The 103,904-nt window shown below is 65.5% G+C and carries 92 protein-coding genes and 2 pseudogenes; 43 read left to right on the top strand and 51 right to left on the bottom strand.

Translation table 11 applies throughout. From position 1 onward, the window contains the following. The 3 genes from MRBLAR12_RS06200 to MRBLAR12_RS06190 all read right to left on the bottom strand — a co-directional run. A partial coding sequence (locus MRBLAR12_RS06200; protein WP_364744408.1) for a GOLPH3/VPS74 family protein occupies window positions 1-592 on the bottom strand: 592 nt, incomplete at its 3' end. Between the two features lie 246 nt (window positions 593-838). Beyond that, the gene (locus MRBLAR12_RS06195) at window positions 839-1,690 is read right to left on the bottom strand and encodes a phosphatidylinositol-specific phospholipase C/glycerophosphodiester phosphodiesterase family protein (RefSeq protein WP_229992040.1); all 852 of its coding nucleotides are present in this window, start codon (window positions 1,688-1,690) and stop codon (window positions 839-841) included. A gap of 163 nt (window positions 1,691-1,853) precedes the next feature. Then, window positions 1,854-2,738, bottom strand: a complete 885-nt coding sequence (locus MRBLAR12_RS06190; RefSeq protein WP_229992041.1) for a potassium channel family protein — start codon at window positions 2,736-2,738, stop codon at window positions 1,854-1,856. A 290-nt stretch (window positions 2,739-3,028) separates the two neighbouring features. Here MRBLAR12_RS06190 and MRBLAR12_RS06185 point away from each other — a divergent pair, with 290 nt between their 5' ends. Beyond that, window positions 3,029-3,868: a hypothetical protein gene (locus tag MRBLAR12_RS06185; protein ID WP_229992042.1), complete on the top strand. Its 840-nt coding sequence runs from the start codon at window positions 3,029-3,031 to the stop codon at window positions 3,866-3,868. A 164-nt stretch (window positions 3,869-4,032) separates the two neighbouring features. On the opposite strand, the gene MRBLAR12_RS06180 is transcribed toward MRBLAR12_RS06185, so the two are convergent. The 11 genes and pseudogenes from MRBLAR12_RS06180 to MRBLAR12_RS06130 all read right to left on the bottom strand — a co-directional run bounded on the left by MRBLAR12_RS06180 (window position 4,033) and on the right by MRBLAR12_RS06130 (window position 15,540). Further along, window positions 4,033-4,338 (bottom strand): hypothetical protein, encoded by a 306-nt coding sequence (locus MRBLAR12_RS06180; RefSeq protein ID WP_364744404.1) that lies wholly within the window; start codon window positions 4,336-4,338, stop codon window positions 4,033-4,035. Window positions 4,339-4,529: 191 nt separating this feature from the next. Continuing rightward, a pseudogene (locus MRBLAR12_RS06175) lies at window positions 4,530-4,616 on the bottom strand (short-chain dehydrogenase); the annotation flags it as partial. 6 nt (window positions 4,617-4,622) lie between these two features. Then, on the bottom strand, window positions 4,623-6,416 hold the full coding sequence (locus tag MRBLAR12_RS06170) for an FAD-dependent oxidoreductase (protein WP_364744401.1): 1,794 nt from the start codon (window positions 6,414-6,416) through the stop codon (window positions 4,623-4,625). Between the two features lie 13 nt (window positions 6,417-6,429). Then, the gene (locus tag MRBLAR12_RS06165) at window positions 6,430-7,221 is read right to left on the bottom strand and encodes an aldo/keto reductase (RefSeq protein WP_364744398.1); all 792 of its coding nucleotides are present in this window, start codon (window positions 7,219-7,221) and stop codon (window positions 6,430-6,432) included. Between the two features lie 46 nt (window positions 7,222-7,267). Continuing rightward, the gene (locus MRBLAR12_RS06160) at window positions 7,268-8,137 is read right to left on the bottom strand and encodes a sugar phosphate isomerase/epimerase family protein (RefSeq protein ID WP_229992046.1); all 870 of its coding nucleotides are present in this window, start codon (window positions 8,135-8,137) and stop codon (window positions 7,268-7,270) included. Then, window positions 8,134-10,200 (bottom strand): FAD-dependent oxidoreductase, encoded by a 2,067-nt coding sequence (locus tag MRBLAR12_RS06155; protein ID WP_364744395.1) that lies wholly within the window; start codon window positions 10,198-10,200, stop codon window positions 8,134-8,136. The genes MRBLAR12_RS06160 and MRBLAR12_RS06155 overlap by 4 nt, the downstream gene beginning before the upstream one ends. A 9-nt stretch (window positions 10,201-10,209) precedes the next feature. Next, window positions 10,210-11,334 (bottom strand): Gfo/Idh/MocA family protein, encoded by a 1,125-nt coding sequence (locus MRBLAR12_RS06150; protein ID WP_364744392.1) that lies wholly within the window; start codon window positions 11,332-11,334, stop codon window positions 10,210-10,212. A gap of 68 nt (window positions 11,335-11,402) precedes the next feature. Beyond that, window positions 11,403-12,143, bottom strand: coding sequence for an SDR family NAD(P)-dependent oxidoreductase (locus tag MRBLAR12_RS06145; RefSeq protein WP_229992049.1), 741 nt, complete (start codon window positions 12,141-12,143; stop codon window positions 11,403-11,405). A 2-nt stretch (window positions 12,144-12,145) separates the two neighbouring features. Next, complete coding sequence (locus MRBLAR12_RS06140; protein WP_364744389.1) at window positions 12,146-13,054, bottom strand: shikimate dehydrogenase; 909 nt, start codon at window positions 13,052-13,054, stop codon at window positions 12,146-12,148. Further along, a complete protein-coding gene (locus tag MRBLAR12_RS06135) occupies window positions 13,051-14,466 on the bottom strand; it encodes an MFS transporter (RefSeq protein WP_229992051.1) in 1,416 nt (471 codons plus the stop codon). Before MRBLAR12_RS06135 ends, MRBLAR12_RS06140 begins: the two co-directional genes overlap by 4 nt. Before the next feature lie 171 nt (window positions 14,467-14,637). Further along, window positions 14,638-15,540: a LysR family transcriptional regulator gene (locus tag MRBLAR12_RS06130; RefSeq protein WP_229992052.1), complete on the bottom strand. Its 903-nt coding sequence runs from the start codon at window positions 15,538-15,540 to the stop codon at window positions 14,638-14,640. A 357-nt stretch (window positions 15,541-15,897) separates the two neighbouring features. Between MRBLAR12_RS06130 and MRBLAR12_RS06125 the strand changes: the two genes are divergently transcribed. The 7 genes from MRBLAR12_RS06125 (at window position 15,898) to MRBLAR12_RS06095 (ending at window position 22,981) form a co-directional block, all read left to right on the top strand. After that, the gene (locus tag MRBLAR12_RS06125) at window positions 15,898-16,917 is read left to right on the top strand and encodes a VOC family protein (protein ID WP_364744385.1); all 1,020 of its coding nucleotides are present in this window, start codon (window positions 15,898-15,900) and stop codon (window positions 16,915-16,917) included. A gap of 6 nt (window positions 16,918-16,923) precedes the next feature. Continuing rightward, window positions 16,924-17,886 carry a fumarylacetoacetate hydrolase family protein gene (locus MRBLAR12_RS06120; protein ID WP_364744382.1) on the top strand — a complete coding sequence of 321 codons (963 nt, stop codon included), beginning with the start codon at window positions 16,924-16,926 and terminating at the stop codon, window positions 17,884-17,886. Then, a complete protein-coding gene (locus tag MRBLAR12_RS06115; RefSeq protein ID WP_364744380.1) occupies window positions 17,883-18,926 on the top strand; it encodes a cyclase family protein in 1,044 nt (347 codons plus the stop codon). The genes MRBLAR12_RS06120 and MRBLAR12_RS06115 overlap by 4 nt, the downstream gene beginning before the upstream one ends. A gap of 75 nt (window positions 18,927-19,001) precedes the next feature. After that, window positions 19,002-20,126 (top strand): FAD-dependent monooxygenase, encoded by a 1,125-nt coding sequence (locus MRBLAR12_RS06110; RefSeq protein WP_364744378.1) that lies wholly within the window; start codon window positions 19,002-19,004, stop codon window positions 20,124-20,126. Continuing rightward, on the top strand, window positions 20,123-21,196 hold the full coding sequence (locus MRBLAR12_RS06105) for an amidohydrolase family protein (protein ID WP_364744375.1): 1,074 nt from the start codon (window positions 20,123-20,125) through the stop codon (window positions 21,194-21,196). Before MRBLAR12_RS06110 ends, MRBLAR12_RS06105 begins: the two co-directional genes overlap by 4 nt. Window positions 21,197-21,207: 11 nt before the next feature. Next, on the top strand, window positions 21,208-22,206 hold the full coding sequence (locus MRBLAR12_RS06100) for a fumarylacetoacetate hydrolase family protein (RefSeq protein ID WP_229992058.1): 999 nt from the start codon (window positions 21,208-21,210) through the stop codon (window positions 22,204-22,206). Between the two features lies 1 nt (window position 22,207). Next, window positions 22,208-22,981 (top strand): SDR family NAD(P)-dependent oxidoreductase, encoded by a 774-nt coding sequence (locus MRBLAR12_RS06095; RefSeq protein WP_229992059.1) that lies wholly within the window; start codon window positions 22,208-22,210, stop codon window positions 22,979-22,981. Between the two features lie 18 nt (window positions 22,982-22,999). Here the strand turns inward: MRBLAR12_RS06095 and MRBLAR12_RS06090 are convergent, their stop codons facing one another. The 6 genes from MRBLAR12_RS06090 to MRBLAR12_RS06065 all read right to left on the bottom strand — a co-directional run bounded on the left by MRBLAR12_RS06090 (window position 23,000) and on the right by MRBLAR12_RS06065 (window position 29,989). Beyond that, on the bottom strand, window positions 23,000-23,782 hold the full coding sequence (locus tag MRBLAR12_RS06090; protein ID WP_364744371.1) for an SDR family NAD(P)-dependent oxidoreductase: 783 nt from the start codon (window positions 23,780-23,782) through the stop codon (window positions 23,000-23,002). Window positions 23,783-23,854: 72 nt separating this feature from the next. Beyond that, complete coding sequence (locus tag MRBLAR12_RS06085) at window positions 23,855-24,817, bottom strand: LysR family transcriptional regulator (protein WP_364744368.1); 963 nt, start codon at window positions 24,815-24,817, stop codon at window positions 23,855-23,857. A gap of 74 nt (window positions 24,818-24,891) precedes the next feature. Beyond that, a complete protein-coding gene (locus tag MRBLAR12_RS06080; RefSeq protein WP_364744365.1) occupies window positions 24,892-26,469 on the bottom strand; it encodes a GMC oxidoreductase in 1,578 nt (525 codons plus the stop codon). Between the two features lie 16 nt (window positions 26,470-26,485). After that, complete coding sequence (locus MRBLAR12_RS06075) at window positions 26,486-27,967, bottom strand: MFS transporter (protein ID WP_364744362.1); 1,482 nt, start codon at window positions 27,965-27,967, stop codon at window positions 26,486-26,488. Between the two features lie 187 nt (window positions 27,968-28,154). Then, entirely contained in the window at window positions 28,155-28,952 is a 798-nt protein-coding gene (locus MRBLAR12_RS06070; RefSeq protein WP_364744359.1) for a hypothetical protein, read from the bottom strand. After that, complete coding sequence (locus tag MRBLAR12_RS06065) at window positions 28,949-29,989, bottom strand: Gfo/Idh/MocA family protein (protein WP_364744356.1); 1,041 nt, start codon at window positions 29,987-29,989, stop codon at window positions 28,949-28,951. The genes MRBLAR12_RS06070 and MRBLAR12_RS06065 overlap by 4 nt, the downstream gene beginning before the upstream one ends. Window positions 29,990-30,096: 107 nt before the next feature. Between MRBLAR12_RS06065 and MRBLAR12_RS06060 the strand changes: the two genes are divergently transcribed. Continuing rightward, window positions 30,097-31,359: an ROK family protein gene (locus MRBLAR12_RS06060; protein ID WP_364744353.1), complete on the top strand. Its 1,263-nt coding sequence runs from the start codon at window positions 30,097-30,099 to the stop codon at window positions 31,357-31,359. A gap of 29 nt (window positions 31,360-31,388) precedes the next feature. On the opposite strand, the gene MRBLAR12_RS06055 is transcribed toward MRBLAR12_RS06060, so the two are convergent. Beyond that, on the bottom strand, window positions 31,389-31,805 hold the full coding sequence (locus tag MRBLAR12_RS06055; protein WP_364744350.1) for a C-glycoside deglycosidase beta subunit domain-containing protein: 417 nt from the start codon (window positions 31,803-31,805) through the stop codon (window positions 31,389-31,391). Between the two features lie 68 nt (window positions 31,806-31,873). On the opposite strand from MRBLAR12_RS06055, the gene MRBLAR12_RS06050 reads away from it, so the two are divergent. After that, window positions 31,874-32,902 carry a restriction endonuclease subunit R gene (locus tag MRBLAR12_RS06050; RefSeq protein ID WP_364744348.1) on the top strand — a complete coding sequence of 343 codons (1,029 nt, stop codon included), beginning with the start codon at window positions 31,874-31,876 and terminating at the stop codon, window positions 32,900-32,902. Window positions 32,903-32,979: 77 nt separating this feature from the next. On the opposite strand, the gene MRBLAR12_RS06045 is transcribed toward MRBLAR12_RS06050, so the two are convergent. From MRBLAR12_RS06045 to MRBLAR12_RS05990, 12 genes are all read right to left on the bottom strand, one after another. Then, a complete protein-coding gene (locus MRBLAR12_RS06045; RefSeq protein WP_364744345.1) occupies window positions 32,980-33,984 on the bottom strand; it encodes a sugar phosphate isomerase/epimerase family protein in 1,005 nt (334 codons plus the stop codon). A 13-nt stretch (window positions 33,985-33,997) separates the two neighbouring features. Further along, entirely contained in the window at window positions 33,998-35,194 is a 1,197-nt protein-coding gene (locus tag MRBLAR12_RS06040; protein WP_229992070.1) for a Gfo/Idh/MocA family protein, read from the bottom strand. Further along, window positions 35,191-35,589, bottom strand: coding sequence for a C-glycoside deglycosidase beta subunit domain-containing protein (locus MRBLAR12_RS06035; RefSeq protein ID WP_229992071.1), 399 nt, complete (start codon window positions 35,587-35,589; stop codon window positions 35,191-35,193). The genes MRBLAR12_RS06040 and MRBLAR12_RS06035 overlap by 4 nt, the downstream gene beginning before the upstream one ends. 8 nt (window positions 35,590-35,597) lie before the next feature. Continuing rightward, the gene (locus MRBLAR12_RS06030) at window positions 35,598-36,662 is read right to left on the bottom strand and encodes a sugar phosphate isomerase/epimerase family protein (RefSeq protein ID WP_229992072.1); all 1,065 of its coding nucleotides are present in this window, start codon (window positions 36,660-36,662) and stop codon (window positions 35,598-35,600) included. A 20-nt stretch (window positions 36,663-36,682) separates the two neighbouring features. After that, a complete protein-coding gene (locus MRBLAR12_RS06025) occupies window positions 36,683-37,786 on the bottom strand; it encodes a sugar phosphate isomerase/epimerase family protein (protein ID WP_364744342.1) in 1,104 nt (367 codons plus the stop codon). Continuing rightward, a complete protein-coding gene (locus MRBLAR12_RS06020; RefSeq protein ID WP_364744339.1) occupies window positions 37,783-38,178 on the bottom strand; it encodes a C-glycoside deglycosidase beta subunit domain-containing protein in 396 nt (131 codons plus the stop codon). Before MRBLAR12_RS06020 ends, MRBLAR12_RS06025 begins: the two co-directional genes overlap by 4 nt. Window positions 38,179-38,251: 73 nt before the next feature. Next, window positions 38,252-39,811 carry a GMC oxidoreductase gene (locus MRBLAR12_RS06015; protein WP_364744337.1) on the bottom strand — a complete coding sequence of 520 codons (1,560 nt, stop codon included), beginning with the start codon at window positions 39,809-39,811 and terminating at the stop codon, window positions 38,252-38,254. Next, window positions 39,808-40,584 carry a TIM barrel protein gene (locus MRBLAR12_RS06010; protein ID WP_364744335.1) on the bottom strand — a complete coding sequence of 259 codons (777 nt, stop codon included), beginning with the start codon at window positions 40,582-40,584 and terminating at the stop codon, window positions 39,808-39,810. The genes MRBLAR12_RS06015 and MRBLAR12_RS06010 overlap by 4 nt, the downstream gene beginning before the upstream one ends. A 30-nt stretch (window positions 40,585-40,614) precedes the next feature. Then, window positions 40,615-40,986: a nuclear transport factor 2 family protein gene (locus tag MRBLAR12_RS06005; protein ID WP_229992077.1), complete on the bottom strand. Its 372-nt coding sequence runs from the start codon at window positions 40,984-40,986 to the stop codon at window positions 40,615-40,617. Window positions 40,987-40,992: 6 nt separating this feature from the next. Then, entirely contained in the window at window positions 40,993-41,829 is an 837-nt protein-coding gene (locus MRBLAR12_RS06000) for a carbohydrate ABC transporter permease (RefSeq protein WP_229992078.1), read from the bottom strand. A gap of 3 nt (window positions 41,830-41,832) precedes the next feature. Next, entirely contained in the window at window positions 41,833-42,792 is a 960-nt protein-coding gene (locus MRBLAR12_RS05995; protein WP_414645470.1) for a carbohydrate ABC transporter permease, read from the bottom strand. Window positions 42,793-42,846: 54 nt separating this feature from the next. Beyond that, on the bottom strand, window positions 42,847-44,136 hold the full coding sequence (locus MRBLAR12_RS05990) for an ABC transporter substrate-binding protein (protein ID WP_364744329.1): 1,290 nt from the start codon (window positions 44,134-44,136) through the stop codon (window positions 42,847-42,849). A gap of 228 nt (window positions 44,137-44,364) precedes the next feature. Between MRBLAR12_RS05990 and MRBLAR12_RS05985 the strand changes: the two genes are divergently transcribed. Further along, window positions 44,365-45,309: a LysR family transcriptional regulator gene (locus MRBLAR12_RS05985; RefSeq protein ID WP_229992081.1), complete on the top strand. Its 945-nt coding sequence runs from the start codon at window positions 44,365-44,367 to the stop codon at window positions 45,307-45,309. Between the two features lie 65 nt (window positions 45,310-45,374). Here MRBLAR12_RS05985 and MRBLAR12_RS05980 read toward each other — a convergent pair whose 3' ends face one another. The 6 genes from MRBLAR12_RS05980 to MRBLAR12_RS05955 all read right to left on the bottom strand — a co-directional run bounded on the left by MRBLAR12_RS05980 (window position 45,375) and on the right by MRBLAR12_RS05955 (window position 51,783). Continuing rightward, the gene (locus tag MRBLAR12_RS05980; protein WP_364744327.1) at window positions 45,375-46,853 is read right to left on the bottom strand and encodes a C-glycoside deglycosidase beta subunit domain-containing protein; all 1,479 of its coding nucleotides are present in this window, start codon (window positions 46,851-46,853) and stop codon (window positions 45,375-45,377) included. Between the two features lie 31 nt (window positions 46,854-46,884). Beyond that, window positions 46,885-48,177 carry a C-glycoside deglycosidase beta subunit domain-containing protein gene (locus MRBLAR12_RS05975; protein ID WP_364744425.1) on the bottom strand — a complete coding sequence of 431 codons (1,293 nt, stop codon included), beginning with the start codon at window positions 48,175-48,177 and terminating at the stop codon, window positions 46,885-46,887. A 172-nt stretch (window positions 48,178-48,349) separates the two neighbouring features. Then, a complete protein-coding gene (locus MRBLAR12_RS05970; RefSeq protein WP_414645469.1) occupies window positions 48,350-49,822 on the bottom strand; it encodes an HNH endonuclease signature motif containing protein in 1,473 nt (490 codons plus the stop codon). Between the two features lie 41 nt (window positions 49,823-49,863). Further along, window positions 49,864-49,998: a hypothetical protein gene (locus MRBLAR12_RS05965; RefSeq protein ID WP_364744324.1), complete on the bottom strand. Its 135-nt coding sequence runs from the start codon at window positions 49,996-49,998 to the stop codon at window positions 49,864-49,866. Window positions 49,999-50,066: 68 nt separating this feature from the next. After that, on the bottom strand, window positions 50,067-50,765 hold the full coding sequence (locus MRBLAR12_RS05960; protein ID WP_364744321.1) for an aminoglycoside phosphotransferase family protein: 699 nt from the start codon (window positions 50,763-50,765) through the stop codon (window positions 50,067-50,069). A 238-nt stretch (window positions 50,766-51,003) separates the two neighbouring features. Next, window positions 51,004-51,783, bottom strand: a complete 780-nt coding sequence (locus tag MRBLAR12_RS05955; RefSeq protein WP_229992084.1) for an SDR family NAD(P)-dependent oxidoreductase — start codon at window positions 51,781-51,783, stop codon at window positions 51,004-51,006. A gap of 83 nt (window positions 51,784-51,866) precedes the next feature. On the opposite strand from MRBLAR12_RS05955, the gene MRBLAR12_RS05950 reads away from it, so the two are divergent. The 3 genes from MRBLAR12_RS05950 to MRBLAR12_RS05940 all read left to right on the top strand — a co-directional run bounded on the left by MRBLAR12_RS05950 (window position 51,867) and on the right by MRBLAR12_RS05940 (window position 54,192). Then, a complete protein-coding gene (locus tag MRBLAR12_RS05950; RefSeq protein WP_364744318.1) occupies window positions 51,867-52,475 on the top strand; it encodes a TetR family transcriptional regulator in 609 nt (202 codons plus the stop codon). A 3-nt stretch (window positions 52,476-52,478) separates the two neighbouring features. Next, complete coding sequence (locus MRBLAR12_RS05945; protein ID WP_364744419.1) at window positions 52,479-52,898, top strand: DUF1801 domain-containing protein; 420 nt, start codon at window positions 52,479-52,481, stop codon at window positions 52,896-52,898. Window positions 52,899-53,529: 631 nt separating this feature from the next. Continuing rightward, window positions 53,530-54,192: a plasmid pRiA4b ORF-3 family protein gene (locus tag MRBLAR12_RS05940; RefSeq protein ID WP_229992111.1), complete on the top strand. Its 663-nt coding sequence runs from the start codon at window positions 53,530-53,532 to the stop codon at window positions 54,190-54,192. Between the two features lie 18 nt (window positions 54,193-54,210). Here the strand turns inward: MRBLAR12_RS05940 and MRBLAR12_RS05935 are convergent, their stop codons facing one another. Beyond that, on the bottom strand, window positions 54,211-55,296 hold the full coding sequence (locus MRBLAR12_RS05935) for an AAA family ATPase (RefSeq protein WP_229992086.1): 1,086 nt from the start codon (window positions 55,294-55,296) through the stop codon (window positions 54,211-54,213). Between the two features lie 461 nt (window positions 55,297-55,757). On the opposite strand from MRBLAR12_RS05935, the gene MRBLAR12_RS05930 reads away from it, so the two are divergent. Then, window positions 55,758-56,168: a GH32 C-terminal domain-containing protein gene (locus tag MRBLAR12_RS05930; RefSeq protein ID WP_364744416.1), complete on the top strand. Its 411-nt coding sequence runs from the start codon at window positions 55,758-55,760 to the stop codon at window positions 56,166-56,168. Window positions 56,169-56,304: 136 nt separating this feature from the next. On the opposite strand, the gene MRBLAR12_RS05925 is transcribed toward MRBLAR12_RS05930, so the two are convergent. Continuing rightward, window positions 56,305-56,526, bottom strand: coding sequence for a hypothetical protein (locus MRBLAR12_RS05925; RefSeq protein WP_229992087.1), 222 nt, complete (start codon window positions 56,524-56,526; stop codon window positions 56,305-56,307). Between the two features lie 159 nt (window positions 56,527-56,685). Between MRBLAR12_RS05925 and MRBLAR12_RS05920 the strand changes: the two genes are divergently transcribed. From MRBLAR12_RS05920 to MRBLAR12_RS05900, 5 genes are read left to right on the top strand one after another with little or no spacing between them, the layout of a single operon-like run. Then, a complete protein-coding gene (locus MRBLAR12_RS05920) occupies window positions 56,686-58,122 on the top strand; it encodes a family 43 glycosylhydrolase (RefSeq protein ID WP_229992088.1) in 1,437 nt (478 codons plus the stop codon). 39 nt (window positions 58,123-58,161) lie between these two features. After that, window positions 58,162-59,493, top strand: coding sequence for an ABC transporter substrate-binding protein (locus MRBLAR12_RS05915; protein WP_229992089.1), 1,332 nt, complete (start codon window positions 58,162-58,164; stop codon window positions 59,491-59,493). A gap of 44 nt (window positions 59,494-59,537) precedes the next feature. Further along, entirely contained in the window at window positions 59,538-60,419 is an 882-nt protein-coding gene (locus tag MRBLAR12_RS05910) for a carbohydrate ABC transporter permease (RefSeq protein ID WP_229992090.1), read from the top strand. Continuing rightward, entirely contained in the window at window positions 60,416-61,321 is a 906-nt protein-coding gene (locus tag MRBLAR12_RS05905; protein WP_229992091.1) for a carbohydrate ABC transporter permease, read from the top strand. The genes MRBLAR12_RS05910 and MRBLAR12_RS05905 overlap by 4 nt, the downstream gene beginning before the upstream one ends. Window positions 61,322-61,359: 38 nt before the next feature. Continuing rightward, window positions 61,360-62,439 carry a LacI family DNA-binding transcriptional regulator gene (locus MRBLAR12_RS05900; protein ID WP_229992092.1) on the top strand — a complete coding sequence of 360 codons (1,080 nt, stop codon included), beginning with the start codon at window positions 61,360-61,362 and terminating at the stop codon, window positions 62,437-62,439. Window positions 62,440-62,505: 66 nt separating this feature from the next. Here the strand turns inward: MRBLAR12_RS05900 and MRBLAR12_RS05895 are convergent. The 6 genes from MRBLAR12_RS05895 to MRBLAR12_RS05870 all read right to left on the bottom strand — a co-directional run bounded on the left by MRBLAR12_RS05895 (window position 62,506) and on the right by MRBLAR12_RS05870 (window position 70,769). Then, window positions 62,506-63,388 (bottom strand): IS5 family transposase gene (locus MRBLAR12_RS05895; RefSeq protein ID WP_364744312.1). Its coding sequence is split into 2 segments (ribosomal slippage): window positions 62,506-63,027 and window positions 63,029-63,388, totalling 882 coding nucleotides; the frame shifts between segments, so codons are not numbered across the junction. Between the two features lie 45 nt (window positions 63,389-63,433). Next, a complete protein-coding gene (locus MRBLAR12_RS05890; RefSeq protein ID WP_229992094.1) occupies window positions 63,434-63,799 on the bottom strand; it encodes a VOC family protein in 366 nt (121 codons plus the stop codon). Between the two features lie 417 nt (window positions 63,800-64,216). After that, on the bottom strand, window positions 64,217-65,020 hold the full coding sequence (locus MRBLAR12_RS05885; protein WP_229992095.1) for a putative hydro-lyase: 804 nt from the start codon (window positions 65,018-65,020) through the stop codon (window positions 64,217-64,219). Next, complete coding sequence (locus MRBLAR12_RS05880; protein ID WP_364744308.1) at window positions 65,017-66,372, bottom strand: MFS transporter; 1,356 nt, start codon at window positions 66,370-66,372, stop codon at window positions 65,017-65,019. The genes MRBLAR12_RS05885 and MRBLAR12_RS05880 overlap by 4 nt, the downstream gene beginning before the upstream one ends. Before the next feature lie 630 nt (window positions 66,373-67,002). Further along, window positions 67,003-69,030, bottom strand: a complete 2,028-nt coding sequence (locus MRBLAR12_RS05875) for an ABC transporter ATP-binding protein (RefSeq protein WP_290369303.1) — start codon at window positions 69,028-69,030, stop codon at window positions 67,003-67,005. Next, a complete protein-coding gene (locus tag MRBLAR12_RS05870; protein ID WP_364744305.1) occupies window positions 69,027-70,769 on the bottom strand; it encodes an ABC transporter ATP-binding protein in 1,743 nt (580 codons plus the stop codon). Before MRBLAR12_RS05870 ends, MRBLAR12_RS05875 begins: the two co-directional genes overlap by 4 nt. Window positions 70,770-70,976: 207 nt before the next feature. Between MRBLAR12_RS05870 and MRBLAR12_RS05865 the strand changes: the two genes are divergently transcribed. The 3 genes from MRBLAR12_RS05865 to MRBLAR12_RS05855 all read left to right on the top strand — a co-directional run bounded on the left by MRBLAR12_RS05865 (window position 70,977) and on the right by MRBLAR12_RS05855 (window position 72,833). Continuing rightward, the gene (locus tag MRBLAR12_RS05865) at window positions 70,977-71,357 is read left to right on the top strand and encodes a VOC family protein (RefSeq protein WP_364744303.1); all 381 of its coding nucleotides are present in this window, start codon (window positions 70,977-70,979) and stop codon (window positions 71,355-71,357) included. 45 nt (window positions 71,358-71,402) lie between these two features. Then, window positions 71,403-72,140 (top strand): VOC family protein, encoded by a 738-nt coding sequence (locus MRBLAR12_RS05860; protein WP_364744300.1) that lies wholly within the window; start codon window positions 71,403-71,405, stop codon window positions 72,138-72,140. Between the two features lie 240 nt (window positions 72,141-72,380). Beyond that, on the top strand, window positions 72,381-72,833 hold the full coding sequence (locus MRBLAR12_RS05855; protein ID WP_229992100.1) for a universal stress protein: 453 nt from the start codon (window positions 72,381-72,383) through the stop codon (window positions 72,831-72,833). Between the two features lie 18 nt (window positions 72,834-72,851). On the opposite strand, the gene ppsA is transcribed toward MRBLAR12_RS05855, so the two are convergent. Next, window positions 72,852-75,233, bottom strand: a complete 2,382-nt coding sequence (ppsA, locus tag MRBLAR12_RS05850) for a phosphoenolpyruvate synthase (RefSeq protein ID WP_229992101.1) — start codon at window positions 75,231-75,233, stop codon at window positions 72,852-72,854. A gap of 248 nt (window positions 75,234-75,481) precedes the next feature. On the opposite strand from ppsA, the gene MRBLAR12_RS05845 reads away from it, so the two are divergent. Next, window positions 75,482-75,952 (top strand): pyridoxamine 5'-phosphate oxidase family protein, encoded by a 471-nt coding sequence (locus MRBLAR12_RS05845; RefSeq protein ID WP_229992102.1) that lies wholly within the window; start codon window positions 75,482-75,484, stop codon window positions 75,950-75,952. Window positions 75,953-76,086: 134 nt separating this feature from the next. Further along, the gene (locus MRBLAR12_RS05840; protein ID WP_229992103.1) at window positions 76,087-78,732 is read left to right on the top strand and encodes a cation-translocating P-type ATPase; all 2,646 of its coding nucleotides are present in this window, start codon (window positions 76,087-76,089) and stop codon (window positions 78,730-78,732) included. On the opposite strand, the gene MRBLAR12_RS05835 is transcribed toward MRBLAR12_RS05840, so the two are convergent. The 3 genes and pseudogenes from MRBLAR12_RS05835 to MRBLAR12_RS05825 all read right to left on the bottom strand — a co-directional run bounded on the left by MRBLAR12_RS05835 (window position 78,700) and on the right by MRBLAR12_RS05825 (window position 82,947). Continuing rightward, window positions 78,700-80,106 carry a glycosyl hydrolase family 65 protein gene (locus tag MRBLAR12_RS05835; protein ID WP_364744413.1) on the bottom strand — a complete coding sequence of 469 codons (1,407 nt, stop codon included), beginning with the start codon at window positions 80,104-80,106 and terminating at the stop codon, window positions 78,700-78,702. The genes MRBLAR12_RS05840 and MRBLAR12_RS05835 overlap by 33 nt on opposite strands. A 272-nt stretch (window positions 80,107-80,378) precedes the next feature. Further along, window positions 80,379-81,782 (bottom strand): annotated as a pseudogene (locus MRBLAR12_RS05830) (HAD-IA family hydrolase); the annotation flags it as partial. A 244-nt stretch (window positions 81,783-82,026) separates the two neighbouring features. Continuing rightward, a complete protein-coding gene (locus MRBLAR12_RS05825; RefSeq protein WP_364744296.1) occupies window positions 82,027-82,947 on the bottom strand; it encodes a 2-hydroxyacid dehydrogenase in 921 nt (306 codons plus the stop codon). A gap of 136 nt (window positions 82,948-83,083) precedes the next feature. Between MRBLAR12_RS05825 and MRBLAR12_RS05820 the strand changes: the two genes are divergently transcribed. From MRBLAR12_RS05820 to MRBLAR12_RS05735, 18 genes are all read left to right on the top strand, one after another. Next, complete coding sequence (locus tag MRBLAR12_RS05820) at window positions 83,084-83,980, top strand: serine hydrolase (RefSeq protein WP_364744293.1); 897 nt, start codon at window positions 83,084-83,086, stop codon at window positions 83,978-83,980. Between the two features lie 476 nt (window positions 83,981-84,456). Beyond that, window positions 84,457-85,122, top strand: a complete 666-nt coding sequence (locus MRBLAR12_RS05815) for a response regulator transcription factor (RefSeq protein ID WP_229995391.1) — start codon at window positions 84,457-84,459, stop codon at window positions 85,120-85,122. Window positions 85,123-85,175: 53 nt separating this feature from the next. Next, complete coding sequence (locus MRBLAR12_RS05810; RefSeq protein WP_364744290.1) at window positions 85,176-86,708, top strand: sensor histidine kinase; 1,533 nt, start codon at window positions 85,176-85,178, stop codon at window positions 86,706-86,708. A gap of 254 nt (window positions 86,709-86,962) precedes the next feature. Continuing rightward, window positions 86,963-88,213, top strand: a complete 1,251-nt coding sequence (locus MRBLAR12_RS05805) for a glycosyltransferase family protein (RefSeq protein ID WP_364744410.1) — start codon at window positions 86,963-86,965, stop codon at window positions 88,211-88,213. After that, window positions 88,200-89,420 carry a glycosyltransferase gene (locus MRBLAR12_RS05800; protein WP_229995388.1) on the top strand — a complete coding sequence of 407 codons (1,221 nt, stop codon included), beginning with the start codon at window positions 88,200-88,202 and terminating at the stop codon, window positions 89,418-89,420. The genes MRBLAR12_RS05805 and MRBLAR12_RS05800 overlap by 14 nt, the downstream gene beginning before the upstream one ends. Next, entirely contained in the window at window positions 89,417-90,592 is a 1,176-nt protein-coding gene (locus tag MRBLAR12_RS05795) for a glycosyltransferase family 4 protein (protein ID WP_229995387.1), read from the top strand. The genes MRBLAR12_RS05800 and MRBLAR12_RS05795 overlap by 4 nt, the downstream gene beginning before the upstream one ends. Then, window positions 90,589-92,475, top strand: coding sequence for an ABC transporter ATP-binding protein (locus tag MRBLAR12_RS05790; protein ID WP_229995386.1), 1,887 nt, complete (start codon window positions 90,589-90,591; stop codon window positions 92,473-92,475). Before MRBLAR12_RS05795 ends, MRBLAR12_RS05790 begins: the two co-directional genes overlap by 4 nt. Continuing rightward, a complete protein-coding gene (locus MRBLAR12_RS05785; protein WP_364744285.1) occupies window positions 92,472-93,794 on the top strand; it encodes a phosphotransferase family protein in 1,323 nt (440 codons plus the stop codon). The genes MRBLAR12_RS05790 and MRBLAR12_RS05785 overlap by 4 nt, the downstream gene beginning before the upstream one ends. After that, window positions 93,791-94,921 (top strand): phosphotransferase, encoded by a 1,131-nt coding sequence (locus tag MRBLAR12_RS05780; protein WP_229995384.1) that lies wholly within the window; start codon window positions 93,791-93,793, stop codon window positions 94,919-94,921. The genes MRBLAR12_RS05785 and MRBLAR12_RS05780 overlap by 4 nt, the downstream gene beginning before the upstream one ends. A 5-nt stretch (window positions 94,922-94,926) precedes the next feature. Next, complete coding sequence (locus tag MRBLAR12_RS05775; RefSeq protein ID WP_364744283.1) at window positions 94,927-96,054, top strand: phosphotransferase; 1,128 nt, start codon at window positions 94,927-94,929, stop codon at window positions 96,052-96,054. A 72-nt stretch (window positions 96,055-96,126) separates the two neighbouring features. Beyond that, window positions 96,127-96,963: an alpha/beta fold hydrolase gene (locus MRBLAR12_RS05770; protein WP_229995382.1), complete on the top strand. Its 837-nt coding sequence runs from the start codon at window positions 96,127-96,129 to the stop codon at window positions 96,961-96,963. Between the two features lie 244 nt (window positions 96,964-97,207). Then, a complete protein-coding gene (gene uraD, locus MRBLAR12_RS05765) occupies window positions 97,208-97,705 on the top strand; it encodes a 2-oxo-4-hydroxy-4-carboxy-5-ureidoimidazoline decarboxylase (RefSeq protein WP_364744280.1) in 498 nt (165 codons plus the stop codon). Then, complete coding sequence (uraH, locus tag MRBLAR12_RS05760) at window positions 97,702-98,043, top strand: hydroxyisourate hydrolase (protein ID WP_364744277.1); 342 nt, start codon at window positions 97,702-97,704, stop codon at window positions 98,041-98,043. Before uraD ends, uraH begins: the two co-directional genes overlap by 4 nt. Before the next feature lie 413 nt (window positions 98,044-98,456). Further along, window positions 98,457-99,812: an MFS transporter gene (locus tag MRBLAR12_RS05755; protein ID WP_229995379.1), complete on the top strand. Its 1,356-nt coding sequence runs from the start codon at window positions 98,457-98,459 to the stop codon at window positions 99,810-99,812. 67 nt (window positions 99,813-99,879) lie between these two features. Next, window positions 99,880-100,563, top strand: coding sequence for a GntR family transcriptional regulator (locus MRBLAR12_RS05750; RefSeq protein WP_229995378.1), 684 nt, complete (start codon window positions 99,880-99,882; stop codon window positions 100,561-100,563). Continuing rightward, complete coding sequence (locus MRBLAR12_RS05745; RefSeq protein WP_229995377.1) at window positions 100,560-101,360, top strand: aspartate/glutamate racemase family protein; 801 nt, start codon at window positions 100,560-100,562, stop codon at window positions 101,358-101,360. Before MRBLAR12_RS05750 ends, MRBLAR12_RS05745 begins: the two co-directional genes overlap by 4 nt. Window positions 101,361-101,385: 25 nt before the next feature. Then, window positions 101,386-102,819, top strand: a complete 1,434-nt coding sequence (locus tag MRBLAR12_RS05740) for an amidohydrolase family protein (RefSeq protein WP_229995376.1) — start codon at window positions 101,386-101,388, stop codon at window positions 102,817-102,819. Between the two features lie 8 nt (window positions 102,820-102,827). Beyond that, window positions 102,828-103,559: a maleate cis-trans isomerase family protein gene (locus MRBLAR12_RS05735; protein WP_364744271.1), complete on the top strand. Its 732-nt coding sequence runs from the start codon at window positions 102,828-102,830 to the stop codon at window positions 103,557-103,559. Window positions 103,560-103,904 lie beyond the last annotated feature (345 nt).

Below are 103,904 nucleotides of genomic sequence, written 5' to 3'. Positions count from 1 at the left end.
CCCCGGCATCGGTCACCGTGGAATCAGGCGTCCCGGCATCGGTCGCCGCGGAATCAGGCGTCCCGACATCGGCCGCCGTGGAATCAGGCGTCCCGACATCGGCCGCCGCGGAATCAGGCGTCCCGGCATCGGGCGGCGAACCGGTGAGTGCGGCCTGGATCTTTTTCAGGAGCGCCGCCTCCGGAGCGTGGTCCTTCTCCGGGTACCGCACGGTCCGGAACAGACCCAGGTGTTTTTCGCCGACGTGTTCCACGATGCCCAGTGCCGCCATCCCTTCGTACACACGCTGCACTTCGGCGCGGCCCTCCAGCATGGAGACCCACCGCTTGGGAGTGTGGGGCCGAGACTTGCCCCGGATGAGTTCCAGTTCGTGCTGGAGGTCCGTTTGCGGGGAGGTGCCGGTAGCCCTGACGTGCTTCCCCTGCAGCCCGATTGCACCGATCAGGTCCAGCTCGGCCAATATCGCCCCTGCCATCGTGGTCCTGAGTGCGTACATCGGCACCGAAGGTTTGCCGTCTTGGTCGTTCGTTGCGAGAAGGAGGAAGGCCTGGGGAAGGTTCAGCTCCGCCACCTTCGGCGTTTCAGCGTTCATACGAACATGGTGGCGCGGTTGGGCAGCCGCCACAATGATGATTTACAAGCATCCACGTCGGCGTCTACGTCGCCCTGCCCCTGGCCAACCGCCTCCAACAGTTTCCGGCCCCAGTGAGCGGACGACGGCGGGACCTCCCGCCGTCGGCCGCTCTCGGCTGCCGGGGGCAGCGGCGTACACACTTGCGAAATCGGGTGCAGCCGCTGCTACATTCCGAAACTCTGCTGGACCTAGTGGACCTTGGTCCTACGGCTGCTGGGCTTTGAGGAACCTTTCGAGTGCTGCGAGGTCGTCAGTGTTGACGTGGTCAACACCCGCCCGGTGAAGCTCGGTCCAAAGAGCTTCACGTGCCTCGCCCGGCTGGTCCGGAGTCGCCCAGAAGCGGACCCGGTGTCCCTTGGCGTGTGCGTCCGCGACATAGGCGTGGAGTTTGGCGCGTTCCGCCTCGGGCATCGGGCCAACACCCTGCCACGTGAACAGCTTTGTCCAGTTGTCACTGACCAGCGGCATGAGCGTTGACGGCATCCCGGAAGCAAGGTCGGCTGAGCGTCCGTCGAAGAACCCGTAGCGTTTGTCTTCCGCCTGCATGGTCATCAGCGGCCTGTTGCCGCTGATCACGGCGGTCACCGCGCCCGTGCTGACTTTGCCCTTGCTGTAACGGGTCATGAGAGCCGGGTGCTTGCTCAGTTCCTGCTCGATCGCAGCGTAGGTGCTCTCGCCGTCGCTCTTGATGTCTATCAGCAGCTGCAGGCTGCCGTCCCAGCCAGGATAGACGCTGTGGCCTTCCTGCTGGACAAGGTTGTCCAACGGATCCAGGTACAGGCTCGCCAGGGTCTTTCCAGGCTGCGCGTTCTCCCGGTCGTGTGCGACCAGAAGTTCTCCGTCAACTAGCCAAACGTCCGCCTCGACGCTGGTGAACCCATGCTCCAAGGCGTCAAACAGCGGACGGCCGTGCTCGTAGTCGTTGTGCGCATGGGCCTCCAGCAGCGGCTGGTCCAGCACAACATCCCGGGATGAGGTTGCGGCAGACGAGGGGACGGCGATTCCGGTCAGGGACGTGAGGGCCACGAGCGCGGCGACAGCACTTTTGATAAGCACGGGGTTCTCCTTGGTGCGGTTCAGGGGGCATGGTTCAGCTCGACCGATCAGGCGCGCCGATGCCTCAAACAGGCTCCCCGATCCGCACTAACAGGGAAGGGCCACGCGGTGGAGGGCCGGTAAACAGCAGTGAACGGCCACGCTGAGCCGTTTGGAATCCAACTTATTCAGGGTCGGCCTTACGGTGCCGGTGGTGCAGTTGATAGCTGTGGAACACGGCAGAAGAGGTACTCCCCTCATGCCCGAAGTTCCCGCGGAGAACCTCGGCGAGATCCTCCAGCGCTGCGTATAGCATCCGTCCGGCGAAGCGGAGTTCTGCGTTGTCATGGTCCCGGGCTTCAGTAGCCAGGTGCTGTGCATACGTCACGGTGGCCGGCAGCGACCCCCTGCGCTCTGCTTCGTGGAAGTAGTAGGTTTCATGGAAGGACAGCAGGTCTATGCTCACCGATGCCACGTTTCCGGCCAGGGATTCGAGCAACACCGCAGCATGTGCCGGAGTCAGCGACGAGAGACCTTCGGCCCCGGCCGCTTCCCTGAACTGGCTCAGCCGGTGGGCCAAAGCCCGGCGACGGCTAAGGGCAGGGTAGGTCTGCAGTATCCAGGACACCGTAGCGGTTAGAAGCCCAAAACCGGCCACGGCCTCGGCGGCCGCGACCAGCCTAAGCAGAGGCAGTGCCGGCACGATGTCACCGTAGCCGACTGTAGAGAGGGCGACCATCGAGATGTAGAGGGCTTCAGTGAAATCGCCGTGCTGCGCCACCCCGTCTCCGTACACGAATCCTGCAGGCAGAAACGGGAAATACACCAGAGCCCAGCCCAGAATAGCCAGGGCGGCCCAGGCACCGATCACGGCAGCCATGGCGAGAGGGGCTGCGATTGTCGATGCCCGTCCCCGGACTTTATTGGTTAACAGCCAGAGTCCCCGGATTATCGCCTTGCAGACCGGGCCTGTCCCGCGCGGATACAGGAGTGTGTGGAAGACATCCGTGACCATCAGCAGAATCAGGCCTGCCCCGGCCATGATCCAGAGTGCGTCGGTGAAATCCATGCTTCAGCTTAAGGGTCCGAAGCCCTCGCGTTACGGCACCCGGCGCGAGACCGTGGCCGCGCAAGTCAGAATAAGTCGGTATTGACCTGCTGCCGCTCCCCTACAGCGCCGACCAGCCGCCGTCGGAGGCAAGGACGCGCCGTTGATGTTGGTCCCGTCGTCGCTGAGCAGGAAGGCCGTCCTCTGGCCTGTGAGAACCGCCTCAAACCAATACGGGCGCAGCCGGGAGCCGGCCGCGGTGAGGTAAAGTTATCTGTTCGTAACATAATCTGACTGAAATGTGTTTGAATATGCCTGCAGACTCCACTACTGAAGACAAGCCGAAACAGTTCCTCGGACTAAGCGGCACCCAGACTATTGGCTCGGCTTTGGCAGCGGTGACCTCTGCCTTGGTGGGGTCCTTTCTAGGCGTTGCCGGGACCCTTATCGGCGCCGCACTCGGCTCTATCGTTGCCACGGTGGGCGCCGCTCTCTATGCCCGAACACTCAGTTCGGCCGCCGCCGTGGCATTGACGAAAATCCCTCAGCGACGCAGGGGCGGTCTGCCCGCTGACGACGGCGACGCGCTGGCCCCCAGCGCGCCGGCCGAGAGCGACGGACCTCGAGCCAAACGCGCGAGGTGGCAGTTGACACCGAAGACCTGGATCAAGCTCGGGGCGGTCAGTGCGGCCGCATTCGTGATCGCGATGGTCGGTGTCACTGCAGTCGAATTCGGAACCAATAAGCCCATCTCCAGCCTTGTCTCGTCGACGTCGAGCATCGACGGCGGTGCGACCGGGCCCACGACGACGCTGGGCACAGCATTGGGCGGCAACCCGACGGTCCCGGACGAGACGGACGCCTCGACGAAGGACGTGGCGGAAGTGCCTGGGCCAGTCGAGGAAGTACCTGGGAAAGTCGAGGAAGGCGCTAACAACGAACCGGGCCTGACGACGGACGGTAGCCCCAGTGGCGCGGACAGCGGCTCGGCCGGGACTGGAGAGCCGGCAGCCGACACATCAAGCGACACCCCCGCGGCGGACCCCGCCCCCGAAACCGTCCAGAGCCCGGAGCCTGCCCCCGCGACCGAGCAGACGTCGCCGCCCGAGGTGCTCTCGGATTCGGGATCGGCCGAGCAGCCCGCACCGTGATGGCGAAGATACGGATGCAGGCACGATAGGAAGCGCCTCTTCATCGGCACTGCGCGGCCACCGGTCCGCCTCACCGGGGCGCCTAACCTGTCAGTGATGGTGGGCCGGGGCGGCTGTGTGGTGGCGGCTGACTCATCCGACGAGGACCACCGGATTCTCAGCGGTCAGCCCGCGCCCTGGCCCTCGCGGGCCACCTCCTCCAGAATCCTGGCTGTCGGCGCTGCCGTCATGAGCTGCCCTATCACCTCGGGTTTGTCCCATACCTGGCTGCGCAGCCGTTCCAGAAAGCCGGTCGCGGCGTCCTTGGTGTCGAAGTCAAGGAGCACGGCCACGCTGTTCTGGTCCTCGGTATCCCGGAACAAGCGGACAGACCGGGCGCCGGAGGCGGCGCGGCCTGCGGGATCCGTGTCGAACACTTTCTTGAAAGCCTCGTAGTCCCGGACCGGATAGCTAATCTGCAGCGTGAACATCGTCGTTCCTTCCCTCGGGCTGTGGCAGGGACCACGATAGGCCGTCCAGCGTCATCCCGGTAGGGCCGGAGGGCGGCCTCGATCCGGTGCCGCGCTGCCCTCCTGACGCGTGTATCCGGGCCCCTAAGCGGACGACGGCGGGACTTTCCGCCGTCGTCCGCTGGCGTTATGGTGCCGCTCCCCCAAAGCGCGGACCAGCCGCCGTCGGACGCGAGGATGGCGCCGTTGATGTTGGTGCCGTCGTCGCTGGGCAGGAAGGTGACGGAGGCGGCAAGCTGCGCCAGTCAATCCGCGGTAACGGCGTCCCCGCTCATGGATTCCGGAGCTGCAACTCCGTCGTCCTCGTAGTGTGTGGCGTTGGCGAGGTCGCGCCCGGCGATGTAGCCGAAGGTCAGTGCTGGGCCGAGGTTGATGCCCCCGGCCGGGTAGTGCCCGCCCATGACTGAGGCCTGGTCATTGCCCGCGACGTAAAGGCCGCCGATGGGTTGGCCATGGTTGTCCAGAACCCGTGCACGCGAATCGGCCGCGAGTCCGGCGAAGGTACCGAACGATCCCGGGACAATCCTGACGGCGTAGAACGGCCCCTTGTCCAGGGGGCGCAGCGAGGCATTGGGGGTGTTCTTGGGGTCCCCGCCATAGCGGTTGAATTCACTGGCGCCGCGATCGAAGTCGGGGTCAATGCCCTTGCGGGCGTTGTCATTGAATTCCGCGACGGTCGCGGCGAGCCCTTGCGGATCGATGCCGCAGGCTGCCGCGAGTTCCTCGAGGGTGTTGCCCTTCTTGAGGTAGCCGGATCGCAGATAGGGGAACAGCGGCACGGGCAGCGGCTTGGCCATACCCAACGGGAACTTGCGCACGAACGCTGCATCTGCGATCTGCCAGGCCTCCACCGGTTCACCCTCGGGTGTGGCGTTGATCAGGCCTTCGACGTAGTCGTAATAGCCGTTGGCCTCGTTGACAAACCGCTTGCCGTCCCGGCGGACGCCGATGCTGCCGGGCTTGGCGCGGTCCATGATGTGGGGGAACGTTCCGGTACGTCCGTTGCGGTACGGGACCAGCGAGACCGGGCACCAAGCGGCCGGGGACTCCACATCGGTCTCGAAGCGGGCGCCCACGGCCTGGGCCATGGTGATACCGTCGCCGGTGGTTTCCTTCGGCGCAAGTGTCCAGTGCTCGCGTCCGGTGGGCGTCTTGGGGAACAGTTCCTTTCGGCGGGAGACGTCATGGGGGAACCCTCCGCAAGCCAGCACGACGCCGCGGGAGGCGTTGATCTGCAGTTCGCCTTCCGGGGAAGTCACGACGGCGCCCATCACCTTGCCGGACCCGTCGGTGAGCAGGTACCTGGCCGGCGTGGAGACGCGGATCTCCACGCCGAGGTCATCGGCGGACTTCATCAGCCGGCCGGTGAGCGCGGTCCCGTTGACCAACTGCATGTTGCGGCGGTGCGTGAGGAGGTCCAGGAGGTGCAAGCCCACCCGCCAGGCTGCGTGGAAAATGCCCCGGATGTTTCCTTGGGAGGCGGAAAGGAACTTTGTCAAGTCCGGACCTGCCATGATGCCCATGCCCAGAAACGAGGTCTCATAGAGCTGGTGGCGCATCTTGGCGCGCAGTTCGGGCTTGATCCGGCGGGCGTTCAGCGGCTTTGGTCCTACTGAGCGGTGCCCGGTGCCTGCACCAGGGGTGCTGCCGTAGATGTCCTTGATCTTGGCTCCCGGCACAAACTGCAGGCTGGTCTTGTCCTGGAAAAAGCCCACCATGTGAGGTACCGCCTCGAGGAACGCCTCCACCCTGTCTTCCTGGTAGTTCCTGCCGAGCCGGTGGCGCAGGTAGGTGCGGAAGAGTTCGCGGTCCTCGTTGACCCCATCGGCTTTGGCCAGCGGGTTGCCGGGGGTCCAGGCCCAGCCGCCGGACCAGGACGTGGCACCGCCACAGACGTCGGCCTTTTCAACGACCACAACCTTCAGACCGTGGTAGGCGGCGGAAACTGCCGAGGAGAGGCCGCCGGCGCCGGAGCCAATCACTAGGACATCGCAGTCCAGGCTCGGGAGGGCAGATGAAGGAATTACGGGTGCCGTCATTTTCAGTGCTTTCTCAGTGGAAGTAGGTGTCGGAGTCCAGGCGCGGCGGCGCACCGGTTTCGTGTGCGTCAATCGCGGCCATTTGCTGCTGGGTCAGGGCGAAACTGAAGACGTCCAGGTTCTCCCGTTGGCGTTGATTGTCCGCGGACTTCGGCACAGCCACACGGCCGTGCTGCACATGCCAGCGCAGGACGATCTGGGCCGGGGTCCTGCCGAGTTCCGTGGCAGGGCCGCGCACGGCGGCCTGCTCCAGGAAACTCCCGTTACGGCCCAAAGGGCTGTAGGCGGCGGTCAGGATCCCATGTTCCCGGTGAAACTCAAGCTGCCCTGGTTGGCCGTGCTCAGGATCAACCTGGACCTGGTTCAGCGGCACGGCCAGGCCTGCGTCTTGGACCAGCCGTAGGTGCGCGGGTTTGAAGTTTGACACGCCCCAGGCCCGGATTGAACCGTCCTTGACCAGGTCCTGCAGTCCTTCGCAGGCTTCAACGAACCTCCCCTGGGAGGGGTTGGGCCAATGAACCAGGAACAGGTCCAAGTAGTCGGTTCCGAGCCGCTTCACCGCCTCGCCGAAGGCATCGCGCACTCCGCTGCGGCTGTGCCACTGGGTGTTGAACTTGGTAGTGAGGAAAAGGTCCCCTCGATCAATTCCGTTGCGGCGGATCCCCTCCCCCACGGCGGCCTCGTTGGCGTAGTTCTCGGCCGTGTCGATGTGCCGGTAGCCACTGCTGATGGCCTGGTGCACCGCCGCTGCGGCATCCTCACCCGTCAGGGGCCAGGTTCCCAGGCCGATGAGCGGGATGTGCACGCCGGGAGTGACTTCTGCTGTCGTGATCTCTTTTTTGTCATGCCGCTCATCTGGTTCCCGTCCCTTGGAGATTTGCTGTTGTCTGGTCAATTCCGGCCGTTGCCAACACGGCGTCCACCCCTGTTTTGAGCAGGCGCGCCCACCCAAGCTCGCCGAGTTCAGCCACCCGCCGGTCCGACGGCGTCTCCGCACTGACCGGAAGCCCGTCCGGCAAAGCGGCCACCACCTCCGCAAGCCTGAACTCGCCCTCGCCGGGCACCTCCCGCTCCGACCGGGATTCGACCACGAGTGCCTCGCGGCCGGCTGGCCGTTCCGCGGGCCCGTCGCACAGCTGGAGCAGCGGCACCAAATCTGCGTTGGCATGCAGTGCGGCCCACTGGCCGGCAGCGCCGTCACCGTTGAAGCGGTTGAAATGAAGGGTGTCCACCACGAGGCGGCAGCCGGCCTGCCGGGCAATGTCCGCAGCCTGGGCCATCGAAGCAACAGTCTGATAGGAAATCGCTTCAAGGGTGGGGGTGATCCCGAAACCGTGCCCGTCCTCGGTCATCCTGGCCAACGTGTGGACCAGCCGGGCGCTGTCCGGATCGGCTCCTGCGACTGTGAGGGAACTTGCCCCCAGTGCCTGGCCCGCTTCCATCATGCGCAGCCATGCTTCACGCTGGTCGCTGCCATCCAGCAGCAGGAATTCGATGTCCCGCACGGTCACTCCGGTGTCCTGCATCCTGGACAGGGTTTCGTGCAGCATCGGCGACCCTGGCTGGAGGTTGTAAGGCCGTTCCATCGGCGTCACCGCGCGGACCCGGACGCCGATGAAATCAAAACCTGCCTGGGCAGCGACCCCCACCAGTTCAGGCGGCGCGGTGTTCAGCAGCGAAAGCTGTGCCAGGCCGACGGACCTGTGCGCGTTTCCGGTCATGACTGTGCTCCGTTCAGGCTAAGTTCATTGTTGGCGGCAGCCCCGGCTCTCAGAAGAGAGGCGATCCGCTGTGCTGCGTCGTAGCCGCTCTTCACTGCGTTGGAGGCGATGGCGGGCGTCTGGTCCACCACTGTCCCGGCCAGTGTCACCGGCACTCCGGCCTCGCAGCTCAGTTCGGCGTCGCGAATGTCCGCTGGGACAGAGCCGTCCAGGGGAACCACAGAGCGCGAAACCAGGAGCGGTCCCGGCGCCTCCAGCCACTCGCCTCCAGAGGCAAGGCCCGGACCGCTGATCCGGACCCGGCCACCGTCGTATTCCTCGATGGTCGCACCGAGCCGGATCCGCACCCGCGGGTTGGCTTCGAGCCGGGGCACGGCCAGGATTTTGGCGCGGCGGCCGGACTCGGGGGCAAGGGCTGCCTGCGGTCCGATGAGCAGCACGGCAGTCCCCCGGCCAGCCAGCGTGTCCGCCACGCTCATGGCAACGGAGTCCGCACCCCAGATCGTCACGGCATCCGGAATGACGGGATGCGGCGCGTCAGGGTCGATGACCTCGGGGTGGGCGGTGAGCCATTCGCGCACATCCAGGACGCTGGCGCTCTCTTCGCCAATGAACCCGGCGGCGGGCGCGAGCCCGCCGGTTGCCAGCACGATGGCGTCTGCCGCGGTGTCGCGGACAAGGCCGTCGAGGTGGTCAGTGTCCACGCGCGAACCCAGCCGGACCTCGATGCCAAGCCGCGCGTTCTCCCCGGCAGACCATTCGGCGAACCGGTGGAAGTCCGGGGTGGACTTCATCCGTTCCGCGAGGGCGAACTGGCCGCCGGCGCGGGGGCCATCGTCGAGTACGGTCACTTTCGCCCCGGCTTCGGCAAGCTCGCGGGCGGCGGTGAGACCCGCGGGACCCGCGCCTACCACCACAACGCGGGACCCTTCGCGGACGGCTGGTGTGGGGACCGGGACGCGGGAGCGTCCCACCTCGGGGTTGACTGTGCAGGTCACCTGGCCCAGGCCCAGGTTGTCGATGCAGACGTTGCAGGCGATGCAGGGGCGGTAGCGCTCATCACGCAGGACGCCGCCCACAAACGTCGGGTCGGCATGGATGGCCCGGGCCAGGCTGACGAAGTCGCAGGTCCCCTCGGAGAGGACCTGCTCGATGATTTCCGGCGAGTTCAGCCGGCCGGCCAGGCCAAGCGGCAGGCCGAACTGCCGGTACGCCTTGGCGTAGTCGGCGAGGATGCCCGGCTTCCATTCGCCTGACTGCACGATCCATTCGCCGGCCTCGTAGCTGCCGGCGGAGATGTCCAGGAAATCCAGGTGCTCCAGGTGCGCGTTCGCAATGATGGCCACCTGCTGTTCGGCGGAGATGCCGTCTGCAGGACCTTCAACCACGGACACACGCATACCCACGAGGGTGTCCGGGACCGCTGCCCGCACGGCGTCGATGACCAGGTTCAGGAAGTGTTCGGGTGCGGCGAACTCGTCCGTGCGGTGGTTGGAGATCGGTGACATGAACTGGTGGATCAGGTAGCCGTGGGCGCCGTGAATGTTGATGACATCGAAGCCGGCCTTCACCGCGCGGCGGGCAGCTTGGGCGTAGGCTTCCACCAGCTCGTGGCACTCCTCGACGGTGAGTTCACGGGGAACTTCGCCGCCTGCCACCTCGCACGCCACCGGCGATGGCGCCACGTTTTTGTACCCGGAGAGGGCGGATTGGGCGGTGCGGCCGCCGTGGTTAATTTCGACGGCGGCCAGCGCGCCTTCGGCGTGCAGGGCGTCGGTGAGTCTGCGCAGGCCGGGGATCATCTCATCTGTGTGCAGGCCCAGCTGGTGGGTGCGGCCCTTGCCGTCGGCGCGGACATAGGTGGCCTCGGTGGTCACCATGCCCAGTCCTGCCTTGGCACGGGTGACCAGGTAGTCGATGTACTGCTCCGTGATGCACCCGTCCATGGTGCCGTAGTTGCGCTCCATCGGTGCGGAGGCGAGCCGGTTGCGAAGGGTTATCGGGGTGCGGCCATTGCGGCCCAGCGTCAGGGGGCGGGCGGCGTACCGTGTGTTCTTTTCCATTGCTGTTCCTTAACCCGCAATCGGTGCGAGCGGTCGTGTGCTTTCAGGCAGCGCGGCGAAGCGGATTGGATTGCCTGTCCGGGACGATTCGTAAATTGCCAGCAGTATCCGCAAGGCCTTCGTCGCGTCGTTGCCGGTGATCGCCGGTTCACCGCCTCCGCGAAGGCTCCGGACAAAATTGCGGACCTGCGCGGTGTGGTGCGGGATGAGCTGGCCATTAATCGTCGTGAGGCTGACGTTCGGGTCAACACCGTTCGGGTAAACAGGATCGGTGCTGATCGTTCCGGATACGGCCCACAGGTCCACGCGTCCGTCGCTGCCTTCCGGGAATTCGGTCAGGGAGGCGGAGGCGCCGGTCTCGCCAGTGACCCGGATCTGCACGCCCAGGCTCGGGGACACCGCCGTCGACGCTTCGAGCGTGGCCATGGCGCCGGAAGTGAAGGTGATGACGGCGGTCGCTGAGTCTTCCACTTCGATGTGTTCGCCGTGGAAGTAGGTGTTGATTTTGCCGTAGACCTCGGCCACGTCTCCCATAAACCACTGCAGCAGGTCGATGTAGTGGATGGCCTGGGTCATCAGCACCCCGCCGCCATCGTTGGCCCACGTCCCGCGCCAAGCGTCGCGGGAATAGTACTCCGGATCGCGGTGAAGCATCACCGAGCATTGGCCCATGATGGGCCGGCCGAGTGTGCCGTCGTCGATCGCTGCGCGGATGCGCTGGGCTGCCGGCCAGAACCGGCGCTGGAAGAGCACACCCAGCTTCACACCGGCATCGTCGCAGGCCTTCACCATGCGTTCTGCGGACGCCAAGTCAGTGGCGATGGGCTTTTCACAGAGCACGTGGACTCCTGCCGCAGCGGCCTGCAGCACCACATCCTGGTGGGTGGGGTGTGGGGTGCAGACCGAGACGATGTCCAGGTCCAGGCCCAAGAGTTCCTCGACTGTGTTGACCGCTGCAGGGATCCCCCATGCTTCGGCGGTGTCTTGGGCGCGCTGGAGGTCGATGTCGCAGACACCCACGATGGCCACGTCGTCAAGGGCACGGAACGCCTCCAGATGGTTGCGGGAGATCGCCCCGCACCCTGCAATTCCGATGCGAAGGGGGCGGGCGGTGACAGGTGATGGGGTGATCATCAACAGGTGCCATCTTTCTGGTGCTGGTAGGAAAATGTGGTGCGGTCCGGCAGGAGGCTGGGGCCGGGCTAGTACGTGGCCCGGCCGCCGGACAGATCGAAAACGGAGCCGGTGGTGTAGGAGGCCGCCGGCGAAACGATGAATTCGATGAGGGAGGCCGCTTCGGCGGGGGTCCCGAACCTGCCCATGGGGATTTTGGCGGCCTGGGCCGCCTGCTGTTCCGCCGGCACTTCCGCGAAAAGCGGGGTCACTACATTGCCCGGGGCGAGGGCATTGACGGTGACGCCGGAAAGCGCGAACTCCTTGGCGAGTGACTTGACCAGGCCTAGAATCCCGGCCTTGCTGGCAGAATAGGCGGGCATATTGACCACGCCTTCCTTGCCCGCCGTCGAGGAGATATGGAGCAGCCGCCCATAGCCTGCCTCAGCCATTCGCGGCAGGACGGCCTGCGAGAGAATGAATGCCCCTGTCAGGTTGATCTTCATGATGCGTTCGAAGTCTTCGACCGATGTGGCGGCTGCCGGGGCCACGGGCCCCAGGATGCCCGCGCAGTTCACGACCGCGTGGAGCCCTCCCATCTCCAAGGCCGCCGCCGAGACGGCCGCAACAACGGATGCCGGGTCGGTGACGTCCATGGCGAGTGCTGAGGTGCCTGGTTCATCGGGCCACGCGGCCGAGGGCAGGTCCGCTCCGACCACCGTGGCGCCGGACGCCCTAAGGCGTGCCGCCGTCGCCCGCCCGATGCCGCTGGCCGCCCCGACCACGAGGCAACGGGACTCGGCGATAGTGCTGGGTGTTTGAGGATCCATGGCTAGCTGACCGCCTGTCGAAACGTGGCCAGCATGCTGTCGGCGTCGGCGCTGATGCCGGTGAAGAGCTCGAAGGCGGCGGCGGCCTGACCCACGACCATGCGTCCGCCGTCGAGTACGGCGCAGCCCTTGCCGCGCGCTGCCTTGATCAGTTCGGTTTCGAGCGGCCGGTAGATCACGTCCGCTACCCAAAGCCCGGAGTGGATCAGGTCGGGATCCACGGGCACACCGGGGTGGCCCGTCATGCCGATGGGTGTTGAGTTCACAAGCCCATCTGCCTCCCGGATGCTTCCGGCGACAGCATCCGTCCGGGTCACTGACAGGTGGCTTTTCGGAAAGTGCGGGGCAAGCCGGGCGGCGAGGGCCTCGGCCCGGACAGGTTCGATGTCGGCGATGACCATGCGCCGGGTTCCGGCGCTGAGGAGCCCGAAGGCCACTGCCGCGCCGGCTCCTCCCGCTCCGAGCTGCACCACCGAGTCGGTCACGGCCGACGGGAGGCCGGCCCGGAGGCCGCCGATGAATCCGGTGTGGTCCGTGTTGTGGCCCACGGCCTTGCCGTCGTGAAAGGTGATGGTGTTGACGGCACCCAGGATCCGGGCATCGGGCGAAAGCTCATCCAGGCCGTCCTGCACGAGTTGCTTGCTCGGGTGGGTGACGTTCAGTCCGTCGAATCCGAGATCAGCTGCATGCCGCACCAGGGCCGCGGACCGTTCTGCAGGTTGTCCGATGGAGTCCAGATCGATGACGCGGTAGGTGTAGGCAAGGCCCAGCCTGTCGGCTTCGGCCTCGTGGAGGCCCGGGGTGAGCGATCCGCCGATACCGGAGCCGAGCAAGCCCACCACGAACCGATGGCACATATCGGCTTCACGCGGCCGGCCGGCCCAGGTGCCCGCCAGGGTCTGCTGGCTCATGCCCGCGCCGTATCGGCAACCGCGCCGGAAGCTTCGTCGGCCGCACGGGACTGCCGCGCTGCCGGCTCCGGGGTGACGGAGGACGCTGTGTAGAGCCTCGGGTCGGATTTCTTCAGTCCGAGCAGGGCCGTCGGAGTCTTGAACGTCTCGGGTGCCAGCAGCGCTGCGATGGCGGAGATGGCGCAGGCCACGGCGGCGAACGTTGCGACAGGAACCCAGTTGGCTTTGTTGCCACCGATCAGCAGCTCGGAAATGACCGGCGCGAATCCTGCCAGGAGGAGTCCGAACATGAGGCTGATGGCCATACCGGAGTAGCGGACCTTGACTGGGAACTGCTCCGGGAAGTACGCGGGGTAGATGGAGTTTGTGGCGGTGTAGGCGAAACCGATCAGGAGGATGCCGGTGACAAAGATCAGCGGAACATTCGCCGCCGACAGGGCCGAGAAGAACACGAAGATCATCGCCATCTGCAGCACCAGACCGGTGACGAAGACGGGTTTGCGGCCGATCCGGTCCGAGAGGATGCCGGCCAATGGGCCCATGGCGACGGCGGCGAGGTTGGCGACTGCGATGACTGTCAGCATCAGGCCCTTTTCAACGCCGACGACGGACGTGGCGTAGGACAACGCAAAGACGTTGATGATGGTGTTGATGATGGTAAACAGCGACATGGCGGTGACACGGAGAACGGTGGCCCAGTGGTGCCGGAACAGGGTGACGAGTGGAACCTTGACCACGTCGTCGTGCGCTTTGACTTCCGCGAATACCGGGGGCTCTTCCAGGAGGCGCCGAAGCACAAAGGCGATGACGGTCACTACGGCGCTGGCGAGGAACGGGATGCGCCAGCCCCAGGCAAGCAGCTGTTCCTCGGGCATGGATGCCACGGGAATGAACACTAGCGTGGAGAGCACGATGCCGAACATGATGCCGCTCATCGTCCAGCTGGTGTAGAAGGCTCGCTTCTTGTCAGGTGCGTGCTCGAGCGTCAGGGAGCTTGACCCCGGCGATTCGCCGCCGGCGGAGAGGCCCTGCAGAAGCCGTAGAGCCACGATGAGGACCGGCGCTGCCATTCCAATGTCGTTGTACGTGGGCAGGCAGCCGATGAGGAATGTTGATGCGCCCATCAGCAGCAGGGTGAGCAGCAGGACCTTCTTGCGGCCGAATTTGTCGCCGAGGTGTCCGCAGATCACTGCCCCCAGCGGACGGGCGACGTAAGCAACGCCAACGGTTGCGAAGGACAACAGCATCGCGGAAGGGCCAGGGGCGAAGAACAGTTTGCCGAAAATCAGGGCGGCCGCCGAGCCGAAGATAAAGAAGTCGTAGTACTCAAGGGCGCTGCCCACGAATCCCGAAACCGCTGCGATCTTCGCATTGTTCTTGGGGCGTGCTGGCGCCAATGTCGACACTGACATGGTGTTCCCTTCAGGTAACGGGACCGTCCCGGGGGCTCTTGGTATAGGCCCGCTGCAAAAACGGTGTGCCGCGCTATGCGGCTTCTCCATCCAGTGTGGCTGCGATCACTTAGTTAGTCCACGACTAAAATGATCTATCACTATGTTGCAATTCGACTTGATGAGGTGGGGTCAGTTGGGGATCTCGGGAAAGATCTCTTCGACGACGGCGAGCACAGCCGTCAGCACGGCGGAGTCATTTTCCTCGGACCACGCGATGGCGTGATTCATGAAGTGCTGCGGGTGATCCAGGGCCACGTACGTTGCCCCGGAGGGTATGATCCCGGCTATCCCGCTGCTCATGAGGGTGACTCCCACACCGGCGGCCACGAAGGTCAGCACCATGTAGGGGTCCGATAACTCCTGGACAATGTGAGGGCGGAAACCGGCTGCCATGCAGGATGCGAGCATCACTTCGGTCATGGAGGACGAGCCGTCCAGTGGCGGCGAGATGAAGTCATCAGCCGCCAGAGCCTGCAACGGTATGGATTTTTCCTGTGCCAGCGGATGATCTAGCGGCAGTACCGCACCGACTTCCTCGCTTGCGACCAAGCGCGTCATCACCGAGGGGACCGGGGTTTCGGGACGGCCCACGAAGGCCAAGTCCAGGGTGCCCTTCGCGACGCTGGCCAATCCGTCGGCCGTGCGCACACCGCTGGTGAGGTCCATTTTGATGTCCGGGTGACGCCGGCGCACAGCGCGCGTGAGCGGTGGGAGGGTCAGGTGGTTCACAGCTCCGGAGAATCCGATCCTGATGTTGCCCCGGACGCCCTCAATCTCCGCCTGGGCCGCCTCGCGGGCCAGCCGCATCTCGCGAAGCACACGGTACGCGCGCGGCAGGAGGGCATACCCCGCCGGCGTGAGGGCCACGCTTCGCGTGTTGCGCTCAAAGAGCCGCTTCCCCAGATCCGCCTCAAGCTTCCGGATCGTCTGGCTCAGTGGGGACTGTGAAGTGTGCAGGCGCTGCGCAGCACGGCCGAAGTGCAGTTCTTCGGCCACCGCAACGAACGCTTCCAGCCAGCGGATCTCTGTCATGTCTTCAGAATGTACCCTTTACCCGAACATCGAACCGACAAGGGGGCTTGAGCTTCCAGGTGGCCGGAGGAATCTACTCACGAGTTTGCAGAAACGCCGGCACCCTCCCGGCGCCCGCGGGCCTCGGCACAACCACCCGCACCGTGCCCGCGGCGCGCTAGGAACCCGACACTGGTTCAGAAGCCGGAGCAGCGGGTACGGCATTGCGCGCGGATCGACCACGCAGGCCAGGTATCTGCCATACGAATAGGTGGCATCAGGAAATGCCTCTTCACCGAATACCTCTTTTGCCTCAGTCTGGTTACTAGACCTGCAGCGACCCCACTCAAGGCAATCAGTACTTAGAAGGAATTCAGCGTGGAAACTCCCCTCTCCCATCTTGCCCACCTCGAGATCACCACCCCGGACGTCGAAGCCTCGGCACGGTTCTACGAGGAAAAGTTCGGCATGCGCATCATCGACCGGGTGGACGGCAACGTCTACCTGCGCTGCTGGGGTGACTACTACCGCTACAGCCTGGTCCTCACCGAAGGTCCGGAAGCTTCCCTGGGCCGGATGGCCTGGCGCGCCAACTCCCAGGCTGCCCTGGAAGGCGCAGCCCAGCGCGTCGAAGCAACCGGTGTCCAGGGCAGCTGGACCGCCGGCGGCCACGGCTACGGCAAGGCCTACGAATTCACCGGCCCCTATGGCCACCCCATGCGCCTCTTCTTCGACGTTGAGAAGTTCGTGGCTGAGCCCGGTTTTGAATCCACCTACCCGGACCGGCCGGAGCGCCGCAGCAGCCACGCCGCAGCGCCCCGCTTCCTGGACCACGTCACCGTGGCCTCCTCCGATGTCCGAGGCTTCGCCAAGTGGTACAACGAGGCCCTGGGCTTCCGCGTCATGGCCTTCGTGGACCTGGACGAGGCACCCATCACCGTCTTCTCCGTGCTCACGACCAACGAAAAGTCCCACGACCTGGGCGTGGTCCTGGACACCTCCAGCCGCGCGGGACGCGTCAACCACATCGCCTTCTGGGTGGACGCCACCGAAGACCTGCTCCGCACCGCGGATGTCATGATGGAAAACGGCACCGCCATGGAATACGGCCCCTCCATCCACGGCGTGGGCGAGCAAAACTTCCTCTACTTCCGCGACCCGTCAGGCCTGCGCGTCGAGCTCAACTCCGGCGGATACCGCAACTACGTCCCGGACTGGGAAGCCAACACCTGGAAGCCCTCCGAAGGCTCCAACAACTTCTACAAGAACGGCGCCATGCCGCACTCCATGACCGAATCCTTCCCTCCCGCGGAAGGCTTTACCGCCACCGAAGAAGGCGCCTCCCCCGAAATGAAGGAAGCCCTCCTGAACCCCTACGCCAAGCAGGGACGGGGCTAGGACACCATGGCCGAAACACAATATGCACTCATCCGGTTCCAGGAGACCGGTGACAGCAAGGCCCGCGCGGGCCTGCTGGTCGGCGACCGCGTCCTGCCGCTGGATGGGGAGATCAACGCCCTGATCGAGCACTGGGACACCACCGAGAGCCGGCTGGACGCCATCGCCGCATCGGCCGGTGAGGAAACCGGCCTGGCGATGGCCGACATCGAGGTCCTCGCCCCGGTAGAGCCTGTCCAGGTCCTTCAGACCGGCGCCAACTACCGCAAGCACGTCATCGACCTCGCTGCAGCCCACCGCGAACCCGGCCAGGACGAGGACGAAGTCCGGGACCGGACCGCCGCGATGATGGACAAGCGCGCAGGCCAGGGCACGCCGTACTTCTTCATCGGGCTCCCGACGGCGATCGCCTCAGCAACGGACGACCTCACCCTGCCTGCCTACTCCAAGTCCCATGACTGGGAGCTGGAACTGGCGGCGGTGATCGGCAGGACGGCGTTCCGGGTCACCCCCGAGGAAGCCCTGGACTACGTCTTCGGCTACACCATGGTCAACGACATCACAACCCGTGAGTACGTGTTCCGCAAGGACATGCCGGCGATCGGCTCGGACTGGTACCGCGCCAAGAACGCCCCCGGCTTCCTGCCCACCGGACCGCTGCTGGTACCCGCCAAGTTCTTCGGCGACCCGCAGGACGTCCAGGTCACGCTGAAGCTCAACGGCAAGGCCATGCAGGACGAGTCCACGCAGGACATGGTTTTCGGTGTCGCCAAGCTGATCAGCGAGGCCTCCCAGATCATGCCGCTGCGCCCGGGAGACCTGGTGCTCACCGGAAGCCCCGCCGGCAACGGACAGCACTGGGGACGGCTGCTCCAGGACGGCGACGTCATGGAGGGCACTATTACGGGCCTGGGCACCCAGCTCATCCACTGCAAGGACGAAGTTGTAACTGAAGGCAGCCAGCAGTGACCAGCCAGGACACAGCACCAATCACCACCGGCACCGGGGAATCAGCCACCGATTCCCCGGTCATCCGGCGTGACGATCCGCTCGGCAGCATCCGCGCTATGGCCGAGGCCCACAACAACTGGGGCCGTTGGGGTGACGATGACGTTCTGGGAACCTTGAACTTCATCGATGCGGCCAAGCGCATCGAAGCAGCAGCCCTTGTGAAGACGGGCGAGGCCTTCTCGCTGTCCCAGCCGTTCGATACCAACGGACCGCAGAAGGGCTGGCGGCGCCGCACCAACCCTGTCCACACCATGACCGACACCGGCGTGGACGCAGAACGGGGCAACCAGGGCTTCCCGCACGGCTTCGGCGGCGCGGACGACGTCATCGCCATGCCGCTGCAGTGCTCCACCCAGTGGGACGGCCTCGGCCACATCTTCGACCAGGGCAAGGCCTGGAACGGCCGGGCGGCAGGGGACGTGGTCACCTCTGAAGGTGATCTGGTGACCGGCATCGAAACGGCTGCGGCCAAGATCGTCACCCGCGGCGTCCTGCTGGACGTCGGCCGTGCGCTCGGACCCGAACTGGGAAGGAACGACGGCGAGCTGCCGGACGGTTTCGCGATCACCCCCGAACACCTCCAGCGGACCATCGACCTGCAGGGCCCCAGCTCAAAGGTTGGCCGGGGCGACATCCTGGTGGTCCGCACCGGACAGCACACCCGGGTGCGCCGCGACGGCTGGGGCGACTACGCCGGCGGCGCGGCTCCCGGGCTGTCCTTCAGCACCGCACCCTGGCTTCACCGCAGTGAAATCGCGGGGATCGCCACCGACACCTGGGGTTTCGAGGTCCGGCCCAACGAGTTCGACGGCGCCTTCCAGCCCCTCCACCAGATCGCCATCCCCAACCTCGGGCTGTTCCTCGGCGAAATGTGGGACCCGGACGGCCTCGCGGAGGCTTGCGCGGCAGACGGCAGGTACGACTTCCTGCTCACCGCGGCGCCCCTGCCCATTACCGGCGCCGTCGGATCGCCCGTCAACCCGATCGCCCTCCGGTAATCACCGTCCGGTAGCTTTCAGTACCACAGCACCACAACCATCATCAGTTACGCCGTCAATACAAAGGAGTCAGCGATGGCAGCAGTACAGAACGTCGGAATCGTCGGGGCGGGAGCCGCGGGACTGACCGCCGCCATCCTGCTGGCCGACGCCGGAATCCAGGTTGAAATCCTCGAGAAGGCCGATGCCCCGCAAACCCTTGGCTCTGGAATCACATTGCAGGGGAACGCCCTACGGGTCCTCCGCCAGCTTGGCGTCTGGGAGCAAATCGAGGCGAAGGGCTATGCGTTCAGCACCCTCGGCCTGCGCGCCCCGGACCCCGCCGGCACCGTCATCGCCGTGTTGGATGACATGCGGACCGGCGGCGATGACCTCCCGGCCACCCTGGGCATGTACCGCCCCGACCTCACCGCCATCCTCCGCGAGCGTGCCGAGCAGGCAGGCGCACGGATCAGCTACGGCAAGACGGTCACCGAAATAACGGACGACGGCGGTTCCGTCACCGTGAGCACCGCCGACGGCGGCACCGCCCGCTACGACCTCCTGATCGGCGCCGACGGCCTGCACTCAGCTGTCCGCAAGGCCATCGGCATCGATAGTGAACCCCGGTCCACGGGCATGGGCATCTGGCGCGCGTTCGTGGAACGGCCGCAGGACGTGGTCCGCACCGACCTGACGTACGGCGGGCCTTGCTTTATTGCCGGCTACTGCCCCACCGGCCCCGACACCATCTATGCCTACCTCGTGGAAAGAGCGCAGGAGCGCAAGCACGTGGACGGCCCCCGCATTATGGCCGAACTCGCCGCCGCCTACGGCGGCCCATGGAACGAGATCCGCGCCAACCTGGACCAGAGCGCCCGTATCAACTACACCTGGTTCACGACCCACCTGGTGGACGGGCCGTGGAACCGCGGCCGCACCGTCATCATCGGCGACGCCGCCCACAGCTGCCCGCCAACCATTGCGCAAGGTGCTGCCATGGCAATGGAAGACGCAGCCGTGCTGGCCGATCTCCTGATCGGCGCCCACGACATTACCGAGACACTCTGGAAAGAGTTCACCGACCGCCGCCTGGACCGGGCAAAAGCAGTGGTGGACGCCTCCGTCCAGCTGGGCCAGTGGATGCTCGACGGCGTCCGGGACGCCAACGTCCCGGGCCTCATGCATTCAGTCTCCAGCTTGGTTAGGGAGCCCGCATGAGCACCGGCCCCGCTGAAAAACCCACCGTGGACGTCCACGCCCACATCCTGCTTCCGGCCCTGCAGCAATTGGTGGCCGAAGCTGATCCCGAGGGCTTCGGCGCTCAACAGACCCTGGAAGTCCGGCGCAACGGACCAGAGTCGATGGCCGCTTCGGGAAAGATGATCAAGGAGCGCTGGCCGCAGCTGACGGACCTGGACCGCCGTCTTGCGGACATGGACGCCCAAGGTGTGGACGTGCAGCTGGTCTCGCCGTCGCCGTCACACTACTACTATTTCGCCGCGGAAGAGCTGGCCCTGCAGGTTGCCAAGGCCGCCAACCAGGCGGTGCGGGAGTTCGTGGACCGCGCCCCGGAACGGCTCAACGGCCTGGGCCTGGTCCCGCTGCAGCACCCCGCCCTGATGGTGGAAGCCCTGGAACACGCCGTCCTGGAGTGCGGGTTGTTAGGCGTGGAAATCGGCTCGTTCGCCGCCACCCCCGCAGACCCGGAGCGCAGCACCGTTGAGCTTTCCGACGCCAGGCTGGAACCGTTCTGGCGCCGGGCCGAGGAGCTGGGTGCCCTGGTCTTCCTGCACCCGTTCGGCTGCTCGCTGGACGAGCGGCTGGACCGCTTCTACCTCGCCAACACCGTCTCCCAGCCCGCGGAAAACGCGGTGGCTCTCTCCCACCTGATCTTCAGCGGGATCCTGGACCGTCACCCCGACCTGAAAGTCCTCGCCGCCCACGGCGGCGGCTACCTGCCCACCAGCCTTGGCCGCTCCGACCATGCCTGGCGCGTCCGGCCGGAGGCACACGGCTGCGCCCAGCCGCCGTCGTCGTATCTGAAGAAGCTGTACTTCGATTCGCTGGTCCACAACCCGGCTGAACTGCGGGCGCTCGTGGCCGCCGCTGGCCCGGGGCAGGTGCTGCTCGGCTCGGACTACCCGTTCGACATGGGCTCCGACCGCCCCGCGGCCGAGGTAATCGAGTCACAGCTTTCCGCCGAGGACGAGGCCAGGGTGCTGGCTGGCAACGCGGCTGCCCTGGGCATTACGCCCGCTTCAGTCCTCGCCGACCGCCGCACAGCCTAAGGAAGAATTTCATGGCCAAGATCGCACGCTGGAACCACGACGGCCGGACGCAGTCCGGCTTCGTTGACAGCGGTAACTGCTACGCCCTCCCCGCAGGCCAGACGGTCCAGATGCTCTTGGACGCCGGGCTCGAAGAAACGCTGGATGTTGCCCGCCGGACCATCGGTTCTGGCCCGGCCGTTCCGCTGGCCGCCGTGCAGCTGCTCGCCCCACTGGCGCCAACCACCATCCGGGACTTTGTCGCGTTCGAGGAACACGTCGAAGGCGTGCGGAAGAGCATCGATGGCGTGGCCGGCGTGGTGCCCGAATGGTACGAGGCGCCCACCTTTTACTTCACCAACCCGCATACGGTGACCGGTACCGGCGAGGTGATTGGTATTCCGGCGGGCTGCGAGGACCTGGACTTTGAAACTGAAGTCGCCGCCGTCGTCGGACGCGTCCCCGGAAGCGACGGCCGGAACCTGACCGCAGCTGAGGCGCACAGGCACATTTTGGGCTACACGGTGCTCAACGACTGGTCGGCGCGGGACTTGCAGCGCCGGGAGATGAAAGTCAGCCTGGGGCCGTGCAAGGGCAAGGACTTCGCCAACACGCTGGGACCCTGGATTGTCACCGCGGATGAGTTCGAGGACCTGCACGACGCCGAAGGGTTCCTGCCGATCTCCATGGCCGTGGAAGTCAACGGGGAAGCCATCGGGCAGGACCTGCTGTCCAACATGGGCTGGCCGTTCGCCGAGCTCGTCGCCTACGCCTCGCAGGACTCCGTGGTGCGGCCCGGCGACGTGCTGGGCTCCGGCACCTGCGGCAGCGGCTGCCTCGCGGAGCTCTGGGGACGGAACGGCGCGAAGACTCCCCCGCCGCTGAAGACGGGAGACGTGGTCCGCATGACGGTGGAAGGCATCGGGACTATCGTGAACACGGTTGGTGAACGCCGTAACTCCGCGACCCGCGTGCGTGCCCGGCAGCGTCCGCGCAACCGGGTGGCCTTTACGGTTCCTTCCGGGACGTAGGGTGGTCTCCCTTCAGCTCGATGGCCGGACTGTGGTGGTCACCGGCGCGGGCCAGGGCCAGGGCGCTGCCGAGGCGCGCATGCTGGTGGAGGCCGGGGCCCGTGTCATCGCCACAGACCTCGCGCTGACCATGCCAGCCGAGCTGGCCGTGTCATCGTCTTCGGCCGGTGCGCTGGTGTACCGGCAGCTGGACGTCAGCGATGCCTCCGGCTGGTCCGAACTCGCTTCCTGGATCGAGTCCCATGGGTGGCAGGTGGACGGGCTGGTCAACAATGCAGGCATCACCCAGCGGAGCCGGTTGCTGGATGCCTCGGTGGCTGACCTGCAGCGCGTCTATGAAGTCAATGTCGCCGGAAGCCTGCTGGGGATCCAGGCGCTCGCACCGCTGATGGGCAGTGCCGCATCCATCGTCAATGTCGGTTCCGTCGCAGGCCTGACCGCGCACTATCCGGTGGCCTACACCGCCAGCAAGTGGGCGTTGCGGGGACTCTCGCAGGTGGCCGCCATGGAACTCGGCCCGCGGGGGATCCGCATTAACACTGTCCATCCGGGCTTCATCGAAACGCCCATGACGGCGAGCGCTAAGCCGGAATTCAGGCAGGCCACCCTGGCAGAGACTCCGCTGGGGCGCACTGGAAGCGTGGAGGAAGTGGCCGGCGTCGTGCTGTTCCTCCTCAGCCCGCTCTCGTCCTTCGTGACCGGTGCCGAGATACCGGTGGACGGCGGCCAGTCAGGCCACGGCGGAGCAAAGTCTGTCTCCGACGCCATGCGCTGACGCGGTGCACGATTTCAACTAGCCCGGCAGCACGGCCGACCAGCCGCCGTCGACCATCAGGTTGGCGCCCGTCACGTAGGACGCTTCGTCGGAGGCTAGGAACAGCGCGCATTTGGCCACTTCTTCCGGCGTGCCGATCCGGCCCAACGGGATGCTGCCGGCGATGGACCGCATGGGGTGGTCGGCGGCCAGGAGGTTGCCCTCGGTGGCTGCGGTGCGGATCATTCCGGGGCTGACAGTATTGACGCGCAGTCCATACGGAGCCCCTTCGGCCGCGAGCTGCCTGGTCATGGCCACCACGGCCCCTTTCGTGGCGGTGTGGGCCAGCCGGCCGTTAGTCATTGAACCGGTAACTCCTGCCGTGGATCCCACCAGCACGATGGCGGCGTTCTGCACCCGGATCAGTTGTGGCCAGAAGTATTTGACCGGCAGGAACACCACATCCATCTCGTGTTCGACATTCCACTTCCAGTCGGCAAACGTGAGCTGCTCCACCGGGGCGAAGCGGGTGACCGCCGCGTTGGCATACAGGATGTGGACCTGGCCGTGGTTTGCGGCTACGTCCTTCGCCCATGCCGCCACAGCGGCCTCGTCCGTGAGGTCAACCCGGCTGCTGCTCATCCGGCCCCCGGCTGCGGTGACCTGGCGGACGGTGGCCGCGGCGCCGTCGTCGTCCATGTCACAGCCCACCACCACGGCGCCCGCCTCGGCGAAGGCGAGCGCCGCCGCCCTGCCCTGGCCGCTGGCCGTTCCGGTGATGACGGCGGTCTTGCCGGCCAGGCGCTGGCTGGAGACAGGCATGGGGATTCCTTTCGAAAGTGCGTTTCTTCGACTCTCGCAGGGATGGTCCGGATGGGGAACGGCGCTTTAGCTCTAGGTGGTATCTGCCGCGTGGATAGTTACCGGGTGGGCGGTGATGGGGAAAAGTTCGTGCAGCCGCGAACAGGCCCGCTGGACCACGGAACGCAGCCAGACGCTGGCAGGGTCCTCCGCCTGGGACGGGTGCCAGTACATCGCTTCCACGAGGGACGCTTCAGCGCCTTCGGAGAACCCCAGCACAACAATATCCGCGCCGCGTTGGGCCCGTGCTGCCAGCATCCCGGGGACGAGCGCCACGAGGTCTGTCCCTTCCACCAGGAGTGGCAGAGACAGGAACCCGGCCACCACAGCCGCCACTCGGCGCTGAATACCTCGCGATTCGAACAGCTTGTCCGCCGGGGTGCTGATTCCCTCACCGAAATAGCCGACGGCGTGGGGAACAGTGGCCAGGTCCTCCACAGTGAGCCGGGGCTGCTGGAGCAGGGGATTTCCGGTGTCAGCCACAGCAACAAAGCTGTCCCGGAACAGCTGCTTGCTGGCTCCCTGCATCTGGTACCCCGTGGGCCCGACGAGCAGGTCGATTTTTGAGTAGTCAGCCATCTGGCCCTGGATCCCGGACTTGGCTGTGGGAACGAAATCCACCGACACTCCGGGGGCCTCCTCGCGCAGGATCCCCCGCAGCGGCCCCACGATCAGGGCCGCCGCGTAGTCCGAGGCGGCGATAATGAACTCCCGCTCGCTCGTGCCGGCGTCGAAGCCGGACCGCACGCGCGTGGCCCGCTGGATGTGAAGCATTGCTTCATCAACCAGCGGGACCAGGGACTGTGCGAAGGGCGTGAGGTCATAGGTGCGGCCGTTCCGCACCAGGAGTTCGTCGTCGAAATGGCGCCGGAGCCTGGCCATTGCGGCGCTGGTGGCCGGCTGGCTGAGCTGGAGCCTCTCGGCTGCCCGGGAGATGTTCCGCAGTTCCAACAGGACCTGCAGCTGGGGCAGCAGGTTGAGGTCCAGGTTCTTCATACCCACAGGTTATCCGTGCCTCAACGTCAGCCCAGCCACAGCCGGCGGGCGTCTGAGCCCAACGAGCAGCTGACCTAGGCAATCTGCGAACTAAGCTCCTCGGCAACCTTCCGGGCGCCGCGAACGGCGATGGCCACGCTCATCAGCGTGGGATTCATGGCCGTTGCCGTCGGAATGAGCGCATTTCCGCCCACCACCAGGTTGTTGTAGCCCCACACGCGCGACCACGGATCCGCCACAGAGGCGCCGTCGTCGGTTTCACCCATGCGCATGGTGCCCTGGTAGTGCAGGCTCGAGCCGTTCGGCATGAGCCGGGGCTCGGCAACGAAGGCGCCAAGGGCCTTGCCGGCACGCCGCAGCCGCTCGGTTGCCTCGGCGATTTCCGCGTCTTCCCGTTCTGTGAGCGCGTACTCGATGGTCATGTTGGGGAATCCCCGGTAGTCCGGCTCATTGTCGTCGAACGTGACGGCATCCTCGTAGCGCGGGTGCTTGCGCATGCCGTAGCCCATGTTGACGTAGCCCCAGCGGTTCTCGGAGTACGGGGTTCCCGGCTCCATCGGGAACGGCGTGGTCTCGGTGTACATCACCTGGACGGAGAAAGGGTGTTCCGGCTCTGAGAACGGGATGCGGTTGACCGCAGCGACGGGGTCTGCCGGGTTCAGTGCGCGCCGGGCCAGCTCGGCCTGAAGGTCCTCTTCGGTGGCGTACCGCCCCATCCTTTCGACGTCCAGCGCCACCGTGGAGATGACCACGGGATGCTCGGTCAGGTAGTGGCCAAGGGCCTGCGGCCGCACACCGGATGCCCAGAGGAGCTGCGGGGAGCGGAAGGCATCGGCGGCCACCACCACGATGTCCGCTGCCACGAATGACTTCTCCCCGGTGCGGAGGTCCTCGACGGTGACACCGGTGACCCGGTGTCCGTCCAGTTCCACGCGGCGGACCAGGGTGAGGTCACGGAGTTCGAACTGCTTCGAGAGCGGGCTGTCCTTGTCGACGAGCGGGCCGAGGACGACGTCGGCCCCCGCCCAGCGCACGGTGCCGTCCGCTTGCGGGTCCCCGGCAACCGGAAGGGTGCCCACGCCGTACCCATCCGGCAGCTCCGCGCCGAATTCTTCATCGAGGAGGGTCCGAATGGCCTCACCAACGGCGGAGTCGGCAAACGCTGCGCTGTGGACGTGCAGCAGCTGCTTCGCGTCCTCAATCAGCCCGTCCCATTCGTCGTCCGCTATGAAGGGGATTTTTTCACTGAAGGCGGGCGACGGCGTGGCGCAGGTCCAGTGCGCACCCTGGCCGCCGACGTTGGTGGCCGCAGCCGCCGCGGGAAAACTCGAGGCGTGGGCGGAGCCCGTGCCGCCGAAGTCGAGAAGGTGGGTGCCCTGGCGGGCGGTGAACATTCCCTCGGTGACTGTGGCTGCCGGGATGCCGAGCGACTCACGGTAGGCGCCGGCCTGCGGCCCCTGCGACATTTCGCGCGCACGGGCCTTTTCGCCAGGGTCGGCAATGTTGCGGACGCTTTCGCCGGGAACCTCCGTCACCTGCGGTCCGGCTTCGAACATCACCACCCGCGCGTTCGGGACCTGCTCGAGGAGCACCCGCGCATAGGTGGAGCCGATGGGCCCGCTGCCGACGATGGCGATGGTTGGGTTGGACATGATGTCTCCTTTGAAATCAGGCCGAAAGGGATTCGGAAGTTGTTTGGGGGGCGGGAACGGTTTCGTCGGAGAGGCGCCCGTGCGGGAGCAGGACCGCCGCGACTATTCCCACGGCGTACGTGGCCGCCAAGGCAATAAAGATGGGTGTGAAGACTGAGGCGTAGATCTGAGCCACGCTGGCCTGGACTGCCGGCGGGGCCCCTTGGACCAGTTGCGGGGTCAGGGTGGAAGCGTCCAGGCCTGCCGGCAAAAGGGCCGCCACGCCGAAGCCGATCACCCCGCCGATAATCGCCGTCGCCACTGTTGATCCCACCTGCCGCACCAGGTTGATCGTCGCGGTGATGGTGCCGGTCTGGCTGGCCGGAGCAGCTCCCTGGACCACAGTGACGATCAGGCTCATGAACGCGCCGGTGCCCATCCCAACAACGGCCATAACGATCATGGGAACCCACAGCGGAAGCCCGGCGGGCAGCACCGCCATCACAAATAGTCCGGCGGCCCCCAACGATGTTCCCAGGATGGGGAAGATCCGGTACCGCCCCGTCCTGCTGGCCAGCCATCCGGTCAGCAGGTTGCTGGTCAGCATGCCGAACACGGTTGCGATCGGCACGAGCCCGGACACGGTGGCGGTGGTCTGGTACGCCATTTGGACGTACGTGGGCAAATAGGCGGTGATGGAGAAGAGGCCCACGCCGATAATCGCCGAGAGTGCGGTGCCTGCAGCGATGGTCCGGTTGGCGAAGAAATGCAGGGGGACGATGGGTTCGGGTGCCCGGCGCTCAATAAAGTAGAAGGCAACAAAGCCCAGCATGCTGACCGCGAGCGCGGCAGCGGTGGCGGGGCCCGCGCTGCGTTCTGCGGCCCAGGTGGCGGCGAGGACAAGGGCCACCAGTGCAGCGGTAAATACAGCCGCCCCGGCAACATCGAAGTGGCGGGGCATGGGGCCAGGCTCCAGATGGGGAACGGCAACCAGGGCAAGGGCCAGGGCTGCAGCGCCCACCGGGATGTTGATCCAGAAGACCCACTGCCAGCCCCAGTAATCGGTGATGGCGCCGCCGAGAACGGGGCCAACCAGGACCGCGATGGGGAAAGCTGCGCCAATGATGGCCATGTAGCGCGGACGTTCCCGCTGCGAGGTGACCCTGGCGATGATGGTCTGCGACATCAGCTGCAGGCCCGCGGAGCTCATCCCCTGCAGGACGCGTGCGGCGATAAGCCATGCCATGTCCTGCGAGAAGCCGCAGGCCAGGGAGGCCGCCAGGAACATCACCAGCGAACCGAGGAAGATCCGGCGGGCTCCCAGGACATCACCTAGTTTGCCGAGCACCGGCAGCAGCACTGTGCTCGCGAGGGTGTATCCCACAACAACCCAGCTCATGAGCTTCAGCGCGCCCAGCTCACCCGCAACCGTGGCCAGGGATGTCGACACCACGGTGTGGTCCAGGGCCCCGAGGAAGGAAACCGTGAGCAAGGAGATAACAAGGAGACGGAGTCTCAAAGGTGAAAGTGGCATAGTGATCTACCCGAACGATCGGGCCGTCGACGCGACGTATTGTGCCTCCGGCGCACCATCACGACGGAGAACGGGTTCGGAAGGAACCCCGGCGCCGTTACTCATGTTACCCGACTTTAGTTGGAAAGCAACAAAAGAATGCGTGAATTAGACGCCGGTGGCGGGCGTCCCTTTATGTAGCAAGCACTGCGCGCGTGAGGGACATGTCCTCGAGCAGCTCATCCAGTTCCGTTCCGGGCTGACCCGAAGACTGCGCCTCGATGGCCCGGCGCAGCGCCAGACGGGCTGATGATTCATAGCGCTCCGGAGCCCTCAGTGTCCCGTCCTCGGTGGACGTCTCCAGCCGCGTCAGGCCGGCCTGCCGGTCCACGGTGACTTCAGTTCGCACCTCGCCGAGGGCCAGCACCTGGAGCAGGCCGTCGGAGTGAAGGCCCGCTGCCGCCGTCGCCCCCAAGGTGACGGGTATTGCCCCGCCCGCGGATCCCTCTGAATCCAGCAGAGCAATCCTGGCTTGCGCCGTGGCACTGCACACCTGGAGCGTCAACGGGCCCCGGACCAGTGACCGCGCCCAGCCCAAGCCGTCGCGGATTACCCCTTCAAGACCTGCCGCGGGGGCAGCGCCCTCAACGGTGACCATCCGGGCCGGCCTGCCTCGTCTGGCCCGGACCCCGTCGGCAACCACATCCGGGCGCAGCCGGGGACGCTCAACGATGACCGGGATGTCAGCTGGCCAGGGGCGTGATTCAAGCGCCTCCTGCGGGAGCACAGCAGGGTCCGCAATCACCACTGCTGCCGCTCCCCCGGCCCGGGCGGCCAGCATGCCCTGCCACCAATCGCCGGATCCAGGCACCACAGCCACCGCCCCACTGATGTCATCGGTGAGCGCAGCGCTGACGGACAGCTCGGCGACGGCGGCGACATAGGAGGGTAACGCCGTGAAGATGCCGCGCCCAAGATCTGCTGAACTCATTGCGACACCCCTTCAAGAACTTTCGCTGCGGCAGCCTCGGCCAGGTCGATTGCAAAGTGCGAGTCAGCCAGCAGTTCGTCGTACTCCACAGGGGCCCCGCCTTCAAGGAGTGACGCAAGCAGGCGCCACTCGGCCACATACCCGTCTTCCGGATCCCGCCGGTACTCCGTCCACTGCCCGTCCGCGCTCCGCACCCGGGCGGCCGCGCTTCCGGCATGGACAAAGGCGGGCGGGAAATTCACCTCGATGCGGTCGTGGGAGGTGGCGATACCCATCCTCCAGAGGGCGTCCGGCCCCTCCGGAAGCATGGCAAGCGCCAACTGGACCATGACTCCGCCGGCCCGGTACCCCACAAGGTAGCCGATCGGCGGAGCGACCCGCGCGTAGACAACCTCATCGACGCCTGGCGCGATGTCCCTCACGGCCGGAAGATCATGGATCGCAAGACCCGTCAGCAACTGCCGCAGGACTCCGGCCGCAACTGCAGGACTGCCGAGGTCCAGGCGTCCCCGCCGGGCGGCCTGGAAAGGACCACCCTCGGCGACCAGCCGGTGGTACCTGTCATTCGGCGGGAGCGCCAGCGTCACGGAGATCGCCTGTACCCGGCCCGCGAGGGCCACAAGATGATGCCTGGCCCGCCCCCACGCGGCGTCAAACAGGTGGTTCGTCCCCACCAGAAGGACCGTTCCTGCGAGCCGGCAGGCAGAGATGACTTCATCGGCCTCCTCCGTACTGGTGGCCAACGGCTTCTCGCAAAAGATGGCAGGCTTCCCCGCGGCTACAGCCGCCAGGATTTGGCGGGCATGTTCAGCGGGCGGGCTGCATATGGCCACCAGGTGGACTGCCGGGTCCGCAAGCAGGTCCGCCTCCCCCACTGACCACCGGGCACCAAGCCTTTCGGCCAGGCCCTGGGCGCGCCCACTTCCCGCATCGGCAATGTGCACCACCTTGAACAGCTCCGCCAGCCGCCCCAGCACCGGCAAATGCAGGGCCGCGACGCCCGGCCCGGCTCCAAGAACTCCTATATTCCAAGGCATCGTCGCCTCCCCCTCTTTTGTCCTTATTATTCATAAGTGCGGAAATATCCGGCTATAGTCGCGTTCAACCCCACCTTAGTCCCCTCCTATGTGTGAGAATTGTGATCATGACGACAGAGTCCACACTCCGCTTTGGAGCACAAACGGATGAAGTGACGAGCCTGCTGAGGATCGTCAACCTGGTGCGAACGGGCGAGGCAACAACGCGCCCTGAAATCGGCAAGGTCACTGGGCTGGGCAGGGGCGTTGTCAGCCAGCGCGTGGATCAGGCCATTGAGATCGGCTTTCTCGGGGATGGAGAATTCGGCGCCTCCTCCGGGGGCCGTGCGCCCCGGACCCTGCGCTTCCGCGCGGAGCAGGGACGGATCGTTATATGTGCCCTCGGAGCCGCTCATATAAGGGTTGGCGTCACTGCCCTTGACGGCGACATCCTGGAACACACGCACCGCACCTGGGATATCGCCCAGGGCCCCGAGAAGACCATTGACGCAGTGATGGCCCTCGTTGACGACGTGCTGAAAAAGGATCACCAAGTGCCCGTCTGGGGTGTGGTGGTGGGCCTCCCCGGCCCGGTTGACTTCGCCACGGGACAACCGGTGGCACCTCCGATCATGCCCGGGTGGAATGGATTCGATGTCCGCACGCCCTTCGAGGACCGCTTTAACGCACCGGTGTGGGTGGATAACGACGTCAACCTGCTTGCCCTTGGTGAGCGCGCCCGGCGTCGCGAATCCCTTGCGAACCTCATCTATTGCAAGATCGGTTCGGGCATCGGTGCCGGCCTGCTGTCCCAGGGCAGGATCCACCGCGGTGCCAACGGCGCGGCCGGCGACATCGGCCATGTCCGGGTTTCCGACTCCCATGCCCAATGCCGCTGCGGCAAGATCGGCTGTCTCGAAGCGGTGGCCAGCGGTTGGGCCCTGGTCAGGGACGCGGAACAGGCTGTCACGGAAGGCACCCACAGCTCCCTGGCTCCGCTGGTAAAAAAGGGGACACTGACCCTCGAGGAGATCACTCTCGCGGCCCAGGCCGGGGACCCGCTGGCCATCACACTGATTCAAAAGTCGGCCCGGGTAGCGGGTGAAACCATTGCAGCCCTGGTGAACATGTTCAACCCCGGAATCATCGTCATCGGCGGGGCCATGGGATCGGCCGGCGAGGTATTCCTGGCCGAAGTGCGCCAGCGGGTCTATGAACTGTCCCTGCCGCTCGCCACCCGCGACCTCACCATCACCTTGTCCGTCAACGATGAGCGCGAACCCCTGCGCGGAGGAGCTGAACTGGCCCGCGAGCAGCTGTTCGATGTCACCTTCCCGCGCTGGTTTGCTGACGGCAGGCCCTCACCGGAACGGGCCGCTGTTCCCGCTTAGAGTCCACTGCGTGGCCTGGACATAGCCGCTCAGGCCACGTCGCGGGAGACGCTGGGCACCGGTGCCCGGTCAAGCTCCAGCCGGGCCTCCAGATGGAACGGCAGGACCAGCGGCGAACCGGGATGCGCCTGAAGGTAGGGCACCAGCAGCTGGAAGTCGACGGCGATGGCGTGCACCCCGCGGGAAAGCTTGCGCCGGCCGGCCAAGACCAGCCTGTCCTGCACGAACCACCACCCGGACTCCGCCTGCAATGCGTCCGCACGCACGCGCCGGGCCCCCAGCACCACCGCCAAATCCCCTGGTGCCACCGGGATGCCGTCGACCTCAACTGCGAGCTCAGCCACGCTGGAAAGGGGCATTGAGCGGATCCATGACAGGCCGAGCCGGAGTTCAAAGCCTTCCGGCGTGGCCGTCAGCGCATCTTCGCGCAAAGCGGTTTGCAACATGGCTTCCATCCTTTATCCTAAAAGTGACATAAGTTTGTCATTAACAAGCGTAATTGGGAAGGCATCACATGGCCCCCGCACTTCCTGACAACTGGACCCTCTGCGCCAGCTCGTTCAACTGGACTCCGGAGATCACGGCAGCCCGGCGGACAGCCGCGGACGTTGTGATTGGCATCGCGGATTCCGTGACGAAGACAATAGAACTCGAACCTGGGCTGCTGTGGCGGTCCTTCCCCGCTCCGCAGGACGCCGAGGTAGACGAACTGAGGGATTCGCTGGCGGCAAGAGGGGGACGCGTCAGCATCGTTGGCGCCAGCCTCGACGACTTCACGTCCCCAACCGACCGCCGCTCGCTGCAGGAGCGTCTGGACTTCCTGGTCCCCCAACTCAGCGCCGCCCGCCGGGTGGGCGCCCGCGGGATCCGATTACCGATCGGACAGGCGGGCACGGAACTGCTCACGCTGCTGCAGCCGCTGCTGCATGAACTCGATCTGGTGCTGTACGAAGAAGTCCAAGGGCAGCAGACTCCGAACAACCCTTCGGTGGCACCAGCCCTGGATGCGATAGCCGGGCTGGCAGATGACCACGTGCGGGTACTCGTTGACATCAGCATGCTCATGCCGGCCCTTCCCGTCACCTACCTTGATGAGCTGCGGCAGGGCGGCGTTCCTTCCGACCTTCTGGCGCGCCTGGAGAATGACTGGCGCGATCCCGCCACCCTCGATGCCGTCACCGCCCTGCTCCGCGCAGGGAAGGTTCCGCCGCGCATCCACACCCTCTTTATGAACCTGCTCATCCGGTTCGGCCGCAGTGACGCCGCAGACCTGCAGGGCATCCTCCCCCTGGTGGGCGCCTTCCACCTGAAATTCTGGGACCTGGACGACGACGGCGGCCGGGTTTCCCAGCCGCTGCATGACCTCGGCAGCCTGCTGCGCGGGACCGGCTTCACGGGCACGCTGACCAGCGAATGGGGCGGCCACGAGTGGCTGCAGGACGACCCAACGGAGATGACGCGGAGTCACCTGGCCCTGGCGGGGGCAGCCCTCGCAGAGCCAGCATTGGCGGAGTCAGGGCCGGCCGCCCGGGCTGCGGTCTGATCAAAACAAAACGAGCCGCCTACAAAGCAGAACGGCCGGCCCCCGGAGTAACCAGGGCCCGACCGTTCTGCTGCGTGCTATTTGGTACTGAAGGCAGCGTCGAAAGCCGCTGCCGAGGGCTCATAGCTGGAAAGCCTTCGCACAAAAGCCAGCGCCTCGGGGGCACCGTCCAGGCGGTCCATGCCGGCGTCCTCCCACTCCACGGACAGCGGGCCGCGGTAGCCGATGGCGTTCACCATCCGGAACGCATCCTCCCACGGCACGTCACCGTGGCCGGTGGAGATGAAGTCCCAGCCGCGGCGCGGATCAGCCCAGGCCAAGTGGGAGGAGAGCCGGCCGTTGCGCCCGTTGGACAGGCGCTTCTTCGTGTCCTTGCAGTGCACATGGTAGATCCGGTCCTTGAAGTCCCACAGGAACCCCACCGGGTCGATGTCCTGCCACACCATGTGGCTCGGGTCCCAGTTCAGCCCAAACGCCTCACGGTGCCCGATCGCCTCCAGGGCGCGCTGAGTCGTCCAGTAGTCGTACGCGATCTCTGACGGGTGCACCTCATGGGCAAAGCGGACGCCCACCTCGTCAAAGACATCGAGGATGGGGTTCCACCGGTCGGCAAAGTCCTGGTAGCCGGCGTCGACCATCTTCTCTGAGGCGGGCGGGAACATCGCCACGTACTTCCAGATGGACGATCCCGTAAAGCCGGTCACCGTTTTCACGCCCAGCTTCGCGGCGAGCCGCGCAGTGTTTTTCAGCTCCTCGGCGGCGCGACGGCGGACCCCTTCAGGATCGCCGTCGCCCCATACGACGTCCGGCAGGATGCCGCGGTGCCGTTCGTCGATCGGGTCGTCACAGACGGCCTGGCCCTTGAGGTGGTTGGAGATGGTCCACACTTTGAGGCCGTGGCGTTCAAGAATGTCCAGCTTGCCCTGCACATAGGCGTCGTCGTCCCAGCGCCAGGGGTCCAGGTGGTCACCCCAGCAGGCGATCTCCAGCCCGTCGTAGCCCCACTCGCCGGCGAACCGGGCCACCTCCTCGAACGGCAGGTCGGCCCACTGGCCGGTGAACAAGGTAATTGGTCGTGCCACGTACTTCCCCTCCTCAACTGGCTGGCACGGGAACGCCGGCAGCGACGCGTGTCCAGGCGGAATCATTTTCGGAACTGCGCTCGACAGCGTCGAGCACCCGCTGCACCCTCAGCCCGTCAGCGAACGACGAATGCGGGACGGTGCCGCCCACGATGCCCTCCACGAGGTCCTTGACCTGGTGGGAGAACCCGTGCTCGTAACCGAGCATGTGGCCTGCCGGCCACCACGCCGAAACATAGGGATGCTCCGCTTCCGTGACCAGGACCTTCCGGAAGCCCTGGCGATCCGCAGGTGCCGTACGGTCGTAGAACTGGACGCTGTTGAGGTCCTCCAGGTCGAAGGCTAGGGCGCCCTTGTCCCCGGAAACTTCAATCTGCAGCGCGTTCTTCCGGCCGGTGGCAAACCGGGTGGCCTCGAACGACGCCAGCGCGCCGGATTCGAAGCGGCCCGTGAAGATAGCGATATCGTCCACCGTCACCTGGCCGGAGCCGACGCCGGCAGCGCCGGAGAGCCCGGAGCCTGAAGTGGAGCCCTTCAAAAGAGGCCGCTCCTTTACGATGGTGTCGATAACGCCGGACACCTTCTCCAGGTTCAAGCCTGTGACGAACTGGGCCAGGTCGATGGCATGGGCGCCGATGTCCCCCAGAGCCCCGGAGCCGGCGTGTTCCTTCTGCAGGCGCCACGCCAGCGGCATCTCCGGGTCCACCAGCCAGTCCTGCCGGTAGGAGGCACGCACCTGGTTGATCGTGCCGACGGCGCCTTCGGCGACGAGGTTGCGGAGGAAGGTGACGGCCGGAACGCGGCGGTAGGTGAAACCGACCATTGCCTGGATGCCCCGGGCAGCCGCCCGTTCGGCAGCTTCGGCCATCGCTTCGGCTTCCGCCACGGTGTTGGCGAGTGGTTTCTCGCACAAAACGTGCTTCCCGGCTTCCAGCGCGGCGATCGCGATTTCGGCGTGGGAGTCGCCGGGGGTGACGATATCGACGACGTCGATATCGTCCCGGGCGATCACGTCCCGCCAGTCTGTTGCTGACTCAGCCCAGCCCCATTTGCTGGCAGCGGCAGCGACCGCTTCAGCGTTGCGGCCGACAACAACCGCCATTTCCGGCTCGGCAGGCAGGTCGAATACCCGCGGCGCCGTCCGCCAGCCCTGGGAGTGGGCAGCACCCATGAAGCCATAACCGATCATGGCTACGCGCAAGGCTTTCATGCGAGCACCACTTTCCGTTCAACCGCGACACGGTTGCCCACGTAGCGCAAGGGCGCGATCTGCATATAGAGCAGGCGCAGGGTGAGGATGACCTCGACGTCGATCTCCTCGCCGGCGTCGGGGACGCGGTCCAGGGGGATGACCACGTCGGGCTTGTCTGCGACGAACCACAGGGTTTCCCATTGCTCCGGGAGTTCAGCTATGGAGTAGGACTTTTCCTGCAGTTCGAAGCGGAGGGACTCTTTGGGAATCTCCACACCGTTGACGGTTGCAACGACGTCGTCAACGGCGGACAGCCAGAGGCTGCGGTACCAGGGCAGCTGCACCGACACGGCAATCCCCTCGGGGTGCCTGCGGACGTCGGTATCCTGGAACAGGGAATTGTGAGTTGCCATGACTTTCCTTACTTAACAGTCTCGACCAGGGTCGCGTGGGAGTCGGGTGCATTTGGATCAACGGCCTCTTCGATGGCATGCCGCATCAGCGTGTGCTGCTTCTTGACGAGGTCGATCGGATCGGATTCGCCCAGGTCGGCGAACGCGTGGCCCTCCCACTCGCTGGACAGGTAGCCCTGGTAGCCGCCCTTGACGAACTGGCGCACAATGCGGGGAATGTCCATCGCGGGTTCATTGCCGTGTTCGTCGATGTCGTAGAACTTTGCGTGGACATGGAAGATCTGCGGCATGATATCCAGCCACTCCTCCGGCGGAACCAGTCCATGCATGTTGAATGCCAGCCGGGTGAACGGGCCCAGGCGGGCAGGATCAAAGTTGTTGGCACTTAGGTAGTCCTCGAACTCCTGGTTGCGCTCATGCATGGGCGACGGTTTGCGCCAGATCTCCTGCATGACAGCGAAGTGCTCCTCGGGCAGCCCCATTTGCGTCAACGTGCGGAAGAGGGTCGGGGATAGGCTGTGCATCGTCGAGCTGAAGTCTGCGGTGAAACCGAGCCGGTCGCTTCCCAGTTCCTCGTACATCTCGCGGATCTGCAGGATCTTGGGATCGTTCGGGCCCTGCGGTGCGTGAATTTCGTAGCCGAGCTTCTGGTCGTACTTCTCGGCCAGGGGAAGCAGCCGGCGGAGCAATTCCTTGCCCGCGGAGCGGATCACCACGCGGTGGAAACCAAGCTTGTTAGCCGTGTGCAGCTGCGCGGCGAAGAAGTCGTACTCCTCATCGGGTGTCATGTCCCGGTCCTTGCGGCGGCCCATGTCCAGGTTGGTGCCCACTGCGCTGGGGGTCAGGCCGTAGCGGTCCATGCTGTCGCGCCACAGGCGGACGAAGTCGTCGTCGACGTCCGGGTAGGTGCGCAGCATCTGGGCGATGTTGAACTCAACCCCCGGGCCGAGGCCTTCATCTGCAACAGCTTTGATCAGCGTCTCAGGGGTGTAGAGCCCGGCGGCGAACTCGGAGGTGAGCGAATAGAGGGTAATTCCAAGCTCGATACCCGAGCCTGCGATGCCTTCTGACATAATTTCTGGTTCCTTCGTTGTCAGCCGTGGACGGGCTGGGCGAGATGGCTATTGAGGATGCGGCGGGCTTCTGAAGCGTCGGTGATCATGGCCGAACCGGCGTTGGCGGCCGCTGAGCGCTGGACGGCCTGCTCGCCGCGGATGATGTCGAACGGGTCCTGCCAGTTGTTCCAGTGCCAGCCTTCGTATTCGCTGGAGATTGCGCCGGAGTAGCCGTTCTCAACCAGTTGCCGGACAAGGCTCCGGACCGGCACCGAGGGCTCTTCGCCGGTCTCGTCGATGCCGAAGAACTTGCCGTGCACGTGGCGGACCCAAGGCATGATCTCCAGCCAGGTGTCCAGCGGTGCAGGACCGAAAAGCCCTGTTCCGTTGATGGCGAAGTCAATGCCAAGATCGGGCCGGCCGTTCCGGGCCGCCAGGCCGATGAAGGCACCGAAGCGTTCGCCGTGAACCTTTTGCGTGTTTGGCGGTCCGTCGACGTGGAAACCATTCCACAGGTCAACCACCTGTCCGAGAAGTTCCTCCGAAGCACCACGGCGGCGGTAGGCCTCCAGCAGGGAGGGCGCAAAGCCGGTAACGGTGGCACCCCAGTCCGCGGTGAAGCCGAGCAAGGGGGAATTGAGCTTCTCGTAGCGGTCGCGAAGGGCCAGGACACGTTCGTGGGCGCCGTGCTGGTCCGCGTGGACTTCGAGGGCCAGGGTGACGCCGTACTTCTCGGCCACGGGCAGCAGGCTTTCCATGGCGTCCGGAGTCAGCGAGATCTGCACCCGGGCGATCGGGAAGCCGAGCCTGGCGGCTACTTCGATCTGCTTGCGCATGTGTTCGACAAGCTCGTCATGATTCATCAGCCGGTCGCGGCGGATACCGGTATCAACGTTGACTGCAAGGGAGGTGGGGACCAGGTCAACCTCGGCCACAAGATCACGGAACTGGCCAACGAAGTTGTCATCGATCCGGTCCGGGAAGCCGCGCAGGCTGGAGAATCCGATGACTTCGAGCCCTGGGCCAAAGCCTTCGTCCGCCACCTTGCGGATCAGGCCATCGAGGTCGTACTGCCTGGCGTGGAAGGCCCGGGTGAAGCTGTAAAGGGTGACGCCCTGGATCGGCGTGCCGAGGCTGGTCATCGCTGTCCCACCTTCATGGTCTTGGTGTCGTGCTCTTCGATGTGCAGCACGCCGTGGTCGGTGATGATGTAGGGGATGTAGAGCTTCAGGTCCACCCTGACCTCGTGCTCGGTCTGGCTGTCCGGGACGGGAAGGTCACCCGAAAGGACTGCCGAGTCCAGCGGGAACCACCATTCACCGGTCTCGTCCACGAGTTCCTCGAAGCTGAATGTGCGGTTGTTCATGGTCCAGCGCAGTGAGCCCTCGGGGGCGCTGACGCCGTCCACTGTCAATGCAGCTCCAGCGATGCAGGAACCCGGCAGCGCCCGGTACCAGGGGATGCGGACTTCGACGGCGGTACGGCCGTCCTGGGTGATCAGTGTTCCCTGCTCGATTATGCGGTCGGCGATCATCGAGACCTCCTTGTCTGCGGCATGCCTTGCCTGTGATTGAACGAAATAGCAGCGGATTCGCACCACTTATTCATTATTTAGTCAGTCTATTGTCTAATTCAGACATAAGTAAAGAGCTGTTGAGTTCTTCTGTGAGTTTCCGGGCCCCGCGCACGGCGAGGGCGACGGCCGTCAGCGTGGGATTGCATGCCGTTGCGGTGGGAATGACGCCGTTGCCAGCCACGAAGAGGCCGGGGACCTGCCACACCTGGCTGTCGGGCGAACACACGCTCTCGCCGTCGTCCGCCGCGCCCATCCGGGTTGTCCCCTGGTAGTGAAGCGATGAGCCGGGCGGCATGACGAACGGACGCTCGTCGAGCGGTTCACCCACGGCCTTGCCCAGGCGGACAATTTCCTGCTTGGCGCGGTCCAGTACCTCGTGATCCCGCCCTGTGAGGCGGTAGTGGATGCGCATGGCGGGCATCCCGTACGAGTCGCCGATGCCGTCCTCGAACACCACCCGGTCCTCTCGCTGCAGATCCTTGGCGCAGAACAGGCCAAGCCCCACGATAGAGCCCGGGACAACGGGGTCATCATCGGCCAAGGGAACAGGTGACGCATCCAGTTGCATGATCTGGCCGTGGAAGGGCGCCTCGTCCGTGTAGGGAACCCAGGCAACTCCGCTCTGCTCACTGAGCGCGCCGTTGGCGGCTGCCCGGCCCTGCGGAGCCGTGACGTCGCGCAGCCTGCTCGCGAACACCACCTGTGCCTGGTCGTTGAGGTAGCGGCCCAGGGCGTCGGGCCGGATCCCGGAAGCCCACAGCAGCTGCGGCGTGCGCAGGGCATCCGCACCCACCACAACGTAGCGGGCGGCCACCTGATGGGTTTCGCCGCTGCGGCGGTCCTGGACTTCGATGCCGGCAGCAGCGCCATCCTCCAGGAGCACGCGCGTCACCAGCGACTCATCATAAAGTTCAAACAGCGGATTTTCCCGGGTCACATCCCCCATCACGACGTCGGAACCTGACCAGACCAGGCCGCCGTCCTCCCGCCGGTGTACGGCGAGCGGCATGGGCTGGACACGATGAGCAGGGTCCCGACCCTGATCCACCGTGGCTGAAAGACGTTCGCGGACGAGGTCGGAGAACGGGGCCCCGTCAAAGGCGCGGGTGGTCACCCCCAGCAGACGGTCGGCGTCGTCAAGAAGCTCTTCAAGGTCCGGCAGGAACGGAATGCGCTCTTTGCCGCCCGGGCGGGGGCAGGCAGCGGTCCAGTGGGCGGCCATGCCGCCCACGTTGCTGGACATGGCGGCAACGGGCATCCCGTCCTCGCCGGGGAAAGCGTAGCCGTCCTGCAGCAGGTAGGTTCCGGGCCTGGCCCTTCGCTCCCCGCTTTTAACCGCGCCGGGTGAGTTCACCGTCTCGGCACCTGCACCGGGGCCTTCCGATGCCCGCTGCGCGAGGCTTCGGCGTTCAGGATCCTCAATGTTCTTGACGTGCGCCCCGGGTGGATTGCTGACGGTGGGGCCCACCTCGAACATGGCGATGGTGGCGCCAGGGGCTTCCTCGCTGAGGATCCGTGCGTACGCCGATGCCGTGGGGCCGCTGCCGACGATGGCGACGTCGACCGCAGCGGGATACCGGTTACCGCTCACCGTCCCGCCACCAGTTCCTGGATGCGCCGGACGGACTTCGCCGAGTCGATGGTCGGGTAGTACTCGAGCCCGATGGGGCCGGCGTAGCCGCTGTTCCTCAGGTCCGTGAGCCGGGCGTGCCAGTCGATGGATCCCGAGCCGGGTTCGCCGCGCCCCGGAGCGTCGGCGATCTGAACATACTTGATGAGGTCGCCGGCGTTAGCGAGCTCGGCGGCCACGTCCTCGCCCTCGACCGTGGAGTGGTAGAGGTCGTAGAGGACGCCGAAGTTGGGCGAGTTGACGCCCTGGGCGATGTAGACGGCTTCCGAGGTCCGGTCCAGCAGGGCACCGGGGTGGTCAACCCTGACGTTCACCGGCTCGAGGACCAGCGTGATGCCCGAACCCTCGATGTGCGCTGTGCCCTTGGTAAAGATCTCGATCAGTTCGTCCAGCTGGTCCTGCCGCTTGCGCCCGCCGAATCCGGTACCGCTGCCCACTACCATCCGGGGGCAGCCGAGCTGCTGGGCAACTTCGACGCCGGCGTCCAGCCCAGTGTAGAAAGCATCGTGGTTGCGGGGCGGGATCATGAACTGCATGCGCGGTTCCGCCAGTTGGGAGGTGAGCTGGACTCCGGTTTCCTCGAGTGCGTCCTTCAGGGCCGGAATGTCTTTGCCCGTTGGGCCCCACATTTCGACGGCGTCGAAGCCGGCCGCTGCCGCCGCGCGAACCCGGTCAGCAGCACTTTCGCCTGCTTCGGCGAACAAAAGGTCGATATTGGGCGAAAGTTGGAACATGGATGTCTCCTAGAGAATTGAAATAGTGGTCTAAAACATGGGGTGGTCGTGGACCGGATGCTCAGGAACCGGCTGAAGCACGTCCCAATGCTCAACAATCCGCCCGTTTTCGAAGCGGTAAATGTCTGCGACGGCGGCGTCGGGTCGCCCAGGACCTGAAGCGCGTACATGCACCAACGCCAGGTCACCGTCCACCAGGATGCGCTGAACCTCGAACCGGGAGTCTGGCGATCCGTCGAACTTCGGCGTCAGCATTCTTACTGCCGCCTCAGGCCCGTCAGGAATGGTCGGGTTGTGCTGCCGGTAGTCGCCGGCCACAAGGAAGTCGAAGGCTTCACGCACCCGTTTTTGGGTGTAGAAGATCTCCACGAAGCGCTCGAACGCTGCGCGGTTGTCCACCATCGCGGGTCAGCCCTTCAGGCCGCCGGAGAAGCCCTGGATGAACCGCTTCTGTGCGAACAGGAACAGCGCCAGGATGGGAATCATGGAGACGATCACTATCGCGAAGATCGAGTTCCACTGGGAGACCAGGGAACCGATGTAGTAGTACATGGCCACCGGCAGTGTCTGGTTGGCGGAGCCGCCCAGGAAGATCAGCGACGTGAAGAAGTCGTTCCACACGATGAGCCCGGCGAAGATGGTGACCGTTCCCGTGGCTGGGGCCATCATGGGGAACACCACCTTGGAGAAAATCTGGGATTTGCTGGCGCCGTCGATGGTGGCCGCTTCTTCGTAGTCCGTGCCGAGGCCGCGGAAGAAGTTTGCGTAGAGGAAGATCGACAACGGCAGGAGCATGCCCGTGTACAGGATGATCAGGCCCCAAGCGGATCCGGTGAGTCCAAGGGCCCGTGCACCCATGTAGAGAGGGACGGCGCCGAGCTGGCCGGGGAGGATGATGGCGATCAGGAAGAGGTAATACGCGCCCTTGCTCCAGCGTCGGGTGCTGCGGGAGATGACGTATCCGGTGATGGAACCGAGTGCGATGAGCCCCACGATGCTGCCCGCAGTGATGATGGCACTGTTGACCAGGCCCATCACCACGTTGGAGTTGCCGGTGGCGGTGAGGACGTCGACAAAGTTGCTGAAGTCGGGGCTTGTTGGCGGAGCCAGGGCCGAGGTGGTGAACAACTCGTTGTCCGGTTTCAGGGCAGTTGTCACCAGGAAGTAGAACGGCGCGAGGAACAGCAGGGCGAGCGCCCACAGGCCAACTTCGCGGAGCAGGGTGAGTTTGGTGTAGCGGAACATGGCTTAGTCCTCAGGGTTCGAACGCGTCAGCCGCTGCTGGAGAACGGCGAAGATCAGGATGATAGCGGCGAGCACCAGGGCCAGGGCGGCACCGCCCCCGAAGTTCCCGAGCGCAAAGGCCTGCTTGTAAACCAGCGTGGCCAGCGTTTCCGTCGCTCCGGCCGGTCCGCCGCCGGTGAGCGCCATGATGGGATCGAAGACGCGCAGCCCCTGGACGATTCCCAGCGTGGTGGCGATGGCGACGGCGGGGCGGATGGCGGGCAGGGTAACGTTGCGGAACCGCTGCCACAGGTTGGCGCCGTCAATGGCCGCCGCCTCCTCCACTTCCACGGGGACACCTGCCAGGCCGGCCATAAAAATCACCATGGCAAAGCCGGTGGAAGACCAGACCAGCACCACCAGGACGGTCCAGATGGCCCACTGCGGGTCGGCCAGCCACGGCTTGGCTTGGTCGCCGGCGCCTATTGCCGTAAGAAAAGCATTGAGCGGACCGTCGAAGTCGAAGATATATTTCCAGATGTAGGCCGTGGCTAGCGGGCTGAGCACCACCGGCATGAAGAAGAGGGTCCGGAGGATGTAGCGCGTCTTGAGGACGCGGTTCAGGCCCAGCGCAATGACCAGCCCGGCGATGTTGCCCAGGAGAACCGAGCCAGAGGCCAGAAAGAGGGTATTGGAGAGGGCTCCGAGTTTCGTGGGGTCCTTGAAGATGGCCTCAAAGTTTGCCCAGCCCGTGATTTTGAACGAGCCGATGCCCGTCCAGTTGGTAAAGGCGAAGAATCCGCCGATACCGGTTGCCACGTAGTGGATGGCAAACACCAGGGCGATCCCGGGCAGCGCCCACCACCAGTGTCCGAACTGCATGGGCCCACGCCGGGGACGGGTGTTCTCACCCGTCCCCGGCGTACGCTTGCCTCGCCGGGGTGCTTCAGCTGCTTCGCTTTTCGGTTGCATCGTCGCAGTCATTGGTATTCCTTGCTTGTCCCTTTGAGTCGTCGGAACGTTGATGGTGAAGAACTGCTACTGTTCCCAGGCCGCGTCCATGGCCTGCAGGACCTGGTCGGGGCTCTTCTGGCCGGTGATGATGCCCTGGACCCCCGTGGCCAGTGCGTCGTAGACGGCGGAATTCGGCCACTGGATGTTGGGCAGGGGGCCGTACTTGCCGTCCTTGATCAGGACGCCGACGTTCTTGTAGGCGCCGCCGTCGAAATCGTACTTGTCGAGTCCGCTGACCGGCAGGGCACCGTCGATTTCTGCAAAGGCCTTGGTCTGCTCAGGCTGGGCGGCCCAGTCGAGGAAGGCCTTGGCAGCGTCCTTGTTCTTGGAGGCTGCGTTGATGGAAAAGGCGTAGTTTGCGCTGGCAAATACGTAGCTCTGACCTGAGCCCTGTTCCGCCGGGAACGGCCGTACGGCGAACTGGGAGCCCCCAGCGGCGGACTGCAGCTGCTTCCAGCTTGGGGCCGGGATGAAGCCGCTCAAGGACGTCCCGCTGGCAAGCCCCTTGGTGATGGCGTCGAAGCCGCCTCCGGCAGCACCTTTTTGGAAGCAGCCCGCGTCCTTCAAGGTACTAACCGCTTCGAGGGCTGACTTCCAACCGTCCGAGCCGGCGAAGGTGGTTTCCTTGGCGGCGCGCTTATCGTTCCATTTCGGGTCTTCCGCGTAGACGCGCGAGGCTGCCAGGGACATCGCCATCAGCCCCGTGTTGGGAGGGGCTGATCCGGCAAGGGCAAAGAGGGATTTACCGGAGGACTCCAGAGCCTTGCACTGCTGCTGGAGGGAAGAAAAGTCGGCGGGGAAGCCACCGGCTGCATCAGCTGCCGTCTCATTACTCACCAAGGCAGAGATCGTGATTTCCGTGGCCTGGCCGTACACCTTGCCGTCGGATCCAAAGGTGCTGGCGCTTCCTTCGGGGAGCAGTTGCTTCGCGGCATCGTCAAGCGGTTCAAGGAAACCTGCCTGGACGAGCGGCAGGATGCTGCGGCCGGTGCCGGAGCCGGGTGAGGTCACTACGACGTCTGAGGCGTTTCCGGCCTGGAGCTGTGTGCGCAGGGTCTGGTCGTAGGAGTCGTTCGGCTGAGGATTGAAGGTGATTTTCACGTTCGGGTGTGACTTCATGTAATTTTCTGCCAACACCTGGAAGGGGCTCTCGATGGTGTTGGACGTCGCGAAGGACAGTGAAAATTCCTGGGAACCACCCGAAGAGGAGCTGCTGCCGGTGGAGGCCGAGCAACCGGTAAGAATGAGTGCTGCGACGGTGGGGACGGCGAGGGCGCCGACCTTCAGGCCCGAATAGCGACGGTGCTGTGTCATGTCCAGCCTTTCTGACTTCATTGTCCAAAATCCGGGTGTCGTGACCCCGGTCACTCACAAGTATGCAGGAGATGTGCCTAAAACACACATAAGTATTCGCTATGACGGACATAAGTCCAACGGAGGTCCGCGGAAGGTCTATCCAGATGCCTGATGACTTCGCCTATGTTATAGATCCCGCTGATAAACTCACTTGAAACGGTTCCACTTCCAAAGGATCGCTGCGCCGTGACGAAACATGTCCTGCTTTCCCGTCTCGACCTCAACCTGCTGATCTCGCTGGATGCCCTCATTACCGAGCGAAGCGTTACTAGGGCGGCCGAGCGGCTCCACCTCAGCCAGCCGGCGCTCAGCGCCTCGCTCGCCCGGCTCCGATCCCACTTTGGGGACCCGATCCTGGCCCGCCGCGGTAATGCTTATGAGCTCACCCCCTTCGCCCTCCGGCTCGCGGAGCACACCACCACCGCGCTGGAGGCCGCCCGCCGCGTCTTCGAAAGCCAGGCCACCTGGGAGCCCACAGAATCCGAGCGCGAGTTCTCCATCTACGGCTCGGATTACGGCTTCACTACCATTGGCCGGGTTGCTTCCGAGCTTGCTGCCGAGCGCGCCCCAGGAGTCCGGTTCCGGTTTATGCTCCACAATCCGATGGTGGTGGAGGATGCAGCCAACCGCCTTCGATCGGTGGACGGCATGGTGATTCCCCATGGATTCCTCACCGGGCTGCCCTACCTGGACCTGTGGAGGGACGGGTGGGTGGCCGTGGTCTCCACGTCCAATGAAGCCGTCGGCGAGCAAATCACCATGGAAAACATCGCTGAACTTCCCTGGGTGATGACCTATCAGACGCGCTCAGCCTCAACATCGGCGGAACGGCAGATCCAGCAGTTGGGCGTTGAGCCACGCGTGGACGTGGTTGTTGAAAGTTTCCAGTCCTTGCCGCACTTTGTGGTTGGGACCAACCGGATCGCGCTCATCCAGGCGGCCCTGGTGCCGTTCGCTCTGCGCGTGGGCGGGATTCGGATCCTGCCGCTGCCCTTCGATGCCACGCCGCTGGTTAATGCATTGTGGTGGCACCCCGTGCACAACCGCGACTCCGAGCATGAGTGGATGCGGGGCCTCTTCAAAGAGGCTGCTGACATCGTGGCAGCCGCCGCAACCAAGGGAGCCCCTTAAATGCCTCGATGCCCGGCCGGCTAAAACGGACGGGCATCGAGGCTATGGGACGTCGGTCTTTCAGGTCAGGCTGATGCCAGCGCCGTCCGCATGCTCTTGCGGACAAGGTCATGCTGCTTCCGCACCAGCAGCAGCGGATCCACCTCACCGAGCTCAGCGAAGGCATGGCCTTCCCATTCGCTGGACCAGTAACCGCGGTAGCCACCTTCGACGAATACGCGGACCAGTTCCGGATAGTCGATGGCCGGCTCGTTGCCCTGCTCATCAATGTCGTAGAACTTCGCGTGGACGTGCATGATTTGCGGCATGATGTCAGCCCACTCCTTCGGGTTGACGTGGCCGTGCATGTTGAACGCCAGGTGTGCGAAGGACCCAAGCCGGGCAGGATCGAAGTCACGTCCCCGCAGGTACGCAATGAACTCCTCCTGCCGCACCCGCATCGGCGCCTCAGTGCCCCAGATAGCCTGCAGCCTTTCCACCGCTTCATCGTCCAGCCCGGCACGGCGAACCGCGCGCAGGAGCGTGGGAGACATGCTGTGCATGGTTGAGGAGAAGTCAGCCACGAAGCCCAACAGCGGTGAATCAAGCTCGGCGTAGACGTCGCGAACCTTCATGATCTCGGGCGAGTTGGGTCCCAGCGGTGCATGGATCTCGTAGGCAAGTTTGAGTTCGAGGTCCTCGGCGAGCGGCAGCAGCCGGCGAAGCAGCTCCGGCTTCGCGCTCTGGATGCGGACGAGCGGGAAACCGAGCTTCTTGGCGCCGTGGAAGAGTGTCTGCGTGAACTCGTACTCCTCGTCCGGGGTCATGTCGCGGTCACGGCGGCGTCCCATGTCCAGATTGGCGCCGAAGGAGCTGGCGGTGAAGCCGTGTTTGTCGAAGGCCTCCTGCCACGAGCGCACGAAGTCGTCAGTCACGTTGGGATAGGTAGGCAGGACCTGCGACGCCACAATCTCGATCCCGGGGCCGATGCCCAGCTCGGCCACGCGGTTCAGCAGACCGTCGAAGTCGTACCAGCCGGCCCGGAATTCGGCACTTGCCGAGTACAGGGTGAGCCCCAGCGAGAACGGATCGTCCTCCGCTTTCGGTGGGGGCGGCGTGACCACCGTCGTCAAGTCCGGTGCCGCCGCAGCCCTGTCCGTGACAGTCAGCTCCAGCGCCTGGTTCACGAAGTTGGGAACGTACATGCCGGGACCGCCGTCCTGGCCGGGAGCAATCTGCATGTACGGCAGGCGCAGCTCACCGATGAGCCGGACGGTGTGCTGCTCGCCCAAGGCAACAGGGCTCTCCGTTTTGGCGATAAGCAAGGGATGTTCCTGGAGGTACCAGAGCGTTTCGCTTTGAGCGGGCAGGTCCGGGAGCGCATAGCGGACACCGCCCAGTTCCAGGGACAAGTTCTCGGCGGGGATATCCTGGCCGTCGACGGTGAGCCGCAGGCTGGAGACCGAGGAGAGCCACAGACTCCGGTACCACGGCAGAGTCAGGGCAAGCGCGAGACCGTCGGGGTGGGTGCGGAGGCTTGCATCGTCAAGAAGTCCGTTTGGCATTGTTGTTCTCTTTACTGGGAAATGGGATGGGTCAGGTAAGTTCGCCGGTGATGCGGCGGATCAGGGCGTGTTGGCGCCGCACTTGCTCAATGGCGCGCCACGGCGTGCGTTCGCCTTCATATTCACTGGAGAGATAACCGGCGTAGCCGGATTCCTTGAGGGCCTTGAGGACGGGCAGCCAGGGAATCTGCTGGTCTTCCAGCTGCTCGTTGATGTCGTGGAACTTCGCCTGCACGAACACCACGTACTGGGCGATATCGGCGAAGTCGGCGGGGTCGACGCCGATGCCGTCGAGGAAGGCGGGCCGGGTCTCGCGGGTCTCACCTGCGCGCAGCGGGATGGGCCGGTCTTGGAAGATTCCGGTGTCGATGAGCAGGCCGAAGTTCTTGGTTCCGGTCCGTTCGATGAGTCCGATGTAGTCCTCGACGACGGGGTGCTTGATGGGCGTCGGGGAGTGGATCTCGGGGCAGATGATGATCCCCAGCTCGTGGGCCAGATCAAGGGAGCGTTCCACGGACTCGGTCCAGATGGGGTCTGGGACCAGATCGCTGGACACCACGCCGATCTTGGGGCGGACGAAGCCGAAACCCAATTGGTTGGCAAGCCGCAGGTCCCGCTGCAGGGCCTCCGCACCCTCCGCGACCGTCATGGTGCGGCCCGGGTGAAGACGGGTGTCTATCCAGGAACCGTAGTTCGTCGGCACCAGCGAATACTTCTCCAGCAGGCCGAACCAGTTATCGATCCAGGCCGGCGACGGTTCCGGATAGTTGGGAACGTGGCCCTCGCCGAGGATCTCGACGCCGGTGGCGCCCACGTCAGCGACGGCGGCCAGCGCCGCCTCAAGGTCCATCACCGTGCCGTAATCGCCCATAAAGCTGTAGAGGGAAACGCCGTAGCGGAAGGTACCTTCGCCGCCTTCCGGCGCGAGCGTCACCTTGCGGCTGGTCCGGTGCACGGTGGGCTGGTGCTCGACTGGTATGTAGGACATCCGCAGCCGCAGCTCGATGGAGAGCTCGTGGACGCCCTGCGGCAGGCCGCCGTCGAGGGGAACGGTGACCACTGCCGCTTCCTCAAGGGGCCAGCGCACGCCATCACTTTCCCAGAGCTGCCGCAGGCTGTAGGTCCGCCCGCCGAAGGTCCACAGCGGAACGTCAGGTCCGACGTCGACGATGCCGCCAACGCGAACGGCGATGCCATCGATGAGGGACGCGGCCATGCCCCGGTAGGAAGGCATCCGGACCCGGAACTGAAAGCCGGTTACACGTCCGCCGTCCGTTACGTTGCGGAAGCCGACGGACTGGATGAGGTCTCTTTCGAGAAGCATCATTGCTCACTCTCTCTAGGTGCAGAATCCAGAGTAGCAACCATTCCGCCTGTTTTGTACCTAAGTTAGCTCATAACCGCCAAAAGTTTCCCAGGCTCGGCGGAGGGTGCCAGGCCAGGGAGCCTGGTGGAGGGAGGGCGGCGGCAACGGGCAGGAACATGGAGCGCCGATCCTACGCCGCGATGAACAGCGCCCAGTCAGGAAAGGGATCCACGGGTAACGGCGGCCCGGTCTGTCCGACGGCGCCGGCAAGTACGTCGAGCCGGTCGGGCGGTTCCAACTCCCGGCCTTCACCCGCGTGGCCGAGGAGCTGTGGCCAGCGTGGCGGCTCCCAGTCTTGTTGTTCGCTTGGATAGGAGCGTCCCGCAGGTGAGATCCAGCCGGGTGGCTGGTCCCGGGTCGCGTCAACCGGCCTCCACGCTGTGGTGTGTCTGAGTCGGTGGTGCCGCCGGCATGGCTGGCCCAGGTTGGTGACCCCTGTGCCGCCTCCCTCGGACCAAGCCAACAGATGATCCGCTTCGTTATCCAGGGAATGGTTATTACAGCCTGGAAAAGGGCACCGGCCGTCCCGAAGCCGCAACCATTGGCGCATCGCCTTCGGAACCCGGTAGCTGGTCCGTCCGATCTCCAGCGGCGCTCCGTTGCGCGGATCGGTCAGCACACGCAGGAACGATCCGGCGCCATCCCCCACAAGCCGGCGGGCGATGCTCGGCGGCACGGGACCATACCCGTCCAGCGTGGCCGGTTCAGTCACGGCGCCCAAAAGAGACAGCACCGGCACGGTCACCAGGACCCGCGCCTTGGGTGACGGAGTTCCTTCCGCCACCCCCGCCAGCAGCCAGTCAGCGGCGACGTCCGCACGGAGCTGGGTCAGGGTCCGGGATTCATCCGGCTCCTGCAGGGCACGCGCCGCTTCCGTGGCACGGGACCATGCAGCCACCGCCACATCCGCAGTCAGATATGCCGAGAGCCAGGCCATGCCGTCCCGGTCCGGCACATCTTCCAGCCGACGGTCCTCCACGCCCTTGCGGTGGCGCGTTTCGATGCTCACGGGATGGTGCAGCTCACGCCATCTGCGCGCTTTGACCCGGAATCTGCCCGGCACCAGCTCCCCCGCCGGGCAGCCACGCGCGGCAAAGGGAGCTTCAACGTCCAGGAAATGAGCCTCCAAAGCAGCCGCCGCAGCGGGGTCCAGACCGGACGTTTCATCACACATCACCCGCGCGTGTTGCCATGAAATGCTCCCTGCCTGCAGCGCAGACAGCGTCAGGGGCAACACAGTGGTCAGGGTGGCTGACTCCGCCAAGAGCGCCGCCGCCGATCTTTCACTCACGGTCAGGACACAGGCCACCTCTGCTGTCACCGCCATTTCCTGGGCGGTGCGCTCCTGCGGGGAAACGGCTGGGGCCGCCATGGCGACGGCAGCGCGGGCATATCCGGCGGCGAAGTGCACTTTCAGCGCGGCCAGCCTGGCTTCCATGCTGCCCACCTCAGCCATACCGTCCAGGCACGCGTCCGCTTCGTCCCGAAGAGGGTCAGCGCCAGTCGAGTCCGCGTTCCCGGCTCCGCGACCGGCAAATGCAGCCAACCTGGCAAGGGAAGCCTCCATGGCCTCCAACGTCTCCGCAGCTGCTCTGCCTTCCATACCCACAGCATGGCAGGAGCCACTGACATTTAACGCCGGCGTCAGAGTTGCAGGCGAAGTCCGTCATCCAGGATCTGCCTGATCCCGAACTTTCCTACGCTGAACATCCGCGGATTGTCGTCGGAGTTGCTCAGCATGGCGGTGGACAGGATAAGGGCCCAACCGCGGGCCCTCATCCAGGTGTCCCCTTCCACTGCGGAGCCAAAGGCGCCCCTGAAGCGGTGGCGAGTGCCGGCGTCGAACATCAGCCACCCCACCGCAAGATCGACAGCCGGGTCCCCTGCCCCGACGTCGCCGAATCGATGATGCCGGCCAGGGAGCCGTCGTCTGCCAGCAGGATGTTGCCAGGGTGGAGGTCACCGTGGAGCATCATCGCCGGACCATCCCAGGCTTTGGCGGCACGGGCCTGCGCCCACACTGCTTTCAGCGCTGCCGCCTGGGGGTAGCGTTCGTGGTCCCCGAGCCGTTCCACCAGCACAGCGTCACGGTCCGTCAGCGGCACACCTCGGAAAGGGTTGACCGGGACGCCGGTTTCGGCGGGCACGTGAAGGGACAGCAGAAAATCGGCCAGGCCTTTAGCCGCCGGCCCGCGGCCTGCCGGGCCGACGTCGGCCGCAGCGGCTCCGGGGACCCACCGCACGATGCTCCACGGCCATGGAAAGTCCGACGTCGGCCTGCCGGCATGGACTGGGACAGGAACCGCAACCGGGGAGCGGCGAGCTATATCGGGAAGGTAGCGCTGCTCATGAAGTATCAGCGAAACAGCCTCCGCCCTGCGCGGCAACCTGACGGCCAGGCCGTTACCGAGCCGGAAGGTCGCGTTGTCCCAGCCGTTCGCAACCAGCGCTATCGGACAATCGCCAAGGTCGGGCCGCTGGTCCCGGACGAGGCGCTGGACCACCGCGTTACTCACTTCCACCGTGGCCGGCGGCATTTCAGCCATTCAGAAATCCGCCTTCCTTTGTGCCTGCACTGCAGCCCGATCCTTTCCCTTGTCCGAATATAGTTCAAGACCCCAACAGCGGACGGGGCCGAACGAGGTCAGCGTCGAACGGTCCCTGGTGACCGACACGGGGTCTGTGACTGCCACGGTGTTGCGGCGACGACCAGGTGAACGAGCGACACAAGCGGACGACGACGGCACGTCCTTCCGTCGTCCGCTTGCGTTCGGTGCCGCTGCCCTACAGTGCCGACCAGCCGCCGTCGGAGGCGAGGATGGCGCCGTTGATGTTGGTGCCGTCGTCGCTGAGCAGGAAGGTGATGGACGCGGCGAGCTGCGCGGCGGTGGCGGGCGTGGGGACGGTGGCCTGCATCAGCGGGCCGAGGCGTTCGGCCGCGAGCTGGGATCCCCAGTTGGCCACGATGTTGGTGATGGTGGGGCCGGGGGCCACGGCGTTGAAGCGCAGACCCTTCGGCCCGTACATCACGGCCGAGTTCTTGGTCAGGCCGACGACGGCGTGCTTGGACGCGGTGTAGGCGGCGCCGGCGGCTGATCCGCGCAGGCCGGCCTCGGAGGCGACGTTGACCACGGAGCCGGTGCCGGCGTCGAGCATCAGCGGGACCACGGCGCGGGTCAGGCGCATGAGGGCGGTGACGTTGATGCGGAAGACGCGGTCCCAGAGGTCGTCGTCCACCTCGTGGATGGGGGCGAAGTTGTCCATGATGCCGGCGACGTTCGCCAGCGCGTCGATGCGTCCGCCGGCGGCAGCGACGACGGCGGCCACGGTCTCCTCGGTGGAGATGTCGCCGGCCACGGGGACCAGGTCCAGGCCGGCGTTCTCGGCCACCAGGTCGTCCAGGCGTTCCTTACTGATGTCGGCGGCGATGACGCGGCCGCCTTCCTTGGCGATCCGCAGGGCGGTGGCCTGGCCGATGCCCGAGGCGGCCCCGGTGACGATGACGGTCTTGCCGGCGAACCGGCCGGTGGTGGCGACTTCCTGCCATGTAGCTTCGTTGCCCATGATGTCCTTCCAGACGTTGCTGACGGTGATGCCGCCCAGCTTATGACACTCTGTGTCATTATGTAAGGGTGAATACTGGTGGGATGCCTTCGGATGCTGTGACCACCACCGTTCCGCGCCCCACCGGGCGGCCGGTGACGATTGATCCCGACGCCGTGGCCGCCATCGCGCTGCGGCTGTTCGCCGAGCGCGGCTACCAGCAGACCTCCATGGAGGACATCGCCCGCGAGGCCGGGATCGGGCGCAAGAGCTTGTACCGCTACTTCTCCAGCAAGGCCGAGCTCGTCTGGGGCGGCATGGAGCCGGTGATTGAGGCGTCGGGGCGGGTGCTGGAGTCAGCCCGCGCTGCCGGCGGGGCTTCCGACGGCGGCGTCCTGGCGCGGCTGCGCGAGGTGGCTGTCGCCGGGGTTGCCGTGCTTCCGGATTTGGCGGTCACGCGTGGCCGTCTGCGGCTGATCGCCGAACACCCCGAGCTGGCCAGCCGGAGCTATGAGTCCCTGGCGCCGCAGCGCGAGCGGGCCAGGGCGTACCTGGTTTCGGCCGGCGTCCCCGAGGACATTGCCGGCTATCTGTGCGCCGCGCTGATCGGCGCGACGTTCGAGGCCTGGATGCAATGGGCCGCCGGAACGGACCCGGATCCGTTGCCGTATCTGGTGGCCGCTGTTGGGGTGCTGCGGGTGCCGGAGGCTTAAAGACTGCGAATCGGGGTTCACTCTTCGACCAGGGCAAGCCCCGCGAAAGCGGCTGTCGGCGACAAGCCGGTCTTCGCATATATCGCCAGCCTGCCACAGCCGCAGCGCGGCATCGCCGAAACGGTCGATGCGCTGGCGGCGAAGACGCTGCCCGACCTCCGGCGCTCGGTGAAGTGGGGCATGTCGTACTACGGCGTCGGCGACGGGTGGTGCTTCAGCTGCGGCGGCTTTGCCGGCCATGTCAAGCTCATGTTTGTGAATGGCGTTGCGCTCGAGCCTGTACCGCCGGTGACGCCGGTGGGGATGGGCAAGTCGACGCGGGGTGTGGAGCTCGAATCCGTGGACGATATCGACGAACGCCAAATCGCGGCGTGGATGAAACAAGTCGCGTCCGTGCCGGGTGTTGGGGGCAAGAAGCGTTGAATCCGAGGCTTGCTGCAGACGCAAACGGTCGCTGAGAAACGCATGACACGTGAGGCGATGCCAGGGACAGCCCTTCCGCGGCAACTCCCCACCCATTACCGAAGGCCGATAACCGACGTTTCGTCGAGGCTCGCCGGCTTGTCGGCAGAGGCGAACCGGCCACGCAGCCAGGGACATGGGAAGGTCACGGGCGACGCTCTACGGAAGAATTCATGAACTCGGAGCCCGAGGATAGCTGGCGAAGATAAAGCTGGACTGGCAGGGCTGCGGCTTTCGAAAAGCACTGGTTGTGCCCGGATTTGTCGCCTTCAAGCCGGTTGCGTCGGCGACGGCAACGCGGCGCGTACCCGGGGGACCGGCCACGAAGGCGGCCCAATGCAGCGGAAGCTGGGGAATCAGATCGTATTGCCCCGTGAGGACGTCATCGATCGATGTTTGACCTGCAATGTATTGAGCATCATCTGTTCCTTTCGCTTCTCCTTTCCTTGGCATGCCTTGACCCTATGAGCACGGCGCGCGGCCTACGTCCCGGACACGCGGGCACGGCACATATACGACCGATCGCAGACGCAGCTCATCGTGGCCTCTCCTCGTTGAGGGAGCGCGGATCTGCGAGGATTATCCAGTGAGCATGAGGGGAATCGAGAACCTGGCCGGGCCGGACTGGGTCCTGGAGCTGCGCGTGGGCCTGGTTGACAGTGACCCGGAGATCTGGCGTCGGTTGGAGGTTCTGGGCTCCATGCCGCTGGGGCTGGTTCACGAGGTGCTGCAGGTGGCGTTTGGCTGGGAAGATGCTCATCTGCATCGGTTTGTCGACAGCGATCCTTTCGCGCCGCTGCGGCCGGTCAACGGCGAAGTTCCCGAGTCCCTGCAGTGGCTCCCGGCACAGTGGTGCGAGGAAGAGACCGACCTGGACGAGGACGGCTGTTCGCTGGATCAGCTTCTTGCGCGTGGATCGGGGGAGGCCTTCTATGAGTACGACTTTGGCGACAGCTGGCTCCACCGGATCGAACTGGTTTCCCGCCGGCCGGCTGACCGGGACGCCCCGCCGGCGCAACTGATTGACGGTGCCCGGCGCGGCCCGTTGGAGGACTGCGGCGGTTTTCCCGGTTATGAGGAGATTCTGGATGCCCTGGCCGACCGGACGCGCCCGGATCACGCCGAGTACTCGGCCTGGGCCGCGGAAATGGCGGGCACTGACGGGCCCTTCGACCCGGATTCCCTGAGTATCGCGGACGTCAACCGGGACATCGCCAGCCGTTTTGCAGCCATGGCAGCCGCACCCCCTGAGTAGGTCCGGGGACAGTTGCTTCTATCCCCGAAGATATTGGCGAAGCCCTGGGATGGCGAAGTCAACTTTCCCGTAGCCGGCGGATTCGATCAGGCCGGCGGCGATGAGCCGGTTCCGGTATTTTGAGACCACGTTGGGTTTGGACTTGATGAGGTTTCCGATCTGGGCAGCTGCGGACGGGCCGTCCTGCTGGGCCATGGCATCGAGGAACTCGCGGTCCTTCTCTGAGATGTCCGAGAGTGCGGACTCGACGACGACCAGGGTGTTCCGTCGCTGGGCGGCCGCGATGGCGGTGCGGACATTGTCCTGATCCAGGGTCCAGCCGGCCTTGTCCGCCGCCATCCAGAGGTAGTAGCCAACGAGCTGGATCAGGAAAGGGTAACCCTCGGTGGCTTCCGCCGCTTCGCTGATCAGCTCGGGGGAGACGTCGATGCCTCCCTCGCTGAAAAGCTCAAGGTAGGAGGCGGTGACTTCGGCGGTGGCTGCTTCGTGAAGGTTGATCCTGTCGGCCCGCCGCAGGAACGTGGCCACGCCTTCGTTGAGCAGATCGGACACGGCCGAGGGGAGGCCGGCGAAGATCAGGCCGATGGGCAGTCCGTCGCGGATGAAGTGCTGCACGTCGGCAGCCAGTTGGGAGATTTCGGTCCGGTCCACGGCGTGGATTTCGTCAATCGTGATGACCAGGCCCGTCCCCTTGGCCTCCAACAGCCGCAGGAGTTCCTCTCCGGTCCGGCGCCAGTCCGGAACGCGGTCCTGGGGCAGCTGGGTGGTCAGTCCGAACCCGGCGGCGGAGAAGGCGGTGATCTTTCGCGTCGGCGGGCCGTCCCCGAGCTCGTCAACCAGGCGCAGCATGTCGTCACCGATTCTGGCCAGAAACCCGGGGTTGGCTGTCCGGGAGATCACGGCCCAGCCGTGGTTCCTGGCGATCGATTCCGCTGCGCTGAGCATCACGGTCTTGCCGATGCCCCTGGACCCGGTAATGATCGTAAGGAGCCCCGGGGCGCCCGGCCCCTGCTGCAGCCCGTATTCGAACTCGTCCAGGAGACCTGCCCGGCCGACCAGATCCGGCGGGGTCGCCCCGGCGGTCGGCTTGAAGGGGTTTTGCACCGTTGCCTCCAATGCACGTGGTTGTGGGGTGAAAGATGGTGAAACCGGTGAAAGTGGTGAAACTCCGGCCAGCCTACCAGCCCGGGCCTCATCCATGATCTTCAACCGGCCTGGATCAGCCGCCGGCCCCGACGTCACCTCGGCGGGCAGCGGTAAACCTTGGTGGACGGACCTGCCGCTGGTGCCCTAACGGCCGGAATAGGCGTTAGCGGATACTGTCTGGCAGGCATGGGGTGCATGCGCCCAATTCACACACGAACCCGCTATTCCCACCATTTTCGAGGACCGCGGCGTGGGGCCCGATGCAATCTACCTCCCGGACCATCCAAACCGGCAAGGGCCGCAGAACGGCCGTCAACCGCCAGGACCGGGCGCCTCGGCGCCCGGCGCTTCCACCTGAGCGGATTGGGGGGGCGGGGAGTGCGCACGAGGCTGGTGAGATGTAGACTGAAAGGAGCGCAATTTGTCCTTACATTCTGACAACTTTACATAACGTCGGTTATCGGCTAAATGTTTCACCTCGACGCGGGAGTAGGCTCCCATGGCAATTCCAGGCCGCGCGTCCAACGCGCCTCGGTGCTGCGCTGCGCCTCGGCGTACTAACTTCCGCGGACGACAACGAGGAAACGGTCATTGAACTTGGCCGCACGCTTGAAGGCCCCGGAACCGCTGGCCATGGCACCCTTCGTCTCGACCAAACCCGCAGCAGCCTCGACCCCACCGTGGATATGGAGGACAAACTGGGCCCCGTCCGCATGCCCGACGGCCGGGTGCACCTGCGCGTCCTTTTGGATCGATCCGCCGTCGAGATTTTCGCCAACGGCAAGCCGCTCACGGCCCGCGTGTACCCGACCCTGGGGGTCAGCGCGTGAGTCTCGCGGCCGCCGAAGGTGCCGTGCGGCTGCTCTCCCCCGATGCCTGGACCTAGGCTGAGATCTTTGAAGGTGCCGGCCCCTTTTCCCCTAACCCAAGATCCGGCCCTCTCTTATTTTTCGGGCCTGGCTTGTTTCAGCGTTCTTGTTCGATACGCCGGACGATCATGGCCTCGAACTCAACGAGCTTCCGGGTTCCGCTGCCGCTGTCCAGGATCCAGAACATGCCCATAGACGGCACTGTCTGAAGCACCTTGCCGCGGTGGTAGCGTCGTCCGTCGTGCCAGGCTTCAATTGCATCGCCCGCGGTGAGATCCCTCAGATCTCGCACGATGCCGGCTGCTTGTTCTTCCGTCATGACCCCTCATTCCCCTGCCAGCAGGGCCAACCCCCACCAATTCAGAGTAGGGGCCGAAGATTGCGTCCACGTTAAATTGCTAAAACGCTTGATCAAAGTCTTGCATCAGGCTATCTTTGATTTTGATCAAACGCTTAAGCAGAATGGACATCAGCGCCGATGAAACGCTCAGTATTCTTCCAGCCCGCCGACGGTTGGGTCGGAGATCTCATCCCCTTCGAGAAGGACGGCGAGTTCTGGCTCTTCTACCTTCACGAGGTCCGCACCGACCCCAAGCCCGGGACGTCCTGGAACCTGGTCACCACCAAAGACCTCACCCAGTTCGAAGACCAGGGCGTTTCCCTCCAGCACGGAAGTGAAACCGACCTGGACTTCAACGCGTACACGGGAAGCATCGTGTGCGACGAGTCAGGCATCCACCACCTGTTCTATACGGGGCAGAACCCCCGGAACCTCGGCTCCGACGGAGCGCCGCTGCAGCTCGTCATGCACGCCACGAGCACGGACGGCATGACGACCTGGGTCAAGCACCCGGAACTGACGTTCGGCGCCCCGGCCGGCTACGAGTCAGGCGACTGGCGCGACCCTTTCGTTTTCCGGGACGAGGCCGCAGGCCAGTGGCGGATGCTGCTGGCGGCACGGCACTCCGACGGGCCGGAACGCCGCCGCGGGGTCATAGCCCAGTGCGTGTCCAGTGACCTGATGACCTGGCAGCACACCGAGCCGTTCTGGGATCCGCGCCGCTACATCACCCATGAATGCCCGGACGTCTTCTCCTGGGGCGACTGGTGGTACATGGTCTACTCAGAGTTCTCCGAGTCGTTCACAACCCGCTACCGGATGGCCAAAAGCCCCGACGGCCCCTGGACGGTGCCGGACCTGGACAGCATCGACGGGCGCGCCTTTTATGCCTCCAAGACGGCCGAACGGGACGGGCGCCGCTTCTTCTTCGGCTGGATCGCCAGCAAGGAAGACAACTCCGACGACGGCGCATGGCAGTGGGCGGGCACCATGTCCGTCCTGGAAGCACACCGGAACCCCGACGGCACCCTGGCGTTCTCCTTCGCCGACGAACTGGTGGAGAGCTTCTGGGACGAGGTCCCGGTGTCCTTCGACCGGGACCTTCCCGCGACGCTCACTGTTCCGGACGGCTTCGCAGCCGTTGTGTCCGAAGAGGTCCTGCCTCCGCAGTTCTACGCCAAGGCGGTTCTGCAGATCGCACCCGGCACCACAGAATGCGGCCTGCTGCTCCGCTCCAGTGCCGACGGAGACCGGTCCTACGTTCTCCGTTTGGAACCAAAGCGCGGCCGCATGGTGTTTGACCGGTGGCCCCGGGAAATCACCGGCGATGCACAATGGCATGTCTCGGGCGACGTTCCGTACGACATCGAGTTGGAACGCCCCTGTGACCTCAGCCCCGGCGAACACGTACTCGAAGTGGTCGTGGACGGAGACCTCTGTGTCGCCGTCCTGGACCGGCAGGTGTCCCTCAGCACGAGGCTCTATGACCTGTCCGAGGGCCGGATCGGCATCTTCGCCGGAGAAGGATCCGTCACCATCACCGAACTTGAAACACGCCAGCGCACCGATATCTAACTCGACCCATCCTCACTCCAATCAAGGGAGATTGCCGTAATGATAAAACTTTTCCGAACTGCCGCAGTGGCAGCCGTCACCGCCCTGGCTTTGGCAGCATGCGGCGGAGGGGCCAGTAACCCCTCCAACGTGAGCCCCACCGGGGAAATCAAGCCCCGCGAAATTTCGTGGCTGTTGTCCCGGCCGGCCGACGGCGCCGTCATCAACATCATGAAGAAGCTCGCGGACGACTACGCCAAGGACCACCCGGGTTTCTCGCTGAACCTGATCACCACCCCCGACAGGCCCTCATACATCCAGAAACTTGAGACCCTCGCCGCCGCGAACAAGCTTCCGGAACTCTTCGACACTGACGCCACACCGTTCGCCCAGCAGCTGGCGAAACAGGGCAAGATGGTCGACGCCGAGAAGCTGCTCAAAGACTTAGGCGTCTACGACAACTACCGGCCCAGCGCACTTGATTACCAGCGGTTCGACGACGGGTCGCTGAACATGATTCCGTTCCAGTTCGAGCTGGAGTTCATCTGGTACAACAAAGCCCTGCTGCAGAAGGCCGGAGTGTCCGTCCCGAAGTCCCTCGATGACCTCCCCGCCATGTGTACCGCCCTGCGCAAGGCCGGCATCACCCCCATCGCCATCGACGGCCAGGACCAGTGGCCCCTCGAACGGTATGTCGCCTACCAGCCGTTCAGGGAAGCCGGTCCGGACTTCATCCAGAAGCTAAAGAAGGGCGAAGCCAAGTTCTCCGACCCCGCAGGCCAGAAGTCCGTTCAGTGGATGGAAGCGCTCGGCAAGGCCAAGTGCTTCCAGGACGGCTTTTCCTCCCAGGGATACTCTGATGCCCAGAACCAGTTCACCTCCGGCCAGGCCGCCATGTACAACATCGGCACTTGGGAACTGCCCAGCCTGGCAACCGACAAACTGAATCCGGCAGTCCGCGATAACACCGACTTCTTCACCCTCCCGACGACCCAGGGATCCGTCACGGCGGCCAACGAGTACGTCTCCCCGTCCGGCATCGGCATGGCGGTCAACACCAAGACCTACGACCCGCTCGTGAGCGACTTCCTGAAGTTCGCCCTGGTGAAGTACCCTTCCGAATACGCAGCCACAGGAGCGCTCTCACCGACGACCAATGTGGAAACCGCCGTACCGGCCAACGCAACACCCCTGTACAAGAAGGCCCTTGAGAAGGCGAACGACCTCGGGAACGAACAGGCCATGCCGTGGGACACCCAGCTCGACCCGACCACCAACGGTCGGCTGCAGCAGGAACTCGTGCTCCTCGTCCAGGGCAACATCACGCCCGAACAGTTCACCAGCACGATGGACAACGCCGTCGCGCAAAACGCCCCGAAGTTCTTCAAGTAACCGCTGCGGTGGGGGGCTCCGGCCCCCACCCGAAAGGCCTCATCATGCTTCCCAACAGGTCACGACTATCAGTCCTGGTCTTCCTCCTTCCGCCGCTGCTGCTCTACGGCGCTGCCGTACTGTTCCCGATTCTCCAGTCCCTGGTCCTGAGCTTCTTCTCATGGAACGGGATCAGCGACATGGAATTCGTGGGACTGGCAAACTACGTGCGGATGTTCACCGGCGACGACATCTTCTGGCGCTCCTTCTTCAACGCTCTCGGCTATCTGGCCATCTGCCTGGTCTTGCAGCTTGGCGGCGCCCTGCTGGTCGCGAGCCTCCTCACCTCGCTGAGCCGGGGCCGGGAACTGATAAAAACCCTCTACCTGCTGCCGGCAGTGATCTCGACGGTGGCCATCGCGTTCCTCTTCGTGCGTATCTACTCGATCGACCCGGTGGGCCTGCTCAACCAGGTCCTGCAGTGGATTGGCCTCGGCGCCCTCGAACGCCCCTGGCTCTCGGACATCAACACCGTCCTGGCCGCAGTGTCGGTGCCGGAAGGATGGCGGTTCACGGGCTTGTACATGCTCATCCTCTACGCGGCGTTGCTCTCCGTTCCACTGGAACTGGAGGAAGCAGCACGCCTCGACGGAGCTTCGCGGTGGCAACTGTTCACCAAGATCCGTTTCCCCCACATCCGGCCCGTCTGGATCACCACCACCATCATGGCTACGACCTACGGCCTGCGCGGATTCGACATCCCCTACCTGATGACCAACGGCGGGCCCGGACAGTCCTCGGAGCTCCTGACCACCTACATGTACAAGACGGCATTCACGAGCACCGACTTCGGCTACGCCAGCACCATCTCCGTGTTCATCGTCGTCGAATGCCTGGCCGCCGTCGGGCTCATCCTCTTCATGCTCAAACGAAAGGCGGACGCATGACCGCGCAAGCAGCCCCGATTACAAGACCTGTCATGACTTCACCGGACAGCCCGCCTCCGCTGCGCAGACGGCGCAAGCCCAGTCTCTACGGCACGTTGTCAAAGGTGCTGATCGCCCTCATCGTCATCGTGCAGGTCTACCCCCTCGCATGGCTTTTCATCACCAGCCTTCGCACCGAACAGGACTTCGCGACGGGCGACCCGTTTGCACTGCCGAAGTCCCTTACCTGGGATAACTACGCCCGCGCCTTCGAAACCGGCAACCTCGGGATGAACATCCTCAACAGCTTCATCGTCACCATGGGAGCCAACCTCCTGATCGTGCTGCTGGGAATGATGGCAGCCTATGCACTCCAGGTCCTCGGCTTCCGCTTCAGCAAGGTCGTCCGCGGCCTGTTCTTGATCGGCATCATCGTGCCCGTGCAGATCGCTCTCGTGCCGCTGTTCATCGACTACTCGACGATCAACCTGCTCGACACCTACCCGTCGATGATCATTCCCCTGGCCGGCTTTGCCCTTCCGATGTCGATCTACCTGTTCTCCTCATTCTTTAACTACATCCCCCGGGAAACGTACGAGGCGGCCTCACTTGACGGAGCGGGGCCCTACCGCATCTTCGGGCTCATCACCCTGCCCCTGTCGGTCAACACCGTCGTGACCGTCGTGCTGGTCAACAGCATCTTCATCTGGAACGACTTCATCTTCGCCAACACCTTCGTCCTCTCTGAGGAACTCAAGACCATCCCGCTTGGCCTGCAGAACTACATCGGAGCCATGGGGAAGACCGACTGGACGGCCACGTTCGCCGCCGTCTGCGTCACCATCACCCCGCTGCTGCTGGTCTTCTTGGTGCTCAACAAGGCGATGATCCAGGGCCTGGAAAGCGGGGCGACCAAGGGATGACAGCAGCAACGGACGGATATACTCCTGAAGGAGGGCACATGATTTCAATGGAGAATAGTTCGGGCACGCCATCGGTTGAGGCTGCACCCCCGAAGCAGCCCACGCGCGCCCACCCCATCACCCTGCGTCAGGTCGCGGAAGCAGCCGGCGTCTCCACCGCCACCGTCTCGTTGGTCGTCAACATGAAAAAGGACGCCCGCATCTCTGCCGCCACCCGGAAACGGGTTCGGGACGCGATTCGGGACCTTGGCTACCGGCCCAATGCGATGGCCCAAACCCTGGTCAGCGGCAGCTCCCGGTTCATCGGCCTCGTGGCCGACTCCATCGCAACCACACCCTTCGCAGGCCAGATCATCCACGGGGCCCAGGATGAGGCCTGGAAACATGGATACGCCCTCCTGATCGCCAACACCGAAGGCAATAGCGAGCTTGAGACGGACGCGATCTCCATGATGCTCGAATACAAGGTCCGCGGCATCCTCTACTCGACCTGGTTCCACCGCGCCACCGACATACCGGTCTCTCTTCGCGAAGCGGACTTCGTCCTCGTCAACTGCTTCTCGACGGAACCGGGCGCACGGGCCGTGGTCCCCGATGAGGCACAAGGTGGCCGTTCAGCGACGGAAATCCTGCTGCGGCACGGCCACCGCCGGATTGCCTTCATCAACGCCACCATCCCCGCTCCTGCCAAGGACGGGCGCCTTCAGGGCTACAGGGATGCCCTGGAAGCGGCAGGGATCCCGTTCGACGAGGGCCTGGTCCTGGAAGCCTATCCCAACCAGGAAGGCGGATACGGGGCGACCGTGGAACTCCTCAAGCGCGGCGTCTCGGCCGTGTATTGCTACAACGACCGCATGGCGATGGGACTTTACGACGGGCTGCGCGAGCACGGCCTGTCCATCCCGGACGACATGGCCGTGGTGGGTTTCGACAACCAAGAAGTCATCGCCGCCCATCTCCGGCCCCCGCTTTCCACGGTGTCTCTCCCCCACTACGAACTGGGCGCAGCCGGAGTCCGGATGCTGCTGGGCCTTGACGAGGCACCGGACAATGCCGCCGCAAAAATTAACTGTCCCACAGTGGAGCGAACCTCCGTCCAGGCGCTGGCACCGGCATAGGCGGCCTGCGGATACCTGCGCAGCCCGCACTCCCCCCAGGAACACCCGGGGCTAGGGCGTGTCTCCTTATTGTCGTAGCCAGATGACGACGGCGTAGAGGACGACGCCTGCACGGTAGGTCAGCGCGAGTTTGTCGTAGCGGGTGGCGATGGCGCGCCATTGTTTGAAGAGGCTGAAGGATCTTTCGACAGTGTTGCGGCCTTTGTAGGTTTCGGCGTCGAAGTTCACGGGGCGCCCGCCGCGTGAACCACGGCGTTTCCGGTGTCCGATCTGGTCGGACGGTTCCGGGATGACGGCTTTGATGCCCCGACCGCGCAGTAGTGACCGGTTGGCCCTGGAGGAGTACGCCTTGTCGACCATCACGGCATCCGGCCGCGTTCTGGCCGGGCCCCCGCCGAGACGGGGCACCCGCACTGCCTCCATGACGACCGGGAACATCGGCGAGTCACCGCCCTGTCCGGGGCCCAGGATCATGGCCAGCGGCCTGCCTTTTCCGTCGCAGGCGTGATGGATCTTGGTGCTCAGCCTGCCGCGGGAGCGGCCGATGGCGTGGTCTGAGGGTTCAGCAAACAGTTTCTTGTATTTCGGGAGTTCCCCCTGTGCTGCGGGGAAGGTTCGTCCCGTGCTGGTGGGCCCGGTTGATGGTCGAATCCACCGAAACTGCCCAGTCGACCTGCCCGGTGGCGTCCGCCTCGGCCAGAAGCCTCGCGTGGATCCGGTCCCATGTCCCGTCGGAGGCGAAACGCCGGTGACGCTTCCATACCGTCTGCCAGGGACCAAACTCCGCAGGTAGGTCCCGCCATGCAATTCCGCACCGGTACCGGTAGATAATGCCTTCAATGACCTGGCGGTGGCCACGGAACGGGCGCCCCCGCTGTCCGTCCGAGCTGGGCAGCAACGGCTCGATCCGGGACCACTGCTCATCACTCAAAACAGATGTTCTCGACACCGTTTAAGCATTCCAGCCAGCAACCCCCTATTTAGGAGACACGCCCTAGTCCGCCGGCCGGGGAGGTTCGTGGAGTCCGAATGCCGAGCCTTGGTCGTCCTTGCAGAGCTTGAACCTGCCGTACTCCCCCGCACTGGTCTCATCCCCAAGCTCGGGTTCGTCGACTGAGCCGCCGAGCTCCCGAACCCGGTCCAGTGCGGCATCCATGTCGTCCACCCCGAAGAAGATGTACGGCACGGCGCCGGAGTCGCCGCCGTGCATCCCGCCGGAGAGCCCGGGCGTGCCGATCATGAATCCTCCGCCGGCGGAGGGCCCGGGCGTGAAGTCCCAGCCGAAGAGCGCCCCGTAGAACGCCTTGCCGCGCTGGGGATCTTTGACGCCGATTTCAAAGAACGCTGGCTCGCCGGACATGGCTCCTCCTGGTCTTGGGTGAGAACGCACCCACCCTAGGACCGAATGCCCGGGCACACAATGGTGCGGAGCTTTTGCAGCTGCTGGCGATTGTCGAATCAACGGCAAGCGGACGACGGCGGGGAGTCCCGCCGTCGTCCGCTTGCCGTTTGCTGCCCTACAGTCTGTGATGCTCCGGAGCTGCCCACCGGGGTTCTCCGGAATCGGCCTTGCTTGCCGGTTGGCCTGCATACGTCCAGACACATGGCCGGCCGGCATCGCTCGGGAGAAGCTGGCCTTCGTACAGCGAGATGCTCGCTCCCGCCGGACTCTGCCAGACTCCGGTCAGTTCGCAGTGGGTGCCGGTGGCTTGCCGCCGTGGCGCCGAGAGGTTGATGATCCTGCGTGCCCGTTTCTCGGCAACGGGAAGTCTCTTCTTCACAATGACGCTCCTGCCGGTTCCCGGTAGGTGCTTTCGGGAACATCAGTGATGAACATGTGTCCGGGGGCGTGGCTGATGGCGAAGGCGGGCCTGGATGCCATCACTGCGCTCTGCGGTGTCACGCCGCAGGCCCAGAAAACCGGCACTTCCCCCGGCCTGATCTCCACCGCATCGCCGAAGTCGGGGCGGTTGATGTCGGCAATGCCGAGGTCCCCGGGCGCCCCGACATGAACCGGGCTGCCGTGGACCTTGGGCACTTCCGACGTCACCCTGATTGCCGTTTCGACCAGCTCGAGCGGCATCGGGCGCATGGAAACCACCATCGGTCCGTGGATTCGTCCCGCAGGGATGCACGCGATGTTCGTGCGGTACATGGGGACGTTACGGCCCGTTTCGGTATGCCGGAGCGGGACGCCCTCGCTGGCGAGCGCGGCTTCGAAGGTGAAACTGCAGCCGATGAGGACGCCCACCATGTCATCACGCCAGACCGATGCGACGTCCGTGACTTCATCGGCAAGTTCGCCGTCCACCCACACCCGGTAGGCGGGGATGTCACTGCGGATGTCAGACCCTGCGGCGAGGGCGCTCTCGTACTGTCCCGCCGGGATGACGTCGATGACGGGGCAGGCCTTGGGGTTGAGCCGGCAGAACTCGATGAATTCGTCGGCGTAGTCGGCCGTCACCGCTATCAGGTTTGCCTGGGTGTAGCCGTCGCTCCATCCGGAGGTGGGGGTGACCAGGCCGTTGCGAAACTTCAGGCGCGCATCGGAGGGTGCCTGGAGTGCGTTGATCTGGTTCACCGGGTCTCCGCCAGCTCAGTTGAAGACTGCAGGTACTCCTGGTCCTCGGCAACGTTGGAGTCCCGTCCCAGGGCCAGGCCCACCAGGGTCAGGAGGCAGGCAACGCTGAGGTAGATGGCAACCGGAACCCAGCTGTTGAAGGTGCTCAGCAGGAGGGTGAACATGAACGGTGCGATGGCGCCACCGATGATTCCGGCGAAGGTGTAGGCCAGCGAACTGCCGGTGGAGCGGAGCCGCGGCGAGAACTGTTCAACAACGAAGGCCGCCTGGGGTCCGTACATAAACGAGTGGCAGAGCAGGCCCAGCACCGTTCCCACTATCAGCATGACCGGGGACCGACCTTCGAGGACGATGAAGAACAGGTACCCCCAGACGGCGGCGGCCACTGCGGCGATGGCGTAGACCAGCCGGCGGTTGATGCGGTCAGAGATGGCTCCGGCAAGCGGCATGGTGAAAATCTGGAGTGCCGAACCGATGAGGACGGCCACCAGCACTTGGCCGCGGTCGAAGCCAAGTTTCTGAATGCCGTAGGTGAGCATAAAGACGGTGCACATCGCGTAGATGACGTCCGGGCCGATGCGGCTGAGCATGGCCGCGATGAGGGGCCGGCGCTGGGTTGCCAGGACTTCGCGGATCGGGGACTTGGGCTTGTCTCCCCTGGCCTCCATGGCCTTGAAGATGGGGGTGTCCTCAAGCTTGAGCCGGATCCAGAGCCCGAAGGCCACCAGCAGTGCCGAGATCAGGAAGGCGATTCGCCAGCCGAAGTTCAGGAAATCCTCTTCGGACAGGGTCAAAGTCAGGACGGCAAGCGCGCCGTTGGCCATCAGGTTGCCGGCGGGCGGGCCGATCTGCGCGGCGGATGCCCAGAAACCGCGGCGGTTCGGGTCACCGAATTCACTGGAGAGCAGGACTGCCCCGCCCCACTCGCCGCCGACGCCGACACCCTGCGCGAAGCGGAGGAAGACCAGGATGGCGGGGGCGATGATGCCGATGGTGTCGTACGTGGGCAGCAGGCCGATGAGGAACGTGGCGACGCCGATCAGCATCAGCGTGATGACCAGGATCTTCTTGCGGCCGATCTCGTCCCCGAGCCGGCCGAAGATGATGCCACCGACGGGCCGGGAAATGTAGCCCACGGCGTAGGTGGAGAAGGCCAGCAGGGTGCCCGTGACAGGGTCCGAGGCCGGGAAGAAGACCAGCGGGAAAACCATCGCAGCCGCGGCGGAGTAGACGGCGAAGTCATAGAACTCCAGCGCGGTTCCGGTCAGGCTGGCCGCGAATGCCTTGTACATGCCCTTGCGCCCCACAAAGGGTTTCGGGTCAGCGGGGGCCATTACAGATGGAGTGGCCATTTGTACCTCCATGAAGAGTGTGGATGTCATCCGAGTGCGGGCGGATGGTGTTTGTGCGCCTTTTCTGTCCGGACCTGCGTCGTTGCAGGTGGGGACATCCGGGTGCGTGTGCGGCTACCGTGATGGGCTGCGGAAGTCGGGACTGCGATCAATTGTTGGATTGTTGAACAATCCGAACTTGTTGAACAATTTACGCGACGCAGATCACACCGTCAAGGGGTTGACGGTGATGCAGTCGTCGCGGCTCTTGCCGGATTTAAGGCGGGGAAGCGCTAGTTCGAAGCCTCGGGCCCCGACGCATGGACCGCCGTCTGGTGCTCTTCCGACCGCGCGAGGTAGTCGGTCAGGCAGTAGGCCGCGTGCAGGCGTCGTCCTCTACGCCGTCGTCATCTGGCTACGACAATAAGGAGACACGCCCTAGTCCTTGATTCACGCGTGATCCCGCCGGTTCTTGCCCCAAGGGAGAGCCGGCGGGGTCTTGTTTCCTCGACCACCGGAGGTGAGAAAGCATGACCTCGCCCCCTACTCCAGTACTCACATTCATCCCACCGATAGCGGATCTTACGTAAAGTCGATCCGCGCAGAGACGAACTACCCGTCTCGAGGCCGACAGAAGAAATGTTCTGCGCCCTAAACCTCGGCCACAGGAGCCGCGAACTGCGCCGCGTACAGCGCCGCGTACGCCCCGCCCGCAGCCAACAATTGAGCGTGCGAGCCCTGCTCCACGATCTGCCCGGACTCCATCACCAGGATGAGGTCGGCGTCGCGGATGGTGGAGAGCCGGTGGGCAATGACAAACGAAGTCCGGTCGGATCTCAAAGCACTCATCGCCTTCTGCACCAGGACCTCGGTCCGCGTATCCACTGAAGAAGTCGCCTCGTCCAGGATCAGCACGGACGGCCGGGCTAGGAACGCCCGGGCAATCGTGAGCAGCTGTTTCTCGCCGGCGGAGACGTTGGAGCCCTCGTCGTCGAGCACGGTGTCGTAGCCCTCCGGCAGGGACCGGACGAACCGGTCCACATAGGTCGCCCGCGCCGCCTCCAGGATCTCGTCCTCCGAAGCACCAGGCCGGCCGTAGGCGATGTTGTCCCGGATGGTCCCGCCGAACAGCCAGGTGTCCTGCAGCACCATGCCCATCCGCGAGCGCAGCTCGTCGCGGGTCATCGCGGTGACGTCCACGCCGTCGAGCGTGATCCGCCCGGCGTCGAGTTCGTAGAAACGCATCATCAGGTTCACCAGGGTGGTCTTGCCCGCGCCGGTGTGCCCCACGATGGCCACCGTCTGCCCCGGCTCCGCGACCAGGCTCAGGGAAGTGATCAGCGGCTTGTCCGGGGAGTAGGAGAAGGAGACGTCCTCGAACACCAGCCGGCCGCGGCCCCCGTTAGGCGCCACCGACGGATAAGGATCCGCCGACTGTTCCTCGGTGTCCAACAGCTCAAACACCCGCTCGGCCGAGGCCACGCCGGACTGCAGCAGGTTCGCCATGGAGCCCAGCTGGGCCAGCGGCTGGGTGAACTGCCGGGAGTACTGGATGAACGCCTGCACGTCGCCCAGCTGCATCGCCCCCGAGGCCACCTGCAGGCCGCCCACCACGGCGATCCCCACGTAGACCAGGTTCCCGATGAACGTCATGGCCGGCATGATCAGCCCGGAAATGAACTGCGCGCCGAAGCTCGCCTGGTACAGCTCCACGTTCTTCTGCCGGAACCGCTCCTCCACTTCGCGCTGCCGGCCGAAGACCTTCACCAGCGCGTGCCCGGTGTAGGTCTCCTCGATCTGCCCGTTCAGCTCGCCGGTGTGTTTCCACTGCGACACGAACAGCTTCTGGGAGCGTTTGGCGATCACCGCCGTCGTCACCAGGGTCAGCGGAATGGTCACCAGCGCGATCAGCGCCAGCGTGGGCGAGAGCAGGATCATCATCACAAGCACCCCCACCACGGTCAGCACCGAGGTCACGGCCTGGCTGATGGACTGCTGGAGGCTTTGGGAGATGTTGTCGACGTCGTTGGTCACCCGGCTGAGCAGCTCGCCGCGCTGGATCGAGTCGAAGTAGCGCAGCGGCAGCCCGTTGATCTTCGCCTCGATCCGTTCGCGCAGCCGGAAGACTGTGCGCTGCACGACGCCGTTGAGGATATACGCCTGCAGCCAGCCGAACGCCGAGGCCAGCACGTACAGGGCAACCGCCCACAGCAGCACGGTGGCCAGCGCGGCGAAGTCGATCCCGGCGCCGGGCGTCAGCGTCATGGCGCTGAGCATGTCCGCCTGCTGGGTCTCCCCCGCGGCGCGCAGCTGCGCGATCACCTGGGCCTGGGTCTCCCCGGCGGGCAGCTGCTTGGACACGACGCCGGCGAAGATCAGGTTGGTGCCTTCGCCCAGCAGCCGGGGCCCGATCACCGAGAACGTCACGCTCACGACGGCGAGCAGCAGGACCAGCGTCAGCCACAGCCGTTCGGGTCTCAGCTCCCCCAGCAGCCGCCGGGCGGACGGCCCGAAGTTCATGGCCTTCTCCGCCGGGATGTTCATCCCGGCAAACGGTCCGCCGCGGCCGGGCCCACCCGCGGGGCGGGGAATCCGCAGCGGGGCCTGCGCGGCGGGCGCCCCGGAAACCCCGGGGGCGGCGGCGGGGACCGGCGTCGGCGCCTTGTCGGTGCGGCTCATGCCGCCTCCTCCGCCGCGAGCTGGGAGTTCACAATCTCTTGGTACGTCTCGGACGTCTCCAGCAGCTCCTCATGCGAACCGTGCGCGACGATCCTGCCGCGGTCCAGCACCAGGATCTGGTCCGCGTCCACAATGCTCGAGACCCGCTGGGCGATGATCACCAGCGTGGCCCCGGCAGTGTGCTGCTTGAGCGCCTGCCGCAGCCGGGCGTCCGTGGCCGTGTCCAGCGAGGAGAACGAGTCGTCAAAAATGTAGAGCTCGGGCCGTTTCACGAGCGCCCGGGCGATCGCGAGCCGCTGCCGCTGGCCGCCGGAGACGTTGGTGCCGCCCTGTGAGATCGGCGCGTCCAGTCCGCCTTCGAGCTCCTCCACAAAGTCCTGCGCCTGCGCAATGCTCAGGGCCCGCCAGAGCTCGCCCTCGGTGGCGTCGGGTTTGCCGTAGAGCAGGTTGCTGCGCACCGTGCCGGAGAACAGGAAGGGCTTCTGCGGGACCAGTCCGATGTGCCCCCACAGCAGGTCCGGGTGGAGCTCGCGCACGTCCACACCGTCGATCCGCACCGAGCCGGACGTCGCGTCGAACAGCCGCGGCATCAGGTTCACCAGGGTGGTCTTGCCGGAACCGGTGCTGCCGATGATCGCCGTCGTCTGCCCCGCGCGGGCGGTGAAGCTCACGTCCGAGAGCACCGGCTGCTCGGCCCCCGGGTAGGCGAACCCGACGTCGCGCATTTCCAGCTCACCGCGCGCCGCCCGCCCGGCCGCGCGCGAAACCGGACGCAACGGCGGCCGGACGCTGGACTCGGTCCCGAGCACCTCGCCGATCCGGTCCCCCGACACCGCCGCGCGCGGGATCATGATCGCCATGAACGTGGCCATCATGACGGACATCAGGATCTGCATGAGGTAGCTCAGGAACGCGATGAGTGTGCCCACCTGCATGGACCCGTCCTCGATCCGGAACGCGCCGAACCAGATCACGGCGGCGCTGGAGACGTTGAGCACCAGCATCACGGTGGGGAACGCGAGCGCCATGAGCCGGCCGGCGCGCAGCGCGGTGTCCGTGACGTCCTCGTTGGCGCGGGCAAAGCGTGCGGTTTCCACGTCCTCCCGGACGAAGGCCCGCACCACACGGATGCCGGTGAGCTGTTCGCGCAGCACCCGGTTGACGGTGTCGATCCGGGTCTGCATGAGCCGGAACAGCGGCACCATCCGGATAATGATCGACCCCACCGCAATCAGGAGCACGGGCACGCTGACCGCGATCAGCCAGGACAGCTGCAGGTCCTGCCGGATGGCCATGATCACCCCGCCGATGCAGAGCATGGGTGCCGTGACCATGAGCGTTGCAGACATCAGGACCAGCTGCTGGACCTGCTGGACATCGTTGGTGGAGCGGGTGATCAGGCTGGGTGGGCCGAACCGGGTGACTTCCTGCTCGGAAAATTCGGCCACCCGGGTGAAGATTGCCCCGCGGACGTCCCGGCCCATCGCCATCGCGGCCTTCGCCCCGAAATACACGGCCACAACCGTGCAGACGATCTGCAGCAGGGTAACCAGGAGCATGAGGCCGCCGATGCGCAGGATGTACTCCGTGTTCCCCGTCGCCACGCCCTGATCGATGATGTCCGCATTCAGGGTGGGCAGGTACAGCGAGGCAATGGACGCCGCCAGCTGGAAGACGACGACGGCGAACAGCAGCCGCCGCTGCGGCCGCAGGTATTCGACGAGCAGTTTCCAGAGCATCCGGTCTCCACTTCACGCGTCACGGGCACTTGTGTGGGTCAGTCTACGTCCGGCTACCCGGAGATAGCTGGGTTCCTCTCAGGGCGAATCGCGGGTGGGCCTGCGGTTATGTTTTTGCTTGCCGGACGGGCTGTCTTGCCGGGCAGTGCTGGCTTGCCGGACAGTGCTGGCTTGCCGGGCCGGTGGCCCGGGTGTAGCTTGAGGCGGATGCTGAGCATTGGCTCGATCGTGATCCGGGTGGACAACCTGGAACGCCAGATGAGTTTCTGGCAGGCTGCCCTGGGCTATGAGCCGCGGTACGCGCCCGACGGCGACTTCGTGATCCTGCAGCCGCCGGGCGGCGTGGGCACGTGCATCTCCCTGGACCGGGTCCCCGCGGCCGTCCAGGTTCCCCCGCGCCTGCATCTGGACCTGTACACGGACACCCAGGACGCCGAAGTGCAGCGCCTGCTGGCCCTGGGCGCCACCCGGGTCGAATGGAGCCAGCGGCCGGCGGACGCCGACTACGTGATACTTGCCGATCCGGAAGGCAACAGGTTCTGCGTGGTGGACACCGCCGGGACGGCCAATTCACCCGCGACCCCCTAGGGTGCGCCTCCCATATCGGGTGTTACCTGTATAGGATCGGGCGGTATGGCGCTGCGACTTGTTCAGGTGAATTTCAAGGCCCGCGATGACTCGGCACTCGGCCGGTTTTGGGCGGAGGCGCTCGGCTGGGGTGTTTCCAGCGAAGGACCCGGCGTGACCAATGTTGAACCCGTGGGCTTCGACTGGCCGGACCCGGCCGCCGTCTGCGTCGACGTTGTCACCGTCCCGGACCCCGAGACGGTGAGGTACCGCGCGCACCTCGATCTCACCACCACCTCTGCGGCCCATCAGGCCGAGCTGGTCGCGCACCTGTTGGAGCTCGGTGCGACGCCCGCCGACGTGGGCCAGGGTGATGTGCCATGGGCGGTTCTGGCCGACCCGGAGGGCAACCTGTTCCGCGTGCTGGAGCCCCGATCGATCTACCGGGACACGGGGCCGATCGCCGCGGTGGTGGTCAGCTGCGCGGATCCGCGGGCCATGGCCCGGTTCTGGGGCGAGGCGATGGACTGGACCCTGCACGAAGTGACCGACGATCATGCGAGGCTGCGTTCAGCCAAGGGTGTCGGGCCGTATCTGGAGTTCCTGCGCACGCCCGCCGGGAAGACCGTGAATGGCCGTGTCCATCTCGACCTGATGCCGTACCCCGGTGATGATCAAGCGGCAGAGGTGGCCCGGCTGCGGGCGCTGGGCGCCACTGACGCCGACGTCGGCCAGGGCGATGTGCCATGGGTGTGCCTCGCCGACTCAGAGGGCAACGAGTTCTGCGTCCTCGCCCCGCGGTGACGCGGAGCCTGGTTCCTGCACGAGTCCAGGCGGTGCAGACGCGGAGGATGTAGACGGCGGGGTAGGTGATGGCGAGCTTGTCGCAGCGCCCTGGACCGCGTTCACGCGCCCGTCCACCGGGCCGGGCAGTTGACCCGGCCCGGCCTCCGCCCCGACCACTCGCGACCTGAGTGAACCGGGGTGGACTCGCGATGACCTTCGACCCTAGACCCGCACGGATACCGGGTCCACGGTGTTTCCATGGAATCCACGGAACGCATCGTTGTCGGTATCGACGGCTCTGAATACTCGCCGGCGCCCTTGCGGCTTGCCGGGCGCTTTGCCGCGGCGTTGGGCGCACCCCTTGAGGTCATAACCTGCGTTGGTCTGTCCGATTATTACCTCCCGGCCCATCTCTCGCGTGTCAGTGATGAAGTGGCTACTCAGCTGGAAGAGGTCGCTGCACGCCTGGTGGATCAGGCCATTGACACCGCATTCGGTCAGGATCGTCCACCAAGGCTCTCCACGACGGTGAAGTTTGGAACACCAGCGAAGGTTTTGGTCGAGGAGAGCAAGGATGCGCAACTCCTGATCGTGGGCCGCCGGGGCCACGGCGGCTTCTTAAACCAGGTCATCGGCTCCGTGAGTAGCGCCTGTGCCGCGCACGCCTTTTGCCCGGTCGTTGTCGTAGGCCAAGAGTCCGGAGAGCGCTGAACTGGGGCGACCGTCCGGTTACGTCTGGGATTCTGCTTGGGCAACGATGTGAAGTGTGTGCAGGAAGCTATCGGGATTGAGGGACAGTGAGTCTATGCCTTCGCGAACGAGGAAGGCTGCAAAATCGGGGTGGTCGCTGGGACCTTGCCCGCAGATACCGATCTTGATGCCGGCCGCATGAGCTTTTCGGATTACGTCACTGATCATTGAGGTGACCGCTTCGTTGCGTTCGTCGAAGAGCCCGGCCAGGTCCTCCGCGTCCCGGTCAACACCCAGGATGAGTTGAGTCAGATCGTTGGAACCGATGGAGAACCCGTCGAACCGCCGGGCGAAGTCCTCGGCCAGAATGACGTTGGAGGGGATCTCGCACATCATGTAGATTTGCAGGCCGTTGTCTCCCCGCCTTAGACCATTGGCTGCCATGGTCTGCAGAACGAGGTCCGCTTCAGCGGGTGTGCGGCAGAACGGCACCATGATAATCACGTTGGTGAAGCCAATAGTTTCCCGCACGCGTTTCAGGGCCTTACATTCCAGCGAGAAGCCGTCTTTGTAGCGGTCATGGTAGTAGCGGGAGGCGCCCCGGAAGCCTAGCATCGGGTTTTCCTCCGGCCGTTCGAAGTACTCGCCGCCGATCAGGTGGGCGTACTCGTTGGACTTAAAATCACTCAACCGGACAATCACCGGCCCTGGATAGTAGGCAGCGGCTATCTTCGCGATGCCGAGAGCCAAAGTCTCCACGAAATACTCCTGCGGATTGCTGTGGTCTTTGGTGATTTCCTGGATCTGCCGGGTCACCTCGGGGTCCCGCACGCGCTCGGGGTGGACGAGGGCCATTGGGTGAATCCTGATCAGGCTGGCGATGATGAATTCCATACGTGCCAGGCCCACACCTTCTGCCGGCAGACGCCACCAACGGAAAGCTGCCGCCGGGCTGGCGACGTTGACCATCATGGAGGTCCTCGTCCGGGGCACGTCCCCCAGGTCGACGTCGACAGAATCAAATGCCAGGGCGCCCTCGTAGACGCGCCCTTCGTTACCCTCGGCGCAGGAAAGAGTCACTGTCTGACCCTCCGTGAGGACCGCCGTTGCCTTGCCGGTGCCGACAACGGCCGGCACCCCCAGTTCCCTGCTCACAATTGCGGCATGACTGGTCGGGCCGCCGTGATCGGTGATGATGCCGGCAGCCCGCTTCATCACCGGCACCCAGTCGGGGTCGGTCATCTCCGTGACGAGCAGGGCTCCGTCACGGAAGTTCTCGATGTCCGCCGGATTCCGGATCACACAAACCTCACCGCGCGTAATCGAATCGCCGACGGCCGACCCCGTCAGGAGTATGTTGCCCTGCTGCAGAAGACGGTGAACCGTAAACCGGGTGCCGCTCTTTCGCGCCTGCACAGTTTCGGGGCGTGCCTGGACCATATAGATTTCCCCCGTTAAGCCGTCCTTGGCCCATTCCATATCCATCGGACAGGCGTAGTGGTTTTCGACGAGCAGTGCCCAGCGCGCAAGCAAGACGATCTCGGCGTCGGCGAGGACGAACGCCTGCCTTTCCTCCTCGGACGTATCGACAATCCGCGTGCGGCCGTTCGCATTCTGCCCGTACACCGATTTCTGTGCCTTGGTTCCGAGGATTTTTTCAATAATCGGGACAATGGCCGGTTCGGCGAGAAGGGGCTTGAAGACCACGTATTTGTCGGGGTCGACGCTTCCCTGGACCACGGTTTCGCCCAGGCCCCACGCCGCGCTGATCACGGCCGCCCGCGGAAAGCCGGACTCCGTGTCGATGGAGAACATGACTCCCGAGGCACCCACGTCAGATCGCACCATCAGTTGCACGCCAATGGACAGGGCCACGCTCAAGTGATCGAAATTCTTCAGTTCCCGATAACTGATGGCTCTGTCGGTGAACAGCGACGCGTAACAGCGGCGACACGCGTCGAGCAGTTCCGCCTCCCCCGCAACGTTGAGGAAGCTCTCCTGTTGGCCCGCGAAACTGGCGTCCGGCAAGTCTTCTGCCGTGGCACTACTACGAACGGCCACGGCTGGATCATCGAGTCCGGACCGTTTAGCCAGTGACCGGTAATGGTTCACGATCGCTTCGGCAATGTCGTCCGGGAATGAGCTGTTGAGGACCAAGGACCTGAGCGCCTCCCCTGTGTCGCGGAGCGATGCTTCACCGGCGCGAAACAGCTGGAGTCTTTGGTGAAGCGCCGAATCGATGCCATTCGCCTCCACGAACGCCCGGTACGCGGCGGCCGTTGTAGCAAAACCGGCAGGGACGCGCACGCCGCTGGTCATGAGTGACCGGGTCATCTCGCCCAGTGACGCGTTCTTCCCGCCGACTTCCGGAACGTCACCCATGCCGACGTCCTCAAACCAGACCACATGCCGTTCCAACATTTGAAAGTTCCGCCCATCATGGTTCTTGCCAGCAAGCGTTGCCCGGGCGCCCGGCATTCAGCAACCCCTCGCCCGTGCAACCATCGTTCGCCTCCCTCCGGGATGAACCTAGAGCCCAATGACCTTGGTGCGGTGAATCGGCGTATCGAGTCCGGATAGGGATCAAGCTTGGCCGCCTGCCGGCGCTGCTGGCTTCGAGGGTCCTTGGGCCCTGTTTGGCCACCGGGCGACGGCGTAAGGTCGGCGCCATGTTGAACGATGCATCATTACCGGTGGCAGATGTCCTCGCAACGCAAGAGTGCTGGCGGCTGTTGGGCAGTGTTTCGGTGGGTCGCCTCGCTGTTTGGGTGAATGACCACCCGGACATTTTCCCCGTCAACTACAAAGTCGAACACGGAACTCTGGTCTTTCGTACGGGTGGGGGGACAAAACTCTCCGCTGCCCTGGCGGGAACCCCGGTTGCCATAGAAGCCGACGGCGTCGATGCGGATGCCGGCGTCGCGTGGAGCGTTGTGGTGAAGGGCCAAGCCACAGCCCTCGAAAGCACGCAAGAGGTTTTGGACACGATTGGGCCGCTCCTCTTTCCGTGGGAGACCGGAAACAAGGATCACTTCGTACGGATTGTCCCGGGCAGCGTGAGCGGCAGGCGCTTCCAGATCGCCCGGCCGCTGACCTGGTCGGGCCCGCTGGACGATGCCACCCGCGCCGGGTTGGAATGACGGAAATCTGCACCCGGCCGGAGTAAGCCCCCGGCAGAGCCGCGTTGCCCCATGAAAGGGGGAACCATGCGTGCTTGGCGGGTAGGGGGTGCTGTCCCAGCGTTGCCTGGGGGCGCCCGCTGGCAGGACCGGTAATGATCGGGAACTTGCCACATGCGACGGGCCTGTCCGCCCGGGAGGCGCAGTCCCTGCTCGCCCGGCATGGCCCCAACCGCATACCGGAAGTCGCGTCCGCCCCGGCCTGGGGCCGCTTCCTGAGGGAATTCACTCACTTCTTCGCCGCGCTTCTGTGGGTTGCCGCCGCGATGGCCTTCATCGCCGGCATGCCACAGCTCGGAGTGGCCGTCGTAGCCGTGGTCCTCATTAACGGCCTGTTTTCCTACGTGCAGGAAGAACGCGCCGAACATGCCGCCGCCAAGTTACGTGCCCTGCTGCCATCGCAGGTCCGGGTCCGCCGGGACGGCCGTTCGGTCAGCCTGGACGCAGCAGACCTCGTGCCCGGGGACGTCGTCATTCTCTCCGCAGGCGACCGCATACCGGCGGACCTTCAGTTCGGATTCACGGACAGCTGCACCGTTGATGAGTCGATGCTGACCGGGGAAAGTGATGCCGTCACCAAGCAGCCGATGGACGCCGGAATCGGAGGGACCTTCCTGACCAACGGAGAGGCCGAGGGCATCGTTACGGCAACCGGACGGCGGACCCGGCTCGCGGAAATCACCGCGCTCACCGCAACGGTTCAGCCGCCGCCAAGTCCACTGACGATGGAGCTGAGGCGAATCGTCCGGACCATCGCCGTCGTGGCCCTGGGCGTGGGGCTGCTGTTCTTCCTGATATCTGCAGCCATAGGTGTCTCTTGGCACAGCGGATTCCTCTTCGCGATCGGAGTCTCGGTAGCCCTGATCCCCGAAGGGCTACTGCCCACGGTAACTCTGTCGTTGGCGATGGGGGCCCAGAGGATGGCCCACAGGAAGGCGCTCGTTAGGCATCTGCAGGCAGTCGAGACCCTTGGCTCGACAACTTTCATCTGCACGGACAAGACCGGCACACTGACTCAGAACCGGATGAGCGCCGTGCAGGTGTGGACGCCGGAGGGTACCGTGACCGTGGCTGGAAAAGGGTACGAACCGATCGCCTCCGTAGCGGGCAGTGAACAGGCTATCGCCCGGGCGGGCAGGGTCAGCGCAGCTGCGGCCTTGGCATCAAGGGGAACGATCACTCTGCGCGACGGTGAGTGGTATCCGGAAGGCGACCCCATGGAGGCGGCACTGGCCGCGCTCCTGCAACGGCTGGTCAACCCTGCCGGCTGGCCGGACCGGGAGTCTGCGATCCGGTTCGGATTCAGCCCGGGGCGGCGGCGTGAATCGGTGATCGTGGGGACCACGCTATCGATGAAGGGGGCGCCGGAAGCAGTCCTCCCCCTTTGTGTGCCAGCCGACCGCGACCGCCCGCACCTCTCCTCCGGCACCGCTGACGTGGATCAGCAAATACTGCGGATGGCCAGCCAGGGGCTGCGTCTGCTGGCCGTTGCCGAGCGCTCCCTGACGCCAGCCGAGCTCAATGAGCTGGCGGAGGGCTCCCTGACAGCTGATTCGGTGGAGTCCGGGCTGACACTTCTGGGTCTCATCGGGCTTCATGATCCACCCCGACCCGCTGTCGCGCAGGCCCTGCGAACAGCCCGGGAAGCTGGCGTCAAGGTTGCCATGGTCACAGGGGACCACCCGACGACGGCGGCGGCAATCGCCCGTGAGGTCGGCTTGATGCTGGGCGATGAGCGGGTGTTGGAAGGCGCTGAACTGCCCGAGGACCAAGAGGTCCTCGGCGCGATGCTGGATCATGATGGCGTCGTCATCAGCCGGGTGTCCCCTGAACAGAAACTGCGGGTCGCCAGGGCGTTGCAGGGACGCGGGCATGTTGTGGCGATGACCGGGGACGGGGTGAACGATGGGCCAGCGCTGCAGGAAGCGGACGTGGGCATCGCCATGGGAGTTGCCGGCACCGACGTGGCAAGGGAAGCGGCAGACCTGGTCCTGCTGGACGATGACTTCGCCACAATAGTGGCCGCCATCGAGCAGGGTCGCGCCACGTATGCCAATATCCGCCGGTTCCTCACCTACCACCTAACCGACAACGTGGCTGAGCTGACACCGTTCGTGATCTGGGCCTTCTCAGGGGGCGCCTTTCCGCTTGCCCTTGGCGTGCTGCAGATCCTGTTCCTGGACATCGGCACAGACTTGCTGCCGGCGCTGGCGCTGGGAGCGGAACCACCGAGCAAAGGCCTCATGAAGCGTCCGCCCGAGCGCCGTCACCTGATGGACAGAGACTTACTGGTCCGCGTCTTCGCCCTGCTCGGGCCCGTCGAGGCGCTCGTGGAGATGATGGCTTTTGTCGTCGTGCTGAGGGAAGGCGGATGGAGCTTTGGCGGTGCGCCTCCTTCCGCTAGCGTGCTGCTTTCGGCTTCCGGTGCAGCCTTCGCCGCCGTGGTGCTGGGGCAGATGGCAAACGCCTACGCCTGCCGCAGCTCCACCCGGCCGCCGTGGCAGTTGGGCTGGTTCACTAACCGCCTGCTTCTGTGGTCCGTCCTGTTTGAACTCGCGGCGTTGGGAGTTTTTCTCGGCGTGGAACCGGTCGCAGCATTGCTGGGCCAGGCCCCTCCGCCCCCGCAGGGATGGGCAATGGCATTGCTTGCCGTCCCGGCGGTGCTGGCCGCCGACTACCTGTACAAGAGGCTGCGTCACGGGAATCACTTAGCGCGGAGGTCCAAGATGGAAGCTGTGTGACTTCCCGGCATGCAACCTGACGGTGTCAGGGCCCAGACGCACCCTTACGGGATGTCCGGCGCCTGCGGCGGCGGCCACCGTCAGCCGTTTGTGGTCCAAGACCACCTCCAGCGGCTGGTCCCGGTACCGGACGATGAAGCCCAGTCTGCGCAAACCCGCGGGCAGCCGGGGATCAAAGACCAGTTCGTCCTGTTCCATCCGGAGCCCGGCGAAGCTTCGTTGCACGGTGTCGATGCTGCCCGCCATGGCGCCGAGGTGGATTCCGGCACGGGTTGTGCCGCCCTGCGTGTCGTCGAGATCGGCGTCGAGCGCTTCACGGAAGGTACTCCATGCCCGTTCCGGGTCCATGGCGGCCAGGACGGAGGCATGGACCATGCGGCTCAGGGTCGATCCATGGGCCGTTCGGGCGAGGTAGAAGTCAACAGTCCTGGCCAGCATGGTTGAGTCTACGCAGTAGCCGAGAGTTCCGAGAAAATCGGTCAGCTGCTGCTCCCCGAGCAGGTAGAGCAGCATCAGGGCGTCGGCCTGCTTGGCCAGCATGTAGTCGTTGGGTGTTTGGTGTTCTGCTTCGAGGATCAGATCGAGGCGTTCGATATTGCCGTAGAGGTGGCGGTAGTGTTCCCAGTCGAGTTCTTTGAGGCCGCTGTATCCCTCAAATTGGCTGATGATTCCGGCCCCGTGGAACGGGACATACATGCGGTGGCTTATGTGTTCCCAAAGGTTCAGTTCCTCCGGCGCGACGTCCAGCCGCGATGCCAGGTCCTCTTGCTCGTGGGGCTGCAGCGCACCCCTCAAGAGGTGGAGCGCCCTCCCGCAGATCCAGGCGGCCATCACGTTGGTATAGGCGTTGTCATTGACCCCTTCCCCCGGCCGGTCGGGGTAGCCGGTGTGGTATTCGTCCGGTCCCATCACGCCCATGATGTGGAACCGGTCTGCCTCGGCATCATGCATGGCCATTGAAGCGAACAGACGCGCGACTTCGACCAGGATGTCAGCCCCCCGCTCGGTCAACCAAGCCCGGTCTCCGGTGGCCTCGAAGTACTGCCAGGTGTTATAGGCAATCGCCAGGCCCGAATGGCGTTGAAGGCTGGAATAATCCTCCACCCAGTCATTGAGTCGAGGGTTGAATTTCCAATGCGGGGTTTCCTCCCGCCCGTTGCTCCCGCTCTGCCAGGGGTACATCGCTCCCCGCAGCCCTGCCTTCCGTGCGGCATCGCGCGCCGCGTCCAGCCTCCGCCAGCGGTAGTCGAGCAAGGACTTGGCGGTGGCAGGCAGCCGGGATGTGAGCACGGGCAGGACGAACAACTCATCCCAGAACACGTGGCCGCGATACCCTTCTCCATGCAGCCCCCGGGCAGGAACGCCGGCATCCAGCTCGGCCGCATGCGGCGTGAGGGTCTGGAGGACATGAATACATGAAGGTTCAGGATCAGCTGTGTTTGCCGGTCGGTGTTCAGTTCCAAAGCAAAGGCGGCCAGCAAACGCTGCCAGGCAGACTCATGTGCCGCCAGGATCTGGTCGAAGCCAGCCGGTGCCCGGGCCAAGACATCCAGGGCCCCTCCAAGGGGTGACGATATGGCTGTGTCCCGCGAAGAAACCACCGCAACCATTTTGCAGAAGGCTGTTGGCGCCCCGGCCCGCAGCTCAAGCAGGGCATCACGGTACAGCCTGCCTTTCAGCCGGGTAGCCGCAGTGGCGTCCGGCGCTGGTTGTTGCTCCTGGACCCCGGCCATAGGCCCAAGAATTCGGGCAGCCGTGCAAATCCTGATATGGCTGCTGCTGGTGGCCACCTCGATCCAGTCGGTTCCGTTTGCCGTCGTTCCAAAAGACACGGGACGCAGATGCCGGTGGGCCAGCAGGGCATCGGCGTGAATGTTTGAATTGGTGACCCCCGCATCGAGAGCGGCGCGAACCAGCAGCTGCCCGTCCCAGCCGCGCGCCGTCAACGTCGTTTCCAGCGCCGCCAAATGGGGCTGCGCCGCGGATATGAGGCGGCGCTGCATGACTTCCAGCTGGCGGCCGTCATCGGTCTCGAGCACGACCGTCCGAGACAATAGTGCCCGCCTCATATCGAGTTCGCGGTGCTCACTGCGTAACCGGAGCCCTCCAGCCGACCACCAGCGGCCAGGTACCACGGCAACGTCCACAGGCAGCCAGTTCGGCGCATTCACCATGTGCTCATCCTCGGTCTGCTGCCCATGGACCTCGCTCGTGAGGCGGTTATAGATCCCGGCCAGGTACGTTCCCGGATAGTGAATTCCGTCTGCAGCGCTTTCCGGCGCGGCTCCCCTGACAGCCATGTACCCGTTGCCCAGGGTGGTCAGCGCCTCCCGATGGCCCTCGTGGGCAGGATCCATGCCTTCGTAGATGAGATGCCAGGGATCGGCAAGAACAAGGCCGATATCGAATTCGCTGACATCATTGAGCACCACGTCGGCTCCTGCCGCTTCCAACTCGGCACGCTGCCCGGCCCGGTCGATCCCGACAACCAGCCCGAAGCCTCCGGCCCGCGCGGCCTGGACACCAGCCACCGCGTCTTCAATTACGGCCACCCGCGCCGCGGGCACACGAATTTGACGGGCCGCCTCGAGAAAAAGGGCAGGATCAGGTTTCCCGGGCAGGTGGAGAGCCGCTGCAGCCCGCCCGTCAATGATGAGATCAAAATCGTCCAGCAGCCTGGCGCGTTTCAAAATGGCTCGGGCGTTCCGGCTTGAGGAGGCAAGCACCGTCCTCATGTGCCCCTTACGCAGTCTCCGGAGCAGGTCCACCGTCCCGGCAAACACCCGAACACGGCCCTTCTTGAGTCTCCGATTAAAGATCTCGTTCTTGCGGGCACTGAGTCCAGCTACGGACCATGTACCGGGCGGATCGGAAGGTTGTCCTGCCGGAATGGCGATTCCCCGCGATTCGAGGAAGGCGCGGATTCCCTCTTCCCTCAGACGACCGTCGACGAAGCGCCGGTAGTCGCTGCCCGTGAAGGGGTCCCCACCGGTCGTGCCGGGTACGCGTGGATCCTGGAGGACGCCATCGAATAGCTCCTTCCACGCCATCTCGTGAATTTCAGCTGTGTCAGTGACCACCCCGTCGAGGTCAAAAATGACGGCATCGAACGGGGACATGGCAGATGCCGCCGTGGACGATGCACTCCACTCCTGCGGTTCGGGCGCCATGCGCGGTTCCTCCCTCGGCGGGCGCGGATTGCATCACCGACCGCAGCCCTGGCTATTCAGTGCTACTCCGCTGAGGGCGGCAAAGACAGGGGCCTTGGACCCGTCGATCCCAGCCGCTCAGCTGTCAGCCGTTCAGCACCACATTCACCGGCGGCTCACCTGCCAGCATGAGCTCGATCTGCCGCTGCAGCAGCCGGCCCATCCGCGGCCGCATCGCCGAACTCGCCCCGCCCACGTGCGGGCTGATGATGACACCCGGGGCCAGCCACAGCGGGTGGTCCTGCGGCAGGGGCTCGGGATCGGTGACGTCCAGCGCGGCGCGGATCCGTCCGGAGGCGGTGTGCCGGACCAGGGCATCGGTGTCCGCCACCGGACCGCGGGCCACGTTCACCACCAGGGCGCCGTCCGGCATCGCCGCGAGGAAAGCGTCATCAATCAGGTGCCGGGTGGAGCCGCTGAGCGGAACCCCCACCACCACGATGTCGTGCACCGGCAGCAACGCCTGGAGTTCCGCAATACCGTGGACCTGGCCGCGTTCATCCATCCGCACCGTGCTGGCCACCCGGGTCACGCTGGTCTCGAAGGGCAGGAGCCGGTCCTCGATCGCCTTGCCCACCCCGCCGTAGCCAACTATCAGGACGCGGCGGTCGGCCAGGCTGGCCGTGGGCCTGGCATCCCAGCTGCCCTCCTGCTGGTGCTGGATCAGGCGGGGCAACTCGCGCTGGCTGGCGAGGATCAGGGCGAGTGCCAGCTCCGCCGTGGAGGTTTCGTGCACGCCGGACGCGTTGGCGAAGACCCGTCCGGACGGCAGGAACTCCGCCACCCCGTCGTACCCGATCGACTGGCTCTGCACCAGGGCGGTGTCCACCCGTTCCAGCCCCTGCAGGACCTGCGGGCCTCCCATGTAGGGCGGCACCACGATGTCGATCCGGGGCAGCGGCGGCTCACCGGTGAGGTCCCATTCCAGGATCGTGACGTCTGCGTGCGGCTGAAGGTATTTACGCAACGAGGCGTCCGGCAGGCTGACAGTAATTTTCCGGCTCATGAGTGCCAGCGTAGTGGACCATGATGCGGGAGTTTCGTCCGACTTTGGCCGCGCCCCGCGCGCTCCGTGGACTTCGCCCCCGGCGCGGCCTAACGTCGGAGGCACCACCCCAGTCGAGTCCGGAAGGCCCACGCACATGACGAATCCGGGCCCCCGGCCGGCCGCTCCCACCCACCGCAGGAACATGGTCCTGGTCTGGGCCGCCGCCGCGCTGGTGCTGGCCGCCGTCGTGGTTCTCGGCGCCATCCGCACCGTCCCGTCAACGGAAGGAGATTTCCTTACCGTCGCCCACCAGCAGGCGCCGAGCCCGTCCGCCGCTGCCCCGGCCACCCCGCCGCCCGCCGTCGTCGACCTCCCCGCCGAGATCCAGCGGATCATCGGCGAACACCCCGATCACAGGATCGGCGTCGCCGTGATGGACACCCGCGACGGTCAGCTGCAAAGCTACGGCGACGTGGCACCGTACACGGCGGCGAGCACCGCTAAGGTCCTGACGGCCGCCGCCTACTACCACCTCGTGGAGACCGGCGAAAAGTCACTCGATGCTCCCCTGGGCTCGTTCAATGCCGCGTTCCAGCTCAAGGCCATGATCAACACCAGCAGCGACGACTCGTGGCTGCTGCTGATGCGGGATATCGGCTACTCCAACCTCACCGCCTACGCCGCAACCCTCGGCATCACCTACGATCCCGAGAAAAACCTCATCGCCCCGACGGACATGGTCCGGCTCCTCCAGCAGCTCGCCACGGGCAAGCTGCTCAACCCGGATCACACCGCGGAGCTGCTCGGCTACATGCAGCACACCAATGACGAGGAACTCATCCCGGCGGCGCTCTCCCCCGGCATCACGGTCCACCACAAGTACGGTGTGGTGCAGGGCTACGTCCACGACGCCGCGCTGCTCAGCGCCGGGGACCGCTCCTACGCGGTGGTCATCTACACGTGGGGCCCGGACGACGCCGACAGCGCGAACCGTCTGGACCTCATCCACGACCTGACTCACCAGGTCACCGGCGCCCTGTTCGGGCGCTAACACGACAGACTTGGCGTGATGTTGCGTGTGAGCTGTTAATAGGCTGAAAATCGACCCTTCAAAGGTGGCGCACGCTCCATTACGGGGGCAGGATGAAAGAAGCCGGAACAGTCTCAGCCGAAGCTGCCCGACGGAACTCCACGATGCTGGGCGTCCCCTGGAGGAGCACCAGATGTTGATTCCTTTTGAATTACGAACCGGCCGTCCCGCCGACGCCGGGGCCTCCGGTCCCGCACGGCCCGACGCGCCGCCCTGACCGGAAACGCGCCGACCAACCCGCGGGCCCCGCACTATGGGGCCCGGACCCCGCCCGCATTCCGGGCAGATCGAGGCTGCTGGGGCTTCGGATTTTCTCCGGCTCGTGTGCACGAGACGCCGCAGTATTTGGGGCAGGCCAGGATCCCGCGAATAAGGCCCGCGCCGACGCGCGGCCCAGGGGGGACCTCCCGGATCCGGGCTTTTTCCAGGGAGTAACCTTGATCCGCATCCTCATTGCAGAAGACGAAGAACGCATCTCCCGCTTCATCGAAAAGGGCCTGCGCGCAGCCGGCTACGCGCCCACCGTCGTCGCCGACGGCGTCTCGGCCGTGGACTACGCGTCCAGCGGCGAATTCGATCTCCTGCTCCTCGACATTGGACTCCCCCGCCTGGATGGTTACGCCGTCCTCGCGGCACTGCGCCGAGGCCAGGTGGGCATCCCGGTCATTGTCCTCACAGCCCGCAGCTCGTCCACCGACACCGTCGCGGCGCTGGAGGGCGGCGCGGACGATTACATCGTCAAGCCGTTCCATTTTGAGGAACTCGTGGCCCGCATCCGGGCGCGGATACGTAAGGGGGACACCGGCGATGTGCTGGCGGGAAGCGTTATGCGCTACGGGCCCCTGGAGTTGAACCTGCTCACCCGCACCGTCAGCGTCGACGGCCGGATGGTGGAGCTCTCCGCCCGCGAATTCGCCTTGGTGGAAATGTTCCTGCTCCACCCTGGGCAGGTCCTGAGCCGGCAGCAACTCCTCAGCCACGTCTGGGGCTACGACTTCGACGGCACGTCCAATGTGGTGGACGTGTACGTGCGCCAATTGCGGATGAAACTCGGCGCCGAGCGCATCCTCACCACCCGCGGCGCCGGGTACCGCCTGAGCTAGGCAAGACCTTCTGCAAAACGCTGCAAGGCCAGCTGATCGTCACAGGAAGGGAAGTGGCCACTGTGGATGAACACCCCGGCGGGGACGGCCAGGCGGCTGTCTCCCCTTCGACGGAATCCCAGGACCCGTCCGGCTGGGGCGCAAAGATCCACTCGGTGCGATTCCGCGTGGTGGCCGCCATGCTGGGCATGATGCTCGCCGGGCTGGTCACCGCGGGGCTGGTCACGTTCGTGGTCCAGTTCCAGGAGTCCGATGCCAGGATCGACCAGGCGGTGCTGGACAAGGCCAACTCCGTGGTCAAGATCGTCCAGACCAAAAAGAAAACGTCCGGGGACTACGCCAACAGGACGTACATCAGCGCACTTCACGAGGCCGCCGAGGACATCGAACCGCGCAGCAACGAGGTCATGGCCGGGATCGTGGACGGACGGGTGGCATGGACCGTTGAGGGCAGCGGGGACCGAGACCTCCTGGACAGCACGATGTTTGCCGACGCCGCCCAGCTCCGGAACCCGTTCGGCGTGTCCTTCGGCGAGCTGAACTCGGACGGCCGCCCGCTCAGGACTGTGGTGGTGCCCATGAAGGGCGCCCCAGGGACGTTCTTCCTGGTCGGCCGGGACGCGGGCGACCAGGAAGAACACAACGCAAGCTCGGTCCGGACATATTCGATGGTGGCCCTCGGCATGCTTTCGGCTGCCGCGGTGATCGGCGGCATCGTTGCCGGGCGGTTGCTCGACCCTCTCCGCCGTATGCGCGAGACTTCCAGGGCGGTGGGCCCGGAAGACCTCACGCAGCGGGTGGAGGTCCGCAAGGGCGAGGACGACGTCACCCTGCTTGCCAAGACCTTCAACACCATGCTGGAAAGGCTGGATGAGGGCGCCCAGCAACAGCAGCAGTTCCTGGACGACGCCGGACATGAGCTGCGGACCCCGCTGACCATTCTCCGTGGGCACCTCGAGCTGGTGACGGTGGATGATCCTGACGATGTCATTGCCACGAGGGACGTGCTGCTGGACGAGGTGGACCGGATGCAGCGCCTGGTGGACGATCTCCTGCTGCTCGCCAACTCGGGCGACCCCGGGTTCATCCGGCGTGAACCCGTCCGGATCCCGGAGCTCCTGGACCAGGTCATGGAGAAAGTGCACGTCCTGGCCGACCGAAACTGGCAGATCGATGAAAGGGCCGACTACGTGGTGGAGGCGGATCCGCAGCGCCTCACCCAGGCCCTGGTCCAGCTCGCCGCCAACGCCGTCAAGTACACCGGGCAGTCCTCCACGATCGCGCTCGGCTCCCGGATTGAGCACCCGACGGCGGACGACGGCACTTCGCTGCCCCCACAGGACACCCTCCTGCTGTGGGTGCGCGACGACGGGATCGGCATCGCAGCCGAGGATCAGGAACGGATCTTCGAACGGTTCGGCCGGGCGCACACGGGCCGCGGCGAGGAAGGTTCGGGACTGGGCCTCGCAATCGTCTCGGCCATCGCCCAGGCGCACGGGGGCCAGGCCACCGTGGAATCCGAATACGGCCACGGGGCCACGTTCCTGATCGGGATCCCCTTGCAGTCCGCCAGCGTCCGCGTCTGAGCTGGTCCACCGGCGTCCGCGTCGGATTTGGCCCGCCGGCTGACTCACGCCCGCATCCAACCTTGGCCCGTGCCTAAGCACGGGGCCGCTTAGGCACGGCGTTGGATGAGAAATCCTTAATCTTCTCCTCATCCCGCCCTCACTCTCGGGGCGCAGGCTGATAACTACCATCAGACAGCGCCGGCACCGGACACAGTTGCGATCGCAGCCATATCCGGGGCACCGGGGGCGGGGGAGGATTTGCAGTGGAGCCAATGCGGATAGTGCTGTACTCACATGATTCAGTGGGCCTGGGACATGTGCGTCGGAATCTGGCACTGGCCCATGCTCTGAACAATCAGCTTCCCGGGCTGATCGGCCGCCCCGTCACCGGAATCCTCATCACCGGCACCGCACTGGCCCCGGCGTTCCGGTTGCCCGAGGGCTGGGACTGGGTGCTTCTTCCCGGCGTGGCCAAGGGGTCCGCGGGCTACCTGCCCCGGAACCTGACGTTGCCCATGCATGAGCTCGTGCCGTTGCGGGCCAGCCTGCTGCAGGCAACGCTGGCCGGCTTCGCCCCCCATCTGGTGGTGGTGGACCGGCACGCCACCGGCGTCCACGGCGAACTCGAAATAGCCTTGCGGCGCGCACGCACCGCCGGGCCCGTGCGCGTGGTCCTCGGCCTCCGCGAGGTCCTTGACTCGCCCGCCGCGGCCCTCAGCGAATGGGCCAGGCTGGGCGGGCCCCGCGTGGTCAAGGCCCTGTTCGATGCCATCTGGGTCTACGGTGATCCCGCCGTCCACGATCCCGTGGCCTGCGGCGAGATACCGTTCGCCCTCCGAAAGCTCATCCGGTACACGGGCTACCTCGCTGAGGGGCGCCCTTCGGTTTCCGGCACCAGCTGCATGCCCGGCCGGTATTTCATGACGACGGTCGGCGGGGGCTCGGACGGCTATGCCCTGGCCCGCATCGCCGTCGCCGCGCCGGTTCCGGACGGGCTGGGACACTTACTGGTCGCCGGACCGCAGATGCCCGCCGAGCAGCTCAACGACCTCCGCCAGCACGCCCGTCCCGGCGTCAAAGTGGTGTCCGCAGTCGATGACATCGTGTTCCACATCCGGCACGCCGCCGCCGTCGTCGCTATGGGCGGCTACAACACGGTGTGCGAGATCATGAGCACCCCTGTCCCCGCGCTGATCGTGCCACGCACTCAGTCGCGCGCCGAGCAGCAGATCCGGGCCGCGTCCCTGGCCGCGGCCGGGTACCTGGAGCAACACGACATTGGCACGCTGACGCCCGAGATCCTTGCCGGCTGGCTTGCCGCCCGGCTCGGCACCACTGTGGACCGGCGCCGCGCGGTGCTGGACGGCTTGATCCGGGTTCCGCAGCTGGCCGCCGAGCTGCTGCAGCCGCTGGCCGATTCCGATCAGTTCAGCGCCGATCAGGTCAGTGCCGATCAGTTCCAGGCGAACGAAAGCGTTGCCGGAACGCGCGCGAAGGGTGGTGACAGCCGTGTCGCCGTTTGAACCGGGGACGGCGTACGTCCTGAAGATGTATCCGCGTTTCTCCGAAACGTTCATCGTTTCTGAGATCCTTGCCCGCGAGGCGGCGGGGGACCGGATCGAGATCTTCTCCCTCCGGCCCACCAACGACCCCCGGTTCCACCCTGAACTCGCCCGGGTCCAGGCACCGGTGACGTACATTGACCGACCCATCAAGACTGTGGCCCTGTGGGAGAGCCTCCGGATGGCCGAGGCGGCCGGGCTCACGGCCGCCGTCGGCCGGAATTTGGGCGAACTCGCCGCCGCCACGGCAGACGACGCCGTCCAGGCCATCAATCTGGCCACCGCCTTCCAGGCCCGGAACATCCAGCACATGCACGTCCACTTCGCCTCGGGCGCCACCACCGTGGCCCGGCTGGCGTCCCTCATCACCGGAATCCCGTTCTCGTTCACCGCCCACGCGGTGGATATCTTCCATGAATCGGTCCAAAACGAGGATCTGCGGATCAAGCTGGAGCAGGCCCACCACGCCGTGACCATCAGCCAGTACAACATGCGCTACCTGCGCCGCCGCTTCCCGGACTCGACGTCCAGGCTCCATCTGGTGCGTAACGGCCTGGAGCTGGAGCGCTTCCCGTACCGGGAGCCCCGCCCGCTCGGAGCCACCCTGCGGATCGCCGCCGTCGGTCGCCTGGTAGAGAAGAAAGGCTTCCAGCACCTGCTGCCCGCGGCCGCCGAACTGCTGGACCAGGGGGTCAAAATGGACCTCCGGATCGCCGGGACCGGGATCATGGCCGAGGAGCTGGAGGCCAGCATCGATCAGCTCCGGCTACGCGAGCACGTCCGCCTCCTCGGCCCCCAGACCCAGGACCAGATCCACGAACTGCTCCACGCCGCCGATATCTTCGTGGCGCCCTGCGTGATCGGCGCCGACGGCAACGCGGACGGCATGCCCACGGTGTTGCTCGAGGCCATGGCCACGGGCGTCCCCTGCGTCAGCACGTCCGTCACCGGAATCCCCGAGGTGGTCCGGAACGGCTCCACCGGAGTCCTGGTCCGGCCGGGCAGTCCGCACGCCCTGGCCCGCGGCATCCGCACGCTCAGCTCCCCCGCCAAAGACAGGGTCGCCGTGTCGCGCAATGCGCGCGCCCTGATCGAGGAGGACTACGACGTCCACCGCCAGGCCGAACTCCTGAGGTCCCTCTCCCGTTCCGAAAGGAGAGTCGCATGACACGCGTTGCCTACCTCTGCGCCGACCCGGGCGTGCCTGTTTTCGGCACCAAGGGTTCCTCCGTGCACGTCCAGGAAATCGTCCGGGCGTGGCGCGGGACCGGCGCCGCCGTCACGGTCTACTGCACCCGGCTCGGCACCGAGCGGCCCAAGGATCTTGCCGATCTCGACGTCGTCGAAGTCAAGCCGGAATCCGTCCCCGGCCCCGCGCGGGAACGGGCGGTCCAGGACGCCGCGCTGGGCCTGGCGGACGAGGTCCTTCGCAACGGCTGCGGGCTGTTCTACGAGCGCTATTCGCTGTTCAGCCCGGCACTATCCGTGGTGGCCCGCATCCTGGATGTGCCGTCAGTACTTGAGGTCAATGCCCCGCTCATCGAGGAGCAGCAGCGGTACCGTCAGTTGCTGGATGTGAAAAAAGCTGAGACGGTGTTCCGCCGCAACGCCGCAACGGCCGACGTCGTTGCGTGCGTCTCGGATCCTGTGGTGCGCTGGGTGCGGGCGCGGGTGCCGACCGCGAGGACCGTGCTGGCACCGAACGGCGTGAACGTCGAGCGGATCCCGGCCCGCCGCCCCGGCCGCCGGAATCCGGACCACCTCACGGTCGGGTTTGTCGGAACCTTGAAGCCCTGGCACGGTGTCCCCAGCCTTCTGCACGGTGTGGCCCTGGCCAACCAACAGACCGTTGACCCGGGCCTGCGCTGGCACGTCCACGTGGTGGGTGACGGCCCCGGCCGGGAGGACCTCGAGCGCCTCGCCGGGTCCCTCGGCGTGCCGACGGTGTTCACCGGCGCCGTTGCGCCGGCCGCCGTGCCCGGCCTCCTGGCAGACTTCGACGCCGCCGCCGCCCCCTATCCCCCGGACGCGCCCGGCCAGGACGATTACTTCTCGCCGCTGAAGGTCTTTGAGTACATGGCGGCCGCGCTGCCCGTGATCGCGAGCGCCGTGGGCCAGATCCCGTCCATCATCCAGGACGGCCGCACCGGGATCCTCGTCCCGCCCGGGAACCCCGCCGCACTCGCGGACGCCCTTATCCGGCTCGGCGAAGACCCGAATCTGCGGGACAGGCTGGGGCTCGAGGCCCGCAGCGACGCCGTGCTGAGGTTCAGCTGGAGCAGTGTGCTGTCCCGGATCACCGAGGCACTGCCGCCTGCACGCAGACTGGCAAGGCAATGACCACCGCTTCCAGGCATGCGCACCCCCGCAGCTGGCGGACCCTATGGCGAAGGACCCGCACCCACGCGCCGGCTGAACCCACACCGCTGCGGCGGACCTTGCGGTGCGTCCGCCCGCATTTGCGCGGGCACAGGCTGCTCATCACCTGGGGATTCATTGCCATGGCCGCGGAAATCCTCTTCCGGCTTCTTGAGCCGTGGCCAGTGAAGATCGTCCTGGACTCCGTCTCACACTCACTCGGCGCCAATCTGCGCAGGTCCCCGCTCAGCGTGGAGGCGAGCGCGGAGGTGCTGCTCCTCTGCGCCGGCGCAGTGATCGTCATCAGCCTCATCAGGGCCCTGGCCAGCTACGTGTCCGCGATTTCGTTTGCGCTCGTGGGTACCCGGATTTCCTCCGAATTGCGCGCCCGTACCTTCCGCCACCTCCAGGGCCTGTCGATGCGCCACCACAGCCGCGCGTCCACCGGCGACACTGTCCAGCGGCTCGTCGGGGACGTGTCCCGGCTGCAGGATGTGGCCGTCACGGCGGGGCTCCCGCTCATCGGGAATACCGTGTCGCTGATCGCAATGATGATCATTATGCTCTGGCTCGATCCTTTGATCGCCCTGGTGACGTTCGTGTCCATCGGGATATTCGTCTTGTTGTCCCGCAGGAGCTCGGGATCGATTACCACCGCGGCCCGCAAGTCACGCAAGGGCGAAAGCGCCCTTGCCACCACCGCCGCGCAGACGCTCGGAGCAATGCGCGAAGTCCAGGCGTATGGACTCGAAGACACCATCAGCTCGGGCTTCAGCAAGAGCAATCAGGCGGCACTTGGCTCCGGTGTGACCACGCTGCGGCTGGCCGCCAGCCTGCAACGGAAGACCGACGTCCTGACGGGAATCGCAACGGCGGTAGTCCTGGCTGCCGGCGGCTGGAGGGTGATGCAGCATGCGATGACCCCCGGTGATCTGGTCGTTTTCCTGTTTTACGTGAAGACCGGGCTAAGGCCGCTCAAGGATGTGGCCAGGTACACGAGCCGTATCGCCCGCGCGACGGCCTCCGGGGAACGGGTGGCAGACCTGCTTGAGGCCCAGAGCGACGTGCCCGAGGCACCGCACGCCGTCGCCCTCAAGAACCCGCACCCGGACATCGTGTTCGACAACGTCTGGGCCGGTCACTTCGACGGAACCGCGGTGCTCAAGGGGATCACCCTGACCATACCGGCGGGTCAGCACTGCGCCGTGCTGGGGCCCTCCGGGGCCGGGAAGTCAACGCTGGCCAGCATGATCCTTCGGATGGTGGACCCTTGGGAGGGGAGTGTCAGCCTCGGAGGTGAGGACCTGCGGTCCCTGAAGATCGCTTCCGTGCGTGCCCATGTCTCAATCCTCCTCCAGGACTCCGTGCTGTTTGGAACTTCGGTCCGGGAGAACATCAGGTTCGGCCGCCTCGATGCCACCGATGAGGAGATCGAAGCCGTGGCGGCCCTTGCCCAGGCCGACGGTTTCATCCGCGCACTGCCCCAGGGCTACGAAACCGTCCTCGGCGAGGCGGCCAACGATCTTTCCGGGGGCCAGCGTCAACGGCTGGCCGTCGCCCGCGCCATGCTCCGCAAGGCCCCCATTGTGATTCTGGACGAGGCGACGGCCGGGCTTGATCCGGCCTCACGGGATTCGGTCCTCAGCGCATTGGACACACTCACCCAAGGCCAGACCTCCATCACGATTACCCACGACGTCAACTCGGCCCAATCATGCGACCGGGTGATCTGGCTCGAAGACGGCAAAATCCTCGAAGATGGGCCGCCGCAGTTATTGCTGACAGATCCCGATTCCCGCTTCGCCGACTGGGTCCATCGGCAGCAGACGGCAGAACCGGGTGACCTGTTCAAGGTGCCGTCATGAGCATCGCCCCGCAGGGACAAAGGCTGCAGGGACAACGGCTGCAGGGACAATGGCTGCAGCCGCAGCGGCGCGAAGCTGACCGTGCCCTGGCGGCCCGGGACACCCGGATCCCGGGCCTGAACTGGGTCCTCGACGACGAGCTGCTCTCCGAGCTCCTGGGCGAAAGCGTCCGGATCACCAGGACCCGCTACAAACCGCACAACTCGGCCCTCGTCGCCTTCCGCCGGGCCGGCTACGGGGCCGGCAGCTACGGCTGGGCATCGACCACAGCACCGGAGCACGCCGAGAAACTGCAGCGGCGGGCGGACAGTTCGCAAAAGCGCGGCGGCGGCATCCTGCTGGTCCAACCCGATCATCCCCACGCCGACGTCGTGGTGGCTGTCGGCCCCATCGAGGAGGACTGGCCGCTGCGCCCCAACCTGCGGTGGCTCCGGGACCACGGGCTCGGACGGCTCGGAGCACTCCCCGCGGCAGAGCGGTTCCTGGACCCCCCGGTCAGCGTGCTGAGATACAACCCGGAGCGCAGGCTCGTTGCCAGGGTCCCTTCGGCGACGGTGCCCGTCGTCGTCAAGACCGCTGTCCGAGCTGACGAAGCTGCCGCAGGCCTCCGCCTGCGGCAGCGGCTGGAGAGCAACGGCATCCCGGTCCTGCCCGAACTCGCCGACGTGGAATGCGCCGCGCACGGCATCAGCGCCTCCCCGGACTGGGGCCACGGAGACCTGAGCGGCGGCGACAACGACCCGGCCGCCTACCGGGCCGGCCAAGCCCTGGCGGCGATCCATGGAATGGACGCGGGAACCGGGCCGGACCCGGCGGCGGAAGTGGAAGACCTGGTACGGCAGCTCGCCGCCACGCGGTCCATGATCACCTGCCTGCTCCCGGGGCTCGAGGCTCCGGTAGCCCGGCTCACCAGCCGGCTCCTGGCAACCGTCGGCGCCGCCGGCCCCCACGGGCCCGCGCAAGTGCTGGTCCATGGCGATTTCTCGGCGGACCAGGTCCTGGTGGACGGCCCGGCCGTCCGCATCATCGATTTCGACCGTGTCAGGACCTCCGACCCGGCGAGGGACCTTGGGTCGTTTGCCGCGGTGGAGGACATCGCAGACCCCCCAGGTGCCGGGCCCGTGGCCGGTGGCCGCAAGACGGCCCAGCTGATCGACGGTTACCGCGAGGCTGGCGGCCACGTATCGCAGGCCAGGGTGGAGACCTGGGCGGCGTTCCGGCTGTTCCTGAACAGCGTCGACCCGTTCCGGAACCGGGCCAGCGACTGGCCGGCCGACACGAGCTGGCATATCCGCCGAGCCCTGGAGTTGATCGCATGATCTGGCACCCACCGCTTTGGAATTACACCGACGACGCCGGCACCGCGTGGCGCGTCCACAAGGCGTGGCCCGATAAAGAACCCGGAGAATACCTGCTGGAGGTCGAGACTGCGGGACGGCCCGGCGTCCGGGGAGCACATTTGAGCCATGGCCGCTTTGAGGTCCTGCCGGAGGACGATCCCGAGCTGCCGGCCCTTCGGACCGAAAGACAGCGCGGGGAAATCATTGCCCACTGGCCGTACACGCGGGCCATCATCCGGGCGGAGGGTTGCTACATCAAGGTCTTCCGGCCCGGCAGGGCCGCAGTCCCGGCCGAACGGTGCGCTCAGACGGACCTCCTGCTGGACGCCGGCGCCTTTACGGCGCCCGAGGTACTTCAGAGCTCCCCGGACACCCTCGTTTTGAGCGCCCTCTCCGGACCGACGCTGGGCGAAATCGGCGAGGACTACTTCACGATCGGCGAGAAGGAGTTTGCCGGCGCATGGGAAGAGTGGTCCCGCGCGTGGCTCGCCCAGCTGAGCGCGGCGTCTGATGCCAGCAGACAAACCGTTCTGGGCGCCCTGCCGGTCCATTCACCGGAAGTGGAAGCGAAGGCCGTGGCCCGTTGGTTGAAACGATGGCTGCGCCACACAGCGAATGTTCCGGAACTGTCCACCCAACGCGACACCTTGATCGCCATGGCAGATTACGTCACGGCGAACCTGCTCGGCTCGGTACCGGACCCGCTGGTATGGGCCCACGGAGACCTGCACGACCGGCAGATTATCGCCGGCGACGGCCGGTCCCCGTTCGGGCTGCTGGACTTCGACGATACTGCCCGGGCCGAGGCCGCCCGCGACCTCGCCTACCTGGATTTCCATCTGGAGCGGCGCATGTGGCGCAATAACCTGACGTCGGCGCGATACCTGAAGGCCCACACGGTGGTGCTGGCCGTCGCCGAGCAATTGCAGGTCAGCCCGGATCGGTTCGATGCCTACGCGGACGCACGCTGGCTGCGACTGGCCTGTTCTTCGCTCCCTTCGGGCTCGTTGCTGGCGACCCGCGTTCTCGAAGACCGGGTAAAGCAGCGTGAGTCCTTCGGATCCACCATCCTGGCCGCCAGCCGGTCCCTCGGATCCCGGAGCTGATCCACATGGGCTGGCACCCGCCCGTCCCGGCCGCCGTCCTGGATGCGGACAACTTCGAATGGCAGGTCATCCGGTCCTGGCCCGACGACTCCGCGGAGGACTATGTCCTGGAACTGGCCGCCGCCGACCGGGCAGGGGTCCGGGCGGCCCACCTCCGGGCGGGGCAGCTGGAGCTTCTGCGGGACGGCCGCGACCGGCGTCTGCCCGCCCTGAAGCACGCGTCGCCGCTGGGTGAGGTGGTGGTGCACCGGGCCCACAAACGGGCCGTGGTCAGGGCCGGGGAGCACTACCTCAAGATCTTCCGGGCCCGCCAGTCCGACGAAGCGGTGGGCAGGCACGCCCGGATGAACGAGCTCCTCGGCGCCGGGGACTTCCGCACCCCGGAAATTGTTTCCTGCACCCCGGGCTGCCTCACGATCATTGCGCTGCCCGGCCGTTCCCTGTTCGAGCTCGGAAACGACCCAGCCGTCAGTGATGACGTGTTCGAAGAAGCCTGGCAAGAATGGTCCCGGGCCTGGGTCCGGCAGCATTCCCTGGCCCGGGCTCCGGAGCACCGCCTGACCCTTGAGGCGCTCCCGCCCCGGACGGCCGCCGTCGAACTGGAGAACCTGCAACGCATCGTGCACCGGTGGCTGGTGCACGCCGGGGATATTCCGGCAGCACAGCCCGAGCGCACCGCCGTGCGTGTGGCCGCAGGGCAGACCGCCCAAAAACTGCTCCGGACCGATCCGGACCCACTCGTGTGGTCCCACGGCGACCTCCACGACAAGCAGATATTCACCGGGGATCCCGGCGCTCCCCTGGGGCTGCTGGACTTCGACGAAGCCGGCCGGGCCGAGGCCGCCGCCGACCTCGCGAACCTTGCCGTGCACCTGCGCCTGCGCCTGCGCCAACACCGCCTGACCGCCGAAAGGTACCAAACCGCCCACCGTCACGTCATCGCCACCGCCGACGAACTGCGGGTCACCCCCGCCCGGTTCGACGCCTACGCTGCCGCGACCCGCTTGCGGCTGGGCTGCCTCTATTCCTTCCGGCCGCAGTGGGCGGCCGTGGCAGAGGAGTTTCTCCTTCCGGATGGTGAACAGGCCCTGGCCGAGGGGGTTCCGGCCGCTAAAGTGGAGCCCACGTACTGACTGCACTGCATATTGACCGCCCAATATTGACCGCCCCAGATCGAACCGCACGCAACCGGGAGGACCGCTGGCATGGCTTACATCAAGGTTGGAACCGAAAACAGCACAGACGTCGAGCTCTACTACGAGGACCACGGATCCGGTCAGGCCGTGGTCCTTATCCATGGCTACCCGCTGGACGGCTCATCCTGGGAAAAGCAGACAACTGCGCTGCTCGGCGCTGGCTACCGCGTCATCACCTACGACCGCCGCGGCTTCGGACAGTCCAGCAAGCCCACCGACGGCTACGACTACGACACCTTCGCCGCGGACCTCAATACGCTCCTGACCACTCTGGACCTGAACGACGCCGTGCTGGTGGGCTTCTCCATGGGCACCGGCGAAGTGGGCCGATACCTCGGCACCTACGGCTCTGCCCGGGTGGCGAAGGCCGTGTTCCTGGCCTCGCTCGAGCCGTACGTCCTGCAGGCCGAGGACAACCCCGGCGGGGTCCCGCAGTCGGTGTTCGACGGGCTGATGGAGGCCGTGACGGCAGACCGGTACGCCTTCTTCACGGAATTCTTCAAGAACTTCTACAACAGCGAGACCTTCCTCGGCACCCCCCGGCTCAGCCAGGAAGTCATGAACGCCGGGTGGAACCTCGCCACCGGTGGCGGGGCCACGGCGTCGGCGGCAGCGCAGCCGACCTGGCTCACGGACTTCCGTGCCGACATTCCCAAGATCGATGTCCCGGCCCTGATTGTGCACGGCACGGCGGACAACATCCTGCCGATCGACGTCGCGGGACGCCAGTTCGCCAAGGCGCTGCCGAACGCCGAGTACGTGGAGATCGACGGCGCCCCGCACGGCATGCTGTGGACCCACGCCGCGGAGGTCAACGAGGTTCTGCTGCGGTTCCTGTCGAGCTAGCGGGGCCGAAACCGTTCGGCTTTCCGCGGCGATTTCGGACAAGCGCATCCCGGATCGGGAGTCCGCCTGTCCGATACCGCCGCACTTTTCGAAATTCGCCGCGGATCCGACAGTCCGGTTGACACCCGTCACACGGTACGGTTCAATTTTTTGCATATGCTGAAATAACAGTTCCACGATACGAATATCTTGTCCGTATAGCCCTACACCGTGGATGCCAGCATTGACACAAAGGATCTGGCACATGCTGTTGGAAGACTTTAACGCGGCCGGACGCGCCGAGGCCGCGGCCGCACTGCGTCCCTGCCTGGACATTGAGCGGTGGATTGAGGAGATGGTCGATTCCCGGCCCTTCGGCAGCACCGGAAGCCTCCTCGAAGCCGCCGCCCGCGCGGCGGAACCCTTCACCAATGCGGAGGTGGGGGCCGCCCTGGCCCACCATCCCCGAATCGGCGAACGGGCCGCAGGAAACAGCACGGAGGCCCGGCTCTCCCAGTCGGAGCAGGCGACTCTTGGCGCCCCGGTTCCGGCTGTCGCCGCAGCCATCGCCGAGGGAAACCGGAGCTATGAACAGAAATTCGGCCAGGTATTCCTGATCCGCGCGGCAGGCCGCAGCCGGGAGGAGATCCTCGCCGCTCTCCACACGAGGCTCGCCCACACTCCCGAAGAGGAACAAGTAGTTATCGGCCAGCAGCTGCGCGAAATCGCGGTACTCCGACTCGAAGGACTGATCGGCGCATGAGCACTTCCCACATCACCACGCACGTCCTGGACACCGGCTCCGGCAAGCCCGCCGCGGGCGTCGCCGTCACCTTGGACATGCTCGACGGCGAGCGCTGGGTCAGGATCGCAGCCGGGGCCACGGATGACGACGGGCGCGTCACGTCACTTGGTCCCGCCAGCCTGGGCTCCGGCACGTACCGGCTGGGTTTCGACACCGGAGCCTATTACGCCGCCGCCGGGACCGAGACCTTCTTCCCCGAAGTCACACTGACCTTCGCTGTGTCCCAGACGCAGTCCCACTACCACGTGCCGCTCCTGCTGAGCCCCTTCGCCTACTCCACTTACCGCGGCAGCTAAGAAACACCCTCACGCCCCGCCACCCGCCACGGCTTCAGCCCCGGGCTGGTCCCCTGCCGGGTGGCGGGGCGCAGCCATGCCCGGCGCCGCCCGCCCGGGAACCCCACGCCAGTCACAATCGACATTTTCCCGGCGAACCGGGCCGGCCGGCCCACAACCCTTGACAGTGGCCCAGCTCACTTCTATTCTCAATTTTGGGATCCCAAAACGGGATCCCAAAATAAGTAAGCTTGCCGGGCCCCGGCCTCCCAGGATCTGCATCGGATCTCCGAACTGATATCAGCGCTGATATCAGCCCCGCTATCACCACTGGACAGGCCGCGAACAGGACGCCCCACACCCCGCATCCTGGCCCGCGGACAAATCGACCCTCATCACTTGCCGGCATTTTTCCTCTCTATCAAGGAGAAGTTGTGTCTCTTCCAGATACCGAAACCGCAAATACCGAAACCGCACTACAGCCCGCTGACCCCACAGGCTCCAAGGACCGCGTGCAACGGCGCACCAACGTCCGCTGGAAAATGTTCCTCCTCCTGCTGGTGCTCGTGGCCGTGAACTACATCGACCGGGGCTCCATCTCGGTCGCCCTGCCCATCATCCAGAAAGAATTCAACATGGCCCCGGAGCTCGTGGGCCTCCTGCTCTCGGCCTTCTTCTGGACCTACGCCCTCATGCAGATCCCCGTCGGCTGGCTGATCGACAAGTTCGGCCCCCGCAAGGTGATGACCGCGTCCTGCGTCGGCTGGGGCGCCGCAACGGCAGCGTCCGGCCTGGCCGGCGGCTTCCTCAGCATGTTCATCGCCCGCCTGGGCATCGGCGTCACCGAGGCCGGCGTCATGCCGGCAGGCGGAAAGCTGAACGCCATCTGGATGCACAAATCGGAACGCGGCCGCGGCGCCACCATCCTGGATGCCGGTGCCCCCTTGGGCGCCGGGCTGGGCGGCATCCTCATCGCAGGCCTGATCGCCTCGACGGGCAGCTGGCGGACCGCCTTCATCATCGCCGGCGCCGCCACCGTCCTCATGGGCCTCGCCGTCTGGTGGTACGTCCGGGACAATCCGCGCCAGCACCGCGGAGTCAACGACGCCGAGGCCGAGTACATCGAGGCCTCCCACGCCGCCGAGGACGCCGAAGCCGAGCTCGACGGCAGCAAGGGCAAACGCGCCCTGCTCCCCTACCTGAAGTTCCGCTCCTTCTGGGCCATGTGCTTCGGCTGGCTGGGCTTCAACGGAGTCTTCTACGGCCTGCTCACCTGGGGCCCGCTCTACCTGGCCCAGGCCAAGGGCTTTGACCTGAAGACCATCGGCTGGTCCACGTTCGTGATCTTCGGTGCCGGGTTCGTCGGCGAAATCCTCGGCGGCACCATCGCCGACAAATGGCGGGCATCTGGCGCCTCGGCCAACCGGGTCATGCGCACCCTCCTGGGCACCTCCAGTGTCGTAGTGATCGGCGGCCTCATCGGTGTCACCGTCGTGGCAGATCCGACGACGGCGGTGGTGCTCCTCTCCGTCGTCATGTTCTTCCTTCGCTGGGTGGGCCTCTTCTGGAGCATCCCCTCGATCCTGGGTGGCCGGACCAACGCCGGCGTCCTGGGCGGCGCGATGAACTTCAGCGGCAACATCTCCGGCTTCGTGACCCCGATCGCCGTCGGCCTGATCGTCGGTGCCACCGGCTCCTACACCTGGGCGCTGCTGTACTTCGTGGGATCCGCGATCATCATGGGCGCATCCGTGCTGACCCTGAACTACAACAAGCGGCTCCCTGTCTAAGCTAGGCCACGAAACACCTGTTCCCGGAGCCGGGAACGCAGTGCCACAAGAACCCGAATGGAGCACCATGCTTACCGCAGAAGAAACCCAGGACAAGGAACGCCCCCTCCGGGAGGCTGTCCGGGACACCCTCCGCACCAGGATTTTTGAAGGGCACTACGTTCCCGGTACCAGGCTGGTGGAACGCGACCTGGCGGCCGAATTCAATGTCTCCCGCCTCCCGGTCCGCGAGGCCCTTCGCATGCTTCGCCAGGAAGGTCTGGTCAGCGACCGCGGCGCGCGCGGTGCCGAGGTCAGCTCGCTCAGTCCCAAAGACGTGGAGGATCTCTTCGACGTCCGCCAGTCGCTCGAAGTGCTGGCCTGCCGGCTGGCTGCGGCCCGCGCCACGCCTGAGGACCTCAGCGCCTTGGAAGGCCTGCTGGAAGAGGCAGACCGCTGCCTGGCCAGGGGCGCCATCATGGAAGCCCACCGCGCCAACAGCGAATTCCACGATGCCATCACCCGGATCGCGGACAACGGCTTCCTCAAGTCCGCACTCGAACCGCTCCAGGGCCGCATGCACTGGCTCTTCCGCCACGTGAGCGACCTCCCCGAACTCATCGAGGAACACCGGGCCCTCTACGCCGCAATCGCCAGCGGCGACCCTGACCGGGCAGCCGCCCAATCGGCGTCGCACATCGACAAATACCGGGAACAGTTTCCGGAGGATTTTCGCCGGACGGAACCCGCCCTTCATCGGAAGAACTTATGAAACTCCTTGTCATCAACCCCAATATCAGCGACGACGTCACCGCCCTGATCGAAGCGGAGGCCCTCCGCTCCGCCTCCCCCGGGACCGAACTCGTGGTCCGGACCGCCGGGTACGGCGTGGAATACATCGAAACCCGCTTTGAATCCCTCATCGCCGCCGGTGCCGTCGCCGAAATCATCGCCGAGTACACCCGCGACGGGTCCGGCAGCAGCATCGACGGCGTCGTGGTCGCGGCGTTCGGAGACCCCGGCATGCCCGCGCTGAAGGAACTGACAGATGTCCCGGTCATCGGGATTACCGAGGCGGCCTTGTGTGCCGCCGCCCTGCAGGGGCACCGGTTTTCCATCATCGCCATCTCCGACCGGATCCGGCCCTGGTACCAGGACTGCGTGGAACGATTCGGGCTCGGCGGCCGGTTGGCCTCGATCCGCTCCATCAACGAGAGCCTCAACGGCATCGGTTCCGTGCAGGAGGACTTCAAGGAGACCCTGCTGGCCCTCAGCCGCCAGGCCGTCGCCCAGGACGGGGCCGACGTCGTGATCCTCGCCGGCGCGCCGCTCGCCGGACTTGCCCGCGAGCTTGCCGGCCAGATCCCCGTCCCCTTGGTGGACGGCATCTCCGCGGGCATCCAGATGGCCCAGTCGGTGGTCAACCTCCAGTCCGGGCGGCACCGGGCGGGCGCCTTCGCACCGCCACCGGTCAAGCCCCGCAAGGGACTCTCGAAAAACCTCGATGCCGCTCTTACGACGGCGCAGCGCAGTACGCAGTTGCCCGCACCGTCCGCCCTATCTCACTAGCTTTTTTCCCCGAAGGAGGACAACGATGTCCCACACCCCAGACCTTGTCATTGCCAACGGCACCGTGGTCAACAGTTTCGGCCGCCAGGACGCGCACGTCGTGGTGCATGGCGGAACGATCGTCCAGCTCGTGGACGCTTCGGAGCCGGTCCCCGCTGCCGCCAGGACCATCGACGCCGCCGGCCAGTTGGTGATTCCCGGCGGCGTGGACGGCCACTGCCACGTCGCCCAGGTCACCGGGCGGTTCCGTACCCTGGATGACTACCGGACCACATCCACCGCTGCCCTCTGGGGCGGCACCACTACCATCATCGACTTCGGCATCCCCCGCGACGCCCGCGAGACCCCGCTGGCCGCGGTGCTGCACAAGAAGGAACTGGCACGCGAGTCCCGCTGCGACGTCGCCCTCCACGGCTCGGTGGTCCAGTGGGACGAAACCGTGCCATGGCAGCTCGAACAGCTCGCCGCCGAAGGTGTCCGTTCGGTCAAGATGTACACCACCAACCGGGGCACCACCATGGCCGACGGGGACACGATCCTGAAGGTCATGCGCGAGATGGTCCGGCTCGACGGCCTCACCTACATCCACGCCGAACACGATCCCATCATTGCCGACTGCACCCAGCAGCACGCGGACGACGGCCGGATCAGCATTGAACACCTGCACCGGACCCGCCCGGAACTCGCGGAGGAAATCTCGGTCAAGGAGACCCTGGCGATGGCCGAGTACACCAACGCCCCCGTCTACTTTGTGCACCAGTCCACGCCGGGCGCCGTAGACCTCGTCGCCGAGGCCCGCAGCCACGGCCAGGAGGCCTACTCCGAGACCTGCCCGCACTACCTCACCCTTGATGACAGTGTCTACGGATCGGTGATGCCGGAGTGGTTCGCCTGCTGCCCGCCGATGCGCAGCCCGGAGACCGTCGCCGCGCTGCGGGACCGCCTTGCCGCCGGCGCCATCCACACGGTGGCTTCGGACCACTCCTGCTACGACCTCACGCAAAAGCGGGAGCGCGCAGATGACATCCGCGAAATGCCGCACGGACTGCCTGGAGTGGAAACCCGCATGCCCGTCACGTTCACCGCCCTGATGGACGCCGCCGCCGGGGCAGCCCGCGTGGAGGACTTCGTCGAAGTGTTCGCCGCCGGCCCGGCCCGCATCAACGCCCTGCCGGGCAAGGGAACCATCGCGTCCGGGTACGACGCCGACCTGGTCATCTTCGATCCGGCCGAGGAACGCGCCGTTGACGGCGCTGCCCTGCACATGGGAACGGATTTCTCACCGTTCGACGGCAGGACGCTCACCGGCTGGCCCGCCGTTGTGGTGTCCGCCGGACGTGTGGTGCTGGACGCCAACGGCTTCCATGACCCGGGTCCCGTGGGCCGGTTCGTGCCCCGCAGCGGTTTCCGCGAACACCAGGCGGCCGCCGACCCCGTCACCGCCCCCGCTGCCCTTTAGGAGCACCCATGCCTTCCGCAACCCGCCCCACCCGCATCGGCATGATCGTGCCGTCCTCCAACACCTGCCTCGAGCCGCAGAGCTACCGGATCCTGGGCGACCGCGACGACGTGACCATCCACTTCGCCCGGATCCCGGTCACCAGGATTGCCCTGGACAAATCCTCGGACAAACAATTCGACGCCGCCGTCATGCGGTCGGCCGCCGAGCTCCTCGCCACCGCCGATGTGGACGTCATCGCCTGGAACGGCACCTCCGGCTCCTGGCTCGGCGCCGACCATGACCGCCGGATCGTGGAGGACATCACGGACGCCACCGGCGTCCCGGCCACCACATCCACCCTGGCCTACATGGAGGCGTTCCGGACCTTCGGCACCGAGCGCATCGGGCTGTTCACTCCGTACACGGAGGACGTCAACGAACGGATCGTGGCGTCGTACGGACGGGACGGCATCAAGACGCTGGACCACCGGTTCCTCGGCCTGAGCGACAACGAGTCGTTCGCCCGCGTGGCCGATGAGGAGATGCGTCCGGGGTCGCTGGAGCTGGCGGCGGCCCGGCCGGACGCCATCATCTACCTCTGCACCAACCTCTACGGGGCCAACATCACCGCCGAAATCGAGGCCGAAACGGGCGTTCCTGTCCTGGACTCAGTGGCCGTCACGCTGTGGCATTGCCTCAGGATGGCGGGCGCACCGCTGCTGGCCCCGCGCTGGGGCAGGCTGCTCACCTCAGCCTAAAAGCAACGCGGGCTCAGATGCAGCCGAATCTGGCGGCGGCTCAAATGGGCCATATCTGAGCCCGCGTTGCTTGTGGCGCCCTTCCGCCCGATTGTGACTGCAGGACCCGCGGTGCCCCGCCGCAGATGTTGACGCGCCTCGGCCTGCGTCGATAATCTCGAATTGCAAGAAAGTTTTCTCACAGAATGAAAACTTGAGCCGACCATTCAACGACGAAAAGAGGTTGGACGTGGCTGCAGGAGAAGATACCTCCCATATCCTCAGCGGGTTGACAAACCAGCTGCCTGATCGTGATCCGGAAGAGACCGCCGAATGGCTGGAGTCCCTGGATACCCTGATTCAGGA

It is taken from the genome of Arthrobacter sp. LAR12-1-1.1 (genome assembly GCF_040676555.1).
In the GTDB taxonomy this organism is placed as follows: Bacteria; Actinomycetota; Actinomycetes; order Actinomycetales; family Micrococcaceae; genus Arthrobacter.
The sequence above is the reverse complement of the archived record's forward strand: the minus strand, read 5'-3'. Positions and strand labels throughout refer to the sequence as shown.

Coding starts and splice junctions, on each gene's coding strand:
- MRBLAR12_RS06190 (WP_229992041.1), bottom strand. CDS start 2,738: ATGGATTTCACCGACGCACTCTGGATCATGGCCGGGGCAGGCCTGATT.
- MRBLAR12_RS06185 (WP_229992042.1), top strand. CDS start 3,029: ATGCCTGCAGACTCCACTACTGAAGACAAGCCGAAACAGTTCCTCGGA.
- MRBLAR12_RS06180 (WP_364744404.1), bottom strand. CDS start 4,338: ATGTTCACGCTGCAGATTAGCTATCCGGTCCGGGACTACGAGGCTTTC.
- MRBLAR12_RS06170 (WP_364744401.1), bottom strand. CDS start 6,416: ATGACGGCACCCGTAATTCCTTCATCTGCCCTCCCGAGCCTGGACTGC.
- MRBLAR12_RS06160 (WP_229992046.1), bottom strand. CDS start 8,137: ATGACCGGAAACGCGCACAGGTCCGTCGGCCTGGCACAGCTTTCGCTG.
- MRBLAR12_RS06155 (WP_364744395.1), bottom strand. CDS start 10,200: ATGGAAAAGAACACACGGTACGCCGCCCGCCCCCTGACGCTGGGCCGC.
- MRBLAR12_RS06150 (WP_364744392.1), bottom strand. CDS start 11,334: ATGATCACCCCATCACCTGTCACCGCCCGCCCCCTTCGCATCGGAATT.
- MRBLAR12_RS06145 (WP_229992049.1), bottom strand. CDS start 12,143: ATGGATCCTCAAACACCCAGCACTATCGCCGAGTCCCGTTGCCTCGTG.
- MRBLAR12_RS06140 (WP_364744389.1), bottom strand. CDS start 13,054: ATGAGCCAGCAGACCCTGGCGGGCACCTGGGCCGGCCGGCCGCGTGAA.
- MRBLAR12_RS06135 (WP_229992051.1), bottom strand. CDS start 14,466: ATGTCAGTGTCGACATTGGCGCCAGCACGCCCCAAGAACAATGCGAAG.
- MRBLAR12_RS06130 (WP_229992052.1), bottom strand. CDS start 15,540: ATGACAGAGATCCGCTGGCTGGAAGCGTTCGTTGCGGTGGCCGAAGAA.
- MRBLAR12_RS06120 (WP_364744382.1), top strand. CDS start 16,924: ATGGCCGAAACACAATATGCACTCATCCGGTTCCAGGAGACCGGTGAC.
- MRBLAR12_RS06110 (WP_364744378.1), top strand. CDS start 19,002: ATGGCAGCAGTACAGAACGTCGGAATCGTCGGGGCGGGAGCCGCGGGA.
- MRBLAR12_RS06105 (WP_364744375.1), top strand. CDS start 20,123: ATGAGCACCGGCCCCGCTGAAAAACCCACCGTGGACGTCCACGCCCAC.
- MRBLAR12_RS06100 (WP_229992058.1), top strand. CDS start 21,208: ATGGCCAAGATCGCACGCTGGAACCACGACGGCCGGACGCAGTCCGGC.
- MRBLAR12_RS06090 (WP_364744371.1), bottom strand. CDS start 23,782: ATGCCTGTCTCCAGCCAGCGCCTGGCCGGCAAGACCGCCGTCATCACC.
- MRBLAR12_RS06085 (WP_364744368.1), bottom strand. CDS start 24,817: ATGAAGAACCTGGACCTCAACCTGCTGCCCCAGCTGCAGGTCCTGTTG.
- MRBLAR12_RS06080 (WP_364744365.1), bottom strand. CDS start 26,469: ATGTCCAACCCAACCATCGCCATCGTCGGCAGCGGGCCCATCGGCTCC.
- MRBLAR12_RS06070 (WP_364744359.1), bottom strand. CDS start 28,952: ATGAGTTCAGCAGATCTTGGGCGCGGCATCTTCACGGCGTTACCCTCC.
- MRBLAR12_RS06065 (WP_364744356.1), bottom strand. CDS start 29,989: ATGCCTTGGAATATAGGAGTTCTTGGAGCCGGGCCGGGCGTCGCGGCC.
- MRBLAR12_RS06060 (WP_364744353.1), top strand. CDS start 30,097: ATGACGACAGAGTCCACACTCCGCTTTGGAGCACAAACGGATGAAGTG.
- MRBLAR12_RS06055 (WP_364744350.1), bottom strand. CDS start 31,805: ATGTTGCAAACCGCTTTGCGCGAAGATGCGCTGACGGCCACGCCGGAA.
- MRBLAR12_RS06050 (WP_364744348.1), top strand. CDS start 31,874: ATGGCCCCCGCACTTCCTGACAACTGGACCCTCTGCGCCAGCTCGTTC.
- MRBLAR12_RS06040 (WP_229992070.1), bottom strand. CDS start 35,194: ATGAAAGCCTTGCGCGTAGCCATGATCGGTTATGGCTTCATGGGTGCT.
- MRBLAR12_RS06035 (WP_229992071.1), bottom strand. CDS start 35,589: ATGGCAACTCACAATTCCCTGTTCCAGGATACCGACGTCCGCAGGCAC.
- MRBLAR12_RS06030 (WP_229992072.1), bottom strand. CDS start 36,662: ATGTCAGAAGGCATCGCAGGCTCGGGTATCGAGCTTGGAATTACCCTC.
- MRBLAR12_RS06025 (WP_364744342.1), bottom strand. CDS start 37,786: ATGACCAGCCTCGGCACGCCGATCCAGGGCGTCACCCTTTACAGCTTC.
- MRBLAR12_RS06020 (WP_364744339.1), bottom strand. CDS start 38,178: ATGATCGCCGACCGCATAATCGAGCAGGGAACACTGATCACCCAGGAC.
- MRBLAR12_RS06010 (WP_364744335.1), bottom strand. CDS start 40,584: ATGTTCCAACTTTCGCCCAATATCGACCTTTTGTTCGCCGAAGCAGGC.
- MRBLAR12_RS06005 (WP_229992077.1), bottom strand. CDS start 40,986: ATGGTGGACAACCGCGCAGCGTTCGAGCGCTTCGTGGAGATCTTCTAC.
- MRBLAR12_RS06000 (WP_229992078.1), bottom strand. CDS start 41,829: ATGTTCCGCTACACCAAACTCACCCTGCTCCGCGAAGTTGGCCTGTGG.
- MRBLAR12_RS05995 (WP_414645470.1), bottom strand. CDS start 42,792: ATGACTGCGACGATGCAACCGAAAAGCGAAGCAGCTGAAGCACCCCGG.
- MRBLAR12_RS05990 (WP_364744329.1), bottom strand. CDS start 44,136: ATGACACAGCACCGTCGCTATTCGGGCCTGAAGGTCGGCGCCCTCGCC.
- MRBLAR12_RS05980 (WP_364744327.1), bottom strand. CDS start 46,853: ATGCCAAACGGACTTCTTGACGATGCAAGCCTCCGCACCCACCCCGAC.
- MRBLAR12_RS05975 (WP_364744425.1), bottom strand. CDS start 48,177: ATGCTTCTCGAAAGAGACCTCATCCAGTCCGTCGGCTTCCGCAACGTA.
- MRBLAR12_RS05970 (WP_414645469.1), bottom strand. CDS start 49,822: ATGGAAGGCAGAGCAGCTGCGGAGACGTTGGAGGCCATGGAGGCTTCC.
- MRBLAR12_RS05965 (WP_364744324.1), bottom strand. CDS start 49,998: ATGAGGGCCCGCGGTTGGGCCCTTATCCTGTCCACCGCCATGCTGAGC.
- MRBLAR12_RS05960 (WP_364744321.1), bottom strand. CDS start 50,765: ATGGCTGAAATGCCGCCGGCCACGGTGGAAGTGAGTAACGCGGTGGTC.
- MRBLAR12_RS05955 (WP_229992084.1), bottom strand. CDS start 51,783: ATGGGCAACGAAGCTACATGGCAGGAAGTCGCCACCACCGGCCGGTTC.
- MRBLAR12_RS05950 (WP_364744318.1), top strand. CDS start 51,867: ATGCCTTCGGATGCTGTGACCACCACCGTTCCGCGCCCCACCGGGCGG.
- MRBLAR12_RS05940 (WP_229992111.1), top strand. CDS start 53,530: ATGAGGGGAATCGAGAACCTGGCCGGGCCGGACTGGGTCCTGGAGCTG.
- MRBLAR12_RS05925 (WP_229992087.1), bottom strand. CDS start 56,526: ATGACGGAAGAACAAGCAGCCGGCATCGTGCGAGATCTGAGGGATCTC.
- MRBLAR12_RS05920 (WP_229992088.1), top strand. CDS start 56,686: ATGAAACGCTCAGTATTCTTCCAGCCCGCCGACGGTTGGGTCGGAGAT.
- MRBLAR12_RS05915 (WP_229992089.1), top strand. CDS start 58,162: ATGATAAAACTTTTCCGAACTGCCGCAGTGGCAGCCGTCACCGCCCTG.
- MRBLAR12_RS05910 (WP_229992090.1), top strand. CDS start 59,538: ATGCTTCCCAACAGGTCACGACTATCAGTCCTGGTCTTCCTCCTTCCG.
- MRBLAR12_RS05905 (WP_229992091.1), top strand. CDS start 60,416: ATGACCGCGCAAGCAGCCCCGATTACAAGACCTGTCATGACTTCACCG.
- MRBLAR12_RS05900 (WP_229992092.1), top strand. CDS start 61,360: ATGATTTCAATGGAGAATAGTTCGGGCACGCCATCGGTTGAGGCTGCA.
- MRBLAR12_RS05890 (WP_229992094.1), bottom strand. CDS start 63,799: ATGTCCGGCGAGCCAGCGTTCTTTGAAATCGGCGTCAAAGATCCCCAG.
- MRBLAR12_RS05880 (WP_364744308.1), bottom strand. CDS start 66,372: ATGGCCACTCCATCTGTAATGGCCCCCGCTGACCCGAAACCCTTTGTG.
- MRBLAR12_RS05875 (WP_290369303.1), bottom strand. CDS start 69,030: ATGAGCCGCACCGACAAGGCGCCGACGCCGGTCCCCGCCGCCGCCCCC.
- MRBLAR12_RS05870 (WP_364744305.1), bottom strand. CDS start 70,769: ATGCTCTGGAAACTGCTCGTCGAATACCTGCGGCCGCAGCGGCGGCTG.
- MRBLAR12_RS05865 (WP_364744303.1), top strand. CDS start 70,977: ATGCTGAGCATTGGCTCGATCGTGATCCGGGTGGACAACCTGGAACGC.
- MRBLAR12_RS05860 (WP_364744300.1), top strand. CDS start 71,403: ATGGCGCTGCGACTTGTTCAGGTGAATTTCAAGGCCCGCGATGACTCG.
- MRBLAR12_RS05855 (WP_229992100.1), top strand. CDS start 72,381: ATGGAATCCACGGAACGCATCGTTGTCGGTATCGACGGCTCTGAATAC.
- ppsA (WP_229992101.1), bottom strand. CDS start 75,233: ATGTTGGAACGGCATGTGGTCTGGTTTGAGGACGTCGGCATGGGTGAC.
- MRBLAR12_RS05845 (WP_229992102.1), top strand. CDS start 75,482: ATGTTGAACGATGCATCATTACCGGTGGCAGATGTCCTCGCAACGCAA.
- MRBLAR12_RS05840 (WP_229992103.1), top strand. CDS start 76,087: ATGATCGGGAACTTGCCACATGCGACGGGCCTGTCCGCCCGGGAGGCG.
- MRBLAR12_RS05825 (WP_364744296.1), bottom strand. CDS start 82,947: ATGAGCCGGAAAATTACTGTCAGCCTGCCGGACGCCTCGTTGCGTAAA.
- MRBLAR12_RS05820 (WP_364744293.1), top strand. CDS start 83,084: ATGACGAATCCGGGCCCCCGGCCGGCCGCTCCCACCCACCGCAGGAAC.
- MRBLAR12_RS05805 (WP_364744410.1), top strand. CDS start 86,963: ATGCGGATAGTGCTGTACTCACATGATTCAGTGGGCCTGGGACATGTG.
- MRBLAR12_RS05795 (WP_229995387.1), top strand. CDS start 89,417: ATGACACGCGTTGCCTACCTCTGCGCCGACCCGGGCGTGCCTGTTTTC.
- MRBLAR12_RS05790 (WP_229995386.1), top strand. CDS start 90,589: ATGACCACCGCTTCCAGGCATGCGCACCCCCGCAGCTGGCGGACCCTA.
- MRBLAR12_RS05785 (WP_364744285.1), top strand. CDS start 92,472: ATGAGCATCGCCCCGCAGGGACAAAGGCTGCAGGGACAACGGCTGCAG.
- MRBLAR12_RS05780 (WP_229995384.1), top strand. CDS start 93,791: ATGATCTGGCACCCACCGCTTTGGAATTACACCGACGACGCCGGCACC.
- MRBLAR12_RS05775 (WP_364744283.1), top strand. CDS start 94,927: ATGGGCTGGCACCCGCCCGTCCCGGCCGCCGTCCTGGATGCGGACAAC.
- MRBLAR12_RS05770 (WP_229995382.1), top strand. CDS start 96,127: ATGGCTTACATCAAGGTTGGAACCGAAAACAGCACAGACGTCGAGCTC.
- uraD (WP_364744280.1), top strand. CDS start 97,208: ATGCTGTTGGAAGACTTTAACGCGGCCGGACGCGCCGAGGCCGCGGCC.
- uraH (WP_364744277.1), top strand. CDS start 97,702: ATGAGCACTTCCCACATCACCACGCACGTCCTGGACACCGGCTCCGGC.
- MRBLAR12_RS05750 (WP_229995378.1), top strand. CDS start 99,880: ATGCTTACCGCAGAAGAAACCCAGGACAAGGAACGCCCCCTCCGGGAG.
- MRBLAR12_RS05745 (WP_229995377.1), top strand. CDS start 100,560: ATGAAACTCCTTGTCATCAACCCCAATATCAGCGACGACGTCACCGCC.
- MRBLAR12_RS05740 (WP_229995376.1), top strand. CDS start 101,386: ATGTCCCACACCCCAGACCTTGTCATTGCCAACGGCACCGTGGTCAAC.
- MRBLAR12_RS05735 (WP_364744271.1), top strand. CDS start 102,828: ATGCCTTCCGCAACCCGCCCCACCCGCATCGGCATGATCGTGCCGTCC.